Raw genomic sequence first — 112982 nt, 5'->3', positions numbered from 1 at the left:
TAGAACGTGCGGTCGGTGTCCTGGCCCAGGGTGACGCCCGAGTCGGCGGCGTTCGGGTCGAGCGAGCCGATGTTGCCCTCGCCGCCGTCGCCGTAGCTGAACCACAGCCTGCCGCCCGCCAGGGCCACGTACGCCGGGCCGCCGCCCTGGCCCGTGGACCAGCGGCGGGTCTCGGTGGCCTTCGCCGTGTCGATCGCGACGACGGCGTCCCCGTCGTGCAGGGCCGCGTACAGCGTGCCCGAGTCGGGCGACAGCTCCAGGCCCTGGACGCCGGGCAGCGAGCCGATGGTGGCGACGACCTTGCCCGCGTAGTCGGTGACGACGACCTGGCCGGCCGTCGGATCGCTGATGAAGACGCGCTGGTGGGCCCCGTCGACGACGATGTCGCCTGTCGACTTCACGGGCAGGAGCGCGCTGGAGTCGGCCGCCGCCGACCCGGCGCCTGCCGCGACGAGTGTGACCGAGCCGAAGAGGACCGCGAGCGCCGTCGCGGTCGAGAGAGTGCGTCTGTGCACGGTTTTTCGAACCCCCCGGAACGAAAGTGATCATCAGGAAGAAGTGATCAGCCCGTGCAGGCTAGAACACCCCACTGACACACAGGAACCGAGTTTCAAGCCGCGTGCTTGAAGGGGCAGTTGGGGCGTGACGGCACCGGCGCGTCAGCGGCTGTCCGCCACCGTCCGCGGGCCCTGCTGGGGCTCCTCGGCTCTCGCCGGCCCCGCGTTCGCCGCCAGCAGTAGGGTCGCGACAGCGACGACGGCCGCGGCGAAACCTCTGGCGTACCGCTCGGCGGTGCGTGTGCGTTCGAGCACGGCGACCTCGCAACTGGGGCGGTGGCTACGACAGCAGCGTGTTAAGCACGCTTAACTCTCGGTTTAACCTAGGGGTTGGCCGAGCCGGACGGCAAGAGGGGCAGGGGGAGTCGGCGTGGGGGAGCGTGACGATCCGGGGACCATCGGGCGCCGGGTGCAGCGATTGCGTGTCGAACAGGGGCTGACCCAACGGCAGTTGGCGGAGCCTGTGTACACCCCCGCCTACATCTCCACCCTGGAGTCGGGCCGGGTACGGCCCTCCGACGACGCCCTGCGGCATCTGGCCGGACGGCTCGGCGTCGCCTTCGACGAACTCGCTACCGGTCGTTCGGCGCGGCTCGTGACCGAGCTGCGGCTGCGGCTGACCGAGGCCCAGCGCACCTTCGCCGTCGGTGAGGCCGAGGCGGCGGCGGAGCAGTACGCCGAGCTGCTCGTCGAGGCCGAGACCCAGGAACTGGCCGGGGAACAGGCCGCCGCGCTGCTCGGGCTCGGCGAGTGCGCCCTGGAGACGGGCGAGCTCGTGGCGGGGCGGCAGTACTTCGAGCGGGCCGAGGCCTGTCTCGCCGGCGCGCCGCTGCCCGCCCGGGTCCCGGCGCTGCGCGGGCGGGCCGTCGCGCACTATCTCGCCGGTGAACTCCGGTACGCGGTCTACCTGCTGGAGACCACCCTCGATGAGCTGAATCGCGGCGGTCTGCACGATCCCGACGCGCTCCTGCTGCTGTACGCCAGCGCCATCGGGCCCTACATGGACATGGGCGCGCACGCCCGCGCCGCCCAGGCCGCCGAGTTCGCCCTGGCGCTCGCCCCGCAGTCCGGCGACCCGGCCCTGGTCGCGCGCATGCACCGGTCGGTCGCCCGCACCCTGGTCGCCGAGGGCCGCCTCGCCGAGGCCGACGCCTCGCTGGCCAAGGCGGCCGAGCTGTACCGCGGCCTGCAGATCCGCACCGAACTCGCCAACTGCCACTGGATGCGCGGCTACGTCTACGCTCAGGACGGCCAACTGGAGCGTGCGGAGAGCGAGTTGCGGGAGGCCCTCGGCATGCTGTCGGCCAAGCGCGCCGCCCTCTACAGCAGCCAGGTCGCCGTCGAGCTGGCCGACGTGCTGCACCGGCGCGGCAAGTCCGGCGAGGCCGCCGCCCTGCTGCACGGCGTCCTCGACGACCTGTCCCCCGAGCGCGGCGCCGTCCATTCCGCCGCCGCGCACCGCCTCCTCGGCATCATCGCCGAGGACGCCCGCCGCACCGAGGACGCCGAGGAGCACTACGTCCGCGCCCTGAGCCTGCTGGAGCGGGCCGGCGCCGCGGGTGACCTGGCCGACCTGTGCCGGCTGCTGGGCGACCTGCTGCGCCGCACGGGCCGGGTGGAGGCGGCCCTGGACGCCTACCGGACGGGCCTCGGGCACCGTACGGCTCCCGGCACGACGACCCTCGGGCCCGCGCCCGCGCAGCCCCCTCTGTGAGAGGACAGGGGCTTCACACAGCCGGGCGGGATAGCCTCCTTCCGGGGATGTGAACGACCGGGGCGGGCGCGTGGAGAACCAACGGACAGCGGCAGTGGCCGACGGGCTGCGGACGGCCCTGCGCATCCTCGTGTACACCGTCCTCGGCGGCGCCGCGCTGATCGCCGTCGTGACGGTGGTGTCGGTGCTGGGGCCGATGCTGGCGATCGATCTCTACACCCCGCCGGTCGCGGCCTGGTGGACCGTGTTCACCGCGATCACCGTCCAGGGCGTGCCCTTCCTGCTGCTGGGCACCGTCGTGTCGGCTGCGATCGGCGCGTTCGTGCCCCAGCGGGTGTTCCAGCGGCTGCTGCCCCGCCGTACGGCGCTCGCGGTGCCCGTCGCGGGCGCGGCCGGGGTCGTCCTGCCCGGCTGCGAGTGCGCGTCCGTGCCGGTCGCGGGCAGCCTGATACGGCGGGGTGTCGCCCCGGCGGCCGCCCTCGCCTTCCTGCTGTCCGCGCCCGCGATCAACCCGGTCGTCCTGGTGGCGACCTCCATCGCCTTCCCGGGGCAGCCCGAGATGGTCCTCGGCAGGCTGGTCGCCTCGCTCGCCACGGCCGTGGTGATGGGCTGGCTGTGGGCGCGGTTCGGGCGGGAGGAGTGGCTGCGGCTGCCGAAGCGGGACACCGGGCACGAGCAGGGCGGCGGGCCGCGTGCCTTCGTCTCCGGCCTCCAGCACGACTTCCTGCACGCCGGCGGTTTCCTCGTGCTCGGCGCGGCGGCCGCGGCGACCTTCGACATCGTCGTACCGAGGTCGCTGCTGGAGGTGTTCACCGGGTCGGCCTGGCTGTCGGTGCTGCTCCTGGCCGTGCTGGCGGTCGTGCTGTGCGTGTGCAGTGAGGCGGACGCGTTCGTGGCGGCGTCGCTGAGCGGCTTCTCGCCGACCGCGCGGCTGGCGTTCATGGTGGTCGGGCCGATGGTCGACCTGAAGCTGATCGCGCTCCAGACGGGCACGTTCGGCAGATCCTTCGCGGTGCGGTTCTCCTCCGCGACCTGGCTGGTGGCCGTCGCGAGCAGCGTCCTGGTGGGGTGGTGGCTGCTGTGAGGCGCTACGGACCGGCCGTACTGCTCGCCCTCGTCGGTGCGGCGATCTGGCGGGTGTCGCTCTTCAGCGACCTGTACCTGCGGTACGTGCAGCCCGGGTTGCGGCCGTACCTGGTGGTGTCGGGCGGGGTGCTCGTGCTGCTGGGGGTGGCGGTGGGGGTGCTGGCGCGGACCGCGGACGCCGGGGAGGCGCGGGAGGACCCCGGGGCCCCCGCCGGGCACACCCACGGCCCCGCCGGCCCCCGCGTCGCCTGGTTCCTCACCCTCCCCGCCCTGGCCCTGCTGCTGTTCCCGCCGCCCGCCCTCGGCTCCTACAGCGCGGAGCGCGAGGCCGACGGGCGTGCGGCCCGGGGCGTCGGCACCTTCCCGGCGCTGCCGGCCGGGAACCCGCTCGACCTCACCCTCGGGGAGTTCGGCTCCCGGGCGGTCTACGACAGCGGCCGTTCCCTGACGGGACGCACGGTCCGGCTCACCGGCTTCGTCACCCGCGACGCCGACGGCACCTGGTACGTCACCCGCCTCCTCGTCTCCTGCTGCGCCGCCGACGCCGGCGCCGCCGAGGCCGAGGTGCGCGGCGCCGGCGCCCCGCCCGTCGACACCTGGGTCACGGTCACCGGCACCTGGCACCCGGAGGGCGAGCCGGGCTCGGACGCCGCCTGGCCGCCGGTCCTCGACGCCACCTCCGTACGGCGGACACCGCAGCCGGACAACCCGTACGAGAAGCGCTGAGGGTCACGCGGGGGCGGCGGCCCGGCGCACGGGTTTCGCCCTACCCGCGACGGGTAGTCGGGCGACGATTCCGGGAGGGCTCGGAGCATGATCCGGGCGGGCGCCGGGCCCGGGTCCCGGGAGGCAGCGGGCACGGTACCGGGTCGGCCGCCGAATGCCGACCGGGCCGGTTGCCGTACGGCGGTCGGCCGCGCGGCCGTCGCGCAGGCCGTCCCGGTCGGGTGGTGTGCGCCGGCCCACCTCGCACCTGCGGCAGCGTGCCCGGAAGAGCGTCGATGGCGAAGGCCGGTGTTGAAGGAGGCGGTGGTCGTGCGGCCCAGGGACGATCCCCCAGGTGCCCCCGGCGGCGATCCCGGTCCACGCCGCACCGGGGGCGGTGACCTGGACCTGGACGGGATCAGGGCCGCCGATGTGATCGCCAGGGGCGTGCGCGGCGTCGAGCCCGGAGATGTCCCGGGCCGGCTGTGCGAGGTGGCTGTCGAACTGCTGCCGGTGATCGGCGCGAGTGTGTCGCTGCGCAGCGAAGGCATGCCCGTACAGCTGAGCGCCAGCAGCGCGCACGCCGCGCACCTGGCGCAGCTCCAGGCGACGCTGGGCGACGGCCCCTGCCAGAGCGTGCTGCAGGAGGGGGCGCCCGTACTGGCCTGCGATCTGACGACCGGCCGGGACGCCGGCCGCTGGCCGGTCTTCGCCCAGCAGGCGACGGAGGCCGGGGTCCGGGCGGTGTACGCGGTGCCGCTGGGCAGTGACGCGGTGTGCGTGGGCACCCTCGACCTGTACCGCGACAGCCCCGGCGGGCTCACCGACCGCCAGCTGCACGTGGCCCGGCTCGTGGCCGGCGTCATGACGGTGGCCCTGATGGCGCTGCCCCGCGAGACCGAGGCCGAGCCGCGGGACGAGGAGCCCTGGCTGAGCGGGCTGGCCGCGGACCACGACAAGGTCTACCAGGCCGTCGGCATGATCATGGCGCAGCTCGGTGTCGGCGCCGACGACGCGCTCGCGCGGCTGCGGGCGGACGCCTTCGCGCGCGGCTGCACGGCCCTCGACGTGGCCCGCGACGTGATCGCCCACCGCAGGCGTTTCGACCAGTACTGACATCCGGTACCCCCTACGGGGAGCCGGTACCGGGACCGCGCGGGCACCCGTCAGATCTGTGCCCGCCCCTGCTTCGTGATCTCGGTGAGGCGCTGTGCCCCGAGTTCCGCGGTCTGCCGCGTGACCTCCTCGTGCACCTCGTCCAGGCCCGCGTGGGTGAGAGTGATCGCCTCCTCCCCGACCCGCACGGCCGCGAGGTCCATCGTGAGGTACGTCAGTTCCCCCTCCTCCGTCTCGCCGGCCAGGGTGACCCGCAGGGCCTGCCGGGCGTCCCCCACCGGCCGCAGCGGCATGTCGCTGACCTGGACGGTCTGGACACCGCCGCGCGTGGTCGTCGCCGTGAACTCGCCGCACTTCCCCGGCAGCGACTTCAGCCAGGCCAGGGTGCGGTCGACGTCCGCCGGCGGATGGGCGGCGACCTGGTAGCGCAACTGGGCGTCGGTGTCGGCGGCGTCGAACGCGGCCGTCGCCCGTGGGCCGGCCGGGACCCCGAAGAACTCCTCCGTGTAGAGGGCGTCGAGCAGCCGCTGGCAGTCACGGTCCCGCGCGGTCGCCTTGAGCAGCCCGTCCCGCCAGGTACTGGCTCCACGCGTCGGCCTCCACGGCTCCCCCAGATCGGCGCCGGTGATCAGCGCCGCCTGGGCCTGGGCGGCGGTGAGGCCTGCCCCGGAGCCCGTGGACCGCTCGCCGGCGGGTGACGCGCCGGTGGCGGTCGGGGAGGCGGAGAACCATCGTGGCCGCGGCCCGTCCTGGACGGAACAGGCGGCCGTGGCCAGCAGGGCGGTCACGGACAGCGCGGAGGCGAGGAGGGCGCGGGCACCTGGGCCACGTCGGCCGGCCGGAGGGTGGGGCATCGGTGGGCCTCCTGCGGGGAGTTCATGGAGGTGTCTGCCGGCGGGGCGGGCTCTCCAAGATCGGGTACGTGCTCTTACGGCACCACCGCCACGGGCGGCACACCAGTGCGACGGGCTGTTCGGGTGAGGGAGGAGTACGCACGGCGGACCCCGTGAAAAAGCCGTGGCCCCGCGCGGCCCGCCCCTGTTACGGTCACGCCCATGAAGCGCGCCCAGCCGTTCCCGTCTCTCACGACGACGCCGGAGAGTGTCCCGGCGCGCTGACAGCTGACGCAGATGTCTTCAAGCCCCGGGGCGAGTGCCCCGGGGCTTCGTCGTGGTGGGGGTACCACCCGGCTGGAGCGGAGCCGAGAGCTGGGGGAGCTCGCCTCAAGACCCGAGGAGCCCGCCATGCACGACCACATGCACGACCACCGACGGCTCGGCCGTGAACTGAACCTCTTCGACACCGACCCGCTGATGGGCGCGGGGCTGCCGTACTGGCTGCCCGACGGCGCGATCGTGCGGCACACCCTGGAGGAGTACATCCGCCAGGCGGAACAGCGGGCCGGCTACCGGCACGTGTACTCGCCCGTCCTCGGCAAACGCGAGCTGTACGAGATCTCCGGGCACTGGGACCACTACAGCGAGGACATGTTCCCGCCGATGGACCTCGGCTCGGAACAGGTCCTGCTGCGCCCGAGCCTGTGCCCGCACCACGCCCTGATCTACCGCTCCCGCTCCCACAGTTACCGCGAACTTCCCCTCCGCATGGCCGAGTTGGGCGGCATGTACCGCTCGGAGCTGTCCGGCGTCCTCGGCGGTCTGACCCGCGTGCGGGCCATCACCCTCAACGACGCGCACATCTTCTGCACCCTGGAGCAGGCCGTCGAGGAGGCGCGTGCCGCGCTGGAGCTGATCGGCCGTGCCTACGCGGACCTGGGCATCCGCGCGGTCCGCCACCGTCTCTCCCTGCCCGGCGAGGGCGGCAAGTACGTGGCGGACCCGGATCTGTGGCGGCGGGCCACCGCCCTGCTGCGCGAGGTCCTGGACGGCTCCGGCATCCCCTACGAGGCCGCCGAGGGCGAGGCGGCCTTCTACGGCCCGAAGATCGATGTGCAGATCGCCGACCCGGCCGGGCGGGAGGCCACCCTCTCCACCGTCCAGATCGACTTCCACCAGCCCGAACGCTTCGACCTGCACTACATCGGCGCCGACGGGGCGAAGCACCGCCCGGTCATGGTGCACCGCAGCATCATCGGCAGCGTGGAGCGTGCGGTCGCCCACCTCGTCGAGGCCCACGGCGGGGCCTTCCCGCCCTGGCTGGCCCCGGTGCAGCTCGTGGTGCTGCCGGTGGGGGACGAACAGGCGGGCCACGCCCACGAGCTCGTGGACCGCGCCCGTGCACTCGGCCTGCGCGCCGAGGTGTCCGGCCCCGACCAGGGCACCCTCGCCGCCCGCGTTCGCGCGGCCCGACTGGTCCCGTACCAGGCGGTGACCGGCGGGCGAGAGGCCGAAGCGGACCAGGTGGCACCGCGCCTGCGGGACGGGCGGCGGCTGGGGGTCCTGCCTGCCGCCGAGTTCCTGCGGGGGGTCGCGGACCGGGTGGCGGCTCGCGGCACCGAGCTGTGGGCGGCGGCGTAGGAGTGGGTTCGCGGCCCGCCCCGCCCGGACGGGCCCCCGCCCCGTCCGGGCGGGGGCCCGTCCCGTATGAGGGGTTGCCGCAGGCCGTAGGGTCGCTCGTGCGGAGTCCGGTTCGAAGCGTGGTTCGAAGCCCGGTTCGAAAGCCCAGTGCGGGAACAGTGGAAGGAGCCACCGTGACGGACGGTCAGCGTATTCCGGTGATCATCGACTGCGACACCGGCGTCGACGACGCCCTCGCCCTGCTGTTCGCCGTACGGCATCCGGCCCTCGACGTGCGGGCGATCACCTGCGTGGCCGGGAACACGGACGTGGACGGCGTGGTCCGCAACACCCTGACGGTGCTGGAGGTGGCCGGAGCCGGTGACATTCCCGTCGCCCGGGGCGCCGAGCGTCCGCTCATCGAACCCGTGCGGACGGCGCGGCATGTGCACGGGCAGGACGGGATGGGTGACCTGGGGCTGCCCGCGCCGACCCGCGTGCCGGTCGACGTGGACGCGGTGACGCTGCTGCGGCGCGAGATCCTCGCCTCGCCGAGGCCGGTCACGCTGATTCCCATGGCGCCCCTGACGAACATCGCGCTGCTGCTGCGGACACATCCCGAGGTGACCCGCAACATCGAGCGGATCGTGTTCATGGGCGGCGCGGTGGCCACCGGGAACGCCACGCCGGTCGCGGAGTTCAACGTGTGGCACGACCCGGAGGCGGCGGCGGTGCTGCTCACGGCGGGGGTGCCGATCACGATGTACGGGCTGGACGTGTTCAAGCAGGTCCTGGTGCCCGCGGCCGACGTCCAGCGCCTGCGGGCGGGCACGGACCCCAGCCTCCGCCTGGCCGGCGAACTCCTCGCCCACCGCGACCCGGCCACCTCGGGAGACCCCACGCCGACGGGCGGTCTCGGCGACGCGGGCGCGGTGTGCGCGGTGGTCGATCCGGGCGGCCTGACCACCGAGCGGCTGCCGGTCGAGGTCGCCCTGGCCCCCGGACCCACCCGCGGCCAGACGATCGTCGACCGCCGCCCGCGCCCCGGCGAGTCGGAGATCCACGAGGGGACCCGCGCCCAGCAGTTGGTGGACGTGGCGCTGGGCGTCGACGTGGAGCGGTACGTGAAGCTGTGGCTGAATACGCTGGAGTAGGCCTGGGAGAAGCCGCCTCCCATCGCCGCGTTGCCAGGCCGCGCATAGTGAACGGACCCCTAAAGACGCCTGTGAAGCCCTCGGCCACGAACTGCTGACGAATGCATCGACGGCGCCCGCGCCAAGCTGAAATGCCTGGTCAAACTAGGGATCCTCACCGAGGTCGACACCGACAACTTCGCCAGGAAGCAGTAGCCGGCGAACCGCCCACTCGGATTTCGCTTCAGCTCTCTATTGCCCGGCGGTAAGGGACCATCGAACGGAGGAGGGTGCCGTCACAGACAGGGTGCCCTCCGGCCTGGGCCTCTTGAGCTGGAGCTCGTTGTAGGTGCTGCTGGTCTCGTCTGCTACGCACTCGAGGGGGAACCTCAACCCCGTCGGCTCGACCGCGACCGTGAGGGTCCCTTGACCTTCACAATTGACGGCCACTGACAAGGGGCGTGCAGCCAGGCCTTCCTTCAACTCGACCTGGCGGTTCCCTCTGGCTGAAGCGACTTGCGCCAGCACTTCGCCGGAGGGAAGCTTCGGTGCTTGATCGACCGTCTCCCCCTCGATGTGCTCAGCCCTGTCGGTTGCCGCAGGTGATGAGTTGGTTGATCTGGCAGCGGACGGCGTGCCTTTCGCAGGGCCCGTCAAGTCTCCGGAGCAGCCACCGATCAGGAGACCGCTGATCAGCACACATGCGCTGATGCCGGTCCAGTGGAACCTCGACAGCCTGGGCCCTGCCGTCATCAGCCCTCCCACAAGTACCAGCCCACCCTGTAGGGCGAGTAGCTGGTGATCTTCTTCTTGGCCGATGTAGTGCAATTGCTGTATATCGTGTAGCTCTTCCCGACATGCTTGAGCCGATAGACACCATACTTGGCGTTGGTGGTCTTCTTTGACGGCGTGTCTACAGCAATCGTGTTTCCGAGCTTGGCCGTAAGTTTGGCCGAGAGATTGACGTCAAACTTTCCCTCCAGTTTGACGATCAGCGTGTCCCTGCTCACCGTCAACCCAGCGGTGTAACTGATTCCGACCTCGCCGGTCACCTCGGAAGTGAACGTCGATTTTGCGGTTCTGGACGTGCCGTTGTAGTTCGACAGCGTTGGCCCTACGCCCTTGTGGTACTTCTTGCCGCCAGACTCCGGAATGTACACGCCATGTGTCGGACCACAGTACTCACCATTCGGCCAGTTCTCTGGAGGCTTCGGAGTGGTGGTGGGCTCGTCAGGAAGACCATTCCCCTCGGCAGGGTCATCAATCAAGTCTTCCTCAGGCTGAGCAGCTACGGCTGGTCCGGCCGCTATAACGCAAAGAGCCACTGCTGTTGACGCCAGTACTCCTCGGATCGCATGGATACCCACGAAGGAGACCTCTCGATATGAACCGCTCCCCCGAACGGTCGAATACCTGGACAGTACGTGAGGGTCATGTGCGCGACAAATAGAACCAGTGATTCACTGAGGAAAACTTGAGCATGTCGGGCTCGTCCGGCGCCCACTGGCCTGCCGCGACGAGTCGTTCGACGACGTCATGGAGTTGGGCTGCGGTCACCGCGGTGGAGTCGTCGGCCGGGCTGAGACGTCGTTTCAGTTGGTGAGCCGGCGGTACCTGATGAGGGCTGCGGCGATGCCGACGGAGGCCAGGAAGTGCTCGGCCTTTCGCTCGTAACGGCGGTGCAGCCTTCGGCATCCGGCCAGCCAGGAGACCGTTCTCTCGACGACCCAGCGGTGTCGGCCGACCCGCGTGGACGATTCGATGCCCTTGCGGGTGATGTGGTGGCGGATGAGGCGCTCGCGGATCACGCCATCAGAAACGACGTCTAAGCGCCCTTGCGCGGCCTGCCTCGTCTCGGGGCGGGCGGACGCCAAGAGGCCACGTCGCTGACTGAAAGGCCGAGGTGGGTGAGGTGTTCGTCATAGGCGCGCTTGAGGGTTTCCCGGTCCGGCGTCGGACCAGTGCTGAATCCGTCGTCGGGGGCCGTGACCCAGGGGAGAAGCTCTGAGAATGCCTTGAGCAGAGGCAGGGCCGACTCCGGACGCTGTGCATGGGCGTGGGCATCGGCTTCGAGGAGGTCGACCACCACCGAGGCTCGCTCACCGGCGGACCAGCCCGCCCAGCCGACCGGCGTGGTGGGAGCCAGGGGGGAAGCGGAAGACGCGAAGGAGACGAACCGCTCGTTCGGGATGTCGAACTTGCCGCGGCGTCGCCAGTAGGACGGCCTGAGGAAGTCCCCCGAGGTGAACCGTGGCAGGACCGTCTCCGAAGGGTGTACGTCAGCGACAAATTCTTGTTCGTCTTCTCGGCGCTGGAATTCCCACACTTCTTCCCAGACGCGCCGCTTGGCGAGACCCGACGTCTTGTACCGAAGAGGCGCAGCCTGTGGCACGTGTTCGTCGGCGAGCAGGTCCAGCAGCACGTCAGACGTTCCGGCACCAGGAGCATAGAGCGCCGCCAGTGTGGTGAAGTCCTCGTTACCACCCAACAGTTCGGCCAGTTCGCGGACTGTCCGGGTGACAGGCCGGCGTCCTGCCGGGGAAGACTCGTACCACAGGTGGGACGCTTCGCAGTGGTCGAGCAGACGATTCCGGAGCACGGGGACGATCCTGGTTTCCCAGGGTTCGGCCCCCCAGCGGCGCTTGTACTCGGGCTGCTCCAGCAGTCCCAGCGACGCGTTCTGCTCGATGGCGTTCACCCGGCGTCGTACCAGTTCCCGGTACGCCTGCGGCCAGTGCTGAGGGATGTCGGTCACTGGTGTCGCCGAGTGGCGGGTGAACCACTGAGTCTCCACCTCTCCCGTCGCGGCCCGCCGGGCGAGCACGATCTCGAAGGCTCGCTCCCCCAGTGCGAGGTCGGGTACGTCCTCGATGGGACCGCTCAGCTCCCCGTCGTCGGGGATCAGGCCGTAGTGGGCGTACACCTTCCAGTCCAGTTCCTCCTGGAGGGCGATCATCCGTGATCTGAGGGACGTCCACCGGTGTCGGGCGGAGGCGAGGAATCGGCCGGTGATCCGGGTTTCCGGGGCGGCGATCTCCCGCAGGACTCGCTCCGACTCGGCCGCCAGGGAATCCAGTTCGTGGGCCTCTGCGACGGGGAACGCGGAGGGAAGTGGCAGGTCGAGAAGCCGAGTCGAGGTGAACTCGTAGATTTTGGCCCACGCTTCACCTCCTGATTCGGCGCCCCGCAGCTGGTCGACGCGCGACTGTCCCTTGCTCTGGCTCACCTGCTTGAGCCAGAAACTCACGGCCGAGCTGTTGAGGGTGCCGAGCAGTCCGAGATGGGAATCTGCCGAGTCGCTCGTCGACAGCTTGATCACCGGTGCCGAGTTGAGGGGGATGGCAGAACCCTTGAGCAGGACGAAATGAGGGTGAGTTGCCACCCACGGAAAGACGAGAGACCACGGATGCACGTCCCCGGTGGACGCGATGTGGTGCCAGTCGTACCAAGGTGACGTCTTCTTCGCGCCCTTCCGCTCCCGCAGAACGGTCCGGTACGGCCACAGCCGTCGGTGGTGTCCGGGAAGGCTTCCCAGGCCGATGACAGGTTCGAAGCGGTGATCCGTGCGAGGGAAGAACGCCATGAGCGTCGGGGACGCGGACCAGTCCCGTACCTCGGAGCCGGTGAGTACCGGGACGGTGGCGAACTCCTCGGCCCCTTGACGCTGGAATGAACGGGCGGTGGTGCAGAAGAGGTCGTCGGATCCGGTGTTGGCGGCGTATCCGATGCGCACGACACGGTCGCCGAGCCGCTGCCCGGTATCCATGCGGCGCAGCACCTCGCGGGCCGCCGAGGGTGTGAGGCTCCAAGGGAACACACTCAACTGTCCGCGGTCCTGGAGATAGGACTCCGCCCACTCGCTCGCAGCACCGGCCGTGAACGCCAGGGTTCGCAGCGACCGCCAGACATACCCCTGTTCGGGGACCTCCGGTTGTGAGGGCTCACCCCGACGGCCCACGACGGTGTGAACAGCGGTATCGGGATCGGCCACGCGGTTGCGGCCCGCGAGGATGGCGGTCGGGGTCCCGTGGCCCGGGATGTAGGCCCCGGACGTGTCGATGATGTGTGTGATCTCCACTCGGGGCAGGACGCGCTCGACAAGGTCGCGCCCGAACTCACGCTTCATGAAGGAATTGGAGGTGAGAAGGCCGACCCGGCCCGCTGCCTCGCCCGGTTGTGCGAGCTCGAAAGCGAGTTCAGTGAAGGGAACCGGCAGTGAGTAGGCCCCTCGGCAGCTCTCGTAGAGGTCGCGGTAGATAGCGGACAGTGCTTTGTCCGCGACAGTGACGTACGGCGGATTGGTCGTCACCACGTGGTACGACGCCGACAGGAGCAGCCCGTGGCGAGCGGTGTACTCGTCGATCTCCGACGGGATGCCCGAACTCGCGGCCGTCGGTTCCGAGTGGGCGGTGCGGCCATGAAGAAGGGAATCACCGGTCGCCACGACGAGCGGCAGGTCCGGGACCTCGTCGAGACGCCGTTCCCCCGTGCTGTTCATGGCGGCCAGCAGCAGGCGGAACCGCGTGATGCTCACGGCGCACGGGTCGATGTCACAGCCGTGCACCGACCGCAGAGCACGGGCCGCCCGCTGCCAGGGGCTCATGTCCGGCCTGGTCTCGGACCAGCGCCGGAAAAGTCGTTCGTACGCGTCGAGCAGGAACGCGCCCGAGCCGCATGAGGGGTCGATGATCCGGAGGCCGGACAGCCCCCCCGTCTGGGACACGTGCTCTGTAAGGACTGGTTCGAGCACGAGATCGTGGATGAGGTCGACGACGAACAGCGGGGTGGGGACCTGGGCGTACGACTTCCGCGCCCGCTCGTTGAGCGCCGAGTGGAGACCGGCCAGGAACTCCGTGGAGCGCGAGGTATCGGTGAAGTCGTGCAGGAGAGCGCCGTCCGGTGTCCGGCGGCGCCAGAAGCTGAGCAACTCCTGGCAGGCCTCGTGGCTGGGCCGCAGCTGCCAGAGCGGATGGCTCCTGCTGAACACCGTGGCCATGACCGGGTGTGCGCGGAGCCGGTCGATGGCGTGCAGGACGAGGTCACCGGCCGAGAGGTGGGGTCGGGGTATGCGGAGGGCTTCGTCCGCGAGGTCCGTCGGGCCGGCGGCGAAGGCGATGTCGAGGAGCTCGTTGTCCTCGCAGAACCTGATCAACACGGTCGCCAGTACCCACGCCGTCGCCACCTGGGAGACCCGGGCGTCCAACCAGGCCGACCATGTCGTCGACGTCAGGCCTTGGCCCCTCGCGGACTTGTATTCGTTGCGCAGAACCTCGATGACCGGGTCGGCGGGGAGGTGCTGACTCAGCTCCGCTTCGATGCGGGCGGTGAGCCGCACCAGATCTCCGGCCAGGCCGTTGTCGACGGGCATGGGCCCCTTCCGGTCAGCTTCGCATGGTTCCGCGTCTGACTTTATCACCGAGAGAGTGTCATAAAGTTTGGAGAGTGTTGTGATTGCCGTCTACGCTTCCCGGGTGGCGGCCGATCGCGAAGACCGGCCGCCCTCGACTGAAGGGGTGGGCGGCTCATGGGTGGCGATGACGGGTGGCTCAAGTGGGTGTGGGTGGCGTTGGTCCTGATCGGCGCGTCGCTCCTCGGCTGTGCTGCGGCTGGAATTTCTTGGCTGACGACGGGCGGAAGTCCCGCCAGAGGGAGGGTGAAGGGGGCGCTCGCGGCGGGCGGTGTGACCTTCCTCGGAGTGGCCACTCTGGGTATCGCGATCGGGGGCTTCCTGGCTGGGTGAGGTCTGTATAGGAGTAAACTCCTTAGGGGTGTATCCCTCGTACCGTAGGTCCAAGGAGCCATATGAACCGTCGGGCAAGGCCGAGCAAGCCGTCGCGTGTCTACGACCGCGGGAGCGAATGGGACGCGCTCACTTCCTTCGTGAACCGGCCTCGGCCGCACGCCATGCTCGGGATCGTCAGCGGCCGACGACGCATGGGGAAGACGTACCTCCTGCGGGCGCTCGTCGAGCGGTGCGGAGGCTTCTACTTCGGGGCCACGGCAGGGACGGAGGCGGAGTCCCTCCGCCAGTTCAGTGCAGCGTTGGCAGACCACGCGGGTTCGCCAGTGCCCTTTTCCTTCGCAGCATGGGATGACGCGATCTCGTATCTCTTCGACCTCGCCGGACCCGGGCGGAGGGACAGCCCGTTCCTCGTGGTCATCGACGAGTTCCCGTACCTGGTCAAGGTGGCCCCGGAACTGCCTTCGCTCATCCAGCGCGCGATCGACCGCTGCCAGGTGGAGGAAAGCCGTATGCGGTTGCTCCTGTGCGGTTCGGCGATGTCCGTGATGGGCGGGCTGCTGGCCAGCACAGCACCTCTGCGTGGCCGGGCGCAGCTGGAAATGGTCGTGCGGCCCTTCGGGTACCGGGCCGCGGCCGACTTCTGGAGTGTCGCCGACGATCCCGCGCTGGCCGCGCGACTGCACGCCATCGTGGGAGGTACCCCTGCGTACCGCCGCCAGTTCCTGGCGGATGACGTTCCCGCGAGTATGAGCGACTTCGACGACTGGGTGTGCCGCACTGTCCTGGCGCCGTTCAGTCCGCTCTTCCGGGAGGCTCGGTATTTGCTTGCCGAGGAGGCGGATATCCGTGACACCGCGCTGTACCACTCGGTCCTCGCGGCCGTGGCGCAGGGCAACACGACGCGAGGCGGCATCGCCGGCTACATCGGTCGCAAGTCCGTCGACATCTCGCATCCACTGAACGTCCTGGAGGACAGTCACCTCCTGGTGCGGGAGGCCGACGTCTTCCGGGCCGGCAAGTCCCAGTACCGCATCACCGAGCCGCTGATCAACTTTTATGAGGCCGTCATGCGCCCGGCCTGGGCGCGCCTGGAGAGCGGTCAGGCCGCAGAGGTCTGGGCGCAGTCCTCGGAGCGCTTCGCGGCGCAGGTGGCCGGTCCGCATTTCGAGGCGATGTGCCGGGAGTACGTGCTCGGACCGGGCCGCTCCTTGCTCGACACGTCACTGGGAGAGATCGGCAGCGGCGTGGTGACCGACTCGAGGGAGCGTCGGCAGATCCAGATCGACGTAGCCGTGGTGGAGCGGGGGTCCGGCGGGAACAGGTCCGCGGTCACGCTGCTCGGTGAGGCGAAGTGGGGGACTCTCATGGGAGTGGGCCACCTGGAACGTCTGGAGCGGGCCCGGGAACTCCTTGCCGGACGGGGGATGGACACCACGCGGTGCGGTCTGGCGTGCTTCAGCGCTGCCGGTTTCAGCGATGCCCTGCGGGACGAGGCAGAGCGGGGTGGTGTCCTGTTGATCGGCCTCGACGAGCTCTACGGGCGGGCGATGCCGGCGGCCGTTCTGTCCTAGCGTGCGGACGGCCCGGTCCGCTCGCTGGTGGAGCTGTCGCTACGAGCATCGCCGTCGCCTGGAGAGATGGGGCCCAGGGCTCGACAGCCCGGGCCCCATCGGACGTCAACGCGTCGCGCGCTTCCTGCGGGTCATGACCACCATGGCCGCGCCGCCCGCGAGGAGCACTCCCGCGCCGATGGCGATCGGGCCCGTGCTGCTGTTGGCGCCGGTTTCAGCGAGGTCGCCGCCGCCGCCGTTCGGCTTGGGGGCCGGGGGCGTCGTCGACTCGGAGGCGGACGGGGTGGGGGTGTCCGTGTCCGTGGCCGGGGGCGACGAGGGCTCGGAGGGCTCCGACGGTGCCGGGGGCGTCGTCTCCTCGGCCGGTTCGGAGGGGCTCGCGGGCGGGGTGGACGGGGGCTGCGACTCCGCCGGCGGGGGCGTGGCCGTGCAGTCCTTCGTGCCGCCGTTCCAGGCCGCGATCAGCTTGTCCTTGATGACCGGACGGTCCGGGCCCTTGGGCAGCTCGCCGTGCTCGAAGCCGTCCTTCGCGTCGAGTTCGCCGTCGAACTTCGTCGCGCCCCGGTAGAGGTCGATCTGCCCGAAGCAGCCCTGGTCGGGGATGGCGATGTCGAGCGAGTCGGTGGCGCCCGGCTTGACCGTCACCGTGTCGAAGTCGACGAACACCTGCTCGCCGGAGGTCGCGAAGGTCGCGCCGTGCGCGAGGTAGGAGGCCAGGGAGGCCGTGCACGTCGTCGCGTCGCCGGCCGTGCGGACCTTGATGTGGACCTTGCCGTCCTCGGTCGGCTTCAGGTTCTGGTCGTCGACCTTCACCGAGTCGAAGAAGTTCGAGCCGTCGAGCGAGAACTGGCAGCGGTCGGTCCCGGTCTCCGTGCCCGCGCCGGTCCCGGGCTTGTAGGTGCCGCCGGACGACCAGCCGTCGCCGCCGGGCGTACCGGTGGCGAACGCGGTGGTGGCGGAGGCGGCGCAGAGGGCGAGGGCGGCGGCGCCCGTCCCCAGCAGGCGGCGCGCGGTGACACGTCTCGCTATGGACATGGGTATCCCGTTTCTTGGCTATGCAGGAACCCGGGTGACGGCATGCGGGCAGCGCGCGGCGCACGGCTGCCGGGGCCGCACCAGGGGGTGAGTGGTCGAAGAAACACTGGGCCCATTGGTCACATGCGCCTCAGTGCGCCCCCATCGTGGCCGCGCCGCAGCAGGCTGTCAACCTGCGGGTATGCGAGGGGAGTTACTCCGTCATCACACTTTCATCACAGCGGGAATGGATCACTCCGATCAACGCGATGGTTCCTTTTTCCGGCAATCTGGACAGATTTAATGCTGTTGCCCGTATGCCCTGTAAAAGGAGACCGCGTGACCGATCGCTCCACCCTCGACCTGTCGTCCCGGGATCCCGACTGGTGGCGCCAGGCCGTCGTCTACCAGGTCTACCCCCGCAGCTTCGCCGACGCCGACGGCGACGGCCTCGGCGACCTGCGCGGCATCACCCGCCGCCTCGGTCACCTCGCCGCCCTGGGCGTGGACGCCCTGTGGCTGAGCCCGTTCTACCCGTCCGAGCTGGCCGACGGCGGCTACGACGTCGCCGACCCCAGGGACGTCGACCCGCGCCTGGGCACCCTCGACGACTTCGACGCCCTGGTCGCCGAGGCCCACCGGCTCGGTCTGAAGGTCATCGTCGACATCGTGCCCAACCACTCCTCGCACCAGCACGTCTGGTTCCAGGAGGCCCTGCGCTGCGGGCCCGGCTCGGCGGCCCGCGACCGGTACGTCTTCCGCGACGGCCGCGGCGAGCACGGCGAACTCCCGCCCACCGACTGGCAGTCCGTCTTCGGCGGCAGCGCCTGGAAACGTGTGCCCGACGGCCAGTGGTACCTGCACCTGTTCGCTCCCGAGCAGCCCGACCTCAACTGGGAGAACCAGGAGGTCCGCGCCGACTACCGCACCACCCTGCGCTTCTGGTCCGACCGCGGGGTCGACGGCTTCCGGGTGGACGTCGCCCACGCCCTCGTCAAGGACCTGAGCGAACCCCTGCGCGACCTCGGCGCTCCCGAGCTGAGCCGCGAGGGGGCCGTCACCGGCATGCCGCCCGGCACGCACCCCTTCTACGACCGCGACGACGTGCACGAGATCTACCGCGACTGGCGCAAGATCCTGGACGCCTACCGCCCGCCCCGCATGGCCATCGCCGAGGCGTGGGTGCCCGGCGCCCGGCGCGCGCTGTACGCCCGCCCGGACGAGCTCGGACAGGCCTTCAACTTCGAGTACCTGGAGGCCGGCTGGGACGCGGACGAACTGCGGCAGATCATCACCGACTCGCTCGCCACCGCCCGGGCGGCCGGCGCCTCGGCCACCTGGGTGCTGTCCAACCACGACGTCGTCCGCCACGCCTCCCGCCTGATGCTCCCGCCCGGCACCGACGAGAACGCCTGGCTGCTCTCCGGCGGTCACGCCCCGGCCGTCGACGAGGCGGCCGGGCTGCGCCGGGCCCGGGCGGCCACCCTGCTGATGCTGGCGCTGCCCGGCTCGGCGTACGTCTACCAGGGCGAGGAACTCGGCCTGCCCGAGGTCGCCGACCTGCCCACCGAGGTGCTCCAGGACCCGATCTGGGAGCAGACGGGGCACGTCCGCAAGGGCCGCGACGGCTGCCGGGTGCCCCTGCCCTGGACGACGGCCGGACCGTCGTACGGCTTCGGGCCGGGCGGCGCCTGGCTGCCGCAGCCGCCCGGCTTCGCCGCCCACGCCGTCGAGGCGCAGGACGGCGTCGAGGGCTCGACCCTGGAGCTGTACCGCACGGCCCTCAGGCTGCGCCGCAAGCTGCTCGACGGCGAGGAGCTGACCTGGGCGGAGGACACCCCGGACGGTGTCCTCCTGTTCGACCGCTGCGAAGGCTGGCGGTGCGTGACGAACCTGTCCGGCACGGCGGTCCCGCTGCCGGCCGGCGAGGTGCTGCTGAGCAGCGCCCCACTGGAGGACGGCCGGCTCGGGCCGGACACGACGGTGTGGCTCGGGCGTTAGGGGGCGCACCCACCCCCCGGACGCCCCCCGGGGCGGGCGCCCGGGGGGCGTCCGCCACCCGCACGGCCCAGCAGTACGTGCCATCTGCAGGAACGCCCCGCGAGAATCGCTGGCGGAGTGCCGTCGACGTCCGCACAGGGAGCCCCGCCCGCCATGAACAGGTCCAGGAAGACAGCAGCCGTGGCGGGGGCCGTCGTCGCCGGCGTACTCGCGTTCCCCGGCCCGCCGGCGGCGGCCCGGGACGGTGCGCTGTGGGGTGCGGCGACCATCGCACCCGGCCGGGAGGGCATCCTCGAAATCGCCGGCTCAACGGGGGCGGCCCCGGGCGCCGCGCTGACGCTGACGGCACCCCGGGGCACCCGCGTGACGGCCACGCCGCTCGACGCGCCCGGCTACCTCGGCCGGGTCGCCGCCGACGGCCGCAGCGGGACGTACACGGTCACCGACGACGCGGCCGGCCGGTCGTGGCGGGACCGTCCGCTCCCCTTCGTGCTCGCGGTCCCCGCGAACGCCGTGCCCGGCACTCGGCTGCGCGGCTGCGTCCTGCGGATCACCGACGCGGACGGCGTGCGGCGGGCGGCCGGCCGGTGTGCCGTGACCGTGGGCCTGGCCGGGCCGACGCTGACCCGCCCGCTCTCCGGCGTGCCGCTGGACGTCCGGCCCCGGATCGCCGGTACGGCACACCCGGGAGCCCGGATCACCGTCCGCGACAAGGACGACCGTGAGGCCTGCTCGACCACCGCCGCCCCCGACGGCACCTGGGCCTGCACCCCGCGCACGGCCCTCCCGGCGGGCCTCAACCGGCTCCAGGCGGTCGCCACCCTGAACGGGGTGAGCGCCATGAGCGAGCAGATCGACATCTCGGTGGCGGACGACGGCGCCGGTCAGTAGCGCACGGCCCGGGCCACCTCGGCCCGCACCTCGCCGGGCAGATCGTGGGTGCTGCGCGCGGTGGCCGTGGCGGAGTCGCCGGCCTGCACGTGCTCCACCGTGACGATGACCGTGTCGGTCAGCCGGCCCCCGGCGTCGGTGAAATCGACCTGGACGGCGAAGGACCGTTCCGAGTCGTCGGTGTTGGTGACGGTGACCTGGGCCCGGGCCCGGCCGTCGGCGCCGACGGTGGGCGAGCCGGCCTTCACATCTCCCTTGACGTCGATGCCGCCCCGGATGTCGTCGAGACGGCGTCCGGCCTCCGCCGTGGCAGACTCCAGCGCCTCGGAGGCCTGTGAGGCGAACGACCCGACCGCCGACTCCGCCTCGCGGGCGGCGTCCCCGGGGCTGTCGCCGCCGCAGCCGGTGAGCACGGCGGCCAGCGCGAGCGGCAGCGCCGCCCCGCCCGTCGCCCAGCGTCCGCGTCCCATGGCCTCACGTGTGGCCGAGGCCACCGCCGCCGAAGGAGCCGCTGGACCCGGGCAGCCAACGGCGGGGTTTCTGGTCCTTGCCCGTCCTGGTGCTCGCGTGGTGGAGCTCATGGGGCAGGAGCCGCTCGCCGTCGCGCGTCACGACCGGCATCTCGTCGGGCTCCCGCATCTCCCGCATCTCATGGACCGGACCGCCCTCCGGAAGGTGCGGTTGCTCCTCGGGGCTGGGGTGGTGCGTGTCCTTGTCCATGACGCGCATCCCGACCAGCACCGCCCAGATCAGCGCCAGGGCGATGATCGCCCCGCCGACGAAGGCGATGGTCACGGCGACCGCGTGATCTGACGACGCCGCCAGCACTTCATACGTTGCCGTAGTCATGCTCCGATTATCGCCGACGTAATGCGATAAAGCGCCCGCAATGTCCGACCCTCGGCATCCACGCCCGAGCATCCGCCCCTGAGCGTCCGCCCCTGAGCGTCCGCCCCGGGCGCGCGGGCAACCTCCGCGCGGTCTGCGACGACCTGACGGTGATACCCCGTCCCCCCACACGAGGGAGATCACCATGCGCAGACACCTCGCACGGCTGCTCACCGTGCTCGCCGTTCTGGCGGCGGCGTTCGCCACCCCCGGCATGGCGAGCGGCAGGGCGCAGGCCGCCGACGAGTGGAACCCGCCCGCGAACCTCGTCCAGCCCCTGAACGAGGTGTGGAACCACGTCGAGTCGACCTACGGCAACCTGTACGGCTTCCGCAACTACGGCTGGGACCAGGTCATGGCCAACCGCGGCAGCGTCAACTACTGCGTCCGCTGGGAGTCCGACGCCCCCGTCAGCGCCGCCCTGCGCGACCGGATCCACGCCGCGCTGAAGAAGCAGTTCGGCAAGTGGATGACGGCCATGACCGAGAACGGCAAGGGGCACAACGCCTGGCCGTACACGACCGTCCCCGTCAACATCGTCGGCTGGGCGGTGAAGAACCGCTCCACCCTCCAGTGGACCGACAACTCCGTCGACATCTACACCGGCATCCTCGACAGCGGCGGCGCCCCGCAGTGCGCCCCGGACTGCGGCCGCTTCTTCCACCAGGACGGCAACTACTCGAAGTGCCCGGGCGGTGCCGCCCGCCACTACGACCAGTCGCTGTGGCTGACCAAGGGCTTCGGCGGCGGCGCGGGCGGTGACTGGGGCCAGCGCATGGGCCAGGAGTACTTCACGGGCGCCCTGAACCAGGAGAACATCCACATCTACCTGCACGAGGTCGGCCACACCTTCGGCCTCGACGACTTCTACGACTGGTCGCCGACCGGCCAGTGCTGCTTCCTGATGAAGGCGGGCAGCGCCACGCAGATCACCGAGTTCGACAAGTGGATGCTGCGTGACTTCTGGCGGCATCTGAAGAGCCGCTACGGCCTCTGACCGACACCGGGCGGCGCGCGCGGCCCCGGCTCCCGTGCCGCTCTCCGGCGTACGGTGGAAGAACCGGGGTAGGCCGCAACCGGTGGCCGACGGTCTCCTGGCCACGCCTCCCGTTTCGCAGCAGGAGCCCTCATGACGTCCGCCTCCTCGCCCCCACCGCCCCTCCCGGCACCCTCCGAGGTCCGGCTGAGGCTCGCGGTCCAGCCCCGCCTCGGCCGCACGGCCCGCCGTATCGACGGGGCGTGGTGGCCCCGGTCGTACGACCTGGCCGCGGAACTGCCCGGGCTGCTGGCCGTGCTGCCGCGCGCCTGGGGCCGGGTCAGCAGCGTCCTGGTCCACGGGGACACCTGGCTGCCCTGCCCGGAGCGGCTGGACGTCGCCGGCCAGGAGGTCCACGTGGGCCGCAGGGAGTCGCCGGCCACCCCGGACACGGTCTGCCTGCTCACGCCCGGCCGGGGCCGCTGGGACCTGCTGGTGGTGCCGCCCGCGACCACGGAGGCGGAGGCGGTCCGGCTCATGGAACAGGCCGTCACGCAGGACGCCTGACGCCGTGCGCGAGTACAGCTAGTGCGCGAGCAGCACCAGGACCAGGGCGATCAGCGCCGGGACGGTCTGCACGAAGAGGATCTTCCGGCTGGCGGTGGCCGCGCCGTACGCCCCCGCGACCGCCACGCACACCAGGAAGAACACCGAGACCTGGAAGCCCACGGGGTCGGACGCCACCGCGCCCCAGAGCAGTCCGGCGGCGAGGAAGCCGTTGTAGAGGCCCTGGTTGGCGGCCAGGGCCTTCGTGCCTTCCGCGAACTCGGCGCTGGTGCCGAAGGCGGCGCGGGCCCGGGGAGTGGTCCACAGGAACATCTCCAGCACCAGGATGTAGGCGTGGAGGGCGGCGAGAGCCAGCACCGCGAGGGTGGCGAGGGTCGACATGCGCCGCATCATCGCAGGCTTGCCCGGCCGCCCTCGCCCGGCCGTCCTCGTTCGGGCCCGCCCGGGAGGCGGAGCGGGGCGCCGGGTGGCAGATTGCGGGCAGTGGAAGGCCGGTCCGGGCCGTCGCGTCCCCGCGTGTGCCGCTCGGGAGCCCGGCCCGGCCTTCCCGCTCGCCAGTGGCGTCGGAGGGGTGCGGTCAGTGCCCGATCCGGAACGTCGCGCCCGCCCGGTCCGTGGCCGTGCCATCATCGCGTTCGAAACTGCGAACATAGTTCGATGAGTCGGCCGGGTACACGCCGGTTCCCGGTTGGCCGTTCGGCCGAGGTGGCGGGGCCTGTCCCGGCGGGAGATTGAGGGCCGGCCCTCGACTCCGTGACAGCGCAAGGGGCCCGTCCCTCCGCACGGTCAGCAGGAGTACGGCCAGGGCCCTTCAGTTCCGGTCCGCCCCGAGCGCTCTCACGGTCGTCGCCGCCGCTGACCGCGTGGCGCTCGGGCTGACCCTGGCCATGTGCCTGATGCCGGCCACGCGCTTCGGCTACCTCGTCCACCCGCTGGTGCAGGCCGGGTGGTTCCGCCGCGACCTCCGTGCGCCCCGAACGCTCTGACGGCCGACTCGCACGTGAAGTCCCCCGGAATCAAGGGCAGTTGTGGTCATTTCTGCCATCGACCGGCCGATAAACGATCATCCCGTGGGTGGATGTAAGGCGCATCCGCTTCCCGTGACGATGACCCCGACCTTTTCGAACACCGAGGAAGGGGAAGGCCGTTGCGTATCGCCCGGCTTCTCGGAACCGTACTGGGCACCACGTTGCTGACGACCACCGCCGTACTGACCGCACCCGCTCACGCCGGCCCGGCCGCGCCGCCCGCGGACCGCACGTCGCTCGACAGAGCCGCTCTGCGCGACTCGCTGGACGCCATCCACGAGGCGGGCATGTACGGCGTCTTCTCGTCCGTCAGAGACGGCGGCGAGCGGTGGAACGGGGCCTCCGGCGTCGCCGACGTGGAGACCGGACGCCCCGTCACCCCGGGCATGCGGCACCGCGTGGGCAGCATCAGCAAGACCTTCACCTCCGTCGCCCTGCTCCAGCAGGTGGAGCGCGGCCGGGTCCGGCTCGACGCGCCCGTCGGCGACTACCTCCCGGACCTCATACCCGGGGAGCGCGGCCGGCAGATCACCGTCCGCATGCTCCTGAACCACACCAGCCATATCGGCGACTACATCGCGGGCGCCTTCCCCTCACTCGTCGAGGGCTCGACCGCCAGCCTCGACGAGGAGCGCTTCCGCTCCATCCGCCCCGGGGAACTGGTCAGGCTGGGCCTCGCGGCCCCGGCCACCGGACGCCCGGGCGAACTGCCCGGCTCGTACTCCAACACCAACTACGTGATCGCCGGGCTGCTCCTGCAGAAGGTCACCGGCCAGGACCCCGAGAAGTACATCACGCGCAAGGTCATCGACCGGGCCGGGCTGCGCCACACGTCCTTCCCCCGCACCCCCTACATCAAGGGCCCGCACCCGCGGATGTACGAGTCGTTCTACGGCCTGATCGACCCGCCGCGCGACTACAGCGTCTACAACATGTCCTGGGCGTACACGGCGGGCGCGGTCGTCTCCACCACCGACGACCTGAACCGCTTCTACCGCGCCCTGCTCGGTGGGAAGCTGATCGGCAAGGCCGCCCTGGACGAGATGACGCGCACGGTCCCGGTCAGCGGCCTCGACTACGGCCTTGGCATCTACGCGCTGGAACTGCCGGGCTGCGGCCGCTTCTGGGGCCACGACGGCGCGGTGTTCGGCGCCGGCACGACCGCGCTGTCCAGTCGGGACGGCAAGCGACAGATGGCTCTCGCGCAGAACCTGATGAAGTACCAGCGCGTCGACGAGAACGGCGAGATGGAGCCGCACGCGATCGACGACGCCCTCTACACGTACGTCGTCCGCGCCCTCTGCCCGGCCGACTCCCCGGCCGCTTCCGAATCCGCTCCCGGGGCCGGTCTCGTGAGCCCGGAAGACGCCCGTGGCGGGCTCAGCAAGCGGTTGCCCGGAATCGACCATTCTCAGTTGACCGGCAGCCTCAAGTTTGGTCAGCTGTCCCACTGATCGTGTTCGATTCTGATCGAGCGTTTCATGGCTCCCTGGGGGGGAGCTTGTGACAAGTTGGGGAGTTTTCTTGATGCATCACGATTCCGCCGTGCTGCGCCGCGCCAGATTCCGGCGCGGCGCGGCGGCCCTGGGCTTCGTGGCGTTGACCGCCGGCACCGCTCTGACGGGCGCGCCGGGCGCCATGGCCGCCGGCAGCGCGGTCGTCGCCGGGAAGACCTGCACGCCGACGGAGGGCTTCTCCGGCTGCCGGCTGTTCGATCCGACCGGCGCCCGTGAGGAGTTCCAGGTCCCGGCCGGCGTCACGGCGCTGGACGTGCGGGCCTGGGGCCAGGGCGGGGAGGGCACCCCCTTCGCCAACGGCGGCGCGGGCGGCTACACCGCCGGCACGCTCAGCGTCACCCCCGGGGAGCGGTTGACCCTCGCGGTCGGCGTCCAGCGCTTCGGTGACGCGCTCGGCGGCGCGGGCGGCGACAAGTACGGCGCTGCCGGCGGCAACAGCAGCGGCGTCCGCACCAGCGACGGCAAGCCGCTGCTCATCGCCGCCGGCGGTGGCGGCGGTGGCTACGGCAGCATGGATGCCGGCCAGGGCGGCCCCGGCGGTGGCGAGCGCGGTCAGGACGACACCGAGTCCGAGCGCGGCGGCAAGGGCGCGGCCGGTGCCACCGGCGGCGCGGGCGGCGGCAACGCCTCCTCCGGCGCCGACGCGTCCGGGGGTGGCAAGGGCGGTGCCGGCGGCTCCGGTTCGGGCGGCGCGGGCGGAGGCGGCGGTGCCGGCTACGCGGGCGGCGGCGGTGGCGGCGGCACGGACGACGACCGGGGTGCGGTCGGCAGCGGCGCGGGCGGCAGCAGCTATGTCGACGCGGACCGGGTGACCGGCGCGCGGCTGCTCAGCGGCAACCGCACGGTGGCCCCCGCCAAGACGGACCCCTTCTGGCAGGCCTCCGACGAGCCGGTGCGCGGCGGCATCGCCGAGGGCGGCGTCAACACCGACCGCTCCGGCAACGGGCGCATCGTGTTCCAGTGGAAGACCCCCGCGATCGCGGAGCTGACCCAGGTCTCCGGAGCCGGCCAGACCACCCAGCCGGGCGGCGGCGCGGACCCGGTGGCCGTGGTGGTCCGGGACAAGGCCGGCAACCCGGTCGAGAACGCCTCCGTCACCTTCACGGTCGAGGACCCGGACAAGCTCGGCGCCTACTTCTTCATCAAGGACGGTGCCGACACCACCGAACTGGCCGTGCCGACCGACGCGCGGGGCCGCGCCCAGTCCGCGCCGCTCGAGACGGGCATCGGCAAGGAGGGCGAGTTCGCGGTCCGCGCCGAGGCCGGGGGCGCCTCCACGGTCTTCACCGTGAAGGTGAAGAAGTCGGCCTACACCGTGAGCGTCGCGGGCGGTGACGACCAGCGCGCCGAGCAGGGCAAGGCCTTCGAGGAGGCCCTCCAGGCCCGTGTGGTCAAGTCGGGCGCCACGGCACCGGCCGGTACGGAGGTCGAGTTCCGGGTCGAGGACGACAGCGACGACGCCCCCCGCTTCGAGGACGGCGAGCAGGTCGTCCGCGTCAAGACCGACGACTCGGGCAAGGCCACGGCCCCGACCCTGACCGCCGGTGAGGGCACGGGCACGTACACGGTCGCCGCGTCGGTCGGCGACGCCATGACCCAGTTCGCGGTCGAGGTCGTCGCCGGCGACGCGTCCGCCTCGCCGTCCCCGAGCCCCTCGGCGGATCCGACCGCCTCGGCCGACCCGAGCCCGTCGCCCAGCGCGAGCTCGTCCGGCACGTCGGGTACGACCGGCGGCACCGGGTCCTCGACCACGGGCGGCACGTCGACCGACCTCGACAGCGGCAGCCTCGCCTCGACCGGCGCCGGCGGCATCGGCATCCTCCTCGCGGCAGCGGCGGCCCTGGCCACGGCGGGCTTCGTGGCGTTCCGCTTCGGCCCGCGCCTGAAGCTCCGCTCGCGCGACGGCGCCTGACGTCAGGCCACTCCGACTGCCCGCACCCGATCACCGGGTGCGGGCAGTCGCCGTTTCGGCGGCCGGAGAAGCGGATGGTGAGAGAGGGGCGCGTTTTGCGGAACCTTTGCCCGGGGGCCGGGCGTTGATCCCGTGAGCGCGCGGGAGCGGGTTCGCGAGATGACTCCGACTAATACCGAGGTGACTCAATGGCAGTGTGGGACAAGCTCAAGGACCAGGCCAAGGCTCTGCAGCAGGCGCAGAGCGGGCGCGGCACGACCGGTGGGCACAGCGCGACCGGTGGGCACAGCGGGGGGTCGAGGTCCGGCGGTGGCGGCAAGGCCCAGCTGATCGGCTTGTTCAAGACGCAGCTCGGGTCGCTGAAGAACGAGCTGAAGAGCGGTGCGTACCGGGACGCGAGCATGGCGATGTGTGCCCTGGTCGCGGCGGCCGACGGGCAGGTGGACCCGTCCGAGCGGCAGCAGGTCGAGTCGATGATCCTGAGCAACGACGTGCTGCAGAACTTCCCGCCGGAGCAGCTGCGCCAGCGTTTCAACAAGCATGTGGACCAGCTGACGATGAACTTCCAGCACGGCAAGGCCGAGGCCATGCAGGAGATCGCCAAGGCCGCCAAGAAGCCCACCGAGGCCAGGGCCGTGATCCAGACCGGCATGGTCATCGCCGGGGCCGACGGCCACTTCTCCCAGGCCGAGGCGCAGGTCCTGCGCGAGGCCTGCGCGGCGTTGGGGGTGTCTCCCGCCGAGTTCCAGCTCTGACCGGCGGCACGGCGACACCGGCGCGGCGGCCCCGGGGGCCCGCCTACTGCGGAGCGCGCAGCGCGTCCACGGCCAGGCGGGCCGCCGTGCCGATGACGGCGTCGGCGGCGGGCAGGAGCGCCGAGGTGCGGGCCGTGCGCGTGAAGACGGCGACGGCGTAGCGGCCCCCGTCGGGGTACTCGACGACGCCGACCTCGTTGCGCACGGTCGGCAGGCTGCCCGTCTTGCCCGCCACATGGACGTCGTCGAAGGGGAAGCCGGAGGCCATCCGGTGCGGCCACACCTGGAGTCCGAGGATCCGGCGGATGGCCGCGCCGTGCTCGGGTATGCACGCCTCGTCCCGCCAGACGGCGGCGAGCAGCCGCGTCATGTCGCGCGGGGTGCTGTGGTTGGTGCGGGCCGGGTCGAGTGCCCGCAGCCGGGCGACGACGTGCGGGTCGGCCAGCGACCGCGCGCCGCCCGGACCGGCGTCCTCCTTGATGGTGGCGAGGAGTTCGCCGAAGGTGTGGACGGCGTACGTGCGGGTGAGGCCGAGGCGGGCCGTGGTGCGATTGACGGCGTCGAGACCGACGCGTGCCAGCAGCAGGTCGGCGGCGGCGTTGTCGCTGACGGACATCATCAGATAGGCGAGGTCGCGCAGCGACAGGCGGGCGCCGTCGAGCATGGCGGCGAGCCCCGTCGGGCCGGCGGTGCGGCTCTCCGGCGGGCACTCGACCTGCTCGGTGAGGTCCAGCAGCCCCGCCGCGGCCTGCTCGTGGAGCGTGACGAGCAGACACAGCTTGTGGACGCTGGCGGTGCAGACCGGCTGGTCCGCCCCGGCGTCGAGCTGCGCGCCGCTGTCGATGTCGAGGGCGTGCAGCCGGCCGGTGACCCCGGCGTCGGCGAAGGCCGCGTGGATGCGGGCGAGGGCGTCGGTCACAGCCAGTACTCCGATGCCGGGCGCAGGTGCAGCGGGCGGGAGGGCAGGTCGGGGGTCGCACCGGCGGTGCTGCGCAGCGCGTGCGTGGCGGCCTCGGCGAACGCGGACACGGCGGCGTCCCCGCGCCCCGCGGGCCAGGCCACGGAGTGCCGCAGGGCCAGTGGCGCGCCGGTGAGGGGCCGCCATACGACGCCCCCTTCCGGGTCCGCGTCCTCTTTGGCGTGCCCGTGGGTGTCCCGCGGGCTGAACGCCACCGCCTCGGTCGACAGCACCAGTCCGCGCACGAAGCTGGCGCCCTGGGCGTGGCGTACGGCGGGCGGGGTGTAGCCGTTGCGGGCGCAGGTGGTCAGGAGGTCGTCGTAGACGGCGGGGGCGCCGGCGCGGGGGAAGAGGATCAGGTCGTGGCCGGTGAGGGAGGCGAGGGGGACCTCGTCGAGCTCGGCCGCCGCGGCGCCCCGCGGCAGCAGTACGCCCAGTTCACGTCGCAGCACCGGGCTCAGCTCCAGCCCGGAGACGTCACAGGGGTGGTGGATGAGCCCGACGTCCAGTTCGTGCGCGGCGAACCGCTCCAGTTGCTGGGCGGTGGGCAGCTCGTGCAGTTCCAGTTCCACGCCGGCGCGACCGGCGTCGGCGAAGCCCGCGAGCAGCGCGGCGACCGTGTCGCCGGATATGTCGGGCGGCAGCGCGGCGCGCAGCAGGCCGGTCTCGCCGTCCCGGATGCGGCGTGCGGTGGCCATGAGCGCCTCGGAGCGGGCGAGCACCTCCCGCGCCTCGGGCAGCAGCAGCGCCCCGGCCTCGGTGATGGTCACCTGACGGCTCGTGCGTTCGAAGAGCCGGACGCCCAGGTGCCGCTCCAGGCGCTGGATGCGCTGCGAGAGCGGCGGCTGGGCCATGCCCAGACGAGCCGCGGCACGGCCGAAGTGTGACTCTTCTGCAACAGCCACGAAGCACTCCAGGTGCCGCACCAGGTCCACGAACAGTAACCATATCCGGTATTGATCGATGCGAGATCGATAAAGGTCTTGGACAGAGTGCCCACGCCGCTGCTGTTCTCGGCGCATGGACTCCCTTGCCGAATTCTCCAGCGTCACTCGGGACCGCAGACCGCGCCGAAACGCCGTGCAGGCCGTCACCGCGGGCGCGGTGGTGCTGGCCGTCGCCGCGGGCGGGGCGTACGCGGCCGGTCTCGGTCCCTTCGAGCGGGACACCGGTCCCGACCCCGCGGCCGCGGAACAGGCCCGCGCGTTCCTCGCCGACTGGGCCGCCGGCCGGCTGCCCAGCGCGGCCGGCCGTACGACCAGTCCCGGTACGGCACAGCGGGTGCTGGACAGCTTCACCGCCGGACTGGACATCACGGAGCCCGAACTCAAGGCCAAGCCCGCGACCGAGGCGGAGGACGGCACGGTCACCGTCCCGTTCACCGCCCGGATGCCCGTCGAGGGCCTGGGCACCTGGACCTACGAGTCGAAGCTGCCGCTGCGCGAGCAGAGCGACGGCAACTGGAAGGTGGACTGGACGCTGTCCGTCGTCCACCCGCGCCTGAGCGGCACCGAGAAGTTCCGCCTCGAACGCGAGGAGACCGAGCCCCCCGAAGTCACCGACCGGGAGGGCACGGCCCTGTCGGGTGCGCAGTTCCCCTCCCTCGGACCGGTCATGGCGCAGCTCGGCGGGGGCGGCGGGGGCACCGGCCCGCGCGGGGCGATCCACCTGGTCGACCGGGCCACCGGGAAGGTCGAGCGCACGGAGGCCCGGTTCGGCGCGCGGACGGTCCGGGAGGAGGGCCCGGTCCGCACGACCCTCGACGCCGGCTGGCAGACCGCCGCCGAGAAGGCCCTGGCCGCCCACGCCGACGGCAAGAACGCCGCGCTCGTCGCCCTGCGCATCGACGACGGCGAGATCCTGGCCGTGGCGAACTCCCCGTCCTCCGGCTTCAACCGCGCGCTGTCCGGCACCTATGCGCCCGGCTCCACCTGGAAGATCGTCACCACCAGCGCCCTGCTGCTCAAGGACGCCGTCGCACCGGACGACGTGGTGGACTGCCCCAAGTACCTCACGGTGGGGAAGCGGTTCCAGAACGTGGAGCTGTCCGCGCACCCGGGCGCCACCTTCCGCAAGGACTTCACCGAGTCGTGCAACACCGCGTTCATCAGCCTGCGCGACCGGCTCGACGACGGGGAGCTCGGCGAGGTGGCCCGCAGGTACTTCGGCGTCGGGCAGGAGTGGCACGTCGGGGCGCCCTCGTACGACGGCTCGGTGCCGGTGCCGAAGGACGAGACGGAGAAGGCCGCCTCGATGATCGGGCAGGGCCGGGTGCAGGCCAACCCGCTGATCATGGCGTCCGTCACCGCGACGGCCGTCTCCGGCACTTTCCACCAGCCCTCGCTCACCGAGGGGGACACCGAGGGGCACACCGAGGGGCACACCGAGGGTGACGAGGACACGACCCGCACGACCCCGCTGCCGCGGGGCGTCGTCGCGCAGTTGCGCGAGATGCTGCGCGCCACCGTCACCGACGGCACCGCGCGCGTCCTGTCCGACCTGCCCGGCGAGATCGGCGCCAAGACCGGCACCGCCGAGGTCTCCGACGACCAGGACAACAACGGCTGGCTCGTCGCGCACCGCGGCAACGTCGCCGTCGCCTGCGTCGTCGAGGAGGGCGTCACCGGCGGCGGCTCCGCCGGGCCGGTCGTCCGCGCTCTGCTGGGCGCCGCCCCCGCCGACTCCGAGTGACCTGAGCAACCCAGTGATCCGAGTGAAAGGAGCACCACGCATGCCCGTCGACGGGCCCGACTCGTCCCGCCGCGCCTTCCTGGCCGCCGCGGCGTTACTTCCCCTGGCCGGCTGCGGCACGGCCGGCACCGGCCGGGCGGACCGAGCCGCCACGACAGCCCGGCCCACCCCGAGGCCGAGCCGCCGTGCCCCCGCCCCGCCCGTCCACCGTCCGCGCCTCGCGGACCTGGAGCGCGAGTACGGCGCCCGCGTCGGCGTCCACGCCCTCGCGACCGGCACCGGCGCCACGGCGGTCCACCGCGCCGACGAGCGTTTCGCGTTCTGCTCGGTCTTCAAGGCCCTGGCCGCGGCGGCGGTCCTGCACCACCGCTCCCTCGACGGCCTGGACCGGCGCGTCACGTACACGCGGGCCGACCTCAAGTCCACCGCGCCGGTCACCGGACGGCACGTCGCGACCGGCATGACCCTGCGCGAACTCTGCGACGCCGCCGTCCGTCACAGCGACGGCACGGCCGGCAACCTGCTCATGCGCGACCTCGGCGGCCCCGCGAAGCTCACCGCCTATCTGCGCGGACTCGGCGACACCGTCAGCCGCATGGACCACTACGAACCCGAACTGCACGACGTACGGCCGGGGGACCCCAGCGACACCACCACACCCCGCGCCGTCGCAGCCGACTTCCGCGAGCTGCTCCTGGGCACCGCCCTGCCCGCCGGGGAACGCGCCCTGCTGACGGACTGGCTCTCGCACAACGCCACCGCGGTCGGCGCCCGCCGCATCCGGGCCGGACTCCCCAAGGGCTGGCAGGTGGCCGACAAGACCGGCACGGGCAACTACGGCAGGGCCAACGACATCGCGATCGTCCGCCCGCCCCGCACCGCACCGCTCGTCTTGGCCGTCATGACAGACCGGCCCGGCTACGACGCCGAACCCTCCGACGCCCTGATCGCCGAAGCCACCGCACGCACCATCACCGCCCTGGGGTTCTAGAGGCCCCCGGGCCCCGGGTGGCTTATAACGGGGCCATGATCTACCACTCCATACCGCTCACCGACTGGCACGCCGCCCCCGACGGGCCGTACGCACCCGCCTCCCTCGCCGAGGAGGGCTTCGTGCACTGCTCACCGGACGAGCCGACCACGCTCGCCGTCGTGAACGCCTTCTACCGGGACGCGCCCCGGCCCCTGCTGGTGCTCGCCCTCGACGAGGCCCGCCTCACCGCGCGGGTGGAGTGGGAGGCGGCGGACCCCGCCCCGCCGCCCGGCGTCGACGAGGCCACCCTCTTCCCGCACGTGTACGGCCCCCTCGACCGGGACGCCGTCGACCACGTCCTGGAGGTGCGGTGGGACGAACAGGGCCGGGCCGTCGGCCTCGGGAACACGAACGGGTGAGCGGTAGGACAGGATGACCCGGTGAGCGAAACACACGTCACCGACAAGGCCCCCGAACCCACGCCGGGCCCCGCCCTGCGCCCGGTCCGCGGCGCGGCCCGCTGCGCCGTCGTCGCGCTCGGCCTCGCCGCGCTGGCCTGGGCGGCCCGGGCGGTCTGGCACGTCCGGCTGGCCATGACCGGGCAGCCGTCCTCCGGCCCGCCGGACCAGGGCGGCGGCACCCACCGCCCGCTGACCGCCCTGGAGGACTCCTACCACCTGGTCAGTTCCGTGGGCGCCGCCGTCACCGTGGTCTGCGCGCTCGCGTTCCTGTCCTGGCTGGACCGAGTCCGCGACAACGCCCGTGCCCTGTCGGGCGCGGAGCCGCGGTACGCGTATTTCTGGCTCTTGCTGGGCTGGGTCGTCCCCGTCGTGAACCTGTGGATACCCCGGGGCATCGTCGCGGACGCCCACCGGTCCGTCTTCCCCGACCGGCGGCTGCCGGCCGTCGTGAACTGGTGGTGGGGCCTGTGGCTGGCCGGTCTGGCCGGCGGGGTGGGCCTCGTCTACGCCGACTCCACGGACGAGGTCATCGCCCGCGCCTACACCGACGTCCTGCCCCTGCTCGCCGCCGACGCGGTGATCGTGGCGGCGGCCGGGACCGCCGCCCTCATGATCCGCACGCTCACCACGGCACTGCAGCAGCGCATGGACGAGGCGGCACGCCCCGCCGCCTGAGCGGTCCGCTACCGCTCCCGGGGCCGGTACACCGACGCCACGAACGAGGCGGTCACCCGCACCGGCAACGCCAACTCCGCCACCCGGCGCCGCAGTTCCGCGTCATCGACGTGACGCGCGGCCGGGCTCATGGTCACCAGACCGGTGACGTCCTCGGCGGTGAGGCTCATGGCGTACTCCAGCGACTCTGCGCGCTCGTGCCGGAAGCGGTCCGCCAACGTCCGGCGCAGGCGCTCCTCCTTCCTGGGGTCGACCGTCAGCAGCCCCACAAAGCCGCGCAGTTCGTGCAGATGCCGGTCGCTGGGCGTGACGACGAGCAGGGCGCCGTCGGGCCGCAGGACGCGGTGGAACTCCGGCCCGTTGCGGGGCGCGAAGACGTTGAGCAGGAGATGGGCGGAGCCGGACCGGACCGGCCACGGCTGCCAGACGTCCCACCCGGCGGCCTCACCGCGGGCGTGGGCCCGGGCCGCGGCGCGCAGGGCGTGCGTGGAACTGTCCAGCCCGAGCCCCAGGGCCCCGGGGAGCGCGTCCAGGACCGACGCGAGGTAGTGGCCGGTGCCCGCCCCGGCGTCCAGTACGACGGCGTCGGGCGGGGCGAGTTCCGTGGCGAGCCTCGCGAGGGTACGGGCGAGCGGGTCGTAGTGCCCGGCCCGGAGGAACGCGCCGCGGCACCTGACCATGTCGGCGGAGTCGGCGCTCGCGGCCCGCCGGTGGCCGGTCAGCAGACTGACGTAGCCGTGGCGGGCGATGTCGAAGGTGTGCCGGCCCGCGCACCGCAGCGCACCGTCGGCGCGCTCCAGGCCCGACGGGCACAGGGGGCAGGTCAGGACGGTCAGCAGCCGGTCGGACGGGCGGTGTCGGCCGGTTGCCGCAGGGGTGGTCGGCATGGATGCTCCTCGACGGCTCAGCGGGACGAAGCACAGCGCTGAGCCGGATGCAGGCGGTGAACGGCGGGTCGTAGGCGCCCGCGGACGGCGGGCACGCCGAGGACGGCGACGTGATCGGCTCACGTCGCCGTCCTCACCGCGGTGTCAGAGGAAGCAGTGCGGAATGCCGGTGCATGCCATACGGCAAGCCTACTGGCCGCCGCCGAACGTCACGACGAGCCGCCCGTCCGAGCCGAACGACCAGCGCAGGGCGCCGGCGTAGGAGGCGCAGCGGGAGCCGTTCGAGCCGGACCAGAACTGGTTCGAGCTGTCGGAGTTTCCGATGATCCGGTCGTTGGACCCGCTGTCGCACGAGGTGTTGTTCCGGAACACCGACGTGCTGCCCGAGTCGAAGTTGAAGTTGCGCTGCTCGTTGCCGATGCTCACGTTGTCCGAGACCTGCATCGCGCCGGTGTTGCTGTTGTAGGTGAAGCCGTGCTTGCCGTTCTGGTAGGCGATGCTGCGCCGGACGACGTGATTGACGCCGATGTCGTCGCCGCCGAGCTTGTAGCCGTTGCGGTCGCCGTTGCCGGCCTGGGAGCCGTCGCTGAGGGTGCCGTTGTCGTAGGCGAGGGAGTCCTCGATGGTCACCGCGCCGATGGGGCCGGTGTCCGTCTTGGTGTAGAGGTCGTAGCCGTCGTCGATGTTGTTGTGCGCCACGGTGTAGCGGAAGACGTTCCCGGGGCCGACGGTGAGCTTCGGGGCGAAGCCGTCGGCGTCCTCGCCGTCGGAGTCGACGTTGTCGTGCGATTCCGCGCTCAGGATCAGATTGTTGGACGGCCACTGGTCCTTGGGCGTGCTGGAGAGCGCCCGCGAGAGCTGGAGCCCCGAGTCGCGGTTGAAGCGGGTCACCGTGCGCTCGATGACGTTGTTGCTGCCGCCGACGAAGATGCCGTTGTCCCCGGCCCGTTCGACGACGATGCCCTTGACGTGCCAGTACGACGCGTTGACGGCGAGGCCGCGGTTGGCCGGGTCCTCGCTCTGGGCGGAGAAGTTCAGCACGGGGGTCTCGCCCGGGTAGGCGAACAGTTCCGTGCGGTCGCCGGACGTGCCGTTCCTGCCCGCCGGGATGGTGACGGTCTGGGAGTGGCGGTACGTCCCGCCGCGCAGGTAGATCGTGCCGCCCGCGGAGATGCGGCTGATCGCCGAGGTGAGGGTCGTCGGGTCCGACTCCGTGCCGGCCGCGCCGTCCGTGCCGCCCGGGGACACGTACAGGACCGGGCCCGTGGGCTGCGGGTCGCTGCCGCTCGTCTCGACGTCGACGTGGTCGATGTTGGGCAGACCGGCGGAGGTGGTCGGGGCGAGCCGGACGGTGTTGCCGCCCGAGCGCAGCGGCACGGTGAGCGTCTTGGTCGCCCAGGTGTTCCAGGCGCCGGTGCCCTCGAAGGACGCCGTGGCGGCCGTCGTGCCGTTGACCACGATGTTCGCGGCGCGCGCGGAGGTCGTGCCGTTGGCGAAGCGGACCTTCAGGGTCGCCGTGCCGGCGGCGGACGCGGTCACGGTGAACTGGGCGTAGCCGCCGGTTCCGTTGTCGCCGTTGCAGAACCCGCTGCCGGAGTATCCGGTCCAGTTCGATTCGATGGCGCCGGTGCAGACCGCCGGCGCTGTCTCGGCCTCGTAGCGGGTGGTCGCCGCCTGTGCCGTGTTCCCGGACAGCGCGACGAGGCTGCCGGCCAGGAGGCCGACGGACGCGATCACTGGTCTCAGGTGCATCGTTCGTCTCCAAGGTGAGATCGGACGCAGGGGACTGGCTGGAGTAAGCGCTTTCTGGGAACGTAGGAGCTTGCCGTGAACGCGTCAATAGACGTGTACATGATTCTCATTCACACTCATGAACACCTCGTCGTCCGGCTCCTTAACTTCGACGGCTACCGTCCGCCCGGTGAACGAACTGTCGGCTGTGTACCTGCCGGAGCTGACCGCCGGGCGGCTGCTGGGCTCCTGGCGGCTGGACGTTCCCGCGGTGCTCCTCGTCGTCGTCCTCGGCGCGCTCTACGGCTGGGGTGTCGCGCGCGTACGCGGCCGGGGCGGCTCCTGGCCGCCGGCGCGCCTCGCCGCGTTCGTCGTGCTCGGGCTGGGCACGATCGTCGTGGCCACCATGTCCGGGCTGGCCGTCTACGACCATGAACTGTTCTGGCCCGCCGCCGTGCAGAACGTCGCCCTCGATCTGCTCGCGCCGCTGGGTCTCGCCCTCGGCGACCCGCTGCGGCTCGCGGTCGAGGCGCTGCCGGAGGGCGGTGCGGGCCGGGTACGGCGCATCATGACCGGCCGGCTGGTCAGGACACTGACGTTCCCCCTCGTCAGCACGGTCCTGGTGCTGGCCACGGAACTGACCGTCTACTTCACGCCGTACTTCGCCACGGCGCTGCGCGTGGGCTGGCTGCACGAGCTGATGTACCTGCAGCTGCTGCTGGCCGGCTGCCTGTTCGTCCTGCCGGTGCTCACCCGCGAAGAGGCCCTGCCCGCCTGGTGCACCCACCCCGTCCGGGCGGCCCTGGTCTTCCTGGACGGCATCGTCGACGCCGTCCCCGGGCTGGTCGTCATGACGCACGGCACCCTGATCGCAGGCGCCTGGTACCTGCACCACGCACCGCCCTGGTCCCCCGACGTCCACCACGACCAGCAGATCGGCGGCGGCGCCATGCTCGGCATCGCCGAACTGGCCGCGCTGCCCTTCCTGCTGACGATCCTCGCCCAGTGGGCCCGCGCGGAACGCGCCCAGTCGGCGGCGCTGGACCGCCGGCTGGACGGCGAACTCACCCCGGCCGCCCCGGAGCCCGAGGGCGGCCAGGCCGCTCCCGAACTGGTGCGGCCCTGGTGGGAGACCGAGAAGAGCGAGGTGGCGCAAAGGGTGCGACGCCAGGGGCACGGCGCCGGGCAGGCTGAACCGTATGGCGACCTATGACACTCTCGGCACGGCCTACGCCCGGACACGGCGCCCCGACCCACGGATCGCCGCCCGGATCCGTGCCGCGCTCGGCGACGACGTCACGGACGTCCTCAACGTCGGAGCGGGCAGCGGCTCGTACTAACCACCGGAGACGGTCCTCGCCGTGGAGCCCATCCGGGTCATGCTGGCCAAGCGACCGCCGGGAGCTGCCCCCGGCGTGCAGGGCGTCGCGGAACGCCTGCCGCTGCGGGACGACGCCGCCATGGCGCTGCTGACCGTCCACCACGAGCGTCCGAAGGCGCCGGCAGCGCCCGGACCGCTCCATTTCGGCTGCGGCCGGAAGTGGGCCGACACCGACTAGAAGGGCAACCCGATCAGCGGCACCACGACCGTCCTCGGCTACCCCCAGCCCGCCGACGCTCGGTTTCCCCGGCGACTCCCGTCTCGGCGCGCCCAGCACAGCGGGCCAGGCGTACCCAAGCTCGACGGCGCAGCGGGCCGCGACACCTCTGAGTGGACCGTCCCGAAGGCATAGCGGTCCGCTCTGCGTCGGGGCTGGTGGCTGGCTCGGTCTGTCGTCGCCGAGCTGCTCCCGCCGACGACCAGTGGATCAGTTCAGGGCCTCGATCGCGCGGAGGATCAGCGCACGGGCCTCAGCGCCGTACACGGCGAGTTCAGTAAGCCGCGCGAACGCCCGAAGGTAGATGTCCAGCTCTCCGGGTGCGGTGACGGTCACTTTCGCGGCCAGGAGCTCCACGTGAATGCGCACGTCGTCGAAGACCGTGAACTGCTCCAGCGGCCACATGATCCGTTCCCGGGAGGCCGTGGCGGGGATGATCCCCACTGACATGGAGGGGAGCGCCATGGCGGCGAGCAAACTGCCCAGTTGGGCCGCCATGACGTCTGTGCCGCCGACGCGGTGATGCAGGACGTTCTCCTCAATCAGCGTCGCGAACCGGTGGTCCCCTTCATGGACGACGCGCGATCGGCGCATACGGGCTTCGACGGCCTCGCTCACGTCGTCCGGGGTACCGCGGAAGCCTGCGATGGTGCCCATGAGGGCAGTTGCGTAGCCGGGCGTCTGAAGGTAACCGGGGATCACGTGGGAGGCGTACACGCGGAAGAGGCGCGTGCTCTCGTATCGCGGAGTGGAGGCCTCCTGCAACTGCTTCATGCCTGTCCGCTGGAGTCGCTTCCACTGGACGTACATGGAGTCGGCCTGGCGGTTGGCTGCGAGCAGGTCCACCGCCTGGCCCTCGGCGCCGCACGCGGTACACCAGGCGCGGATATCCGCGTCCGACGGAGCGGTTACGGCGTTCTCGATGCGAGACGACTTGGCGACGGACCAGCCGCAGCGGCGGGCGAGTTCCTTACCGGTGATACCCGCGTCCAGGCGCAGCTCCCGCAGACGGCCGGCGAGAGCCGAGCGCGCATCCTGCACGCTGGACGTGGGGAACGTGGACATGACTGGCTACTCGATCTCGTACTCGTCGTGTGGAACGGCGCGCTCCCACACCCTCTCAAACGCAGCGGCGTGCTGTTCCACCACGACGGGATCTTCGCACAGCTCCTTGCCGCTCCAGTGCCCGTCACCGGTGAAGTGATGGACGCGCATCAGCCGGCCATCGAAGATCCAAAGGTCGCTGCCCGGCAGCAGCAGATCCCACGCGTTGCGTCGTGGCAGCCAGCGCACCAGCTCACCCGCCTCAATGTTCGCGGTGGTCTGGTAGTGCTCCCAGCGGATGTAGTCGGTAAGCGGCTCGGACACCAGGCGGGCCCGGCGCACGGTTACGCCCCGAGCGACGGCGTCCGCGATGTCCTGGTGGAACGGCCGCCACCAGGAGGCGCGGTTCTCCCAGTCGACGCGTTCACCCCGCTGCCAGGCCTCAAAGCGCGGGTTGCTGTAGTAGGCATCCCTCATCTCCAGGTGGACGGCCGACTTCTCGGCACCAGCGAGGAGTTCACCGAATTCCGGAATCGAGCTCATCACACGCCCTCCTGATGATCGGGACCATTCGAGCCGGAATCCTGATGACCGTCTCGCCGGGCGGGATCGGCGCCCTGGCCGGAGAGAGCCTGTCGCACGTCGCGGTCGTCTCCTGGTCTGCCTCGTAGCTCTGGATCAGCAGGTCTGAGGTTTCCGTGTCCACCCAGACTGTCGGGCATCCGTCCTCGTCCGTCTCAGGGTCGATGCCGACGAAGTGAATGTTCATGGCGGCTTGCCTTCCGCGCTAGTCGGTTGCAGCGATTTACACAACGGTCATAGCCACGGGTCACACAGTCAAGGGCGCCCGTCATTCATCCCCCGAAGTGCTCAACTGCCGTGTAATTCGGTGCAACTTCGTGGCGACTCGGAGACGCAGCTTCCTAACGTCGGCAGTTACGAAGAACCCCGGCGAGGTGGTGGCCTCCCGGGGCAGGGCAAACGCTGCGAGGAGCGTCGACACCGTGAACGCTACAGGCTCAACAACCGTCGTCGAGTACCCGCCGGACCTCGCGACAATCCGCGAGACCGCGCACCAGGTGCTCGGCCCTGACAGCGCGCCGGAGGCCGTACCCCCGGCCGGGGAAGAGCTGGAGACCCTCACCGCCGCGCTGCGCGGTCACATCGAGCTGCTCGCCCCCGAGGTCGAGCGTGCGGCCGCCCTCCTGTCGGAGAACAGCCCCACCCGCTACGCCGCGTTGGCCTGCGTCGAGGAGGCACGAGGCAAGCTCCGCGCCCCCGAGCCCGGGTCCGCTGTGCTGGTCGGCAAAGTTCTGTACGCCCGGAGGCTCGCCCGCGTCCTGGCCGCCCTGTGCGATCACTACGAGATCGTCAGCGCGGGGATCGAAGTGACGTCCGAGCAGAGGGCGTTCGTGCGCCTGGCGGACCACTGCCTGAAGTGCCCGACGTGCCGGGCCGTGGACGACAAGGGCTGGAACGCCGGACTCCCCTGCGAGGAGGAGAGCAGGTTGTACGAGGCGTACCGGGCAGTACGCGCCCGCGCCTCCGCGGCTCGACTCGCTCGCCGCCACCCAGCGGAGGTCTCGGCATGACCTCGGCCGACACCGAATCCGCAACGCCCGCACCGGACGCTGACGACGAGTTCCGGGAGCTCGGCGAGCAGCTGCTCCGCACTGCGACATCGACCGCCTACCGCGCAGCCGTCCAGGCCCTGATCGAGGAACAGACGATCCTGTCGGTGCGGGCCGTGCGTCACGCCCTGATCGTCGACAGCGGGCGCGCCAGGAAGGCCAACTTCGAGGGGCTGTCGGGACGCCAGTACAACCTCGGTCTCGACCCGGAGCAGCACGCGTTCCTCGACCTGGTCCTGTCCATGGTCAGCATCGGCCGCACCAACATCTGCGTCGTACAGGACCTGGACGACCGCCGACTCCCGATCATCCTGCGGGCCATCCTTCGCCTGGCAGGCAACGAGGACCTCGCCGTCGGCCGGCGCCTGTAGCCGCCGCGGTCCCAGCCACCGGCCAGGGAGTGACATGACCGCTTCGCTCGTATCGCCCAACACCGTGCTTGCCAACGCCCTCACGGCTGCCGAGGACGTCCTCGCACCCCGCATACGGACCGCCAGCCCCGCGAGTATCGCCTTCGTCGTCGGCACACAGATCAACGGCGTCCCCCACCTCGGAACCTCCCTCGTCCAGTCCCTCACCTTCGCCGCCGCAGCCCGCGTGCGGGACCGCTTCAGCGTCCCCGTAGAGGTACGGTTCGGCGCCCTCGACAACGCCCCGCACGAGGTCGCCATCGACCAGACCTCCGGTCACCGGTACCAGCGTGCTTGCGCGCAGGCTCTCGGCGAGGAGGCGCTCGCGGCCCAGGTCGACGAGCTGTACCGGCCCCTGTTCGACGCTCTGTCCGAGCGGTTGTCGATCCCGTACGCGATCGAGATGTACTCACGACAGCAGGCTGACGAGCACTACCGGAGCACGTGGTTACGGGCGCACCGCCGTATTGACGCCGCCCGTTGGTGGCTCGACCCTGCGCACGGCACCCCACACGTCCGCGTACCGTGCCCCGCGCCGGCCTGCGGGTGGGCCGAGAAGCACGCCGAACAGACCCGCGTCCTGCTCGGCGACGAGCATGCCGTCGTGCACGCCGTCTGCCTCCACCACGGCCCCTACGAAGTCGTCATCACCCCGACCGGCGGCGGCCACCTCGACCTCGCCACGCTCTACCGCAACCTCGTCAAGGAGCTCGCGGCGACCACCGATCGCGACCACTTGTCCGTCATGGTCAAGGGCGGCGACTGGGTATTCGGCTCCGCCCTCGTCGACAACGCATTGACCGCCATCGGGCTCGTCGGGGCGCAGTTGCCCGCGCGACTGTTCTGCTCGCAGGTCGTGACGGATACGGGCGCCAAGCTGTCGAAGAGCCTCATCCGCGAGGGCAAGGCCTCGTTGCCTGACGGCTCCGCGCCGTGGATGCTCGACACCCGGATGTGGCCAGGCTCGTTGGCCGAGTACGCCGATCGGCTGCTCGACACGGCCGAGGTGGTCCTCTCCGACCCGCGGCACTTCTTCCGCTCGTACTCGGCCGGAGAACTCGGCCGTCTGATGTCCGCACCGACAAGGAGCGTCACCACCCCATGAGCAACACCAGGACTGGCCGCAGGCACGAGCTGAACCTGTACCGCCCGTACTTCGAGCTCGTCGCCTCCGGCCGCAAGACGATCGAGGTCCGGGTGAAGTATCCGCATCTGGCCGACATGGCTGAGGGTGACACGATCCGTTTTCGAATCAAGGGCACCGACGAGACGTGTGACGTCCGGGTGCTGCGGGTCTCCGAGTATCGCGACTTCGAGGCGCTCCTCGACGGCGAGGGACCGGCGAACGTGAACCCGACAGCGAGCCGCGGGCAGCAGCTCGCGAACATCCGGAGCATCTACCCGTCCGAGAAAGAGGCCCTCGGCGCTCTCGCGATCGAGATGGAACTGCTCGACGCGTAGTGCTCCGCGGCCCCGCGGGCGAGTCAAGCCAGTGAGGGGTGGACCTCCCTGCCCGATGACCGCCTGCACGCCCGCGATGGCCCCGTCCAGCGCGGTCAGCACTCCCTCTGTGGTCAGCCGGAACCCGGCGACCAGCAGCGGCAGCGTGTTGGAGCGGCCGCCGGCACGCCCGGCACGCCCGGCACGCCCGGTACGCCGGGCTGCTCGCGATCGACGCCGTCGGCATGGGCTACCGGCTGCTGGTGGCCGACCTCTGGTCCGTGTCCGGGCGCGTCGCCGACGGGACCGGACGTGCCGGGGTCGGGGCGGCCGACGCTGTGCGGGGCGCGGCCGTCGGGCGGGTGGCGTCGCCCGGGGCGTCCGTGCGGGGGTGGGTCGTTGCCGGGGCCGGGGCCTCGGACGGAACCGCCGATGAAGGTGAAGGCGAAGGCGTTGACGAAGGCGAAGGCGCCGAGGGAGAAGGCGTCGGTGCCGGGGTGGGAGGTGCCGTGGTCGCGGGGGGCGGGGCCATCGGGACCGTCGGGGAACGGGGATGCTCCGGGGCCGTGAGGCGCAGGGGGAGGGCGATGAGGGCCGCCGCCGCGCAGCACAGGCCGGCCCCGGCCGCGGCGCGCAGCACGCGTCGGCGGGTCGCCCTGCGGCGGATCACCTCGTACTGCCCGGGGGGCGCGCCCAGGTAGTCGGGGGAGGAGGGCCGCAGGATCACGGCGAGCGGGTCGTCGGGGTCGGACTCCCGGTCGTCCCAGTCGTCGTCAAGGCGTGTGGTCAAGGCTTCTCCTCAGGTGGACGCGGAGCAGTTCCCGGGCCGCGTGCAGGTCGGCCTTGACGGTTCCTTCCTTGCGCCCGGTCAGTACGGACACCTCCCGGATCGGCATGTCAGCGTAGTAGTGGAGGAGGATCGGGACGCGGAGTCGTTCCGGGAGCGACTGCACGAGCAGGCGCACCGACGGGTCGGCCTGCTCGGGGTGGGCCCGTACGGCGGCTTCCGAGGTGACGCGGTGCATGGCCCTGCGCTCGCGCTCCAGTTTGCGCCAGTGGTCCCGGACGAGGTTGGCCGCGGTGACGTAGAGGAAGCCGCGGGGTTCCGCCACGGACGTCCAGCGGGCCCAGAGCCGGGTGAACGCCTCCGAGGCGATCTCGTGCGCCGTCTCGTCGTCGTCGACGAGCCGGCGGCACCAGCCGGCCAGGCGCGGGTAGAGGGCGGCGAACAGTTCGGACGCGGCCTTCTCACGGGACCGTTTCAACGCTCTCCAGAGGTGGGGGACTCGGTGCCGCTCAGCACGGCGAACACGATCACGTTGTCCGCGTATACGTCGCCGGTACGCGCTCCGCCGCACGTGATCAGCCGCAGCTCCGGGCGGTCCACGTTCCCATAGACGTCGTCCACCGGGAAGCGGGTTCTGGGGACGGTCCGTACCGCCGTGACGGCGAACTCCGCCGCCGTGCCGTTCTCCAGGCGCGCCACGATCCGGTCGCCGCGGTGCAGCCCGGCGAGGTGGCGGAAGACGCCGTCGCCGTACCTGCCGACCGTGACGTGCCCGAGGATCACCGACGGTCCGGTCCGGCCCGGTGTCGGCGAGTGCCGGTACCAGCCCGCCCGGTCGTCCGCCGTCACCGGCGGCACCCGCACGGTGCCGTCCGGGGCCAGACCCAGACTGATGACGGGGGTGTCGACATCGATCGCGGGGATCAGCAGCCGGACCGGGACGGAACGGGCCAGGGGGCGCGCCGCGTTGGCCGGGACCGACCGGGACGGAGCCTGCGGCCGTGGTGCGGTGGTCCCGGAGTCCGGCGTCGTCGGCTGCGCCCCGTGGTCCGCGCATGCCGTGAGCAGGGACGCGAGCGCCGCCGTGGTGAACGCGCGCCTGGAGAACGGGGTCATGCCCGGGTCGCCCGGCGGCGCCGTACGACGAGGAGCGTCCCGCCGCCCACGGCGAGCACCGCGGCGGCGCCCGCGCCGGCCGCCGTACCGCCGGCGCCGGAGGCCGGGGACGCCTCCGTCACACCGGTGTCGGGCGCCCCGCTGGGCACGACGGAGACCTGGTCGCCGGCCGGTGCCCGGGTCGGTTCGGCACTCGGGACCGGGGTGGCGTCGGCCGGCGCGCGGGTCGGCTCGGCAGGGGCGGCCGTCGGTTCGGCGCTCTCCGCCGGCCGGGGCGCGGGCGCGGCGGTCGTCGGGACCGGGCTCGGGGTCGTGGCCGCGTCCGCGAACGCGGGGCCGGTGCCCAGGAGTACGGCGGTGCCCGCGAGGGCCAGGGCGGTGAGGACGGTTCGGCGCATGGGAACGCTCTCCTTCGTCGGTCCCGCCCGGTGAAGGGCGGGGTGCGTGACGGGTCGAGCGGAGAGACGAGGCGGCCGCGGGGCAGGTTGTAAAGAGATGGCAAAGTCCGTGCCGGGGCCGAGCCGCGAAATAATCGGCTGCGCAAGGGAGTCGGCGGCGATAGCATCCCGGCGATGACGACTCACTCTGTTGACAGATTGGGGGTCCCGTCCGCGCCAGGTGAGTGCTGATGCTCACCCACACCGCGAACGGGGACTCCCCGCTTTCCGTCGAGCCGCTTTCCGTCGAACCGCTTTCCTTCTGGCCGCGCGTGCGCGAGTTCGCCGTGCCGCCCTCCGTGATCGAGACCGCGACGGCCCGGCGCCGCGCCGGGGACTGGGCGGGCGCGTGTGCCGCCGCGGGCGTCGACGTCGACCTCCAGCCGCGTGCCGTGGCCCGGGCCCACGGCCGGGAACTCGCCGCCCGGCTCCGGGACGACCTTCGTCACCTGGCCCCCGACCTGCTGCGCTGGCACCTGCCGAGGATCGCCCCCGACGGGCTGCTGCGGCCGGGGCTGACCATCCCCCTGGCCCGGTACGACGAGGCCGGGCAGGACGGCGTCAGTCCGCTGCACCTCGTGGTGCGGACGCCGCCGGCCTGGGCGGACGCCGGTCAGCGGATCAGCCTCGCCCTGTGGGACGCGTCCCACGCGCAGGCCGCCGACCGCCGCCATCCGCATCCCCGTCCGAGCCGGCGGTTCCGCCTCGACCTGCACCGCCACCTGTGGGATGCGCGCCGGGCCGGTGAGCTGGGGGTGCGGTGCGGGGCCGAACGGCCGCCCGGTGACGACCGTTCGGACGTATCCAGGGATACGGCCATGGATACGTCCATGGATGCGGAGCCGGCCGGGCTGCTGCCGCCGGGGCACCACTGTGCCGTCGACCGCTGGGCCGCCGAGGCGGCGATCCTGCTGCGTGCCGAAGGGCGTTCGAGCGGCAGGGTCTGCGTGCGGCTCGGTGCGCGCAAGCGGCTCGTGCTGGACGTGTCCGACGGGGCCGTGGTGGCGTACGGGCACCGGGGTGACTCCTCGCTGCCCGTCCTGCCCGATGCCGCGACCTGGGTGCTGCCCGACCTGGAACTGCTCCGGGCCGGGGCGCTCGACGCCGGACGGCTGCATCCGCTGGTCGCCTCCGCGTTGGGGGTGGAACGGGTACCGGCCGACACCTCCGGGGTGCGGCAACGGGCCGGTGATCCACGCCTGGTGGAGTGCCGGGGCGCCCGGCACCGGATCGGCCTGGTCGACGGTGTGCTCGCCGCGCTGGACCACGACCCGGCCGAGATCAGGCGCGAGGAGCTGCTGGTCGCCCTCGGCGGGCCCCCGCTGCCCTGCCTGCGGGCCATCGACGACGCACACCGCCGCCCCGACTGCCTCACCGGCGTCCGTGAACGCCTCGACCACGGCGACGTCACCGGCGCGCTGGCCGTCGTGGAGGGCCTGCTCGGCCCCGAGGCGGTGCTGCGCAACGGCCCGCTGCGGGACGCGCTGGAGACGGCGGCGCGGCGGCGCATCGCCTACGGACTGTTCCGGGCGGGCCTGGACGGGCCCTCGCCCGGCAGCCTGCGCCCCTGGGACCGCCGCCGTTCCCGTGACCACGGACCGCGCCCGCGCCACATGTGACCTCGCCCTGCGTCCCTCCCTCACCCCCGAAAACCTTCAGCCCCTCCCAGACCCACAGGTGATCACACATGCCCTCACGCATCACGTCCACGGCCCGCACCGCCACCCAACTCGACACCGCCGGCGACCTGTTGTCCCTGCTGCGCGACACCACCACCGAACCCCGCCCCGACACCCAGCTGGAGGCCCTGACCCTGGCTGTGGCCGCGGACCTGCCCGTGCTGCTGTGGGGCGAGCCGGGCATCGGCAAGACGGCGGCCCTCACCCAGCTCGCCACCGCCCTGGACCTGCCGCTGACCACGGTGATCGCCAGCGTGCACGAGCCGTCCGACTTCTCGGGGCTGCCGATCGTCGGCGACGACCCCGCCGAACAGGGCGTCCCGATGGCCCCGCCGGACTGGGCCGTACGACTGGTGCGGGCCGGCCGGGGGCTGCTCTTCCTCGACGAACTCTCCACCGCGCCGCCCGCCGTCCAGGCCGCCCTGCTCCGGCTCGTGCTGGAGCGGCGGATCGGCGCGCTGCGGCTGCCGCCCGGCGTGCGGATCGTGGCCGCCGCCAACCCGCGTTCCTCGGCCGCCGACGGCTGGGAACTGAGCCCGCCGCTCGCCAACCGCTTCGTCCATCTGCAGTGGGCGCACGACACCGAGGTCGTCGTACGCGGCCTCGGCGGGACCTGGCCCCGGGCGACCCTGCCCCGGCTCGACCCCGGGAAGCTGCCGGAGGCCGTGGCCTTCGCCCGGCGTGCCGTGTGCGGGCTGCTCTCCGCACGCCCCGGGCTCGTGCACCGGCTGCCCAGCGGCGAGACCCGCCGGGGCGGGCCCTGGCCGTCGCCCCGGAGCTGGGAGATGACCCTGCACCTGATCGCCTTCGCGACCGCCGCCGGCTCCTCCCGGGACGTCCTGTCGCTGCTGGTGCGCGGCACCGTCGGGGACGGGCCGGGCCTGGAACTGCTGGCGAGCATCGACCGGATGGACCTCCCGGACCCCGAGACGCTCCTGGCCGACCCGGCCGGTGCGGTCCTGCCAGAGCGGGGGGATCTGCGCCAGGCCGCCCTGGACGGCGTCGTCGCCGCGGTCCGGAGCCGTCCGGAGAGGTCCCGCTGGGATGCGGCGTGGGCGCTCCTGGTCAGGGCGGTGGAGAGCGGACCCCCGGACGTGGTGGTGGTCCCCGCGACCACGCTCGCCGCACTGCGCCGGGAGGACTGGGACGTACCGGCGACGATCGAGAGTCTCGCCGGAGTGGTGTCCCTGTCCCGCCGAGCGGACGATGCGGCGGCCCGGACGAAGCCGTCGGCCACGGCGAAGGCGGTCCGATGACCGCGCGGGAGCCGGGCACGCCCCCGGCGCCGAACACCCCCGCAGCGGCCGGCCACCCCGCCACCCCCGGCAGCCTCGACCGCGCCAAACTCTTCGCCGCCCGCCTGCACGCCGCCCGGGTCCGCCCCTACCTCGCCACCGCCCTCTTCGCCCTGCACGTCGTGGAGTCGCGCCGGGTGCCGACGATGAGCGTCGACCGGCACTGGCGCTGCTACGTCTCGCCGGTGTTCGTGGACCGTACGCCCCTCGAGGAACTGGCCGGCGTGTGGGTGCACGAGGTCTCCCACCTCCTGCGCGACCACCACGGACGCAGCGACCGGGTCGCCCGGGAGCGCGAGTTGCACGGACCGGCGGAGCGGCTGCGGATGAACATCGCCGCGGACTTCGAGATCAACGACGACGTCTACGGCGACGGCCTGGTCCGCCCGGAGGGAGTCGTCGAACCGCGGCTGCTGGGCCTGGCCGAGGACCAGTTGATGGAGGACTACCTGCGGCAGTTCGGCGTCGGCCCGCGCACGCGGGACCTGGCCTGGCTGGACTGCGGCAGCGGCGCCGACGGCATGGACCGTGAGTGGGAACTCGGCCCGGACGGCGCGCACGGCCTGAGCGAGCAGGATCGCGACGCGGTGCGCTTCCGGGTCGCGCAGGGCATCACCGGCCGCCCCGGCAACGCCCCGCAGGGCTGGCGACGCTGGGCCGAGGAGGCCTTCCACCCACCTCAGCCCTGGCGGGAGTTGCTGGGCGCGGCGGTCCGCTCGGCCGCGTCCGGCCCGGGCGGGGGCGAGGACTACACCTACGGCCGCCCGGCCCGGCGTTCGGTCGCGGTGCCCGGCACGGTGCTGCCGAGCCTGAGACGGCGCCCGCCCCGGGTGGCCGTCATCATCGACACCTCCGGGTCGGTCAGCGACGCCGAACTGGGCAGCGCGCTCCTGGAGGTGGCCGCGATCTCCCGGGCGGTGGGCGGACGTCGCGACCTGGTCACCGTCGTGCCCTGCGACGCCTCGGCCGGTCTCGCCCGCCGCCTGTGCCGTGCCGAGGGCATCCCGCTCACGGGCGGCGGGGGCACGGACCTCCGGGCCGGTTTCGCCCGCGCCCTCAGCTCCCGCCCGGCCCCCGACGTCATCGTCGCCCTCACCGACGGCCAGACTCCCTGGCCGGGCAGCCGCCCACCCTGCCGCACGGTGGTGGGGCTGTTCCCCCGCCAGTACCGGAGTCACGCCTACGACGAGTCCGACCCCGAGTACGTCCCGGACACACCTCCGGCGTGGGCCCGCGTGGTGGACATCGGCTCCTGAACGCCCTACGGCCTGTGCAGCAGCCCCCGTTCCATCGCCACCACCACCGCCCTCGTGCGGTCGTTGACGTCCAGCTTGGCGAACAGGCGGAGCAGGTGGGTCTTCACCGTGGCCTCGGCGATGACGAGGCGGCGGCCGATCTCGGCGTTGGTCAGGCCGTCCGCGACCGCGTTCAGGACGTCCGCCTCCCGGGCGGTGAGCGGGATCTGGGCGGGCTGGCGCATGCGGGCGACCAGGCGTTCGGCGACCCGGGGCGCCAGCACCGTCTCCCCGCGCGCCGCCGCGTGGATCGCGTCGGCGAGTTGCTCACGGGTGGTGTCCTTGAGGAGATAGCCGATCGCCCCGGCCTCCACCGCGCGCTCGATCTCCGCGTCGGTGTCGTACGTCGTCAGGATCAGCACCCGGGTGCGGGGGAAGCGCGTCACGATCTCGGTCGTGGTCGCCACTCCGTCCAGCACCGGCATCCGCAGGTCGACCAGGGCGACATCGGGCTCGTGGCGTTCGACCAGGCCGAGGGCCGCGCGGCCGTCGCCGGCCTCGCCGACGATCTCGATGCCGGTCTCGGAGGCGAGGAGGGCCACCACTCCGGCCCGCATGACGGTGTGGTCGTCCACGACGATGATGCGCAGGGGGCTGCCGGTCATGCCGTCGCCTCGCTCTCCGCGGCGGTCGGCGGTATCAGCGCCAGCACCCGCGTCCCGTCGCCCACCGAACTCGTCACTGTCAGTCTCCCGCCCAGCTCCGCCAGCCGTTTGCGCATTCCGTCCAGGCCGAAGCCCGACGACGACTCCACCACGAACCCGGTCCCGTCGTCGGTGATCTCGAGCTCCACTCCGTACGGCTGCCGGGCCAGGACCACGCCGACCGTGGAGGCGCGGGCGTGCTTGCGCACGTTGGCCAGGGACTCCTGGGTGCAGCGCAGCAGCGCGATCCGGGTCTGCTGGTCGCACTCCAGGTCCGCCAGGTCGGCGTCGACCGTCAGGCCGGTGTCCTCCGCGAAACGGTCCAGGGTCCGGCGGAGGGTCTGCGCCACCGACCCGGCGGCCGCCTGGCCGGGGCGCTGGGGCGAGCCGACCAGTTCCCGGGCCTCGGCGAGGTTCTCCCGGGCCGTCGACTCGATCGACCGCAACTGCTGGGCGCTGCGCGCCGGTTCCGTGCCGAGCCCCGCCCGGGCCGCCTCGGCCAGCACGATGATCGAGGCGAAGCCCTGCGCGAGGGTGTCGTGGATCTCGCGTGCCATCCGCTCCCGCTCGTCCGCCGCGCCCTGCCGCTGGTGCGCCTCGGACAACTCGGCCTGAGCCTGCTCCAGTTCGTTGATCAGCTGGGCCCGCTCGGCGCTCTGCCCGACCACCGAATGGGCCCACAGCCCGATCAGCGCCCCCACGGCGACGACGAGCACCGTGGACACGAGCGTCTCGGTGAGGAACTCCACGGTCAGGCCGTCCTGCCGCAGCACGCTCGCGGCCAGCGTCGCGGCCGCGGCGAGCCCCAGGAACACCATCGAGGCCCTCGGCGTCCGCCCGAACATCCAGTAGTGCGGCAGCGTCACCATGAACAGCGCCGCGTAGTTGCCCCGCAGATACGCCAGCCCGCCGAGCGCGACCACCAGCACCGACAGATAGACGTGCGGCCGTACGACCGGATTGGCCGGGAAGCGGTCCAGGACCGCGTACGACAGCACCACGCCGCCCAGCAGGGCCAGCGCCGCGTACTTGCTCCCGCCGGGCCGGTCGATGGCGACGAGCCCGGCGGCCATCACGGCGAACAGCAGCCAGCACACCGTGTTCCAGCGGCGCAGTGACGTGGCCCAGAGGGCGTCGGGGGTGGCCTCGGCGAGAGCGGTCATGCTGGTCAACGTACGTCGACCGCCGGGCGGGAGGGAGAGTTTTTCCCAGGGGCGGCCGCCTCCCGGCGCCCCGGGCGCGAGGGCCACCAGCTCGCCTCGCCCAGCAGCAGCATCGCCGCCGGCAGCACCATCACCCGGACCACGAACGCGTCGATCAGCACGGCCGCCGCCAGGACGAAGCCCATCTGCTTCATCTCGATGATGTGCAGGAAGACGAAGCTGGCGAACACCGTCGTCATCACGACCGCCGCGCTGGTCACCACGCTCGCCGAGGAACGGATCCCGTCCAGCACGGCCTGCCGGGTGGGCACGCCCGCGAGCGCCGCCTCCCGGATGCGGCTCACCACGAACACCTGGTAGTCCATCGAGAGACCGAAGAGGATCACGAAGAGGAACAGCGGCACGCGCGACCCGATCGACCCGGTGGACTCGAAGTCCAGCAGCCCCTCGGCCCACGTCCCCTGGAAGACCAGCACGAGCAGCCCGAGCGCCGCCGCGGCCGACAGCAGGTTCAGGGCGACGCCGAGCAGCCCGAGCACCACCGAACGGAAGGCGTACACGGTCATCGCGAACGTCACCAGCAGCAACGCGCCCAGCACCAGGGGCAGTTTGCCGTTCTGGTGGGCGGGATAGTCGGCGTAGCGGGCGACGTCCCCGGACACGCCGTACTCGGCGCCGGTGATCCGGCCGACGGTCGCGGGCAGGAAGTCGTCCCGGAGCCGGTCCAGGGAGTCGTACGCCTCCTCGGAGTTGCCGAGGTGGGGCACCTTCAGGTCGAGGGTGCTGGTGCGGTCGTCGGCGGACGACCGTATCCGCGAGCCCTCGGTGAACAGCGGGTCGGCTCCGGCGCGCCGGGCCACCTCGCGCAGGGCGGCGGAGACCTCCTCCGACCGCGAGGCATCGGCACGCACGACGACCTGGTGGGTCACCCGCCGCTCCGGGAACGCCTCGTTGAGCCGGTCGTAGACCTGCATCGCGGGGATGTCGCGGGAGTGCGTGTCCCGGCTCATCTCGGTGATCTTCAGTCCGGCCAGCGGGACGACGAGGGCGAGGAGCGCGACGACCGAGACGCACAGGGTCGCGAGCGGATGCCGGGCGGCGGGCCGCAGCAGAGCACTCCACACCCGGCCGCCACTGGTCCCGCCGCGCATCCGGCGTACGGGCTTTCCGCGCTCGGCCCGCCGCAGCGCCCGGCGTTCCGCGCGCCGCCCCAGCCTGACCAGCAGCGCGGGCAGGGCCGTCAGCGAACTGGCCACCGAGACCAGGACGACCACGATGGTGCCGGTCGCGAGGGAGGAGAAGATCACGTCGGAGGCCAGGTACAGCGTCGCCGTGGAGGCGACCACCGCGAGACCGGAGACCACGACCGCCCGGCCCGAGGTCGCGGCGGCCAGCTCCACCAGCGCCTCGGAGGAGAGCCGCCCGCCGGAGCGGGCCCGTTCCTCCCGCTCGCGCTTGAGGTAGAAGAGCGTGTAGTCGACGCCGACCGCGAGGCCGATCATCAGGATGACGTTCGTGCCGACCCCGGCGTCGGGCGAGATGTGCGAGACGACCATGGAGAGTCCGACCGCCGCCGCGATCGACGACAGCGCCAGCAGCAACGGCACCCCGGCCATGGTGACCGACCCGAACACCACCAGCAGCGTGAGCAGGGTGACCGGCAGGGTGATCGCCTCGGACAGGGCCAGGTCGTCACTTCGCTGCTGGTCGACGCCCTTGCTGACGGAGGGACTTCCGGTCTCCTCCAGCAGCAGTCCGGGGTGGCTCTTCTGCACCGCCGCGGTCTGCGCCACGAGGGCGTCGACCTTGTCCTTCGCGTCCCGCTCCTCGCCCTTCAGCGCCACCTCGACCATCAGGATCCGTCTGTCCTCGGACAGCAACGGGTCGGCGACGCCCGCCACATCGGGCAGCCGCCGCATCCGGTCGGCCAGGTCTCCTGCGGCGGCCCGGGCGGCGCCCTCGTCGAGGGCACCGCCGGAGCGGGAGGAGATCAGCACCTGCTCGGCGGACCTGCGCTCCAGATGCGCCTCGGCCGCCAGGGCCTCGGCGCGGCCGGCCTCGCCGACCCGGAAGTCCGCCGTCCTCGCACTGTTCGTGCCGACGGCACTGCCGACGCCCAGACACAGGGCCACGAACACCAGCCAGCCGACGATCGCCCGCCAGGGGTGCCGCGCACTCCAGCGCGCCACCCGCACAGTCAATGAGTTCATGCCCAAGAGCCTGGCTGAGCTGGGCAGTTGCGGGACAGAGGTACTCGGTTGAACCTGCCGTCCACCGGCCGGTGGACCCGGGCCCTGGGGAAAACCCCACCCGGCCCGGGGTCAGCTCGGGGCCAGGACGACCGCCTGGCCGCCGGCCGGGGCCATGGCCACGTCGAGCGTGTCGGCGGCGGTGACGGTCCGGGTGCCGACCACGACCGGGGTCCGGAACGGGCTGGAACCCGGGGTGCCGTCGGCGTAGACCGTCGCCGTGTAGGTGCCGCTGCCGAGGAAGGACAGGGGCAGGGACAGCGTCCTGGACGACTCGTTCGTCATGGCGCCCAGGTACCAGGTGGAGCCGCTGCGGCGGACCACCGCGATGTACTCGCCGATCGCGCCGGCCAGGGTGCGGCTCTCGTCCCAGGTCACCGGCACGGCGTTGAACCACGGCAGGCCGGGCCAGCTTGCCGGGTTGCCGTACTTGGACGGCTTGTCGTACCAGAAGAGGAAGTTGAGGGGCTGGTAGTAGACGGCGGCCATCGCCATCTGGTGGGCGTTGGTCGTCTTGTCGCGGGACTGGCCGTAGCAGATCGTGTAGTCCATCGGGCCGCCGATGTTGCGCGCGAACGGCAGCGTCACGTTGTGGGTGGCGGTCGGGAACTGCTCGTTGCCGCGCACGCCTTCCAGGCTGATCCAGTTCGGGTACGTCCGCTCGTAGCCGAACGGCCGGACGTCGTCGTGCATGTCGATCAGCAGCCGGTACTTGGCGGCCGTCCTCGCCCAGTCGATGATCTGGTTGGTCATCGTCTGCGTGCCGTCGTTGATGAAGCCGAGCTTGATGCCCCGCACGCCCCAGCTCTTGTAGAGGCCGAAGAGGGAGTCCGCGTCGGTCAGCGCGAGCCGGTTGACGTAGAGGAAGACGCCGATGCCCTGGCCCGTGGCGTACGAGATGACCGACGGCAGGTCGATCGCGGCGATCGGCTTCGTCGCGTCCGGGGTGGTGAACTCCGGGCCGTACCAGCCGGCGTCGTACTCGATGTACTCCAGGCCCCGGGCCACGGCGAAGTCGACGCCCGCCAGGCCGGCGGCGGTGGAGAGCTCGCAGCGGAAGACCTTGCCCGGCTTGATCCAGGAGGTGTCGGGGAGGGCGTTCGGCGGCACCAGGTTGAGCACCAGCTCGGCGTTGTCGACGAGTTCGGCGTGGGTGGCCCCGATCACCACCGCGCGCCACGGCGTGGTGAAGGGCGTGGTGACGGTGGAGGCCGTCTCCACCGGGCCGGTGCCGCGGGCGGTGTGCTCCATCAGGAAGGCGGAGAGGGTGTTCGGCTCACCGGCCACCGAACTGAGCATCAGCCGCGGGTAGTCCACCCGTGAGGACTCGCAGACGCAGGCGATGAGCCCGCCGGCGAGGGTGGCGGTGAGGGGCAGGTCGGTGAGCGGGCCGTTGTCCGTGCCGGCCGTGCCGGTGACCGGTATGGAACCGGGCGCGACCGGCTCGTAGGCGTTCTCGTCGCGGGCGCTGTAGACGGTGGTGCCGTCGGGGAAGACGAACGTGGTCAGCTCGTCGGCGACGGTGGCGGTGCCCTCGTCGAGGAGGAGATAGCGCAGGGCGACGCCGGTCTTGTAGGCGCGGACCTGGACGCCGAAGCGGATGCCCGAGGCCCGGTCCACCAGGTCCCAGCGCTGTTCCTGGTAATGGTCGGTGACGGTCGCGTTGCGGCCGTAGACCGGGGTCCAGGTGGTGCGGTGGGTGCCGTACCGCTCCCTGGTCACCCGGACGTCGGCGCCGAGGACGGTGCCGTCACCGAGCCTGAGGCCCAGGGCCGAGGTGTCGATGACCGTGCGGCCGTTGCGGCGGGCGGACCAGCGCAGGGCGCCGTCCAGCAGGGACAGGGTGACGGAGGTGCCGCCCATGCGGGCGGTGACGCTCTGCGGGCGGCCGGGCTGGTCGTCCTCGGCGTGGGCGGGCCGGGTCGTGGCGATCCCGGCCGCGGCCAGCCCGGCGGTGACGGCCGCGCCCTTGAGCACGACCCGGCGGGACGCGGGCGCCGGGTGACCGGCGGTTCTGTCCGCGGCGGGCTCTTCTCGGTCTCCAGAGGCTCTCATCGTGGCGACCTTCCCTTGCGGTAAGTGGTAGTAACCGGTTTCTGCGAGTGCAGTTCTACGGGTCCGCGCGAAAGGAGGTCAAGAGGCGGGAAGCACCGGAAACGCGCACACCCCGGGTCCGGGCCCCGTGAGGCCCGGCACCCGGGGTGCCGTCGTGCGGTCGGTCAGCGCACCGGTCCGCCCGTTGGTCCGCGATCGGTCGGCGCCTCGGTCGGCGCCTCGGTCAGCGCAGGGTGCCGAGGCGGTCCAGGCGGTCGTTCACGCCGTTGCGGAGCTCGCCGAGGGTCGTGCCGGGCGGGGCCACCTTCGGTGTGGCGGCCGGCGGCTGGGTCTCGTCCGCGCAGGTCGTGCCGCGCGCCGGGACCTTCACGTCCACCAGGTAGCCGGTGACGGCGTCCGTCGCGCAGGCGCTGCGCCCGAAGGCGGTGTGGCCCTCGGCCTTGAAGGTGAGCAGCCGGCCGTTGTCCAGCTGCCGGGACAGGGCCACCGCGTCCTGGTACGGGGTGTCCGGGTCACCGGTCGTGCCGAGCACCAGGATCGGCGCGGAGCCCTTCGCCCGGAAGGAACCGGCGTAGCGGCTGGGCTTCTCGCCCGTCCACTGGGCGCATGTGGTGGCGTGCTGGTGGTCGTAGAGCGGCGGGCCGTACGCCATGGCCGGGCCGAGCAGCGGGGCCAGCCTGGCGTTGGTGGTGACCTGCCGCTTCAGCAGGGCCGGGCTGCGCGGGTAGTCCTTGTCGACGCACTCCACCACGATGTTCGGGTTGAGGAAGTCGAAGCTGGCCGGGGACGGCGGCCGGAGCAGGAACGAGGAGGTGTCGCGCTGCTGGGCCTTGCGCAGGGCCTGGCCGAGGGAGGGCCAGATGACCTTGCCCTCGTTGATGTTGAACATGAGGCGGTAGACGACGGTGTAGCCGTTCGCCTGACCGCCGTTCGCGGTCGGTACGGGGTTGGCGTCGAGGTCGGCCTTGAGCTTCTCGAAGGCGGCCCGGGGGTCGCCGTCCCCGAACCCGCAGGTGTCCTGGTTCGCCTTGCACCAGTCGAGGAAGCGGCTCATTGCGCCGTCCAGGGCCAGGTACTGGGGCCGGTCGTAGGCGTACGGCTGGTTCGCGTAGTGCTCGGGGTCGTACGCGCCGTCGAGGACCAGCGCGCGCACCCGCTCCGGGAACATGGCGGCGTAGACCGTCCCGATGTAACTCCCGAACGACCGCCCGTAGTACGTCAGTTGGTCCTCTCCCAGGGCCTGACGCAGCAGATCGATGTCACGGGCGACGTATCCGGTGCCCACGTACGGCGCCAGCTCGCCCGCGTTGTCCTTGCAGGCTTGGTCGAACGCGGCGCCCTGGCGGACGGCGGGCTCGTAGGCGTCCGGGCCGGGGGCGCCCTTGGCGGCGGTGATGGCCTGCGTGTACGTCGGGTCGTCCCAGCACGTGACCGCTGAACTGCGCCCGACGCCGCGTACGTCGTAGCCGAAGACGTCGAAGGAGTCGCGCAGGGCGGCGGGGAGGCCGGCGTAGTTGTTGCGCACGAAGTCCACGCCGGAGTTGCCGGGCCCGCCGGGCTGGAGGAAGAGCGTGCCCTTCTTCTTGGCCTGGTCCGGGGCCTTCTTGCGGACGACCGCCAGGGTGATGGTCCTGCCCTGCGGGTCGCGGTAGTCCAACGGCACGTCGGCGTTCGCGCACTCGAAGCCGCCCTGGCAGTCGGACCAGGACAGGGACGGCACGGGCGGCTGCCCGTCGCTGCCTTCGGGCTGGGTGGCCAGCGCCTGGGCGGCGGTGCCGGCGACGGCGAAGGAGACGGCGGCGGCGAGGGCGATCCTCAGACGCGGGAAGCGTCTGCGGGCGCGGGTGCCGGACCGTCTCGGTCCATGAGCTTGCTCGGTCACTGTGGTGATTCCCCCTCGGGCGCGGCGCGTGTGCCGTCGAGCACCTTGTGGTGCGGCTGGGTCGTTGGAGTTTCTAGCTCACCCGGAGGGGGAAGGGAATGCGGATCACTCTCGTGGGCTGTCTTCCACGTGATCTCCCCACTACCCGGCGGTAGTTGCGGTGGCGTTCACTTCCGGAACGGTGGAAGGTACCCGGCGCCGGCACCGTTCGCCTCGGCCGTTCGGCTGATCCGCGGGGCCCGGGGCGCTGCCCAGGATCCGCTGCGTAGGCTGAGGACGTACCCGGCCAAGTCCGATGTGCGGCCGGCCGGTTCACCCGAGCGAATTCCTCCCCCACGCGAAGGACCGTCCAACGTGTCGTTGTCGAAAAACAGTCGTCTCAAAGTCGCCTTCCTCGCCGCCGTCGTCGCGGTCGCCGGCCTGGCCACGGCGGGACCCGCCCTCGCTGCGCCGCCGGCGGCCACCGCAGCGGCCTCCCAGGCGCAGGAGCCCGCCATACCCACCGACTTCGTCACCCTGCCCACGAGCCCCCTCCGGCCCGGGGGAAATCAGGAAGTCACGCTCACCTACCGCAACACCACGCCGACGCCCACGACCGTCGCCCCCCAACTCCTGGTGACCTCCCCGGACTCCGGGCCGTTCCTGTCACCCTCGGACGTCAGGGTGGAGCGGCGCACGGGGCACGGCTGCTGGGTGACCGTGCCGCTGGGCAGCCAGACGGGGACGCTGTTCACCGATCTCGTTGGGGCGCAGCGGACGTTGGGGCCGGGGGAGACGCTCAAGGAGCGGTACCGGGTGACTGTCCTGAATCCGAAGGCCGGGGGGACGGTGGAGCCGAGGGTGGCGTTGTACGGCGCGTGAGCGTCAGGAAGCCATGGCGGCCCCTGTCGGGAGTGCCGACCCTGCGTCCCCTCACGACGGGGGGCTGCCCCCTCGGCCCCGATCCGCCGCCGCGACCCGTTCCCGGAACGGCCGGCGGTCCACCGCCTCCGCCACCCCCCTCAGCAGCTCCCCGAGCGGCATCGAAAGCTCCGCGTCCAGCTCCGCCGGCGCCGCCACCGTGGCCCCCCACTCCGCCTCGATCCGCGGCAGCAGGGCGCGGGCCTTCGGTGTGAGGCCGGCCAGGCGACGGCGGGCGTCCAGCGGGTCGGGGGTGTGGGTGACCAGGCCCGCGCAGGCCATCTGCGCCGCCGTCTGGCTCGCGGCCGAGTGCGTGACGCCGACCGTCGTGGCCAAGTCGCGGACGGACAGCGGGACTTCGGCCAGGAGCGCCCGTACAGTGCTGTTATATCTGCGGAGAGTCGAGGGTCGAGGAGAGTGCGTCGCGCATGCCCGAGCTCCATCCCCCCGTCGAGCCGTACGAGCACGGCATGCTCGATGTCGGCGACGGCAACCGCGTGTACTGGGAGAGCTGCGGGAATCCGGCGGGCAAGCCTGCCCTCGTACTCCATGGCGGGCCCGGCTCCGGGGCGGGGCCGTTCTGGCGTCGGCTGTTCGACCCGGCGGCGTACCGCGTCGTGCTCTTCGACCAGCGCGGGTGCGGGCGCAGCACACCCGACGCCGCCGATCCGAGCACCTCGCTCGACGCCAACACGACCCCCCACCTGATCGCCGACATCGAGCTGCTCCGGCGGCACCTCGGCATCGGGGAATGGCTCGTCATGGGCGGCTCCTGGGGCGTGACCCTCGCGCTGGCCTACGCCGAGCAGCACCCCGGACACGTATCCGAGCTGGTCCTCTTCAGCGTCACCAACACCACCCGCCGCGAGGTGGAGTGGGTCACGCGGGACATGGGCCGGATCTTCCCCGAGGAGTGGGCCCGGTTCCGCGACGCCGTCCCGGAGGGGGAGCGCGACGGCAGTCTGGTGGACGCGTACGCCCGGATGCTCGCCGACCCGGATCCGGCCGTACGGGAGCGGGCGGCGCGGGAGTGGTGCCGGTGGGAGGACGTGCACGTGTCCACACACCCCGGGCACCGGCCCGATCCCCGTTTCGAGGACCCGCACTTCCGGCTGCGCTTCGCCCGCCTCGTCACGCACTACTGGCGGCACGCCGGCTTCCTGGCGGACGGGGCGCTGATCCGCGACGCCGGGAAGCTCGCCGGCATCCCCGGCGTGCTGATCCACGGGCGGATGGACATCAGCGGGCCTGCGGACGTGGCGTGGCGGCTGGCCCAGGTGTGGCCGGACGCGGACCTCGTGCTGATCGGCGAAGAGGGGCACGGGCTGTCGGGTGATGCCACGACGGAGGCCGTGCTGGCGGCCACGGACCGGTTCCGGCCGGTCGGCACGGCCTAGGGCAGGTCCCGGAGCGTTCCGCGTCCGGTCCCTGATCCCTTTCCGGGACGTTCCCGATGGTGTGCGGATACGGCCCTTGATGAGCTGTTCCCATGACCCGAAACCGAAACCGACAGCGAGACCACCACCGCCACTCCAGGCAGCAGCAGTCAGCCCGTCGACCCCTCGTCCTCCTCGCCGCCCTCGTCGGCATGGTCACGCTCGCCGTCGCCGCCTCCGCCGGTGCCGGTCCGGCCCACCGTCCGCCGGACCGATTACCGCCGGAGGGCCAGGCCGCCCATGCCACCACCCAGGCCGTGCTGAACGAGATCGTTGCGCAGGGCACCCCCGGCGTCATCGCCCAGGTCCGCGACCGGCACGGAGTGTGGGACGGCCGGGCCGGTGTCCGGAAGCTCGGCTGCGAGCGGCCGCGGAGCACCCACGACAGGTTCCGTATCGCCAGCGTGACCAAGACCTTCACCGCCACCGTGCTGCTCAAGCTCGAAGCCGAGGGAAAGCTGTCGCTGGACGACAGCGTGGCCAAGTGGCTGCCGGGCGTGGTGCGCGGCAACGGGTACCGCCCCCGGCACATCACCGTGCGGCACCTGCTCAACCACACGAGCGGGATCTTCGACTACAACATGGACGCCGGCTTCCGGGCCAAGTACGCGGGCGACGAGTTCGACCGGAACCGGTACGCCAGGTGGTCCCCACGGGCACTGGTGGACGTCGCGCTCACCCACCCGCCGAACTTCCAGCCCGAGCAGGGCAGCAGGCCCGGCCGCCCCGGCAGGTGGGACTACTCGGACACCAACTACGTCCTGGCCGGCATGGTCGTAGAGAAGGCCACGGACGGCAGCTACGCCCGTGCCGTCGAGCGGCTCGTCATACGGCCACTCGGTCTGCGCGGTACGAGCGTGCCGGGCACCGCGCCCGAACTGCCCTCACCCCACGCGCGGCACTACTCGACGCTCTTCGAGGACGGGCCCCAGGCGAGGGTGCGCGATGTCACCGAGTTCAGTCCCACGGTCGCCTTCTCCGCGGGGCAGATGATCTCGACCGTGGGTGATGTGAACACCTTCCTGTCCCGGCTGCTGGCCGGTGACCTGCTGCCGCCCGCACAGCAGCGGCAACTGCTCGACGCCGTGCCCGTCGACGGGGACAAGGGCCATGGCGGCCCGCAGGACCTCTACGGGCTGGGCCTACGGCACTTCCGGCTCGCGGAGGGCTGCTGGGCCTGGGGGCACGGCGGCATGATCCCCGGCTCCGCGACCCGCACCCTCGCCTCGGCGGACGGTCGGCAGGTCATGACCATGAACCGCAACGGCGACTGGGGCGAGCAGCGACTCGAGGACGCCGCCGTCGCGACCGAGTTCTGCCGGAGTGGCCCCTGAGACCCGCCGGCCGGCCGACCGCACCGGTCCGCCAACCGGCCGGCCGACCGCACCGACCCGCCGATCGACCGGCCGCACCGCTCACCTCACTGGACGGTCAACGGTCTGGAGCGAAGCACTGTCACCGGCCCCGGCCGACCGCTTGGCACCACACGTCGCCAGACTGCACCACCGGCGCCGCCCGCTCTCGTCGAGGAACAGCCAGCCGCAGTCCCGGCTGGGGCAGCCGCGGACGGTGAAGCGCCGCGGGTCGGCGAGCAGTTCGCCCGCGCTGCGGGCCACCGCGCAGACGGGCAGGCGCAGTCCGGCGGCGGGCGAGGTCTGCCAGCGTCCGAGACCGTCCTCGCCACGCGTGAAGACCGACAGCCGCGCGGCGTCCTCCACCGCCCCGGCCACCGCCTTGAACGCCCGGCCGTCCCGCGGATCGGTCAGACAGGCGTACAGGTCCGTACGCAGCCGCCGGGCCTCGTCGAGGACGGCGGCGGCCTCGGCCGGCTGCCGCAGGGCCTGTTCCCGCAGCCGGGTGACCTGCCGGTCCTCGATCAGGTCGAGGTGGCCGGCCCATACGGCGAGCGTGACGTAGCCGCGCAGCCACTCCGACCCGGGCAGCGGCTCCCCGCCCCACCCGGCGTAGGTGTTGCAGAACTCCAGCGCGGGGTGTCCGCTCGTACTCCACGGCAGCCACTGGTCGCCGACCCGCACCGCGTAGACGGGGCCCGGGGGCCGGTCGAGCCGGGGGTCGGCGCGCAGCACGCGCTCGTGCAGGGTGCGGAGTTCGCCGTTCGGTTCGACACCGAGTTCGGTCGCCAGAGTCGTACGCGTGCTGCGATAGAGCCGGAGGGCGTCGGCCTGGCGGCCCGCGCGGTAGAGGGCGGTCATCTGGGCGCCGACCAGCCGTTCACGAGTCGGATGCTCTTCCAGCAGCGGCGTCAGGTCCGCCACGACACGGTCGTGCAGACCCATGGCGAGCTGGGTCTCGGCTCGCCGCTCCACGGCGGACAGGCGCAGTTCGCCCAGTGTGCCGCCGAGGCGGGTGCGCAGCCGTTCGTCGGCCACGTCCGCGAGCAGCGGGCCGCGCCAGAGCCCGAGGGCCCGGTCGTACAGGCGGATCCGCTCCGCGGGATCAGCGGAGTCCGCCGCCTGCCCGACGAGCCCGGCGAACTGCTGGGCGTCGATCGTATGAGGGCCCTGCTCCACGGCGTAACCGTCGTGCCGGGTCTCGACGGACACCCCGTGCGGCCTGAGCGCGGCACGCAGGCGGCCGACGTAGGTGTGGACGGTCGCGCGGGCGGCGGCGGGCGGCTCGTCGTCCCACAGCAGGTCGATGAGGCGGTCCGTCGTGACCGCGCGGCCCGCGTGCAGCAGCAGGACCGCCAGCAGGCACCGCTCCTGGCGGCGGCTGCCCACCAGGACCTGCCGTCCCTCGTGGCGGGCGGCGAACGGACCGAGCAGTTGGAACTCCATGGCTGTCCGGCAGCCTAACGGCAGGCCGATGGTCAGGCTTTGGTCAGAGGCCGGGGAGAGACTGGCGCACGCCCTTCCTTCCACCCGTCTCTGCCCAGGGAGAACCATGCGCCGAACAGCTCTCACCACGCTGGCACTTGCCGCCGTGCTCGTCGGGACGCGGCCCGCGTCCGCGGAGCCGGCGCAGGGCTGGGAACCGGCACCCTCCGCGCCGTGGGACGTCGGCGCCGGTGCGCGGTGCGACTTCCCCGTCCACGGCGAGCCGGTCGTCGACGAGGTGGTGCGGCGCGTGCTGAGCACCTACCCCGACGGCTCCGTGCGGCGGGTCGCGTACCAGGGCGATCTGGTCGTCCGTGTCACGAACACCGAGACCGGCGCCTCCTACGACGCCGACGCGAGCGGCTCGGCCGTCGTCGAGCACCGGCCCGACGGCTCCCAGCTGTGGGCCGTGCACGGACCGGTGCTCGTCGGGGTCGGCCAGGACCAGGGGAGTCTGCCGCGCGGCCTGTACCTCGTCGACGGCGTCTACACGATGGACATCAGCCCCACCGGATACAAGTCCGTACGCCTCCTGCACGGGACGACGGACGACCTGTGCGCGCACATCGACTGAACGGGCCTGCCCTCCCGACGATCGACAGGACAGGCTCAGAGAGCCTGAGGGCGAAGCCTTCAAGTCGCTGAGGAGTGCCGGTGGCCGCCGCAGGCCCTCGACCTCTGCGCCGTTGGAGTGACGACCCGCGAGGAGAGACGGACGCGGTCGTGACGCCCCGCCCGCGCACCAGGAGGCCCCCGTGACGGATCCCTCACCGCTCTCCCGTGCAAGGGAGTGGACCGGCCGCCTCGCCCGGGCCGATCGTGGGCTGCATGGATGATCACCGTGTGGCGCCGGTCGACCCCGCCGGTCCGGGTACGGAAGCGGACGAGGTCCGTCGTTTCTGGGGACGGCTCGGGCTTCCCGGGCTGATCGACGTGCACACGCACTTCATGCCCGAGCGGGTGCTGCACAAGGTGTGGGACTACTTCGACGCGCTCGGGGCGATGACCGGCGGGCTGGAGTGGCCGATCACCTACCGGCAGGAGGAGGCGGAACGGGCGGACATCCTGCGGGAGTTCGGGGTGCGGGCCTTCACCGCCATGCTGTATCCGCACAAGCCGGGCATGGCCCGCTGGCTGAACGGCTGGGCGGTCGACTTCGCCCGCCGCACACCCGACTGTCTGCACACCGCGACCCTCTACCCCGAGCCGGGCGTCGAGGCGTACGTCCGGGAGGCCGTCGAGGCGGGTGCGCGGGTCTTCAAGGCGCATGTGCAGGTGGGGGCGTACGACCCCGCCGACGAGCTGCTCCGGCCGGCGTGGGGGCTGCTGGCCGAGGCCGGGATCCCCGTCGTGATCCACTGCGGCTCCGGGCCCGCGCCCGGCAAGCACACCGGCCCCGAGCCGATCGCCCGTGTGCTGGCGCGGCACCCCCGGCTGCGGCTGGTCGTCGCGCACATGGGGATGCCCGAGTACGAGGAGTTCTTCGGCCTGGCCGAGCGGTACGGGGAGGTCCGGCTGGACACGACGATGGCGTTCACCGACTTCAGCGAAGGCTTCATGCCGTTCCCCCGCCGGGCCCTGCCCCGGCTGGCCGGACTCGGCGACCGCGTCCTGCTCGGCTCCGACTTCCCCAACATCCCCTATCCGTACGTGCACCAGCTCCACGCCCTGGAACGGCTGGACCTGGGAGCGGACTGGCTGCGGGCGGTGTGCCACGACAACGCGGCAGGGCTGTTCGGGCTGTGACTTCCTTGTTGAGCCTCTGACGGAGTTGAGCCTCTGACGGAAAATCGTGAGCTTCCGATGCTCCAGGGCCTGAGAATGGCGCGATGGACCATCACTTCGTCGGCATACCGGAGTTGACCGGCGTTCCCCGTGTCGCGGTCGTCATCGACGTCATGCGTGCCTTCACCGTGGCTGCCTGGGCCTTCTCGCGTGGCGTCGAGAGGATCGTCCTGGCTGAAACGGAGAGTGAGGCACTTGCCTTGAAGGAGCGCCACACGGGCTGGCTGGCTCTGAAGGACGGAGCTCCGGCGGCGGGCTTCGACGCGGTGAACTCACCCGGCCTGCTCAGGTCACGTGATTTCGCCGGCCGCACGCTGGTGCAGAAGACGACGGCAGGAACCGTGGGCGCGCTGGCCGTCGCGGATGCGCCGCTGGTCCTGTGCGCGAGCTTCGTGGTGGCCGGCCCGACCGCGCGGTTCCTGCGGGCCAGGGACTCCGGTCCGGTGACGTTCGTCGTCACCGGCGAGGGTGGCCGCGCCGACGAGGACCTGGCCTGCGCCGAATACATCGGTCGATGTATGGCCGGAGGCGATGTCGAGGCGGATCCGTATCTCCACCGTGCGAGGAATTCTCGTGCCGCGGCGGACCTCGCCGGTGGGCTGCGGAGTGGATTCCACCCGGACGATGTCGATCTCTGCCTGGAAATCGACCGGTTCTCCTTCGCGATGGTGGCTCGCCGGGAAGAGTCCCTGACGGTGCTCCGCCCCGTTGCGGTGCCGTGAACCACACACTCCGGCACGACGCCCCCGGCCCCGCCGTCACCACGGGGTGCGGCAGGCCGAGGGCGTCGTGAAAGGGGCGCGCGGGACGCGGGGCGTCAGCTGCCCGTCACGTCCGTGACCTTCCAGCGCTGGTTGGAGCCGGAGTTCGGCTGCCAGACGCCGACCGGGGCGCCTTCGTTCGTGGACTGGCCCCCGACGTCCGGGAGCTGGCCCGTGGCGGCGTTGACAAGGGTCCAGGTGCCGTCACCGGTCGAGGACATGATCCACTCGGCGGCCTTGTCACGGCGGCCCTCGTCCGGCTCGGCGACCAGGGCGCCGTCGCGGACGGCCAGGCGCTTGTCGGTGGCGGTCTCCGTGAACACGTACCGCTTGCGGTTGTCCTCGCCGCGGATCTGCTCGACCCGCCACTGCTGACCGCTCGGGTCGGCGGCGTCGGCGCTCTTGATGACCAGGCCCGTGCCGTTGCCGGCGATGGTGAGGTCCTTGCCGCTCTGGACGCCGGTCAGCCGGTAGGTGTGGCCCTTCTTCAGCTCGGCCGCGTCCTTGGCGACACCGGAGACACCCTTCACGAGGAAGGACGTCACCGACTGGGCGGGCACGGTGACCGTGGCCTGCTTGCCGGAGACCCGGACCGCCTTCTGCTTCTCCAGCTTGCCGTCGGCGCTGGTCACGACCGGGGTGACGGTGGCGTGCGAGGAGACCCGGCCGAACTTCGACAGGTCGAGGGTGACCTCACGGGACTCGGTCGCGCTGTTGACGTGGACGACCGTCGCCGCGTCGCCCTTGCGGGAGACCGCCGCGGTGCTGGACGTGTCGTCGGTCTTGATCAGCCGGTCGCCGGGCTTGATGAAGTGCGTGAAGTTGCGGGCCGTGTCGAACTTGGTGTTGGTGTAGATCGGGCAGGACTCCAGGGTGTCCTTCGAGGTGCAGCTGAACGGGAGCTGGATCTCGCCCCAGTTGCCGCCCTTGGCGGACTCACCGCCCGGCTTCATGTTGTCGTAGTCCTCGACGGGCTGCCAGAACACCCACGCCTTGGGCTCCAGTTCCCGCAGGTCGTCCACGATGCGCTGGGCGAGGCCGAGGCCGGGCCGCATGTCCGTGAAGCTCTGGCCGTCGCCCCAGTCGCCCTCGACCTCGCTCATCCACAGCGGCTTGTCGGCGGCCTTGGCGAGGTCGCGGACGGTGGTGCGCTGGCCGGTGCCGTAGGTGTGGACGTTCATCTGGGCGACCAGGTCACGGACCTCCTGGGGGTAGGAGTTCCAGTTGGTGGCGAAGGTGCCCGGGTTGGTCTCGTCCATCGCGGATATCTCCGCGCCGCTCCTCGACTTCTCCAGGACCGGGGCGAGCGCGCGCAGCACCTTCTGCTGGAGCTCGGGGCCCATGTGGGCGCCCTCCTGGCGACCGCCGGTCGGCTCGCCGTCCGGGCCGAGCTTGGTGCCCCAGTAGTTGGTGTTCGGCTCGTTGAACGGGTCGAGCGTGTCGACCTTGATGCCGTGCGCCTTCTCCAGCCGCTCGGTGGCGCCCACCAGGTACTTGGCGAAGTCCTCGACGGACTCCGGCTTCAGCTGGTCCTTGCCCGCGTCGAAGTTGCCGGAGACGTAGCCGCTCTCGGTCATGAACCAGGGCGGGGAGTTGCTGAAGGTCTCCCAGTGGGTGATGTCCTTCTTGATGCGGTCGACCCACCAGCGCTGCGTCTTGTCGGCGTTCTTGTTCCAGTCGGCGGGGTCGTCCGCGTCCCACCAGTCGACGTCCTCGCGGGTGGTGCCCGCCGGGGCCTTCCACCAGCCCTCGACCGCGCCGCCCGCGCGCAGGTAGTCCTTGACGTCCGGGGCGTTGCCGCCGCCGATGTTGTAGCGGGCGATGTTCAGGGCGAGGCCCTCGTCGCCGAAGAGGAGCTTGTAGAGCTTCTCGCGGATCGCGGGCGGGTAGTCGCCGGTGGCGTTGGCGAACCAGACCAGGCTCGTGCCCCAGCCCTCGAACTTCTCCCCCGAGTACGAGGGGTCGGGCCGGACGGTGACCCCGGCCGCGGCGGCCTCGGCAGCCGCCGTCTCGGCGTGCGCGGCGGGCAGGGCGGCGGTGGCCAGGACGGCCCCGGTCGCCAAGGTGACGCCGATGGCCCCGAGGAGCCTTCTCTTACGGGTGCGGTGTGCCATCTCGAGTACTCCAGCTCTTCTGCGTGCCGCACGTCCCGGCGGACGCAGAGATCGGGGCCTACGTGGTGCGACTGGTACGGATTCGGCGGCTTCTCGTACGATTTCGACTAGGCAATGTTTACGTAAACATCCACTGGCGGGATGTCTACACTGTCCGAATCTCAGGGGTCAAGGAGTCGTTCCGGACCGAAATTCGCGCCGGCTGCGCGACGAGGGGAGCGAGGGGCAGGTGGGCACAGTGGACGGTGCGGGAGAACCGCAGGGCACGAGCCGTACGAGAAGGCGTCCGGCCCGTCCGCGCCAGGGCGCCTCCATGGCCGACGTCGCGCAGCTCGCCGGCGTCTCCTCCCAGACGGTCTCCCGCGTCTCCAACGGCTTCCCGGGCGTCACCGAGGACACCCGCCGCCAGGTCCTGGCCGCGATGCGGGAGCTGGGCTACCGCCCCAACAGTGCCGCCCGGGCGCTCAAGCGCGGCGAGTTCCGTACCCTCGGCGTGATCACCTTCTCCCTCTCCACCATGGGCAACATCCGCACCCTGGAGGCCATCGCCACCTCCGCGGCCCAGCACGGCTACGCCGTCACGCTGCTGCCCGTCGCCGTCCCCACCCAGGACGAGGTGAACGGCGCCTTCTCCCGCCTCGGAGAACTCGCCGTGGACGCCGTCATCGTCATCATGGAGATCCACCTGCTGGACGCGGTGACGGTCTCGCTCCCGCCCGGCGTGCAGGTCGTGGTGGCCGACTCGGACGCCGGCGACCGCTACACGGTGGTCGACACCGACCAGGCGGGCGGCGCGCGGGACGCCGTACGGCACCTCCTGGACCTCGGCCACGAGACGGTGTGGCACCTGGCCGGTCCCGAGGGCTCCTTCGCCGCCCAGCGCCGTGCCAACGCCTGGCGTGACACGCTGACGGCGGCCGGCCGCGTCCCGCCGCCCCTGGTCCGGGGCGACTGGTCGGCCGAGTCCGGCTACCGGGCCGGGCTGCGGCTGGCCGACGAGCCGGACTGCACGGCGGTGTTCGCGGCCAACGACCAGATGGCCCTGGGCCTGCTCCGGGCCCTGCACGAACGCGGCCTGCGCGTCCCCGGCGACATCAGCGTCATCGGCTTCGACGACATCCCCGAGTCCGCGTCCTTCCTCCCGCCCCTGACGACCATCCACCAGGACTTCGCCGAGGTGGGACGGCTGTGCGTGGAGGGCGTCCTGAGCAAGATGCGGCAGGACGGCGAGGAGCACGGGACGACGCTGGTGCCCACGCGGCTGGTGCGGCGGGAGAGCACGGGGGCGCCGGGCACTCGGGCGTGAGCCCGGCCGCGGCGGGGCGGCCCTGTGGTTCCGGTGAGAAGGCGGGTGGCCGTATTCCCGTACCGACCGTACCGAAGCCGGTCTGCCGGCAGAGACCGATTCCTGACAGACCCTGCCGAGGCGGACGTTCCGCCCGTACTGTCGTGCGGTATGAGCCGAAGTCGGGTGCTGGCGTATCTGCTCGCAGGCGCGGTGGCCTCGGTGCTCGTCGTTCTCGGAGTCACCCAGGGGCCGTTGGGCACACAGGGCACGGACACACAGGGCACGGGCGGGGCGAAGGGGACGGGGCCCTTCACGATCGCCGTCGTCACGCGCGGCGTCGGCCAGGACCGTGCCGGTGCGGCCCGTGTCGCGCTCGCCGAGCTGCGTGAGCTGCTGCGCAGGAACAAGGCGGAGGGCGAGCTGCCGCTGGAGTTCGTCGGCGTGGCCCCGGGGGACGGCCTGACGCTCGACACGCTGCGGCGGGACCATCCGCGGCTCGTGGCGGCCATCGCGGACGACCCCGGCCTGGACGGCACGGACGCACTCGGCGCGCAGGTGCCGGTGGTCGGGACCTGCCGTTGGGAGAACCCGCCCGGGCTCAGCCGCAACTTCCAGTGGACCGTCGCTCCGGACATCACCGAAGTGGGCTGGCAGGTACGGGCCTACGTGGGCAAGAAGCACCGCACGCAGCAGCTCGTCGTCTTCGGCGCCTACGGATCCGACGCCGCTGAGGCGGAGCAACTGGGGAAGGGCGAGCCCGGCCCGGAGTGGGACGGCCCGCGCCTGCCCCCGACGGCGGTGCACATCGACAGGCCGGGCCGGATGTCCGCCCCGGAACTGCGCTCGGCCCTTTCCGGCGGGCGCGGCGACGCGGTGTATCTCGCCGGCTCGCGCTCCTCTCTCACCGACGACCTGCGGGCCCTGGCCCGCGTCGGCTTCCGCGGCCCCGTGCTGTACGCCCCCGGGGTGCTCAACACCTGCGTGAGGGCGGAGCGCGAGGATCCGGGCCGGGTCCCGGACGGCATCACTCTGTACCGCGTCAGCACGGCCGGGCCAGGCGCCGTACGAGCCGAGGACTGCTTCACCGGCGACACGGAGCACTGCCCGCATTTCCAGCGGCTGCCCGACGGGCCCGGCGCCTTGGAGGAGTACGAGGCGGCGCAGACGCTGATCCGGGTGTACCGGACCGTGTGGGTCGACGGCCGCGGAACCGTGCCGTCCGACCCGGAGCAGGTGGCCTCGGCGCTTCAGACGAGCCTCGACGGGCAGATCGTGCGCGGCCTTTCGGGCTGGTTCGAGGTGGGCGGCCCGCCCGGGGACAGCTACACGCTCAGTTTTGGACACGACATCTGGCTGGAGCGGTGGCCGGCCGGGAACGGGGGCTGGACCGTCCTCGGCCCCATCTCCGCCGAGTACACATAGCGTCGCGCGTCTGGCTGAATGATCCGTTGCCCACGCCGGTGCCGTACAGGACGATGCGCGGATGCGCTTCTCGATCAACATCCCGAACTTCGGTGACTTCGCCGACCCCAGAACCGTGGCGAAGGTGGCCGTGGCGGCGGAAGAGGCAGGCTGGGACGGGCTGTTCGTCTGGGACCACGTGCTGCACCGCAAGCACGAGAGCAGGCCTTTCGGGGATCCCTGGATGCTGTTGACCGCCGCCGCGCTGGCGACGTCCCGGATCAGGCTGGGCACGCTGGTCACGCCGGTCGCCCGGCGGCGTCCGCAGCAGCTTGCCCGTCAGGTGGCGACCCTGGATGCCGTGAGCGGCGGTCGGGTCACGTTCGGCGCGGGGCTGGGCGGGCCCATCGAGGACGAGTACGCGAGTTTCGGCGACACCACGGACCCCAAGGTGCTGGCCGAGCGGCTGGACGACGGCCTGGAGCTGCTCGTGCGTTACTGGTCGGGCGAGCCGGTGCACCACGACGGACGGCACTACCGGGTACGGGACGTGACGTTGCTGCCGGCCACGGTGCAACGTCCTCGGCCGCCGGTCTGGGTCGCCGGATTCTGGCCGAACCGCCCTCCCATGCGCCGGGCCGCCCGCTGGGACGGTGTGGTCCCCCTGTTCACCGATGCCCGGCACGGTCACGTGCCGCCCGTCGATCAGGTCCGTGACCTCGTCGCCTATGTCCGTAAGCAGCGCGGGGACAGCCTGCCCGACGCTCCCTTCGAGATCGTCCTCGGCGGTGCCACGCCGGGCGGTGACGCGGCCAGGACCCGCGATGTGATCGGGCCGTTGGCCGAGGCGGGAGCCACCTGGTGGGACGAGCGGCAGATCCAGACCAGCGAGGCGATCGACCGGCTCGAACCGGTGCTGCGCCGGATCGAGCAGGGCCCGCCGCACTTGTAGCGCGCGACCTCAGCGGCTCTCCCCCGGCGTCACCAGCCCCGCCTCGTACGCCACGATCACCGCCTGGGCCCGGTCGCGGAGTCCCAGCTTGGTGAACAGGCGGTTGATGTGGGTCTTGACCGTGTGGTCGGTGATGGTCAGGCGTTCGCCGATGTCCGCGTTGGAGAGGCCCTGGGCGATGAGGAGGAGGACCTCCACCTCGCGGGCGGTGAGGCGGTCGAGGAGGGACTTGGGGGCCGTGACGGGGCGGCGGGGGGCGAACTCGGCGATGAGGCGGCGGGTGATGCCGGGGGCCAGCATGGCGTCACCGGCGGCCACCACCCGTACGGCGTGGAGGAGTTCGGGGAAGGTCGCGTCCTTCAGGAGGAAGCCGCTGGCACCGGCCGCCAGCGCGTCGAAGACGTACTGGTCGAGGTCGAACGTGGTGAGCATCAGGGCCTTGGTGGCGCCGTCGGTCTCCCTCAGGATCGTGCGCGCGGCCTGGATGCCGTCCAGCTTGGGCATCCTGATGTCCAGCAGGGCCACGTCCGGCCGGTGGTCCAGGGCGAGGGCGACGGCCTGTTCGCCGTCCTCCGCCTCGCCCACGACGTCGATGTCGTCCTGGGTGGAGAGCAGGTTCACGAACCCCGTGCGCACCACCGCCTGGTCGTCGGCCACGATCGCCCGTATCGGGTCCCCCGCCGTCACTCGTACACACCCTCCGCGAAGCTCTTCGCGCCGGCCCGCACCGGGAGTTCGGCCTCGATCAGGAAACCGCCCCCGGGACCGGCGGGCCCGCAGGTCAGACGTCCGCCGAGTAGGTTCGCACGCTCCCGCATGCCGCTCAACCCGTGCCCGCCCGTGTCGAGTCGGGGTGTGCGGGGGCCTGGACCGTCGTCGGTGATACGCAGGCGGACTTCGTCCTCTTCGTACGTGAGGCGGATGTCGACGGCGGCGCCCCGTGCGTGGCGGCGGGCGTTGGTCAAGGCCTCCTGGACGATGCGGTAGACCGTGAGTTCGAGGGAGGGCGGGAGTACCGCGGGTCGGGTGCCCGCCGTGTGCAGGGTGACCTCTCCGCCGCCCGACCGGTGGGCTTCCAGCAGCGCCCCCAGGGAGTCGAGTGTCGGCTGCGGTACGACGGGTGCCGCCTCCTCGGCTCCTGCCTCGTCCGCGCGCAGCACGCTCAGCAGCCGGCGCAGCTCGGTCAGTGCGGAGCGGGCCGACGAGGCGATCTGCTGGAAGCCGTCGCGCGCGGGCGGGGACAGGTCGGGTGTGGTGTACGTGGCGCTCTCCGCCTGGACGGCGATCACGGACACCGAGTGCGCCACTATGTCGTGCAACTCCCGTGCTATGGCTGCTCGTTCCTGGGCCGCGGCATGCCTGCGCTCCATGGCGATCAGTTCCCGCTGGGCCGCCTCGCGCGCCTGCCGGGACTCCTCCCGGCTGCGGGTGGCGTCCGCGACACCGACCGTCGCCACCACGCCCACGGCGAGGACGAACGACTCCGTGAAGTACGACAGCGAGCCGTCGGCGCCGACGGCGGGCGCCCGGCCGCCGAGGTCGTACACGCCCATCACCACATGGCCCACGTTGACCAGCAGCGAGCCGGTGATCGCGGCCGCGCTGAGCAGCGCGGGGTGCAGGACGCGGTGGCGGGCGAGCGTGTAGAGGCCCATGACCCCGGCCACCGCCACCGTCATCAGCAGCTCCGGGCGGAAGAGGAAGTTCAGCAGTGCCGCCGGTACCACCAGGAGCCCGATGCGGGGCTCGCGCCGCCGCCAGAGCAGGGGGAGCACCACGAGGGGCAGGGTGGCCAGGACCGTCATCGAGGTGATGCGGGAGTGCAGGACCTCGGCCGCGGCCAGGACGACCAGCAGGGCGCCACTGACGTACGGGTAGCGGGGGGAGCGCGGCCAGGCGGTGGGGCGCAGGGACGACTGACGCATCCCCACATTGTCGGCCGGAGGGGTCCGGCCCGCGTCACCGTACGGGTTGATCCGGAGGCCGGACGAGTACCACGGGTTGACTCCCAGGATCGGTGCCCGGTGTGACGCTTCTCGTCCGCCCCTTGCGAAGACTTGCCGGACGGAAGGAAGGCCGGTCGGCGGTGGACAGGGGGAGCGGGATGCAGGGGCGTTCGCGAGGGTTGCTGCCACTGTTCGGCTCGCTGGTGCCGGCCTCGACCTCGGCCTCGGCCGCGCGGACCGCCGCGCCGGGGCGCGCGGCGCCTTCGGGCCGTGCGGCGGGTGCGGCGCCTTCGGGCCGTGCGGCGGGCGTGGTGTCTTCGGGTCGTGCGGCGGGTGTGGTGTCTTCGGGTCGTGCGGCGGGTGCGGTGTCCTCCGGCCGTCCGGTGGGCGTGGTGTCCTCTGCCCGTCCGGCGGGCGTTGTGTCTCCGGCCCGTCCGATACGCGCGGCGGCTCCGGTCCGTCCGGTGGGTGTGGCGTCACCGGGCCGCCCGGCGGTGGACCTCCCCGGCCGCGACCGGGGACCCGGTTCGGGTTCCGGTCCCGGTCCCGGTTCGGGTTCCGGCCCCGGCCCCGGTTCGGTTTCAGATCCCGGTCCCGGCCCCGGTTCGGGTCCCGGCCCGGGTAACGGCCCGGGCCCCGGCCCTGGTTCGGGTCCCGGCCCCGGCCCGGGTAACGGCCCCGGCCCGTCCCCCGCCACCGTCCCCCTCCCCCCGTCCCGGCGCGGCACCGGTCGCCGTTGGGAGACCCTGTGCTGGGCGGCCTGCGCCGTCTTCGCGCTGTTGCTGTGTCTGCGTACGACCATCGCCCCGCACCAGGTGTGGGGCGCCTGCGCCGCCGCCGGATACGGACTCGCCGCGCTCGTCGCCCGTCTCTCCGCGCGGCCCTGGGGCCCGGCGAGCGCGGCGGTGGCCGCCGTCGGGTCCGTGCTGGTGCCGCTGGTGTTCCTGATCGCGGACAGCGCACGGCAGTTGGAGGTCACGGTCGTCGAGCGGTCCGGCGGGCTGCTGCTGGACTCCGGCACGCCGTACGTCCCGGACCCGGCCGGACTGCGGGACTACAACCCGTACCTGCCCGGCATGGCGCTCTTCGGGCTGCCCCGGGCCGTCCTCGGCGACGTCCCGCTCGCGGACGCCCGGCTGTGGTTCGCGCTGGTGTCACTCGGCGCCATGGGTCTGGCCGCCGTGGTGTGCGGGGGCGCCGGGCCGTCCCCGCGCGGCACCGGCCCGGACCGCTCCCCGGCCCGGGCACTCCTCTGGCTCGCGGCCGCCCCCGCCGTCGCCCTCCCGCTCGCCGTCGGCGGTGTCGACCTGCCGGTCATCGCCCTGATGTGCCTCGCGCTCGCCCTGGCCGGCCGCGGCGGCCCCGTCGCCGCCGGGCTCGCGCTCGGTGCCGCCGCGTCGCTGAAGTGGACGGCCTGGCCGGTGCTGCCCGTCGGGCTCGCCCTGCTCGCGGTGACCGCCGGGCGGCGGGCCGCCGTACGGGCCGGTGTCACGGCCGTCACCCTCGCCGTGCTCGCCGTGCTGCCGGTCGCGCTCGCCGACCCGCGGGCGTTCGCCGAGCACGTGCTGCTCTTCCCGCTCGGCGAGGGAGACACCGGGTCGCCGGCGACCAGCCCGCTGCCCGGGTACCTGCTGGCGACGTACGTGCCGGGGGGCTTCGCCCTCGCCGTGGCGGCGCTGGTGCTGGGCGCGGTCGCGGTTGGCGGGTCCCTCGTGACGCGCCCGCCGCGCACCACCGTCGCCGCCGCCGACCGGCTCGCGCTGGGCCTCGGGATCGCCATGTGCCTGATCCCCGCCACCCGCTTCGGATACGTCGTCTACCCGCTGGTGCTGCTCGGCTGGTTCCGGCTCGTGCCGGCCGGCCGCCGCGCGGCCCGGCCAGGAGGTGCCATGCCCACGCGACTGGCCCCGTCCCGGGACGCCGGGCGTCCGCTGCGCTGGACGTACTCCCTGCTGTGTGCGCTCAGCCGCCGCTTCTCGTTCGTGGAGGACGAGATCGACGGGCTGCGGCACGTGGTCGAGGAGGGGGACGTCTGCCTCGATGTCGGGGCCGAGTACGGGGTGTACACGTACGCGCTGTCCTACGTGGCCGGGCCCAAGGGCTGCGTGCACGGCTTCGAGCCGTTGCCCGGGCCGTACCGCGTCCTCGGCGCCGGTGTGCGGCTGCTGTGCGGCGGGCGGGCGCACGCGCACCGGATGGCGCTGGGCGAGAGGCCCAGGGACGCGGCGGTGATGAGCCTGCCCTACCGCCGTGGACTGCCCGTGCACGGAAGGGCGTTCCTCACCGAAGGGGCGCGAGGGCCCGGCCCCAACAGCGAGTTCGCCGGGGAGCGGCGGCCCGTGGTGCGGGTGGGCACCGTGGACGAGGTCGTGGCGTCGGCCGGGCTGCCGCGCGTCGACTTCGTCAAGGCGGACGTCGAGGGGGCGGAGCCGCTCGTGCTCGCCGGTGCGGCCGGGACGCTGCTGCGGGACCGGCCCACGCTGCTGCTGGAGATCGAGGAACGGCACCTGGCCAAGTACGGGGCGCGCGCCGAGCGGCTCGTCGAGGAGCTGCGGTCCGCGGGCTACTCGATGTTCCTGTGGCGGGACGGCCGGTGGCGTCCCGTGGACCGGGTCACCGAGGCGCACCGCAACTACCTGTTCACCGTGAAGCCGCTGGAGGACTGACCGACCATGCCGCGCACGCTCGTCGTCACCAACGACTTCCCGCCCCGGCAGGGCGGTATCGAGACCTTCGTCCACGCCATGACGGTCCGCTTCCCGTCCGACCGGGTCGCCGTCTACACCTCCAGTACGCCGGGCGACCGGGCCTACGACGCCCGGCTGCCGTTCCCGGTGGTGCGGGACCGCGCCCACATGCTGCTGCCGACCCGGCGGGTCACCGCCCGGGCGGTGGAGCTGGCCCGCCGGTTCGACTGCGACAGCGTCTGGTTCGGGGCCGCGGCCCCGCTCGGGCTGATGGCGGGCGAGCTGCGGCGCCGTACGGAGGTGCGGCGGCTGGTCGCCACGACGCACGGGCACGAGGTGTGGTGGGCGCGCACGCCCGGGGCCCGCACGCTGCTGCGCCGCATCGGCGCCGGGGTGGACAGCGTCACGTATCTCGGCTCGTACACCCGGGCGCGGATCGCCGCCGCCGTCGGACCGGAGGCGGCGGCGCGGATGCGGCGGCTGGCGCCCGGCGTCGACGCCGACGTCTTCCAGGGCTCCGAGGAGGCGGCGGCCCGGGTGCGGGAGCGGTACGGCCTGGGCGACCGGCCGGTCGTGCTGTGTGCGGCGCGGCTCGTACCGCGCAAGGGACAGGACGCGCTGATACGGGCCCTGCGCCTGGTGCGCCGCGGTGTGCCCGGCGCGGTGCTGCTGCTGGTCGGGGACGGGCCGCACGCCCGGGCCCTGCGCCGGCTCGCGGCCGAGCAGGGTCTGGCCGGTGCGGTGATCTTCGCGGGCGGGCACCCGCACGAGGAGATGCCCGGCTTCTACGCCGCCGCGCAGGTGTTCGCGATGCCGTGCCGGACCCGCAGGGCGGGCATGGAGGTGGAGGGCCTCGGGATCGTGTTCCTGGAGGCGGCCGCCGCCGGACTGCCGGTCGTCGTCGGCGACTCGGGCGGCGCGCCGGACACCGTACGGGACGGGGAGACCGGGTTCGTGGTCGACGGACGTGACGTGGGGGCGCTCGCCGACCGGCTCACACTGCTGCTGGACGATGCGGAACTGGCCCGGGACATGGGCCGCAAGGGCCGTGCGTGGGTGCGCGGGGAATGGGGGTGGGACCGGGCCCACGGGCACCTGACGTCCCTGCTCGGGGTGGGCTGAGCCGGCGGGGCCGACGGGCCGGGCACAGGGCCCGCCCCGCCGAAGCCGGTCGTCCTTACGCGCAGTTCGTCAGCCACTTCGCCACGATGGCGGCGCGGGAGCGCACGCCGTAACGGTCGAAGAGCCGCTGCATGTGGGATTCCACGGTCTTGGGCGACATCCGGAGGATGCGGGCGATCTCCTTTCCGGAATAACCCTCGGCGATGAGGGCGACGATCTCGGCCTGACGTCTGCTGAGCCGCATGGCGTCGTTGTGCCGAACGGCTCCACCGTGCTGCGTTGCTGGCGTGCTCAACGTGTTCTGCCTCTCCGATGTGGGGGTGACAGGCAAGGCCCGGACTGCGAACTTGCGGCCGCACAAGATCCTGACGTGTGTTCGGCCGTTGCGCGCCGGAGACAGCCCCGGGGAACCCCGGCGACAGGGGACCGATTTGTGGCGATCCCAGTGGTCTCTTTGTCGCTCGTACGTACCTGTCAGGCGTGATGGCGCGGAGAGGAGCGGGTGGAGACGGATGAGCGAATGACGCGGTGTGCTGTGCGCTCGCACACCGGATGATCAAGGATTGTTCTGTCGGAACGGGGGAGCGTGTGCAAAGTGGTTGGACCGACCTTGTGGAGAGAGAACGAGAAGCGGAGCGGGTCCGCGACGCTCTGTCGGACGTGGCGGCAGGGCGCGGACGGGCCCTGCTCGTCGAGGGGGACCCCGGATCGGGCCGGTCCGCCGTGCTCGGCGGGATACGGGAGAGCGCGCGCGGCGCCGGGCTGCTCGTCCTGACCGCGCGCGGCAGCACCGAGGAGAGCGCGGTCCCCTACGGGATCTGCCTCCAGCTCTTCGAGGCGCTGCTGGAGGAGGACCCGCCCGGGGACCGAACCGTCGAGCGGGTGCGGGGCCTGCTGGAACCGGCCGGGAGACCGGCGGAGGCCGAGGCGGACGCCCTGGTCCGCGAGCTGCACCGGCTCACGCTGCGGCTCGCCGCCCGGTCGCCGCTCGCCCTGGTCGTCGACGACATGCAGTGGGCGGACGAGCCGTCCCTGCGGTTTCTGACGTATCTGGCCAACCGGCTGGACGACCGCTCCGTGCTGCTGGCCGTCGCCATGACCGCACCGCACACCGACGGCCCGGCCGCACGGGCGGCGGACCTGCTCGCGGGGCTCGGGCCCACCGCCTCGCTGTGGCTGGCGCCGCTCACCCCGGCGGGGACCGAGACGGTGGTGCGGGGGCACTGGCGGGAGCCGCCGCGGGAGCGGTTCGCCGCCGTGTGCCACGAACTGACCGGCGGCAATCCGCTGCTGCTGCGCGAGTTGTGCGCGGAGGCCGTCGACGACGGCATCGAGCCGGACCCCGCCCACCTGGGCCGGCTCCGGGCGGCCCTGCCCCGCGGCGTCGTACGGCGCACCCGGCTGCGGCTGGCCGGACTGAGCACGGACGCGGCGCTGCTGACGGAGGCCGTGGCGGTGTTCGGCGACACCGGGGCCACCGTCGACGAGGCCGCCCGGGCCGCGGACCTGCCGCCGGACGCGGCCCACGAGGCCGCCGCGGAGGCCGTCGCCACGGGGCTGCTGCGGGACGGGGAACATCTGCGGCTCGCCCAGCCGCTGCTGCGGACCGCCGTGCTGGCCCTGACCCCACAGGCGGTGCGGGAGCGCGCCCACGGTGCCGCCGCCCGGGCCCTCGCGGCCCGCAACGCGCCGCTGCCGCTGGTCGGTGAGCACCTGCTGCACACCCCGCCCGCCGGCGACCCGTGGGCCGAGTCCGTGCTGCGCGGCGCCGCGCGGCAGGCCCTGACGGACGGCCGTGCGGACCGGTCGGTGCTGCTGCTGCGGCGCGCCCTGCGCGAACAGGCCCCGCACACCCGGGAGTACGACCTGCTCGCCGAACTCGGAGCGGCGGCCCTGTCCGCCGGCAGCCCCGAGGCGCTCGTGCACCTGCGCCAGGCCCTGGAGAAGGCACCCACCCCCGCGACCCGGGTCGCCACCGGTCTGCACTACGCGCACGCCCTGGCGAGGGAGCACCGGCATCCGGCCGCGCTGTCCCTGCTCGGCGAGCTGGCGGCGTCCCTGCCCGCCGGGGACGAGCGGCTGCGCACCCGGCTCGACGCTGTCACGGCGCTGCTGTCCCTGGGCCAGGTGGAGACCCGGGCCGGTGCCCGTGCCCTCGTCCACTCCCGCTATCCCGCCCGCAACGCCTCCGGGCCGGACGCGACCCTGCTGCGGGCGCTGCGCCTGGTGGTCGACCGGGACAACGGGGCGACCGCGAGCACCCTCGTGCGGCAGGTCGGCAGCATGCTGCGGATCACCCGGTTCCCCGTCGACGGGCTGACCGGGCTGCCCTCCGTCCACCTCGTCGTCTGTGTGCTGGCCGCCACCGGCCGGCTCTCCGAGGCGCGCGGGCTGCTCCTGGAGACCCTGCCGCACAGCACCGACATCCGCGCCGCCGAACACCAGCCGGACTCCGTGGCACTGCACGCCATGCTGTCGTACGGCCTGGGCCGGCTGGACGACGCGGAGCGCCAGGCCCGTGCGGTGCTGGCGTTACGGTCCCGGGGCTGGCCGCCGGGGCTGGGCGTGGCGGTGGCGGCGTCCGTGCTGGGCCATGTGCTGCTGGACCGGGGCGAGACGGAGGCCGCGGAGCGCGTCCTGTGCGACGGCCTGCCGCCGGGGAAGCCACCCGGCCATCTGCTCTTCGCCCCGACCCTGGAGGCCCGGGCGCGGCTCTGTGCCGAACTGGGGCGGCTGGACGAGGCGCTGGAGGCGTGGCGGCACGCCCGCCGGCTGACGTCCGACGGGCGGCTCGGCCTGCGGGTGACCGGGGCGTGGCAGTACGTGGCCCTGGCGCTGATCGTGGCGGGCCGCGAGGAGGAGGCCCGGCACGTGCTCCAGCGGGAGACGGAGACGGCGCAGGAGTTCGGCGCGGCCGTGCCGCTGGCGCTGGTCCACCGCGTGAGCGGGGCGCTGCGCGGCGGCGGCCGGGGCCTGGAGGAGCTCCAGAGGGCCGTCGAACTGCTGCAGTCGGCGGAGCAGCCCCTGGAACTGGCCGTCGCCCTGGTGCAGTTGGGGTCGGCCCAGCGCCGGGCCGGACAGCGTGCCGCGGCCCGGCGGTCCCTGTGCCGGGGGCGGGAGATCGCCCGGGAGCGCGGCGCGAGTGTCCTGGCGGACTGGGCCGACACGGAGCTGCGCGTCCTCGGCGCGCGGGCCGTGCGGGGTGGGGGCGACCGGCTGACACCCAGCGAGCGGCGGGTGGCGGAACAGGCCGCCGCCGGGCTGTCCAACCGCGAGATCGCGCGGGGCCTGTACGTCTCCGTCAAGACCGTCGAGTGGCACCTCAGCCACGTGTACCGCAAGCTCGGGGTCCGCTCCCGCCGCGAACTGGTCCCGGCGCTGGCCCGGGCGGCCGGCCGGCCCTCAGCCCACCAGCGGCCGGCGGAACCCGCGCACGGCCAGCAGGATCCCGACCGCCGCGACGCCGGCGCTCGCGGCCAGCGCGCCCAGCAGCCCGGCCGCGCCCGGCGTCCCCAGGCACAGCCCCCGCGCGGCGTCGACGGCGTAACTGAGCGGATTGGCCCGGGCGATGAGTTGAAGCCAGAACGGCATGCCGTCCACCGGGGCGAATGCGCTTGACCCGAACATCAGCGGAAAGGTGGCCACACCGGCGATGCTCTGCATGGCGTCCAGGCTGCGCAGCCAGCAACTCAAGGCGAGGAAGACCCACGTCAGCGCCCAGATGACGAAGGCGGCCAGCGCCAGGGCGGCGGCCGTGCCCGCGACCCCGCCGGGCGGGCTGTAGCCGAACAGCGCCCAGGCGCAGACCACCATGATCACCATCTGGACGCAGCAGCGCGCCACATCGGCGCAGCAGCGGGCGAACAGCACCGAGGACAGCGCGATCGGCAGCGAACGCAGGCGTGCCGTCATGCCGTTCTCCATGTCCCGGCTGAGGATCGCGCCGGACGCCGCGGCCGAGCCGATCCCGCTGGTCACCAGCAGCGCCGGCAGCAGGAACTCCATGTACGGCACTCCGCTGGGCAGCAGCCCGGGGTCGACCATGCTGCCGAAGAGCTGCCCGAGCACCACCAGCAGGAGCAGCGGCTGGACGAGTTTGATCACCAGCACCCGCCGGTCCGCGAACTGGGACCACAGCGCGCGCCGGGTCAGGACGAGGACCTGGGTGACCGGGCCGCTGCCCCGCCAGTTCTCCCCGTCACCGTCCCGCGCCGGCACGTCCCGGGCGGTGACCGGTGCGGCCGTACCGTGCGCCGGGGCCGTCATCGTTGCTCCTTCCCCGCCGTGGCCGGGGCGCGGTGACCGCTCCGGGTGAGGGCGAGATAGACGTCGTCGAGCGTCGGTGAACTCAGCTCCAGCGCGGTCACGACGACCCCGGCCCGGTCCAGGGCCCGGACCACCGCCGGGACCTCGGCGGACGACTCCACGGGCACGCCGACACCGGTGTCGTCCGTGCTCGGGCCCGGTCGCAGGCCCGAGCGGCGCAGCGCTTCCAGCGCGGTCGCCCGTTCCCCGGGCCCGGCGAAGGACAGCTGCACGGTGAGCGTGCCGACCCGCGCCTTGAGTTCACGGGCCGTACCGGTCGCGGTGACCGTGCCGGAGTCGAGGACCACGATGGTGTCCGCGAGCCGGTCGGCCTCCTCCAGGTACTGCGTCGTCAGCAGCACCGCCACTCCGTCCGCCGCCAGGCCCTCGACGATCTCCCACAGCCCGATGCGGCTCTCCGGGTCCAGGCCGGTGGTCGGCTCGTCCAGGAACAGCACGTCGGGCCGCCCGACCAGACCGATCGCCAGGTCCAGACGGCGTCGCATGCCGCCCGAGTACGTCCGGGCCGGGCGCCGGGCCGCGTGCTCCAGGCCGAACAGGGCGAGGAGTTCCTCGCTGCGCCGCCGCGCCTGCCGTGGGCTCGCCCCCAGCAGCCGGGCCACCAGCAGCAGGTTCGCGTACCCGGTCAGCCGGTCGTCGACGGCGGCGAACTGCCCGGTCAGCCCGATCCGGCGGCGCACCTCACGCGCCTGCGCGACGACGTCGTGCCCGGCCACCGTGGCGGAGCCCGAGGTGGGCGGCAGCACGGTGGTGAGGATGTTGACCAGGGTGGTCTTGCCGGCCCCGTTGTGGCCGAGCAGCCCCAGCACGGAGCCGGCGCCGACGGTGAGGCTGACGTCGTGCAGGGCCCGCACGTGGCCGAACGTACGGCCGACCCGGCGGGCCTCGATCACCGGGGGCGTCATGCGGCGGAGTACGGCGTGACGTCCATGCCCGGGTACAGCTCGGTCAGCCCGGCCACGGTCTCCCGGTTCCAGTAGGGCGAGCCGGCCGGCGGGAAGCCGAGCAGTTCCCGCTGGCGCGGGGAGGCCTCGACGACGAACCGGGTCGCGGCCGGGCCGTTGGCCGAGGCGGGCGAGCCCACCCAGGTCTGCTTGTCCAGCCAGACCGAGTCGGCGGCGTGGAAGGTGAGATGGAGGGCGAAGCGGTGGCCGGTCTCGTCGCGCAGCGCGGAGCAGCGGTGCACGGTCGTCCCGGCCAGCAGCAGCACCGAGCCGGCCCGGGCCGTCACCGGCTCCTGCAGCTCGTACAGCCACGGGTACTCCTCCTGGCTGTACGCGGAGTACCCGGAGGACAGCAGGGGCAGACCGGCCGTGTGCTTCTTCGGCACCACGCACGTGGGCCCGAGGTCCTCGGTGACGTCCGAGAGGTAGACCAGCGCGACGACCCGCTGGAACACCCCGTCACCGCGGGGCGGGACGAGGGTGTTGCGCCCCCAGGCCTCGTTGTGCAGCCGCTGGGCGTTGGCCGGCGCGATCCGGCTGCCGTACTTGGCCTGGAGGATCGAGTCGCCCAGCCGGACGTCCCGGGTGCCGGTCACCCGCTCCGCGAACGAGATCAGCTCCGGGTGCAGCGACAGGTGGTTGAGCTCCACCGGCTCGTACGGGAATCCCGCCGACCTCCGCAGGGACGCGTACCGCTCCGGCGTCCGCAGCCGTTCGCCGCTCTCCGGGAAATACCGCAGGGTCGCCGCGCGCGCCTTTTCCAGTTCCTCGCCGCCGAGGAATCCGTCCACCAGGACATAACCGTCGCGCTGGAATTTATCCAGGTGCTCGTCCGTGATACGCATATCCGCCTCCTGGCCTCTCCGTATGGCTCACGGTAACGGCCTCGGCGGGTATTCAGGTGTAGGTGATTTCCCCTACGGGAAATGCAGCAGGGGAAAACAACGCGGTGATTCGTCGGAATGTCGCGGCGGCTCGTCGTGGGTCAGAGTTGTGGCCATGGGACGAGCTCCCCAGGGGGTTCGGACCGGATGTGTTCACCCACATATCAAGGAGGTGCACGATGGAGAAGATCGAGATCACGGTCGACGACTTCGAGTTCGTCGGCGAGCTGGACGAGGTCACCATGGGCTGGAGCGGTCCCACCGACGACACGTTCGACGGCGACTGGACCCCGTGAGTCTCCTTGTCCTCCGAGGAGCGGAAGTGATTCCCTCCCGGTGACACACCCGGGCGTGGCCTTTCCTTCGGGGAGGCCACGCCCGGCGCTTCTCAGGGGAATCCGTCACACAGGGGATTTCCCCGCACAGGAAAATGCCCGCAATGGAAAACCGCGGCCCGCCGAGCAGGAAAGAGGAGATCGTGTTTTCCGCCCCACCAGCTTTCCGGTCGGCCGGGCGCGGACCGGCCGCCCGGTCTCCCCGTGAGACCCCGCGTGAGCTGCGGCGCCGCCTGGTCCGCTCCGCGCTGGCCGGCGTGACGGTGCCCGCCGAGGTCCCGGTGCGCGGCCGTGAGCTGCCCCGGGCGGTCGCGGACTACCTGCGCATCGGCCGCGCCTTCCGCGCCGGCGGCCTGGCCGCCGCCCTCCCGCTGCTGCCCCCGGTCGACCCGCGCAGGCCGCGGCGCGCCCTGCGGGACGAGGCGACCGCCTTCTGTGCCCGCGCGGCAGCCTGGCAGATCCAGGGCCTCGCCCGTACCGTCGCCGGCGCCCATCTGTGTCTGCACGAGTCGCTCGGTGTCTGCGCCGCCCTGCGCGGGCTCGGCTTCGACGCCGAGGTCGTCATCGGCTACCCCGTCATCGAGCACTCGGACGGCAGCGAGGAACTGCACGCCTGGCCCGCCCTCGGCGACCTGCCGCTGGTCGGGCGCGGCGGGGAACGGCCCCTCGGATACGTCGAGTTGCTCCGCTACCCGCAGGAGGGCTGAGATGCTGCTCACCGCTTTCGGCATGGCGGGCCGGGCCCACGCCCCCGGCGGCGCGCTCCTGGACGCGACCACGGCCCACGACGCCACCGGCACGGCCTCCCCCCGGGCCGCCGGCGGCCGTCCCTGTCTGCTCCAGGGCCCGGTCTACGAGAACGGCGCCGCACTGGACGCGGCCCGGGCCGAGCGGGCCGGCCGGCTCCAGTTCACCGGCTGGCTCGACCTGTCCGCGCTGCCCGAGTTCCTGCTCCTCGACACCGGCCGCGAGCCGGGTGCCGCGCTCACCGCGCTGCAACGCCTGCTCGACCTGCGCGGGGCCGAGGCGGTCCGCCGGCTGCGCGGCGACTTCGTCCTCGCCCATGTCGCCCCCGACGGAGGGCGGCTGACGCTGTACCGGGCGGTGAACGCCCTCACCCCGTTGTTCTGGACCCAGGACGGCGACAGCCTGCTGTGGGCCGCCGACCCGGCCCGGCTGCTGGGCGACCGGCCGCCCCGGCTCTCCGACGTCGACACCGACGTGCTGCCGATGCTCATCGCCGAGCGCGGCATGCCCGACGACCGCTCCTGGTTCGCCGGGGTGCGCAGACTCCCGCCGGGCAGCGCGCTGGTGCTGGAGAAGGGGCGGCGGCCCCGGACCGAGACGTTCGACGAGTTCCGCCCGCACGAGAACCCGCCCCGCACCATCGACGAGGCCGCCGACGGCCTGCGCGAACGCCTGGCCCGCGCCTGCGGCCGGATGCTCGCGCACGAGCCGGACGCCGTCCTGATGCTCAGCGGAGGCATCGACTCGGCCGCCGTCGCCCACGAGATCGGCACCGGACCGGGCCGGGGCATGGGGCTGCACTTCACCCTGGAGGGCTTCCCCGGCTTCGACTCCGACCGGGAGGCCGCGGAGTCCGTGGCCCGGGCCTGCGGGCTGTCCTGGATGCCGTACGACATGTCCAAGCACACCCGGGCCGGCGGCGACTACATCGACATCCCCGCCACCGGCGCGCTGCCGCAGACCCATGTGCCGCTGCGGGGCATCGCGGCGGCAGTCGACCTCGCGGAGGCGGCCGGCGCCCGGTTCGTGCTCTCCGGGCTGCTCGCGGACCAGATCCTCGCCCACGACCTGCAACGCGGACTGTTCTCGGTGGCCGGCCCGGCGATCCTCGACCCCCGGGTGGCCGGTGAGCCCGTCTGGCAGACGCTCGCCGCCGCGGCACGGACGTCGTTCGCGGGCGGCGCCCCGGCCGGGGACGGGCCGGGCGCCGGAAGCACGGGACGGCCGGGCGGCCGGGCACTGGGCACGGCCCGCTACCTCTACCGGCTGCTCAGCGGCGACCCCACCACCGCGCTGCCGGACCGCGACGCCATCGTGCACCCCGTCGGCTTCACGGAGGACGCCGGTGCCCGTGTCACCCTCGCCCTGCGCGAGGCCGCCGACCGGGCCCGGGACAGCCTCCACTCGGCGCTGCGCCGCGGCGGCTGGTCCCGCCGCGGCCTGCCGCAGGGCATCACCTCGCTGTTCATGCTCGGCCAGTCCCTCAGCACGGCCAACCTCCAGGCGGCCTGGATCAACTACGCGCTGCCCAAGCACCGGCTGATCAGCACGCCCTTCGCCGACCGGGACGTCGTCGAGTACGCCCTCGCCCTGCCCGCCCGGCACCGCATCGGCTTCGGACACGGCCTCACCGTCGACAAGTTCGCGCTGCGGCTCGCCTACGCCGACCGGGCCGTGCCCGCCGGGATCGGCCACCGTATGCAGCAGGCCCGGATCGACTCGATCTCCGCGATGTTCGTCAACCAGAACTTCGAGGCCTGCCGTGCCCTGCTCACCCCCGACTCGCTGCTGTGCCGGCTGGGCGTGCTGAGCCGGACCTTCGTCGACGGTCTGACGCCCGCCCGGGTGCACCGCAACGGGGAGGAGATCGCCCGACTCTGCGTGATCGAGCGCTGGCTGGAAGGACTGGACGATGCGTGACGCGACCCGTGCCGAGGCAGAGGTCGAACTCGCCGACCACATCGTGTTCCGGGAACTCCCGTTCTGCGGCGTCCTGCTGGACACCCGCCGGTTCACCGTGCACCGGCTGTCGCGCCGCGCCAGCCACGTCCTGCGGACCGCGCTGGACCCCGGCTCACCCAACCCGTACGCCCCGCTGCTCCCCGACGGTGACGAGGAGACGGCACAGCGGCTCCGGCGGCAGCTGCTCGACCGGCTCGTGGCGAGCGGCATGGTGCGCCGGGCCGGTTCCGGCGAGGCCCCCGGGGAGCGGAGGTGAGCTCCGCTCCGGCGAGCGGCGCGGGGACGTTGCCCGAGCCGCTGGCCCGCGCACTGGCCTGGGTCGGCGACCGGTTGCCGGCGTTCCTGCCGCCGCCGGACCCCGCCGCCCGGCGCGACCGCCTCAAGCCGCTGAGCGAACTCGCCCTCGCCCACCACTGGCTGGCCGGGCGGCTCGGCCCGAGGGCCCCGGAGCTCGGCGGCTGGCGGGACTTCCTCGCCGAGGCGTGCGCCGGCGGGCTCGCGGCCCGGGCGGCGGCCGCCGAACCGGGCGACGCCCTCTACTTGATGCAGCCCTACCTGTGGCTCCGGGCCGCCGGGCACGTCGTCGACGACTGCGAGCAGGTCCTGCGCGAGCGGGCCCGCGCCGGAGTGCGCCCCGGCTCACCGGGTGTCCTGCACGCCCTGGAGGCCGCCGGACTGCTGCGCACGGGCCCGGACTGGGCCGGACTGTGCCGCAGGGCGGTCCTGGGCCGGGACTGGACGGACCAGGACCTGACCCGGGACGCCTACCGCGTCACCCACGCGGTGTTCTACGCCACCGACCTGGGCGGCACGCCGCCCGCCCTGTCCGCATCCGAGCGGGACCGGCTCGCCGCGCTGCTGCACCGGCTGCACGGGCACGCCCTGCGCGCCGGGCGGTGGGACCTGCTCGTCGAGACGCTCATCGCGCTGCGCGGCGTCGGTGCCGGGGACCCGGCCGCCGAGGAGGCCTGGGCGGCCCGGCGCGAGTCGCTGGCCGTCCACTGCGACGGCGGCACGCCGCTGGACGAGACGGCCGCACGCCTGCTGGCCGGATCCCGGCCGGACGACGCCACGCTCTTCCGTTCCTGCTACCACGCGACCCTGGCCGACCTGCTGCTCCAGTCCCTGTCGGTGCCGGTGCCGGGGACACCGGGCCCGGGCCGGACGCCGGAACCGCACGAGACGCAAGGAGACCCCTCACCATGCCCGAAGCCCGCACACCGGCAACGACCGCCCCTGACGCGGACGTCATCGTCGTAGGAGCCGGTCCGGTGGGCCTGATGCTGGCCTGCGAACTGGCGGTGGCGGGCGTCGGCGTCCTGGTCCTGGAGCGGGCGGCGGACTTCGACCGGAGGCTGCGCGCCCCGGGCATCACCGCGCGCAGCATCCAGGCCCTGGACCGGCGCGGTGTCCTGGACCAGCTGATGAAGGCGACGGCCGAGGCCGAACCGGCGTACCGCACCGAGCGGGACGGGGACGGGCGGGCGCCCGAGATGCTCCCGGTGCGCGCCGGGATCCTCGAAGAGGTGCTGTACGACCGTCTGGTGGAGCTCGGGGGTCGGGTGCGGCGGGGTCTGACCGTGACCGCCCTGAGCGACGGGACGGCCGGCCCCGTCGTCGTCACCGCCAGCGACGAGCACGGCGCCGAACACTCTCTCCGCGCCTCCTACGCCGTCGGCTGCGACGGCGGGCGCAGTGCCGTCCGCAAGGCGCTCGGCATCGGATTCCCCGGAGGCGGACCTGAGGTGACGGGGTATCAGGCAGTGGTGACCGTCGAGCCGGAGGGCGCCCTGGAGCGGACCTGGCGCCGGACGCCCCGGGGCATCGCGGCCTATGCGCACGGGCCCAGCCGGATCGTCAGCGTCGAGTTCGACACCGAACCCGTCGACCGGCACAGCGAGGTGACCCTGGGCGAGGTCGAGGCCAGTCTGCGCCGCACCAGCGGGGTCGAGGTCACCCTGCGCGACCCGGTCTCCCTCGCCCGGTTCACCGGCACCTGCCGGCTCGCGGAACGCTACCGCCGGGGCCGTGTCCTGCTCGCGGGCGACGCCGCCCACGTCCATCCGCCGTTCGGCGGGCAGGGCCTCAACCTCGGTCTCCAGGACGCCGTCAACCTCGGCTGGAAGCTCGCCGCCGCCGTCCGCGGCGACGCCCCGGAGGGGCTGCTCGACAGCTACGAGAGCGAACGCCGGCCGGTCGCCGCCCGGGTGCTGCGCAACTCCGAGGCGGCCACCCGGATCCTGCACCCCGGCCCGGAGAACACGGCCACGTACGAGCTGTTCTTCAAGGAGCTGATGACCGATCCGGCGGTCAAACAGCGGCTCCACGACGTGTACGCCATGAAGGACGTGGTCCACCCGATGGACACCGGGTCGGAGCCGGCGGCCGGTCTCCTCGGCCGCGCCTGCCCCGACCTCCTCCTGGAACGCCCCCGGCGGGACGGCGGCGGCACCGTGCGCCTGGCCACGCTCCAGCAGGAGGGCCGGGCGGTGCTGATCCACACCGCCGGCCAGGCCGAGTTCGTGTCCCTGGCCGCGGGCTGGCGTGACCGCGTCGACCCGCTCGCCGCCGAGCGGGTCTCGCCGGACGTGCCCACTCCGCTGCTGGTGCGCCCCGACGGCTACGTGGCCTGGACTCCGGAGGCGGGCCCGGGAACCACCTCCTTCGTCACCGCGCTGCGCCGCTGGCTGGGCGCGCCTCTGGCCGACGGCTGAGGAGCCCGGCCCGGATCCTCAGCGCCGCTCGACGACGTCGATCATCCGCAGCGCGCGCGTGACGGTCTCCGCGAAGGACGGCCCCGAGGGCCGGTCGGGCCGCAGGGCCCAGTCCTCCACCGCGATGCGCATCGCGGTGTTCAGCACGCCCGCCTCCACCCGGACCGCGAGATCGCCGGCCGGCCGGCCCGTACGCTCGGCGATCACCGCGGCGAAGGCGGCTTCCGCGTCGTGATGCGCCTCCAGCCACACCGCCCGCAGCCCGGGCTCGTCACGGCCGAGCCGCAGCAGATCGCGCAGGGCCCGCACGCGCGGTGAGGTCTCGTCGTCGAACCGGATGCTCAGGATCGCCTCGGTGAGCGACTCGTGATCGGCCCGGCAGTCCCGCAGATGCTCCGTCAGCAACTCCAGACCCGTGGTGAGCAGGGGGCGTACGCACTCCTCCTTGGAGCGGAAGTACCGCCACAGCGTGCGGGTCGACACGCCTGCCGCGGAGGCGATGTCCTCCGCCGTGACCGCCGCCACGCCCTTGGCGGCGAAGAGCCGGACCGCTTCCTCGGCGATCTCCATCCGGGTCTCGGCGCGCCGCCGCTCCGTCAGCGGGGGCCGCCCCGTGGCCCCACCCGATCGTCCGGCCATGCGCCCTCCTCGACTTGCCGCGCCCACTCTATTTTACGTCGCGCCATGCCTTCCTGGCGTGAAATGGCTTGTTGGCACGACGCGTCTTTATGTCGCACTGAGACAAAAACCAGTACTGTGCCCGCACGCCGGGTCAACGCGACGAGCAGAGGAGCGCCATGGGTGCCACGGGTCTGTCGGGCAAGAGCGTCATCGTCACCGGAGCCGCCTCCGGCATCGGCCGCGCCGCCGCCCTGCGGCTCGCGCGGGAGGGAGCGCGGGTCGTGGTCGCCGACCTGAACGCAGAGGGGGCCAAGAGTGTCGTCGGGGCCATCGAGTCCGCCGGGGGAACGGCCGTCGCCGTCACGGGCGACCTGAGTGACGGCGCCGTCGTCGACGCGGTCGTGGCCGCCGCGGTCGGCACCTTCGGCGGCATCGACGTGCTGGTCAACAACGCCGGCGTCATGGACAGCATGTCGGCCGCGGCGGACGTCACCGACGCCGAGTGGGAGCGGGTCCTGCGGATCAACCTCACCGCGCCGTTCCTGCTGACCCGGGCCGCGCTGCCGCACATGATCGCGGCGGGCGGCGGCGCCATCGTCAACACCGCGTCCGAGGCGGCGCTGCGCGGCAGTGCGGCCGGCACGGCGTACACCGCCTCCAAGCACGGCGTCCTCGGGCTCACCCGCTCCCTCGCGGTGATGTACCGCGACCAGGGCATCCGCACCAACGCCATAGCCCCGGGCGGCACGGCCACCGGCATCACCGCCGGCGTCCACATCGACCGGGAGGCCCACGGGCCGGCCATCGTGGGCCGGCACTTCGTCAACATGGGCCGCATCTGCGAGCCGGAGGAGCAGGCCGCCGCGATCGTCTATCTCGCCTCCGACGCGGCGAGCGGTGTCAACGGCGCCGTCCTGCCGGTGGACAACGCCTGGGCCGCGGTCTGACCCCACCCGGCCTCCCCGTACCGCGACCCGTACCGCGAGAGGAAGAGGACACGCATGGCCACCCCCCACACCCCCGTCCCGGCCCTGGACTTCGACCCGGACGCCCTGCGCGAGCGGTACCGGGCCGAGCGCGACCGGCGGATCCGCCCGGACGGCAACCGCCAGTACCGGCGCCCCACCGGCGAGTTCGGCCACTTCGACGAGGACCCGTACGCCGAGCCCGGGTTCACCCGGGAACCGCTGCACGACCACGTCGACGTGGTGGTCGTCGGCGGCGGCTTCGGCGGCCTGCTGACCGGTGCCCGGCTGCGCCAGGCCGGCCTGGAGAACGTCCGGATCATCGAGAAGGGCGCCGACTTCGGCGGCACCTGGTACTGGAACCGGTACCCGGGCATCCACTGCGACATCGAGTCGTACGTCTACCTGCCGCTGCTGGAGGAGCTCGGCTACGTCCCGAAGTGGAAGTACGCGCCGGGCGAGGAGATCCGGCAGCACGCGCAGGCGATCGCCCGGCACTTCGGCCTCTACCGCGACGCCTGCTTCCGGACGCAGGTGAGCGAACTGCGCTGGGACGAGGGCGAGTCCGTCTGGGTCGTCACCACCGACCGCGGCGACCGCATGACCGCACGCCACGTCGTCGTGGCCACCGGCCTGCTCAGCCAGCCCAAACTGCCCGGGATCGAAGGCATCGAGACCTTCAAGGGCCACATGTTCCACACCAGCCGCTGGGACTACGCCTACACCGGCGGCGACGCGAACGGCGGACTGACGAAGCTCGCCGACAAGCGCGTCGCCCTCATCGGCACCGGCGCCACCGCCATCCAGGTCGTCCCGCATCTGGGCCGGGACGCCCGGCACCTGTACGTCTTCCAGCGCACCCCGTCCTCCGTGGACGTGCGCGGCCAGCGCCCCACCGACCCCGAGTGGGCCGGCTCCCTGGAGCCCGGCTGGGCGCGGCGGCGCCGGGACAACTTCCTCGCGGTCGTCACGGGTGCCGGGGCCGACGAGGACCTGGTGGCCGACGGCTGGACCAGCACCGCCCGCCTCCAGCAGAAGCTCATCCCCACCGACGGCTTCACCGGTCTCACACCCGAGGAGCGCGAACGCCTGGAGGAGATCGCCGACTTCCAGAAGATGAACGAACTGCGGGCCCGGGTCGACGCGATCGTCGAGGACCCGGAGACCGCCGGGAAGCTCAAGCCCTGGTACCGCTACATGTGCAAGCGGCCCACGTTCAGCGACAGTTACCTGGAGACCTTCAACCGGCCCGACGTCACCCTCGTGGACACGGCCGACCACGGGGGCGTGGAGCGCTTCACCGAGCGCGCCGTCGTGGCCGGCGGGGTGGAGTACGAGGTCGACTGCGTCGTCTTCGGCACGGGATTCGAGGTCGGCGTCTCCGGTCTGCTGTCCGGGCAGCTCCCCGCGTACGGCAGGGACGGCGTCGCCCTGCTGGAGGCCTGGCGGAAGACCGGCCCGAGGACCCTGCACGGCTTCTACAGCCGTGGTTTCCCCAACCTGTTCATGCTCGGCTCGGTGCAGTCCGCCAGCTCCGTGAACTACGTGCACGTCCTGGACGAGCAGGCCACGCACGTCGCCGAGGTGATCGCCGAGGCGCGCCGGCGCGGGGTCCGGTGCGTGGAGCCGACGGCCGGGGCGGAGACCGCCTGGGGGGTCGTGATCCGCGCCAAGTCGGTGGACCTGTACAGGTTCCAGTCCGAGTGCACCCCCGGCTACTACAACGCCGAGGGCATGCCGAGACCCCGCAGCGAGTCGTACGGCGACGGCCCGATCGCGTTCTACGAGCTGCTGCGGCGCTGGCGTGCGGAGGGCGGCATGGACGAGGTGCTGGGCTCGTGACGGGGCGTTCGAGCAGCTACGGAGCGAGTGGCGTGCGCAGCACCCGCCGGCAGGCCCGTCGCCTCAACTCACCCAATCCCCTGCGGGGTTCCAACGGCGTCGCGTTCGGCCCCGACGGGCGGCTGTACGTCGCGCAGTTCCTCGCCGGGCAGATCAGCGCCGTCGACCCGGCCACCGGGGACGTCGAGGTCGTGGTCCCGCCGGACGGCCCGGTGCAGTCGCCCGACGACCTGGCCTTCGGGGCGGACGGTTCGATGTACATCGCCGACCTCGTCCCGGGCCGGGTGTGGCGCCGCGGTCCCGACGGCGAGTACGGCCTCGTCTCCGACGAGGTGAAGGTGCCCAACGGCATCACGTGCGTGGGCGACCGGCTGTTCGTCAACGAGATGCGGATGAACGGCCGGCTGCTGGAGCTGTTCCCCGAGGGCGGCGACCCGGTCGTCCTGACCGACGGACTGGCCCTCGGCAACGCCATGCAGCTCGGCCTGGACGGCTGCCTCTACTACCCGCACATGGTCAGCAACCAGGTCTGGCGCATCCCCACCGACGGCGGTGTGCCCGAGGTCGTCGCCGAGGGCGTGCACGACCCGGTCGCGGTCCGCTTCGACCGGGGCGGCGTCCTGCATGTGCTCTCGCGCGGCCCCGAGGGCATCGTCACCCGCGTCGACCTGCACGGCACGGGCTCCCGCTCGCTGGTCACCAGCGGTGTCACGGGCCTGGACAACGCCGCGTTCGACGGGGAGAACCGCATGTTCGTCTCCAGCTTCGCGAGCGGCGGCATCACGGAGCTCCACCCCGACGGCCGCACCCGGCCCGTCGTCCCGCGCGGCCTGGACGGTCCGTACGGCGTGACGATCGACCTCGGCGGCACGGTGTACGCGGCCGACCACTACCGGGTGGCCCGCCCGGAGGAGCCCGACCCCGGCGCGTCGGGCGACGTCACCACGGAGATCCTCCAGCCCTTCGTCCACGGCATCACGGCCGACGGCGACGTCCTGCACACCACCTCGCAGTTCGGCACGGTCCAGACCTACGACCCCGCCACCGGCACCACCCGCACCAGGGCGACCGGCCTGGACCAGCCCCTCGGTATCACGGCCCGGCCCGACGGCACCCTGGTCGTCGCGGAGACGGGCGCCGGCCGCGTCCTCGCCATCGACGGAACGGACACGGTCACGGTCCTGGCCGAAGGCCTCGACCACCCCGTGGACGTCACGCTCGACGCGGAGGGGCGCTGCTACGTCAGCGACGACCGGCGCGGTGCCGTACTCCGCATCGACGACGACGGCGGCGAGCCGGTGCCGGTCGCGGATGACCTCGGCGCCCCACAGGGCCTGGCGGTGCACGGCGACGAGCTCTTCACCGTGGACACCGCTCACCGCCGGCTCTGGTCGGTCTCCCTGACGACGGGTGACACCCGCGTCGAGGCGGAGGACCTGGCGGTCGGCACGCCCGCGGGAGCCGCACCGCGCCAGGCCCCCGCCCTCTTCGCCCACGGCCTCCCCGGCGTGGCCCCCCGTTTCGCGGGACTCACCGCCGCCCCGGACGGCTCCCTGCTCCTGTCGTCGAACGGGGACGGGACGGTGGTACGGCTGACTCCCGCGCGGACCGGCCCATGACACGGACCGCACGGCCGCGGGAGCGATCCGGGGACCGGTTCAGCGGCGACGGCCCCGGGAGGGCCTGCCGCGCCGGGCGGAACCCGTACGCGCGGGGCCGCGCCGCGGCAGGCCTCCGCCCTTTTCGCCCACGGCCTCCCCGGCGTGGCCCCCATGACGCGGGCCGCACGTCCTGCGCCCCCGGGTGCAGCCCGGGGACCGGTTCAGCGGCGGCGGCCCCGGGAGGGCCTGCCGCGCCGGGCGCGTGGGGTGGAACCCGGGCGCGCGGGGCCGCTCTCGGAGGGCGGCGGGGTGAGGACCACGGGGACGCCCGACGGCGCCTGGGCGCCGGTGATGCGGCCCAGTTCGGCCGCGCCCGAGCGGACCCGGGTGACGCGCGGGGTGATGCCGGCGTCGGCCATCAGGCGGGCCGTCTCGCGGCGCTGGTGGGGCAGGACCAGCGTGACGACGGTGCCCGACTCGCCGGCCCGGGCGGTCCGGCCGCCGCGGTGCAGATAGTCCTTGTGGTCGGCGGGCGGGTCCACGTTGACGACCAGGTCGAGGTTGTCGACGTGGATGCCGCGGGCGGCGACGTTGGTGGCCACCAGGACCGTGACCTCGCCGTCCTTGAACCGGGCCAGGGTCCGGGTGCGCTGGGACTGGGACTTCCCGCCGTGCAGGGCCGAGGCGCGCACCCCGACGGCCAGCAGCTTCTTGGCCAGCCGGTCGGCGGCGTGCTTGGTGTCCAGGAACATGATCACGCGGCCGTCGCGGGCGGCGATCTCCGTCGTGGTGGCGTGCTTGTCGTCGTCCTCCACGTGCAGCAGGTGGTGCTCCATCGTGGTGACCGCGCCGGCGGACGGGTCGACCGAGTGGACCACGGGATCGTGGAGGTAGGTGCGGACCAGACGGTCGACGTTGCGGTCCAGCGTGGCCGAGAACAGCAGCCGCTGGCCCCCGGGGCGCACCTGGTCGAGCAGGGCGGTCACCTGCGGCATGAAGCCCATGTCGGTCATCTGGTCGGCCTCGTCCAGCACCGTGACGGTGACCCGGTCCAGCCGGCAGTCGCCGCGGTCTATGAGGTCCTTGAGCCGGCCGGGCGTCGCGACGACGACCTCGGCGCCGCCGCGCAGCGCGCTCGCCTGGCGGCCGATCGACATACCGCCGACCACCGTCGTGAGCCGCAGGCGCAGCGCCTGGGCGTAGGGGGTGAGGGCGTCGGTGACCTGCTGGGCCAGTTCCCTGGTGGGGACGAGGACGAGCGCCACCGGCTGCTTGGGCTCGGCCCGCTGCCCGTCGATGCGGGCCAGCACGGCGAGACCGAAGGCGAGCGTCTTGCCCGACCCCGTGCGCCCGCGCCCCAGCACGTCCCGGCCTGCCAGCGAGTTCGGCAGCGTCGCCGCCTGGATCGGGAACGGCACCGTCATGCCCTCGGCGCGCAGCGCGGCCAGCAGCCGGTCGGGCAGGCCGAGTCCGGCGAAGTCGTGGACGGCGGGCAGCGCCGGGGTGAGGGTGGCCGGGGGCGCGAACTCCCCGCCGGGCGCGGTACGGCGCCGGGGGCCGCCGCGGCCCGCGCCGGCCGTACGGGGGGAGGCGCCTCGGCCCGCCGCCTTACGGGAGTGGGGCGAGCCGTTGTTCTTGCGAGCGGTGCGATCCAAGGGGATCCTTCCTCGATGCGGCACACGTATCGGGGAATTCCCGGCGGCCGGCAAGGGCCGCACCAGGATTCGCAACACTGAGCCGGGTGTTGGATGAAAACGAGGCTGGGGCCCGCACCTCACGGTGCGGGCCCCGGTCACGACGGACGCGTCAGCGTCAGGCGGGCACGATGTTCTCGGCCTGCGGGCCCTTCTGGCCCTGCGTGACGTCGAAGGTAACCTTCTGGCCTTCCTGAAGCTCGCGGAAGCCGGAGGTGGCGATGTTCGAGTAGTGGGCGAACACGTCAGGACCGCCACCCTCCTGCTCGATGAAGCCGAAGCCCTTTTCCGCGTTGAACCACTTCACAGTGCCAGATGCCATGCTGAATCTCCCTTAGGGGGACAAACCCGAGACCCGCACTTTACGGACTCGGAGTCGCTGAAATGATCACCCTCGGAGAGATCCGAAAATCCTCGGAAACTAAAAAGAGTGCTCGTCGACGAAGGTCGATAGAGCACTCGAAGTCTCTGGGAACCAAAACTGCAACAACAACGACCGTAGCACAGGCCGCGCCGGATGGCCCGGAAATCTCGTACCCGAGGTGGACGGGCGGCCCGCTCGTACTGCGTTCCGAGTAGCCCGGATTGTCGGCAGCCGCACGACGACGGGACGGCCCGCCGCCGGAGAGCCTTGGCAGACGATCGACACCCGGATGTGGAGACCTGCTGCCGTGGCGACTTTTCTGTATCGAGTGGGCCGACTGGCCTTCCGGCGACGTTGGTACGTCGCCCTGGTCTGGGCGGCCGTGCTGGCCGCCGTCGGGCTCGGCGCCCTCAGGGCCCCGGGCGCCGCCGACGAGGGGTTCTCGATGCCCGGCATCGAGTCCCAGAAGGCGTTCGACCTGATGGAACAACGCTTCCCCGGGGCCACGGCCGACGGGGCGACCGCCCGGGTCGTGTTCATCGCGCCCGGCGGCGAGAAGGTGACCGCCGCCGAGAACAAGCGGGCCGTGGAGAAGGCCGTGACCGGCCTCGGCGACGGCACGCAGGTCGCGAGCGCCGTCGACCCGTTCCGGGCGAAGACGATCAGCAAGGACGGCTCGACCGCCTTCGCGACCGTCACCTACAAGGTCGGGGCCGACGACCTCACCGACGCCAGCCGTACCCAACTGGAACGCGCCATCGACCAGGCCCGGGACTCCGGGCTGACCGTCGAGGCGGGCGGCACCGCGCTGGCCGACAACGCCGGGCCGGGCGGCACGGCCGAGGTGATCGGCGTCGCGATCGCCGCCGTCGTGCTGCTCGTCACCTTCGGCTCCCTGGCCGCCGCCGGACTGCCCCTGCTGACCGCCCTCATCGGCGTCGGCGTCAGCATGGCCACGATCCTCACCCTGTCCCAGGCCCTCGGCCTGTCCACCACCACCGGCACCCTGGCGATGATGCTGGGCCTCGCCGTCGGCATCGACTACGCCTTGTTCGTCGTCTCCCGCTACCGGGAGGAACGCGCCAAGGGCCGTGCCCCGCAGGAGGCCGCCGGACTCGCCGCCGGCACGGCCGGGTCCGCGGTCGTGTTCGCCGGGCTCACCGTCGTCATCGCGCTGGCCGGGCTCGCCGTGGTCGGCATCCCGATGCTCACCAAGATGGGCCTGGCCGCCGCCGGCGCGGTCGTCGTCGCCGTACTGATCGCGCTGACGCTCGTCCCGGCCTTCCTCGGCTTCTGGCCGAACGCCGTGCTCACCCGGCGGGCCCGCAAGAGCGGCCGGATCGAGGAGAGCGCCGAAACCAACGGCGGCAGCCGCTGGGCCCGGTTCGTGCTGCGCCGCCCCATACCCGTGCTGCTTCTCGGCGTCGTCGGCCTCGGCGCCCTCGCCCTGCCCGCGGCCGGCCTCCAGCTGGGCATGCCCGGGGACGAGGCCAAGCCGGTGTCCACGACCGAGCGCCGGGCCTACGACGCGCTCGCCGAGGGCTTCGGGCCGGGCTTCAACGGGCCGCTGACCGTCGTCGTGGACGGCAAGGGCACCGCCGACCCCAAGAGGGCCGCGGACGAGATCGCCCAGGAGATCGGCGCCACCAAGGGCGTCGTGTCCGTCTCCCCGGCCCGCTTCAACGACGCCGGTGACACCGCCGTCTTCTCCGTCGTGCCGTCCACCGCGCCGACCGACGAGAAGACCAAGAACCTGGTGACGACGATCCGGGGCGAGCGGCCCGGCATCGAGTCCGCCACCGGCGCGAGCTACGAGGTCACCGGCACCACCGCGATGAACATCGACATCGCGGAGAAGGTGCAGGCCGCGCTGGTCCCGTACCTGACCGTGGTGGTCGGCCTGGCGATCGTGCTGCTGCTGGTGGTCTTCCGGTCCCTGCTCGTCCCGCTCAAGGCGGCCCTCGGCTTCCTGCTGTCGGTGCTGGCCTCCCTCGGCGCGGTCGTCGTGGTGTTCCAGGAGGGCCACGGCGCGCAGCTCTTCGGCGTGGAGCAGACCGGCCCGATCATGAGCCTGATGCCGATCTTCCTGGTGGGCATCGTCTTCGGCCTCGCGATGGACTACGAGGTGTTCCTGGTCTCGCGGATGCGTGAGGCGTACGTCCACGGCGAGTCGCCCGCGCAGGCGGTCACGTCGGGCTTCCGGCACAGTGCCCGGGTGGTCGTGGCGGCGGCCCTGATCATGATCGCGGTGTTCGCCGGGTTCATCGGCGAGAGCGACTCCATGATCAAGATGATCGGCTTCGGGCTCGCCTCCGCCGTCCTGTTCGACGCCTTCGTCGTCCGGATGGCCATCGTGCCGGCCGTCCTCGCCCTGCTCGGCGACAAGGCGTGGTGGCTGCCGAAGTGGCTGGACCGGCTGCTGCCCCGCGTCGACGTGGAGGGCGAGGCGCTCAGCCGCCGGCCGGAGCCGGAACCGGCCCCCGAGGCCGCACCCGACCTGGAGCCGGCCCGCACCTGAGGAGCCCCACCTCCAGGGCCGCCCGTGGCGAAGGACACGGGCGGCCCCTCGGGCGTTCGCACCCGCAGTCGACCACGATGGTCACAAGCCCACCCCCCCGGAGAGCACCATGATCAGCAGCAGCCTGGAGCGGCGCTACGCGGACCGCTTGGAGGAGTTCGCCGACCGGCATCCCTCCCTGGTCGATCTGGCGATGGTGCTGGCGCTGATGGCCTGCGCGACCTTCGGCGCCTCGCTCACCCTGCCCAACGCCGATCCGCCCGACCAGGACAAGACCGCCGTCGCCCTCATGGGCGTGGCCTGCCTCGTCCTGCTCAAGCACCGGGCGTATCCCCGCACCGCCGTCATCGTTACCGCGGCCTGCACCGTCGCGGCGGTCTCGATGGGCTACCTGCTCACACCGCTGCTGCTGGCACCGATCATGGCGGCGCTGTACTGGCTCGCCACCCTCACCGAGCGGAAGACCACCCGCGTCTACGGCATCACCACCCTGGTGGCCGTGATCGGCGCGGCCGTGTTCGCCGACTCCATGGACCACCTCTCGCTGCTGCTGCGGACGATCGGCCCGTTCTTCTGGCTGATGCTGCCCCTCGCCGCAGGCAACATGACCCGGCTGCGGCGCGCCTACCTCCAGGCCGTGCAGGCCCGGGCCGAGCACGCCGAGCGGACCCGGGAGGAGGAGGCCCGGCTGCGCGTCACCGAGGAGCGGATGCGCATCGCCCGGGAGCTCCACGACGTGGTGGCCCACCACATGGCCCTGGCCAACGCCCAGGCCGGCACGGCCGCCCACCTGGCCCTCTCCAACCCCGAGCAGACCAAGCAGATCCTCACCGACCTGTCCGGGACGACGTCCGCCGCGCTGCGGGAGCTGAAGGCCGCGCTGGGCCTGCTGCGCCAGGACGGCGACACCCCGGGCGCGCCGCCGCTGGAGCCGTCCCCCGGTCTCGCCCGGCTGCCCGAGCTGGTGTCGGCGTGCGAGTCGGCGGGCCTGGCGGTCACCGTCACCACGGAGGGCGAGCGGCAGCCGCTGTCGCCCGGCGTCGACCTGACCGCGTACCGGATCGTGCAGGAGGCCCTGACCAACGTCAGCAAGCACGCCGCCGCCGAGTCCGCCCACGTGCGCCTGGAGTACACCGGCTCCCGGCTGCTGCTCACGGTCACCAACGAGGGCCCCAGCAAGCCGGAGGCCGCCCCGGGCCGCGGCTTCGGCGTCATGGGCATGCGCGAACGGGCCCAGTCCATCGGGGGCGAGCTGTGCGCGGGCCCCCGCCCCCAGGGCGGCTTCGAGGTCACCACCGCGCTGCCGCTGCAACCCGCCACCCACCTCGCGGAAGGAACGACACCATGAGCATCAGGGTGCTGCTCGCCGACGACCAGGCCCTGCTGCGGGCCACGTTCCGGATCCTCATCGACTCCTGCGCGGACATGGAGGTCGTCGCCGAGGCCTCCGACGGCGCCGAGGCGGTGGAGCTGACCCGAGCCCACCACCCCGACATCGTCCTCATGGACATCCGCATGCCCGGCACCGACGGCCTCACCGCCACCGCCACGCTCTGCGCCGACCCGGACCTGTCCGCCACCCGCGTCCTCATCCTCACCACCTTCGAGACCGAGGACTACGTCGCCCAGGCGCTGCGGGCCGGTGCCAGCGGCTTCCTCGGCAAGGACGTCACCGCCGACACCCTGCTGGCCGGCCTGCGCACGGTCGCCTCGGGCGAGGCGCTCCTCTCACCCGGCGCCACCCGCTCCCTCATCACCCGCTTCCTCATGGCCCCGGCCCCCGACACCCACCTGGCGCCACCGGAGCGCCTCGCCGACCTCACGGTCCGCGAACGCGAGGTGATGGCCCTGGCCGCGGAGGGCAGGTCCAACACCGAGATCGCCGAGGACCTCACGCTCAGCCCGCTGACCGTACGCACCCACATCCACCGGGCCATGACCAAGCTGAACGCCCGCGACCGTGCCCAACTGGTCGTCATCGCCTACCAGTCGGGCCTCGTACGGGCGGCTCCGCCGACGGCTTCCCCATGAGCGTGGCGGCTGCCGATGCCGCCGCCCCGGTCCGGGGTGTCTGTGTCAGGCCAAGTCCCTGCGGCGGCCCACCGGGACCGCGAGCAGGTACAGCGGCGGCAGGAGCGCGGCCGCGCAGACCGTCCACAGGGCCGCGTGCGTCCCCGCGTACGTGGCGAGCAGGCCGGCGGTGAGGGCGCCGAGCGGCTGGGCGCCCCAGGAGACGAAGCGGACGGTGGCCATGACACGGGAGAGGAGATCCGGCGGGGACTCGGTCTGGCGGTGGGTGCGAGTGGCGATCGACCCGATGACGACGCCGAAGGCGAAGCCGGCGTTGCCCAGGGCGAACCAGTACGCGTCGGCCGCGGACGTGGTCAGCGGGATCAGCAGGGCCGCGGCGCCGCCGGCCAGCGCGGTCCCGACGAGCCCCCGGGCGGTGCCGAACCGCCGGGTCAGCCGGACCGCCACGGCGGATCCGGCGAGCGCGCCGACTCCGTCCATGGCGAGCACCAGGCCGAGTTGTACGGGCGTCAGTCCGGCCTCACGAACCAGGTAGAGGGGGGTGAGGGCGACCAGGGCGGCGCAGACGAAGTTGGTGGCGGTGGCCCAGAGCATGCAGGGCAGCATCACCGGGTGCCGTGTCACGTACGTCCAGCCCTCGCGGATCAGCCGGAGGGCGCCGTCGCCGGTGCGGGCGGCGGGACGGCGCTCGGGGAGGGTGCGCAGCAGCACGGCGGAGAGCAGGTAGCTGGCCGCGTCCACGAGGAGAGCGCCGACCGGGCCCGCGGCGTGCACGAGGAGGCCGCCCCCGGAGGGCCCTCCGGTCTCGGTGACGGCGTGCGTGCCGGACATCACGCTGTTGCGGGCGGCGAGTTGCCGGGGCGGGACGATGGCGGGCAGAAAGGTCGAGTTGCCGATGTCGAAGAGTACGGTCGCGGCGCCGGTGACCAGCGCGGCGAGCAACAGGTGCGGGTAGCTGAGCCGGTCGAGCCACCAGGCGAGCGGGAGAGATCCGACGGCGCCGAACCGTACGAGATCGAGGGTGACCTGGAGGCGGCGGAGCGGGACGCGCTGGGCGATCACGCCGGCCGGGAGGCTGAGCAGCAGCCAGGAGATCTGTCCGGCGGCCGCGAGCAGGGCGGCCTGGAGTGCGGTGGCGTCGAGGACCGTGAGGGCGACCAGGGGTAAGGCGAGGGCGGTGACGGCGGTGCCCGCGTTGCTCACGGTGGCGGCGGCCCAGTAGCGCCAGAAGACGGACCGGGGCGAGGTCGTGTCGTGGGTGTGGCGGCGATCGTGCTCCGGGACCGTCGGTGTCTCGCTCATGCGACGCGCACCCTCCAGTGAGTCTCTTATGGGAACTTACGTGTATCGCGAGTGAGTTCCTATCGGGAACTGACTGCATGGCGCAAGATGGTTTCCAGGACTGACGCGGCATCCGGAAGGCAGGGGACCCATGGTCAGGTCGGTGCCCGAGCGGGACGCCGCCTGTGCGATCGCGCAGGCGGCGGCGGTGGTCGGCGACTGGTGGAGCCTGCTCCTGGTACGGGAGACCGCGCGCGGGCACCACCGGTTCGACTCACTCCAGGAGGAGCTGGGGATCTCCCGCAAGGTCCTGACCGAGCGCCTCGCGCACTTGGTGGAGGTGCGGGTCCTGGAGAAGGTCGCGTATCAGAGCGGCCCGGTGCGGTACGAGTACCGGCTGACGGAAAGCGGGCGGGGGCTGCTGCCCGTGCTGCTCTCGATGCAGGACTGGGCGGACCGCTGGGTCCTCGGCGACGGCTCGCTGAGCGGCACGGCCGACGAGGACAGCGCCGAGGCGCGGCGGGTGGCGGGCCTGGTGGGCCGGCGGCTGCCGCCCCTCGGACTACCGGGGCATCCGGACGGTGAACCGCTGGACCCGGTGGCCGGCGCCGCGGCCACCGTCCTGTTCTGCTACCCGGCGACCGGCCGCCCCGGCCCGTTGCCGGACGGCTGGGCCGACATCCCGGGCGCCCTCGGCTGCACGCTGGAGAACCGGCTGTTCCGGGACGCGTACGACGACTTCCGCGCGGCGGGCGCGGAGGTGCGCGGCGTCAGCACTCAACGCCCTGACGAGCAGCGGGTGTTCGCGGTGGAGGAGGGCATCCCCTTCACCCTGCTCTCGGACGTCGACCTGCGCCTCGCCGCCGCTCTGCGGCTACCGGTGTTCCGCGCCGGGCAAGCCCTGCGGCTGAAGCGGGTGGTACTGGTGGTGGACCGCGAACGCGTGGTGCGCCAGGCGCGCTTCCCGGTGACGGACATCCCCGGTGCGGTGCGCGAGGCGCTGGCGGTGGTGCGGCGAGTGGCGGCGGGGAGCTGAAGGGTGCGGGCCCGGGGATGGCCCGGGCCCGCGGAGCGGTGAACCGGGGCGAGCCGTGCTTCACCCCGGCCGGGAACGGGACCGGCAGCCCCGGCGCATCACCAGGGCCCTTCTGACATACCCGAAGGGTTCAGTGCCGGTCGGGGCTACGCGGTGCCTGCGCCCCCTCCGTCCCGAACAGCTTGGCCGACGCGTCGACATGGGCCAGGCGGCGCAGTGCGCTGAACACCGCCTCGCCCAGGACGGTGCCGATGACCACGCCCTCCACCATGTCCTCGACGGCTACTCGCCGGTCCACGTACGCGAGGTCGGCCCGGGCGACCTGCTCGGCGGCTTCGGCGTACGTGTCGAGGAGTTCGGAGAAGTTTCCGTGGCCCAGCCGGGTCAGGGCGGCCAGGGCTCTGGCGAGGTCGGTGGCGGCCGGGTTCGACTCGTGGGTGTGCCAGCCGCGTCGGGAGATGAGGCCGGTCACGGTGGTGCGGGCGGCCGCCGCTTCGGCGTCGTCGTGGCCGTCGGCCGTGCCGCCCATGCGGTCCGCTGCCGCGCCGAGCACCTTGTGCAGGGGACGTTCCGGGTCGTCGACGGCCGCCAGGACGTCCGCGATCTCCGCCACCTTCATGCCGCCGACGTCGAGCAGGGCGCGGATCAGCCGGAGCCGGCGTTCGTGTGTCTCGTCGTAGCTCGCCTGGTTGCGGCTGGTCAACTCGCCTGCGGGGAGCAGCCCTTCGCGGACGTAGTACTTGATCGTCGGCACCGGCACCCCGGTCTTCCGGCTCAACTCTCCGATGCGCAATGTCGGTTCACTCCTCGCCCTTCGCCCTGCCCGTCGTGCCGGCACTTGCCGACTCGGCTCCCATGATAGATAGTGGGGCTATCTGATAGCGGATAGTGCCGCTATCCATTCGTATTCGTCCAGCTCAGGGGTGGGGCATGGTCTTCTTACGTACGTCCTGGCATCGGCCGCTGGTCGTGTTCGCGGCCGCGATGGCCCTCACGGCGGTCGGGTCCGCGGTGGGGCTCCTCGTCGACGACCGCGTCCTCGCGGGGGCGCCGATCTGGGCCAAGCCGTTCAAGTTCGCGGTGTCGTTCGTGGCGTACTGCCTGTCGCTCGCCTGGATGCTGTCGCTGCTCCCCGACCGGCGGCGCGTGGGCTGGTGGGCCGGGACCGTCGTCGCGCTGGCCAGCCTCGTCGAGATGGTGATCATCACCGGGCAGGCCGTCCGCGGCAAGCGCAGCCACTTCAACCACGAGACACCGTTCGACGAGGCGCTCTTCAACGCGATGGCCGTCACGGTCGTCGTCCTGTGGGCCGGCACGCTCGTCGTCGCCGTGCTGCTGCTGCGCGCCCGGATCGCCGACCGGGCGTCCGCCTGGGCGATGCGCTGCGGGATTCTGCTGGCGCTGGCCGGGGCCGCCGTCGGCTTCCTGATGACCCAGCCCGCGCCGGGGCAGCGGCGGGGTGTCTCCAAGGTGGTCGGCGCGCACAGCGTGGGCGTGCCGGACGGGGGTCCCTCGATGCCGCTGACCGGCTGGTCCACGACCGGCGGTGATCTGCGCATCCCGCACTTCTTCGGCATGCACGCGCTGCAACTCCTGCCGCTGCTCGTCATGGTGCTGACCGTCCTCGCGCCGCGCTTCGCCCGTCTCGCCGACGAGCGGGTCCGGCTGCGTCTCGTACTGGTCGCCTCGGTCGCCTACGCCGCCGTGTTCGCGCTGGTCCTCTGGCAGGCGTTGCGCGGCCAGCCGCTGATCCGTCCGGACGGGGCGACACTGGGGGCGGCCGGGCTGATCCTGGCCGCCGTGGCTCTCGGGGTGTACGGGGCTCTGTGGACGGGCCGGACGTCCCGTGCGCACGGGGCGACGGACGCGACGAGTGCTCCCGTCTCGAAGGACCTCGTGTCATGACCGGATTCCTCTTCGAGCTCTCCTTCCTCCTGGCCGCGCCCGTCTGGCTGCTCATGATCTTCGCGCCGGCGTGGGGGACGACCGCACGTATCGCCGGGTCACCGTTGACCGTGCTGCCCGTGCTCCTCGTGTATCTCGCGCTCGCGGTACCGGTGTTCCCCGAGCTGTGGACCGCGGTCAGCAGTCCGGACCTCGCCGGCTTCCGCGAGCTGACGGCCCTGCCGGACGGTGCCGCCGCCGTCTGGGCGCAGGTCATCGCCTGGGACCTGCTGATCGGGCAGTGGATGTACCGGGAGGCCCGGCGGCTGGAGATCTCCGCCCTGCTGATGGGACCGCTGCTGGTTCTGACGATCCTGCTCTCGCCGTTCGGGCTGCTGGTGTTCCTGGGGCTGCGTGCGGTGCGGGTGCGGCGGGCGGGGCCGAGGCCCCCGACCGGCGGGCCGGTGCCGAGTCAGGCGCGCAGGTAGGCCAGTACGGCCAGTACGCGGCGGTGGTCGTCGGGGGCCGACGGGGGCAGGTCCAGTTTCTGGAGGATGCTCGCGATGTGCTTGGCGACGGCCGCGTCGGTGACGACCAGCCGGCGGGCGATCGCCGCGTTGGAGCGGCCCTCCGCCATGAGGGCGAGGACCTCGCGTTCGCGGGGCGTGAGCCGGTCCACGGGATCGCGGCGGCGGGCGAGGAGCTGGCGCACGACGTCCGGGTCGACGACCGTCGCACCGGCGGCGACGCGGGCGACGGCGTCGGCGAACTCCTCGACGTCGCCGATGCGTTCCTTGAGCAGGTAGCCCGTTCCGACGCTGCTGCTGCGGTCGTCCAGGAGCTCGTCGGCGAAGGTCTGCTCGACGTACTGGCTGAGCACGAGGACCGCCAGCCCGGGTTGCTCGGCCTGGAGCCGGCGGGCCGTGCGCAGGCCTTCGTCCGTCTGGCCCGGTGGCATACGCACGTCGGTGATCACCAGGTCGGGGCGGTGCTTCCGGGCGGCGGCGAGCAGGGCCGGGCCGTCGCCCACGGCGGCGAGCACCCGGTGGCCGAAGCGCTCCAGCAGATGGACGAGACCTTCGCGCAGGAGGACCGCGTCCTCCGCGAGCACTATGCGGAGGGACTGCCGCATCAGGTCTCCGCTCTCAGGAAGGTGCGCCGCCGCACGGGATCTCCGCTCTCAGCAGTGTGGGTCCGCCGGGCGGGCTGGACAGGAGCATTCTGCCGTCGGCGGCGGCGATCCGGTCGGCGAGGCCGACGAGGCCCGTGCCGCGAGCCGGGTCGGCGCCGCCGGAGCCGTTGTCCTCGATGTCGAGGCGCAGCACCCCGTCGTGGCAGCGGGCGGTGACGCGGCAGTGGCCGGCACCGCTGTGCCGGGCGATGTTCGTGAGGGCCTCGGCCGTCACGTAGTACGCCGTCTGCTCGACGGCGGCCGGCAGCCGGCCCGGGAGGTCCAGGTCGAGGTCGGCGGGGATCGGGCAGCGCCCCGCGATGTCCCGTGCGGCGGCGGGCAGTCCGCGTTCCGTCAGGACCTGCGGGTGGATGCCCCGGATCAGTTCGCGCAGCTCGGTGAGCGCCTCCTTGGCGAGGGCGTGGGCCTCGCCGACCTGCCGCGCCGCCGCGCTGCCGGGCGGCAGGTCGAGGGTGGCCAGGCCCAGCTTCATGGTGAGGGCGACGAGCCGCTGCTGGGCACCGTCGTGCAGGTCGCGTTCGATGCGGCGGCGTTCCGTCTCGAAGGCGTCGACGAGGCGGGCTCGGGACCGTACGACCTCGCGCAGTTCGCGGTCCTTCGGGAACAGCACGGCACGGCCCACCGCAGCACGGACGGCGGCCCACGCCCCGATGGGATACGCGGCCACGGGCAGCAGCAGCGCACCCGCGACCGGGCCCGCCACGGTCTGCCAGGGCACGGCCGTGGGCTGGAAGGGCGTCAGGAGCAGGAAGCCCGGGATGCCGAGCGAGACCAGGGCCACGGCGAGGTCCAGCCAGCCGACCGCCAGGACCGATACGACGCCGTAGCCGACGGCCCGTGCACCGCCCGGCGACTCCTGCCGTTCGCCGGCGTCGACGAGGGAGAGGCGACGCCGCTCCAGGGGCCCCGCCAGGGCAGCGGCGAAGACCACCACGGCACCCGCGCAGAACACCCTGGCGATCGTGCCGATGGGCGCGCTGAACAGGCCGCCGACACCCAGGTAGACGCCCGTCGCGAACACCCCGCCGGACAGGAGATACCCCAGGGCACGCCACGGCCAGACGGTGCGCAGGAACCCCAGCGGGCTGCGCGTGAGGGCCTCCAGGATCGTTCGCGGGGTGGTCACGCGGTCGACCGTAGCCGCGCCGGATGGCGATGGCAGTAGTGCCAGGTGGAGTATCGGCTCTCGCCCTGGCGGCAATGTGCCGGGCGGTGCTCCCGTCGTTGCCTTGAAGGCATGACCACGACGAACTCACCCACAGGGAACAGCACTTCGGCCCTGCTGCCCGTCCGGCTCAGGTCCCTCACCAAGCACCACGGCACCGGCGACCGCGCCGTCACCGCACTCGACGACGTCACCCTGGACTTCGCGGCCGGGACGATGACGGCCGTCATGGGCCCCTCGGGCTCCGGCAAGTCCACCCTGCTGCACTGCGCGGCGGGCATCGACCGGCCGAGCGCCGGCGAGGTGCTGATCGACGGTACGGACCTGGGTGGGCTGGACGAGAACGCTTTGACGGTGCTGCGCCGGGACCGGGTCGGATTCGTCTTCCAGGCGTTCAACCTGGTCTCGGCTCTGACCGCCGCGCAGAACGTAGAACTGCCCCTGAGACTGGCCGGGTCACGCCCCTCGGCGGACGAGGTGCACGCGGCACTCGCCGCGGTCGGGCTCGCGGACCGGCACGGACACCGGCCGAGCGAACTGTCCGGCGGCCAGCAGCAGCGCGTCGCGATCGCCCGGGCGATGATCGCCCGGCCCGCGGTCCTCTTCGCCGACGAGCCGACCGGCGCTCTGGACAGCACGGCCTCGCGGCTCGTGCTGCGGCTGCTGCGGGACCTGGTGGACAGCCGCGGACAGACGGTCGTGATGGTGACGCACGACCCGGCCGCCGCGGCGTACGCGGACCGGGTGCTGCTGCTGGCCGACGGCCGGCTCGTGGACGAACTGCCGGGCGCCGAGGGCGCCGAGGCGATCGCGGCGCGGACGGCCGCCCTGGAGGTGCGGCCGTGATCAGCCTGGCGACAGCGAGGGAGCGGTGGACCTCCTTCCTGGGGTCCTTCGCGGCCGTGGCGGTGGGCGTCGCGGTCGTCACCATGAGCGCGCTGGTGCTGCTGTCGGACGGCACGGGAGTGCCGCAGCGGCTCGCGGGGGCGCCGGTGCTGGTGCGGAGCCCGGCGGGGGCGCCGGCCGCCGGGGTGTTCACGGAGAACCCGCCGTGGGCGCCGGAGCGCGCCGGGGAACTGCGGCGGGAGCTCGACCGGCTGCCGGGAGTGGCCGCCGCGGTGGCCGACCGGTCCTTCTACGCGCAGGCGCCCGGCAGCGATCAGCGCGCGGGGGACCGGCAGGGCCACCCCTGGTCGGCAGCGGCGCTCGCCGCGTACGGCCTGAGCGGGGGCAGACCGCCGGCGACGGACGGCGAGATCGTCGTGGCCGACTCACTCGGGCACCGGCCCGGCGAGGCCCTCACGGTGCTGACGGCGCGCGGACCGCAGCGCTTCTCGGTGTCCGGCACGATCGACGGCCCCGGCTACTACGTGACCGACCGGCGGGCCGCCGAACTGGCGGGCGGGGTGAGGACCATCGGGCTGGTCGTCGAACCCGGCACCGACCCCGCCCGTGTCGCGGCCGCAGCCCGAAGCGTCGTCGGCGACGACGGCACCGTCCTGACCGGCGCCTCGCGTGACGCGCTCGCGCCGAAGCAGGACGAGATGACCCGCTGGATCGGCGGGCAGGTGCTCACCGCCATGGCACTGCTCTCCGCCTTCGTCACCGTCTTCAACGTGTCCTCGACGTTCGCGTTCGCCGTCGCCCAGCGGCGCCGTGAGTTCGGCCTGCTGCGCACGATCGGCGCGACTCCGCGGCAGGTCCGGCGGCTGGTCCGCGGGGAGGCCTTGGCGGTGGGCGCCGTCGGCGCCGGGGCCGGGGCGGTCGCGGGAGTCGTCATGGCGCCCGCGATGACCGGGGTGCTGATCGACGCGGGCTTCCAGCCAGCCGGCTTCGAGGTGGGCATCCGGTGGTGGGTACCGGCCGCCGCATGGGCCCTGGGCGTGGCCGTCGCACTCGCAGGAGCGGGGGCCGCGGCACGTCGGGCCTCCCGGGTGAGGCCGCTGGAGGCGATGCGGGAGGCCGCGGTGGACAGCCGGCCGATGACCCGCCGCCGGTGGGTGACGGGGCTGGCGGCGACGGGCCTGGGCGCGGCCTGCTCGGCCGGTACGGCCTTCGCGGGGGCGGACGCCATGGTGCTGCTGGTCCTGGCCGCGGCCATGGGCCTGACCGCCGGACTCACCCTCCTGCTGCCGGCGTTGACCCGGCCCGTGATCGGGGCGCTGACCCGGCCGCTCGCCCGGCGCCCCGGTGCCACGGCCGTGCTCGTGCGCGAGAACATGCTCACCTCGGTGCGCCGCACCTCCGCCACGATCGCCCCGGTGCTGGCGACGGTCGCCTTCGCCGTACTGATCACGAGCGCCGTGCAGACCACCCAGAGCGCCGACACCACCCGGCAGACCGCGGCCGTGCGGGCCGATGCGGCCGTCGTGCCCCGGGGCACACCGGGCCTGTCGGACGCCGCGGTGGACCGGGCAGGGGGCACGGCGCTGCTGGCGACGACGGTCTACGGCGGTGCGGGCCGGGCGGCCCTGTCGGCGGCCGGGGTGACGCCCGGGTTCGAGCAGACGTACCGGGCGCGCGTACCGCGCGGCGACACCGTCGTCGTCACGGCCGCCGTGGCCGCCGCGCACGGCTGGCGCGAGGGCCGCACCGCCACCCTCACCTTCGAGGACGGCCGCACCCGGCGTCTGCCCGTGAGCGCCGTGCTGGACGACTCCATGCCGTACCAGGTGTTCCTGCCCCGTGAGCTGGTACGCGCCCACGACCCGTCGGCCCTCGCGGACGTCGTCTACCGCACCACCGTCACGCCGACGCCGTCCCTCTCGGGACTCGGCGCCGAACAGGTCCCGGTGGCGGCGTACGCGGCCTCGGACGACGCCGAGGAGGACCGGCTGGTGTGGCTGTTCACCCTGATCCTCGTCACCGTCACGGCGGGCTACACCATGATCGCCGTCGCCTCCACCGCGCTGACGGCGACCGCCGGCCGGGGGCGGGACCTCCGCGTCCTGCGCCTGTCCGGTGCGACACCGCGCCAGGTGCTGCTGACGCTCGCGGCCGAGACGTGCTGCGTCGTCACCCTGGGCGCCGCCCTGGGCCTGGCGGTGGCCGGTCCCGCCCTGTTCGGCATGGCTCAAGGGCTGCGCCGGGAACTGGGGCTGCCGGTCGAGCTGTCGATTGCCTGGCCCTGGGTCGCGGGCGTGGTGGCCGGCTGTCTGCTGCTCGCCACGGCGGCCACCGTTCTCCCGGCCCGGGCCGCGCTGCGGCGGATGCGGCGGGCGTGACGGGCCGGCCCGGGCCGGGAGGACGGGTGTCACCGTCGGACGACCGGCCGGAACGCGTCCCGTACGCCGGACTTGGACGTCGAGACGAACTGGTCGCCCGGTCCGAAGTCGTGCATGTAGTACTCGTAGCGCAGGACGCTCGGGCAGCTTCCGCCGTCGATCTGGACCGAGCGGGGGTCGAGGCGCTTGCCGGTGCGCAGTTCGTAGACCTTCAGGGGGATCTTGACTTTGTAGAAGGTCACTTGGTGGGGCAGGTACGCGGACTTGTCGTTCTCGTAGGGGCAGGTCTGCACGGCGGCCCCGTTCTCCGCCGCGCCAGCGCAGACCACGAGCGCGGCCTTGGCCGGGTCGTCGGTGCGCCAGGAGCCCGGGAGCTTGTCGGTGTACTCGGAGTCGCCGAGGAACAGGGCGCGGTGGGGGCCCTTGCGGTAGGGCGGGGCCCCGCTGTACTTCGCGGGCTTGGAGCAGTAGCCGGAGTCGGCGCCGTACGTGTTGTCCACCAGGCCGCGCACATGGTCCAGTTCGATGGCGAGGGTGGCCTTGCGGACGCCGTCGCGGGCCTCGGCCGTGCGGGCGTCGTCCGGGTAGGCGTCGAGGAGCCGCTGGTAGTGGGTCCGCGCCTGCTGCCAGGCGTCCTCGGTCATCAGGTGGTCGCCGCACCCCACCAGGGCGGCGGGTTCCGTGCGTGCCGCCGCGGCGGCGGAGCGGTCCAGGACGTCGTGGCCGGTGCCGCGGTCGCGGAGCCAGGCGGTGAGGGCGGCGGTGTCGCAGGAGTCGTCGGTGGGCAGGCCGTCGAGGAAGGCGTCCAGGACCGTCCCCACGGTCCGCTCGTTGCCGGGCTCGTTCAGGACACCGGCGAGTGTGCCGAAGCCACGCCCCAGGTCCTCGGTGCTGCCCCTGCGCGCGGCGCGGGCCAGGGTGGCCGCCGCCCCGTCCAGCCGGTGGCACGCCCGCACCACCGCGTCGCCGGGTTCCACCACCGGCGCGCCCGCCAGGCGGTGGCCCCACCACACCTCGCCCTGCGCGGCGACGGCCGCCTCGCAGTCGCCGGCCTCGCGGGCCTCGGTCACACGGTTCTCGATGCCGTACGCGTCGATCCGCAGCAGTGCGGCGGTCAGCACCACGGCGAGCGCGAGGCCGAGCGTGCCCGCGCGCTGCCCGCGCCGCACGGCCCGCTGCGGGCGGCGACGGGCCAGGAACCAGCCGTGGGCGATGCCCGCCGCCCACCACAGGAGCAGCAGGATCTCGTACCGGGTCTCGGCGCTGGAGGCGATGAGGCCGAGGAGCACGGCCGTGCCGAGCGCGGCGATCGCGGCCAGGCGCCACTGCCGCAGCAGCAGATAGCCGATGCCGAGCAGCGTGGCGTTGCCGAGGGCGACCGCCAGGGGGTCGGCGGAGGCGACCGCCGGAGGGGCGGCGGGGGCAGGGGGCCGGGGCGGGTCGTACGTGGGGTAGGTCATGGGGTGGTCACCCCCGGAGCCGGAGCGCGTACGGAGAAGTACCGGCGGCCCGTCTCGCCGCTCACCATCCACAGGGCCGCCAGGTCCGCGAACGCGATCAGGAACGCCGGGAGGCTGGGTGTCCCGGCGACCAGCGAGCCGAGGGAGGCGAGGACCATCCCCAAGGCCGCGAAGGACAGGCACACGATGAGCACCACACGGACCCAGAGGCGGCGGCCCCGCGCCAGGACGACGCAGGCGGCCTGGAGTGCCGCCAGGCCCCAGCAGAACAGCGCCACGAACCAGGCCATGGCCATCGGCATCAGGAGGTCCTGGCCGTGGTCCAGCTTGCTCTGGTTCTCCTCGAGGACCGCCCAGCCGCCGAAGACGTTGCCGAGCGCGTGTCCGCCGGCCAGGACGAGGACGAAGATCAGGGATTTCGGCATACGTGTCGTCGTGGAGTCCGGCATCGCTGTCACCTCGCGCCCTCCTCGTCCGGCAGGTCGTAGACCCGCGCCCAGTCCACTTCGTAGACGGCGCTCTGCAGGCCGTCCCCGTGGAAGTTGTCCAACTGGATGGTCTGGTGCATCGACGGGGCGCACTGAATGCAGTCGCGGTCCTCATTCGCGCCGCCAGAGAAGCGGAACCACTCCTCTCCGTCGATGAAGCCGCGCAGGTGGTCCGGGGTCCACTCGACGGCCACGTTGTGCCACTGCGACAGGTCCACACCGCATTTCCGGGCGTGCTCCTGCTGTACGGGCACGTCCTCCGGGTGCGGGTAGTGCAGGAACGCCTCGGCGCACGGCTCGCCGGGGGCGCCGTTCTCCAGGAAGTCGTACTCGCCGTCCTCGGGGTGCTGGTTCGAGTCCGGCCAGAGGATGAGCAGCGGGTGGTACTGCCGGCCGTTGTCAGGGGCGGTGGCCCGGGAGCGTACGCGGGCCTCCCATCTGCCGTACTTCTGGCCGTACTGCGAGGCGAGCCAGCCGGTGTCGCCGTCCGCCTCGCCGGTCATGCGCAGGATCCCGCCGATCACGCGGGTGTTGGCGTCGCAGCGGCGGCCGTTGTCGCTGTGGCCCGGCCAGCACTTGCCGGGGCCGCCGCCGGCCAGGCGCCACTTGGCGCGGTCCGGTACGGCGGGATCGGCCTCGGAGCCGTAGCCGAACTCGTCCGACCACGCGGGGAGCGGGTCGCCCCAGCCGTACCGCTCCGCCGCCGTCGTCGTCGCCGAGTGGGGTGCCGCCGTCGCTGTGAGCGTCATCGTGAGTGCCGCCGCGCCCAGCCCCACGGCGAGGTGCCGGGTGCGATGTCGTCCGTCCATGGCTCTCCTCCAGCCTGTCGCGGGTGTGTGCGGACGCGGGGCGGCCCGAACCCTCCCCTCGCGGGGTTCGGGCCACCGCGCCCTGGCCCGGCCGGGCCGCGTCCTGGAGCCATTCGACCGCCGTGCGGCGTTGTTCGGCTGGCCCCTCACCAGCACCGAACAACCCCGGAGCCGTCTGGATCGGGCTCAGACCCCCACGACCAGTACGGCATCCGCTCCGCCGATACCCGGCCCGCACGCTTGGAGGAGCTGTCCGGTGCGTGACTGTTCAGTCGGTGATGGTCCTGTGCCGCAGCCGGCGGTCTCGCAGCCGGTGTGCTGAGCGTGAGGCGGCCAGCGCCGCCTGCAAGCTGTCACGGCTGAGCACGGTGTCAGGGTGGTCCGGGCCGATGAGGCCGGTGCGGACGACGAGGTTCTGCCGGTGGTGGTCGGCTGCCTGCTCGTACTGGCCCATCCCCTCCAGGGCGATGGCCAGGCTGTGGCGGCTGCCCAAGGTGTTCGGGTGGTCGGGGCCGAGAACGCGCAGGTAGGCGGTGAGGGCCTGCCGGTACAGGTCGGCCGCCTCCGCGTACCGGCCCATGCCTTCGAGGGCGTCTGCCAGGTTGTGGCGGCTGCCGAGGGTGTGGGGGTGGTCGGGTCCCAGGACCCGGGCGCGGTCGTCGAGCGTCTGCCGGTGCAGGTCGGCCGCCTGCGCGTACTGCCCCGTCCTGTCCAGTGCGAAGGCGAGGTTGTTGCGGCTGGCCAAGGTGTGGGGGTGGTCGGGGCCCAGGACGCGGGCGCGGTCGTCGAGGGTCCGCCGGTGCAGGTCGACGGCCTGCTCGCAGTGGCCCATCTCGTTCAGCGCGTTGGCGAGGTTGTTGCGGCTGGTGAGGGTGTCGGGGTGGTCGGGGCCCAGGACGCGGGTGCGGTTGTCGAGGGTCTGCTGGTGGTGGTCG

The 112982-nt window shown here is 72.7% G+C and carries 101 protein-coding genes and 2 pseudogenes (1 of these 103 cut by a window edge); 57 read left to right on the top strand and 46 right to left on the bottom strand.

The window, feature by feature from the left end; all coding sequences use genetic code 11:
• A protein-coding gene (locus tag ACH4G3_RS12805) for an Ig-like domain repeat protein (RefSeq protein ID WP_397624476.1) crosses the window boundary here: on the bottom strand, positions 1-515 show its 5' portion. 1486 nt of this gene lie to the left of the window's left edge; the window shows 515 of its 2001 coding nt (coding positions 1-515); it begins with the start codon at positions 513-515; its stop codon lies off the left edge, out of view.
• A gap of 144 nt (positions 516-659) precedes the next feature.
• The gene (locus tag ACH4G3_RS12800; RefSeq protein WP_020277587.1) at positions 660-812 is read right to left on the bottom strand and encodes a hypothetical protein; all 153 of its coding nucleotides are present in this window, start codon (positions 810-812) and stop codon (positions 660-662) included.
• Positions 813-927: 115 nt separating this feature from the next.
• Between ACH4G3_RS12800 and ACH4G3_RS12795 the strand changes: the two genes are divergently transcribed.
• From ACH4G3_RS12795 to ACH4G3_RS12780, 4 genes are all read left to right on the top strand, one after another.
• Positions 928-2271, top strand: coding sequence for a helix-turn-helix domain-containing protein (locus ACH4G3_RS12795; RefSeq protein ID WP_397624475.1), 1344 nt, complete (start codon positions 928-930; stop codon positions 2269-2271).
• A 70-nt stretch (positions 2272-2341) separates the two neighbouring features.
• Positions 2342-3355, top strand: a complete 1014-nt coding sequence (locus ACH4G3_RS12790; RefSeq protein ID WP_397624474.1) for a permease — start codon at positions 2342-2344, stop codon at positions 3353-3355.
• Positions 3352-4083, top strand: coding sequence for a TIGR03943 family putative permease subunit (locus ACH4G3_RS12785; RefSeq protein WP_397624760.1), 732 nt, complete (start codon positions 3352-3354; stop codon positions 4081-4083). The genes ACH4G3_RS12790 and ACH4G3_RS12785 overlap by 4 nt, the downstream gene beginning before the upstream one ends.
• Positions 4084-4386: 303 nt before the next feature.
• On the top strand, positions 4387-5178 hold the full coding sequence (locus ACH4G3_RS12780; protein WP_397624473.1) for a GAF and ANTAR domain-containing protein: 792 nt from the start codon (positions 4387-4389) through the stop codon (positions 5176-5178).
• 50 nt (positions 5179-5228) lie between these two features.
• Here ACH4G3_RS12780 and ACH4G3_RS12775 read toward each other — a convergent pair whose 3' ends face one another.
• The gene (locus ACH4G3_RS12775) at positions 5229-6032 is read right to left on the bottom strand and encodes a hypothetical protein (RefSeq protein ID WP_397624472.1); all 804 of its coding nucleotides are present in this window, start codon (positions 6030-6032) and stop codon (positions 5229-5231) included.
• Positions 6033-6308: 276 nt separating this feature from the next.
• On the opposite strand from ACH4G3_RS12775, the gene thrS reads away from it, so the two are divergent.
• Both thrS and ACH4G3_RS12765 read left to right on the top strand, forming a co-directional pair.
• Positions 6309-7655: a threonine--tRNA ligase gene (gene thrS, locus ACH4G3_RS12770; protein WP_397624471.1), complete on the top strand. Its 1347-nt coding sequence runs from the start codon at positions 6309-6311 to the stop codon at positions 7653-7655.
• Positions 7656-7828: 173 nt separating this feature from the next.
• Positions 7829-8788 carry a nucleoside hydrolase gene (locus tag ACH4G3_RS12765; RefSeq protein WP_397624470.1) on the top strand — a complete coding sequence of 320 codons (960 nt, stop codon included), beginning with the start codon at positions 7829-7831 and terminating at the stop codon, positions 8786-8788.
• Positions 8789-9519: 731 nt separating this feature from the next.
• Here ACH4G3_RS12765 and ACH4G3_RS12760 read toward each other — a convergent pair.
• From ACH4G3_RS12760 to pglX, 3 genes and pseudogenes are all read right to left on the bottom strand, one after another.
• Positions 9520-10134 (bottom strand): hypothetical protein, encoded by a 615-nt coding sequence (locus tag ACH4G3_RS12760; protein ID WP_397624469.1) that lies wholly within the window; start codon positions 10132-10134, stop codon positions 9520-9522.
• Between the two features lie 225 nt (positions 10135-10359).
• Positions 10360-10572, bottom strand: a pseudogene (locus ACH4G3_RS12755) (transposase); the annotation flags it as partial.
• A 20-nt stretch (positions 10573-10592) separates the two neighbouring features.
• Positions 10593-14135 (bottom strand): BREX-2 system adenine-specific DNA-methyltransferase PglX, encoded by a 3543-nt coding sequence (gene pglX, locus ACH4G3_RS12750; RefSeq protein ID WP_397624468.1) that lies wholly within the window; start codon positions 14133-14135, stop codon positions 10593-10595.
• A gap of 434 nt (positions 14136-14569) precedes the next feature.
• On the opposite strand from pglX, the gene ACH4G3_RS12745 reads away from it, so the two are divergent.
• Entirely contained in the window at positions 14570-16081 is a 1512-nt protein-coding gene (locus tag ACH4G3_RS12745; protein ID WP_397624467.1) for an AAA family ATPase, read from the top strand.
• A 105-nt stretch (positions 16082-16186) separates the two neighbouring features.
• On the opposite strand, the gene ACH4G3_RS12740 is transcribed toward ACH4G3_RS12745, so the two are convergent.
• Positions 16187-17116 (bottom strand): LAETG motif-containing sortase-dependent surface protein, encoded by a 930-nt coding sequence (locus ACH4G3_RS12740; protein ID WP_397624466.1) that lies wholly within the window; start codon positions 17114-17116, stop codon positions 16187-16189.
• 318 nt (positions 17117-17434) lie between these two features.
• Here ACH4G3_RS12740 and ACH4G3_RS12735 point away from each other — a divergent pair, with 318 nt between their 5' ends.
• Positions 17435-19096: a glycoside hydrolase family 13 protein gene (locus ACH4G3_RS12735; protein WP_397624465.1), complete on the top strand. Its 1662-nt coding sequence runs from the start codon at positions 17435-17437 to the stop codon at positions 19094-19096.
• 153 nt (positions 19097-19249) lie between these two features.
• Positions 19250-19987 (top strand): Ig-like domain-containing protein, encoded by a 738-nt coding sequence (locus tag ACH4G3_RS12730; RefSeq protein WP_397624464.1) that lies wholly within the window; start codon positions 19250-19252, stop codon positions 19985-19987.
• Here ACH4G3_RS12730 and ACH4G3_RS12725 read toward each other — a convergent pair.
• Both ACH4G3_RS12725 and ACH4G3_RS12720 read right to left on the bottom strand, forming a co-directional pair.
• Complete coding sequence (locus ACH4G3_RS12725; protein ID WP_397624463.1) at positions 19981-20457, bottom strand: hypothetical protein; 477 nt, start codon at positions 20455-20457, stop codon at positions 19981-19983. The two genes, ACH4G3_RS12730 and ACH4G3_RS12725, sit on opposite strands and share 7 nt — an antisense overlap.
• Positions 20458-20461: 4 nt before the next feature.
• Entirely contained in the window at positions 20462-20836 is a 375-nt protein-coding gene (locus tag ACH4G3_RS12720) for a DUF6479 family protein (protein ID WP_397624462.1), read from the bottom strand.
• Between the two features lie 184 nt (positions 20837-21020).
• Here ACH4G3_RS12720 and ACH4G3_RS12715 point away from each other — a divergent pair, with 184 nt between their 5' ends.
• Together ACH4G3_RS12715 and ACH4G3_RS12710 are read left to right on the top strand one after the other, a co-directional pair.
• Entirely contained in the window at positions 21021-21872 is an 852-nt protein-coding gene (locus ACH4G3_RS12715; protein WP_397624461.1) for a hypothetical protein, read from the top strand.
• 132 nt (positions 21873-22004) lie between these two features.
• Positions 22005-22418, top strand: coding sequence for a DUF5994 family protein (locus ACH4G3_RS12710; protein ID WP_397624460.1), 414 nt, complete (start codon positions 22005-22007; stop codon positions 22416-22418).
• 18 nt (positions 22419-22436) lie between these two features.
• Here the strand turns inward: ACH4G3_RS12710 and ACH4G3_RS12705 are convergent, their stop codons facing one another.
• A complete protein-coding gene (locus tag ACH4G3_RS12705) occupies positions 22437-22799 on the bottom strand; it encodes a DUF1304 domain-containing protein (protein WP_354737496.1) in 363 nt (120 codons plus the stop codon).
• A 482-nt stretch (positions 22800-23281) separates the two neighbouring features.
• On the opposite strand from ACH4G3_RS12705, the gene ACH4G3_RS12700 reads away from it, so the two are divergent.
• The 4 genes from ACH4G3_RS12700 (at position 23282) to ACH4G3_RS12685 (ending at position 27630) form a co-directional block, all read left to right on the top strand.
• Complete coding sequence (locus tag ACH4G3_RS12700) at positions 23282-23404, top strand: hypothetical protein (protein ID WP_397624459.1); 123 nt, start codon at positions 23282-23284, stop codon at positions 23402-23404.
• A gap of 161 nt (positions 23405-23565) precedes the next feature.
• Entirely contained in the window at positions 23566-24900 is a 1335-nt protein-coding gene (locus ACH4G3_RS12695; RefSeq protein ID WP_397624458.1) for a serine hydrolase domain-containing protein, read from the top strand.
• Between the two features lie 73 nt (positions 24901-24973).
• A complete protein-coding gene (locus tag ACH4G3_RS12690) occupies positions 24974-26875 on the top strand; it encodes a glycine-rich protein (RefSeq protein WP_397624457.1) in 1902 nt (633 codons plus the stop codon).
• A 188-nt stretch (positions 26876-27063) separates the two neighbouring features.
• Entirely contained in the window at positions 27064-27630 is a 567-nt protein-coding gene (locus ACH4G3_RS12685) for a tellurite resistance TerB family protein (RefSeq protein WP_397624456.1), read from the top strand.
• Between the two features lie 43 nt (positions 27631-27673).
• Here the strand turns inward: ACH4G3_RS12685 and ACH4G3_RS12680 are convergent, their stop codons facing one another.
• Both ACH4G3_RS12680 and ACH4G3_RS12675 read right to left on the bottom strand, forming a co-directional pair.
• Positions 27674-28549 (bottom strand): serine hydrolase, encoded by an 876-nt coding sequence (locus ACH4G3_RS12680; protein WP_397624455.1) that lies wholly within the window; start codon positions 28547-28549, stop codon positions 27674-27676.
• Positions 28546-29523 carry a LysR family transcriptional regulator gene (locus ACH4G3_RS12675; protein WP_397624454.1) on the bottom strand — a complete coding sequence of 326 codons (978 nt, stop codon included), beginning with the start codon at positions 29521-29523 and terminating at the stop codon, positions 28546-28548. The genes ACH4G3_RS12680 and ACH4G3_RS12675 overlap by 4 nt, the downstream gene beginning before the upstream one ends.
• 85 nt (positions 29524-29608) lie before the next feature.
• On the opposite strand from ACH4G3_RS12675, the gene ACH4G3_RS12670 reads away from it, so the two are divergent.
• From ACH4G3_RS12670 to ACH4G3_RS12655, 4 genes are read left to right on the top strand one after another with little or no spacing between them, the layout of a single operon-like run.
• Entirely contained in the window at positions 29609-31279 is a 1671-nt protein-coding gene (locus ACH4G3_RS12670; protein ID WP_397624453.1) for a penicillin-binding transpeptidase domain-containing protein, read from the top strand.
• 40 nt (positions 31280-31319) lie between these two features.
• Positions 31320-32270 (top strand): class A beta-lactamase, encoded by a 951-nt coding sequence (bla, locus tag ACH4G3_RS12665; RefSeq protein WP_397624452.1) that lies wholly within the window; start codon positions 31320-31322, stop codon positions 32268-32270.
• A 35-nt stretch (positions 32271-32305) separates the two neighbouring features.
• Positions 32306-32671 (top strand): DUF952 domain-containing protein, encoded by a 366-nt coding sequence (locus ACH4G3_RS12660; RefSeq protein WP_397624451.1) that lies wholly within the window; start codon positions 32306-32308, stop codon positions 32669-32671.
• A 21-nt stretch (positions 32672-32692) separates the two neighbouring features.
• A complete protein-coding gene (locus ACH4G3_RS12655) occupies positions 32693-33388 on the top strand; it encodes a DUF4328 domain-containing protein (RefSeq protein ID WP_397624450.1) in 696 nt (231 codons plus the stop codon).
• Positions 33389-33396: 8 nt separating this feature from the next.
• Here the strand turns inward: ACH4G3_RS12655 and ACH4G3_RS12650 are convergent, their stop codons facing one another.
• Positions 33397-34275 carry a putative RNA methyltransferase gene (locus tag ACH4G3_RS12650; RefSeq protein ID WP_397624449.1) on the bottom strand — a complete coding sequence of 293 codons (879 nt, stop codon included), beginning with the start codon at positions 34273-34275 and terminating at the stop codon, positions 33397-33399.
• A 189-nt stretch (positions 34276-34464) separates the two neighbouring features.
• Positions 34465-36027, bottom strand: coding sequence for a carbohydrate-binding protein (locus tag ACH4G3_RS12645; RefSeq protein WP_397624448.1), 1563 nt, complete (start codon positions 36025-36027; stop codon positions 34465-34467).
• 169 nt (positions 36028-36196) lie between these two features.
• Here ACH4G3_RS12645 and ACH4G3_RS12640 point away from each other — a divergent pair, with 169 nt between their 5' ends.
• From ACH4G3_RS12640 to ACH4G3_RS12630, 3 genes are read left to right on the top strand one after another with little or no spacing between them, the layout of a single operon-like run.
• Entirely contained in the window at positions 36197-37219 is a 1023-nt protein-coding gene (locus ACH4G3_RS12640) for a cytochrome c oxidase assembly protein (protein WP_397624447.1), read from the top strand.
• Positions 37206-37346, top strand: a complete 141-nt coding sequence (locus tag ACH4G3_RS12635; protein ID WP_397624446.1) for a hypothetical protein — start codon at positions 37206-37208, stop codon at positions 37344-37346. The genes ACH4G3_RS12640 and ACH4G3_RS12635 overlap by 14 nt, the downstream gene beginning before the upstream one ends.
• Positions 37347-37367: 21 nt before the next feature.
• Positions 37368-37565: a hypothetical protein gene (locus ACH4G3_RS12630; RefSeq protein ID WP_397624445.1), complete on the top strand. Its 198-nt coding sequence runs from the start codon at positions 37368-37370 to the stop codon at positions 37563-37565.
• A gap of 249 nt (positions 37566-37814) precedes the next feature.
• Here ACH4G3_RS12630 and ACH4G3_RS12625 read toward each other — a convergent pair whose 3' ends face one another.
• Genes ACH4G3_RS12625 through ACH4G3_RS12615 form a run of 3 tightly spaced genes read right to left on the bottom strand, consistent with a single transcriptional unit; the run spans position 37815 to position 39417 of the window.
• Entirely contained in the window at positions 37815-38669 is an 855-nt protein-coding gene (locus ACH4G3_RS12625) for a helix-turn-helix domain-containing protein (RefSeq protein WP_397624444.1), read from the bottom strand.
• A gap of 6 nt (positions 38670-38675) precedes the next feature.
• Positions 38676-39191 (bottom strand): DUF6879 family protein, encoded by a 516-nt coding sequence (locus ACH4G3_RS12620; protein WP_397624443.1) that lies wholly within the window; start codon positions 39189-39191, stop codon positions 38676-38678.
• Positions 39166-39417 carry a hypothetical protein gene (locus ACH4G3_RS12615; RefSeq protein ID WP_397624442.1) on the bottom strand — a complete coding sequence of 84 codons (252 nt, stop codon included), beginning with the start codon at positions 39415-39417 and terminating at the stop codon, positions 39166-39168. The genes ACH4G3_RS12620 and ACH4G3_RS12615 overlap by 26 nt, the downstream gene beginning before the upstream one ends.
• 235 nt (positions 39418-39652) lie before the next feature.
• Between ACH4G3_RS12615 and ACH4G3_RS12610 the strand changes: the two genes are divergently transcribed.
• Genes ACH4G3_RS12610 through ACH4G3_RS12595 form a run of 4 tightly spaced genes read left to right on the top strand, consistent with a single transcriptional unit; the run spans position 39653 to position 42150 of the window.
• Entirely contained in the window at positions 39653-40240 is a 588-nt protein-coding gene (locus ACH4G3_RS12610; protein WP_397624441.1) for a DUF6415 family natural product biosynthesis protein, read from the top strand.
• Positions 40237-40650, top strand: coding sequence for a hypothetical protein (locus tag ACH4G3_RS12605; RefSeq protein ID WP_397624440.1), 414 nt, complete (start codon positions 40237-40239; stop codon positions 40648-40650). Before ACH4G3_RS12610 ends, ACH4G3_RS12605 begins: the two co-directional genes overlap by 4 nt.
• A gap of 34 nt (positions 40651-40684) precedes the next feature.
• Positions 40685-41794 carry a hypothetical protein gene (locus ACH4G3_RS12600; RefSeq protein WP_397624439.1) on the top strand — a complete coding sequence of 370 codons (1110 nt, stop codon included), beginning with the start codon at positions 40685-40687 and terminating at the stop codon, positions 41792-41794.
• On the top strand, positions 41791-42150 hold the full coding sequence (locus ACH4G3_RS12595) for an ASCH domain-containing protein (protein WP_397624438.1): 360 nt from the start codon (positions 41791-41793) through the stop codon (positions 42148-42150). The genes ACH4G3_RS12600 and ACH4G3_RS12595 overlap by 4 nt, the downstream gene beginning before the upstream one ends.
• A 229-nt stretch (positions 42151-42379) precedes the next feature.
• Here the strand turns inward: ACH4G3_RS12595 and ACH4G3_RS12590 are convergent, their stop codons facing one another.
• The 4 genes from ACH4G3_RS12590 to ACH4G3_RS12575 are packed head-to-tail and all read right to left on the bottom strand — an operon-like array spanning position 42380 to position 44430.
• Positions 42380-42919, bottom strand: coding sequence for a hypothetical protein (locus ACH4G3_RS12590; protein WP_397624437.1), 540 nt, complete (start codon positions 42917-42919; stop codon positions 42380-42382).
• A complete protein-coding gene (locus tag ACH4G3_RS12585) occupies positions 42903-43394 on the bottom strand; it encodes an RNA polymerase sigma factor (RefSeq protein ID WP_010032387.1) in 492 nt (163 codons plus the stop codon). The genes ACH4G3_RS12590 and ACH4G3_RS12585 overlap by 17 nt, the downstream gene beginning before the upstream one ends.
• Positions 43391-44032, bottom strand: coding sequence for a class F sortase (locus ACH4G3_RS12580; RefSeq protein WP_397624436.1), 642 nt, complete (start codon positions 44030-44032; stop codon positions 43391-43393). Before ACH4G3_RS12580 ends, ACH4G3_RS12585 begins: the two co-directional genes overlap by 4 nt.
• Positions 44029-44430, bottom strand: coding sequence for a sortase-dependent protein (locus ACH4G3_RS12575; protein ID WP_397624435.1), 402 nt, complete (start codon positions 44428-44430; stop codon positions 44029-44031). The genes ACH4G3_RS12580 and ACH4G3_RS12575 overlap by 4 nt, the downstream gene beginning before the upstream one ends.
• 230 nt (positions 44431-44660) lie before the next feature.
• On the opposite strand from ACH4G3_RS12575, the gene ACH4G3_RS12570 reads away from it, so the two are divergent.
• From ACH4G3_RS12570 to ACH4G3_RS12560, 3 genes are all read left to right on the top strand, one after another.
• Positions 44661-46088: a hypothetical protein gene (locus ACH4G3_RS12570; RefSeq protein WP_397624434.1), complete on the top strand. Its 1428-nt coding sequence runs from the start codon at positions 44661-44663 to the stop codon at positions 46086-46088.
• 68 nt (positions 46089-46156) lie between these two features.
• Positions 46157-47404: an AAA family ATPase gene (locus ACH4G3_RS12565; RefSeq protein WP_397624433.1), complete on the top strand. Its 1248-nt coding sequence runs from the start codon at positions 46157-46159 to the stop codon at positions 47402-47404.
• Positions 47401-48699, top strand: coding sequence for a vWA domain-containing protein (locus ACH4G3_RS12560; protein WP_397624432.1), 1299 nt, complete (start codon positions 47401-47403; stop codon positions 48697-48699). The genes ACH4G3_RS12565 and ACH4G3_RS12560 overlap by 4 nt, the downstream gene beginning before the upstream one ends.
• Positions 48700-48704: 5 nt before the next feature.
• On the opposite strand, the gene ACH4G3_RS12555 is transcribed toward ACH4G3_RS12560, so the two are convergent.
• From ACH4G3_RS12555 to ACH4G3_RS12535, 5 genes are all read right to left on the bottom strand, one after another.
• Positions 48705-49343: a response regulator gene (locus ACH4G3_RS12555; protein ID WP_397624431.1), complete on the bottom strand. Its 639-nt coding sequence runs from the start codon at positions 49341-49343 to the stop codon at positions 48705-48707.
• Complete coding sequence (locus ACH4G3_RS12550; RefSeq protein ID WP_397624430.1) at positions 49340-50545, bottom strand: sensor histidine kinase; 1206 nt, start codon at positions 50543-50545, stop codon at positions 49340-49342. The genes ACH4G3_RS12555 and ACH4G3_RS12550 overlap by 4 nt, the downstream gene beginning before the upstream one ends.
• Positions 50546-50550: 5 nt before the next feature.
• The gene (locus ACH4G3_RS12545; RefSeq protein WP_397624429.1) at positions 50551-52755 is read right to left on the bottom strand and encodes an MMPL family transporter; all 2205 of its coding nucleotides are present in this window, start codon (positions 52753-52755) and stop codon (positions 50551-50553) included.
• A gap of 111 nt (positions 52756-52866) precedes the next feature.
• The gene (locus ACH4G3_RS12540; RefSeq protein WP_397624428.1) at positions 52867-54849 is read right to left on the bottom strand and encodes a glycoside hydrolase family 97 protein; all 1983 of its coding nucleotides are present in this window, start codon (positions 54847-54849) and stop codon (positions 52867-52869) included.
• Between the two features lie 223 nt (positions 54850-55072).
• Positions 55073-56731: an alpha/beta hydrolase gene (locus ACH4G3_RS12535; protein ID WP_397624427.1), complete on the bottom strand. Its 1659-nt coding sequence runs from the start codon at positions 56729-56731 to the stop codon at positions 55073-55075.
• 360 nt (positions 56732-57091) lie between these two features.
• Here ACH4G3_RS12535 and ACH4G3_RS12530 point away from each other — a divergent pair, with 360 nt between their 5' ends.
• Positions 57092-57592, top strand: a complete 501-nt coding sequence (locus ACH4G3_RS12530) for a signal peptide protein (protein ID WP_397624759.1) — start codon at positions 57092-57094, stop codon at positions 57590-57592.
• Between the two features lie 51 nt (positions 57593-57643).
• Here ACH4G3_RS12530 and ACH4G3_RS12525 read toward each other — a convergent pair whose 3' ends face one another.
• Positions 57644-57997 carry a MarR family winged helix-turn-helix transcriptional regulator gene (locus ACH4G3_RS12525; protein ID WP_397624758.1) on the bottom strand — a complete coding sequence of 118 codons (354 nt, stop codon included), beginning with the start codon at positions 57995-57997 and terminating at the stop codon, positions 57644-57646.
• 62 nt (positions 57998-58059) lie between these two features.
• Here ACH4G3_RS12525 and pip point away from each other — a divergent pair, with 62 nt between their 5' ends.
• A complete protein-coding gene (gene pip, locus ACH4G3_RS12520) occupies positions 58060-59028 on the top strand; it encodes a prolyl aminopeptidase (protein WP_397624426.1) in 969 nt (322 codons plus the stop codon).
• Positions 59029-59120: 92 nt separating this feature from the next.
• Positions 59121-60401, top strand: a complete 1281-nt coding sequence (locus ACH4G3_RS12515; protein ID WP_397624425.1) for a serine hydrolase domain-containing protein — start codon at positions 59121-59123, stop codon at positions 60399-60401.
• 81 nt (positions 60402-60482) lie between these two features.
• Here the strand turns inward: ACH4G3_RS12515 and ACH4G3_RS12510 are convergent, their stop codons facing one another.
• A complete protein-coding gene (locus tag ACH4G3_RS12510) occupies positions 60483-61865 on the bottom strand; it encodes an AfsR/SARP family transcriptional regulator (RefSeq protein WP_397624424.1) in 1383 nt (460 codons plus the stop codon).
• Positions 61866-61971: 106 nt separating this feature from the next.
• Between ACH4G3_RS12510 and ACH4G3_RS12505 the strand changes: the two genes are divergently transcribed.
• From ACH4G3_RS12505 to ACH4G3_RS12495, 3 genes are all read left to right on the top strand, one after another.
• Positions 61972-62478 (top strand): hypothetical protein, encoded by a 507-nt coding sequence (locus ACH4G3_RS12505; RefSeq protein ID WP_397624423.1) that lies wholly within the window; start codon positions 61972-61974, stop codon positions 62476-62478.
• Positions 62479-62732: 254 nt separating this feature from the next.
• Positions 62733-63650 (top strand): amidohydrolase family protein, encoded by a 918-nt coding sequence (locus ACH4G3_RS12500; RefSeq protein ID WP_397624422.1) that lies wholly within the window; start codon positions 62733-62735, stop codon positions 63648-63650.
• Positions 63651-63733: 83 nt separating this feature from the next.
• Positions 63734-64411 carry a 2-phosphosulfolactate phosphatase gene (locus tag ACH4G3_RS12495; RefSeq protein WP_397624421.1) on the top strand — a complete coding sequence of 226 codons (678 nt, stop codon included), beginning with the start codon at positions 63734-63736 and terminating at the stop codon, positions 64409-64411.
• Between the two features lie 95 nt (positions 64412-64506).
• On the opposite strand, the gene ACH4G3_RS12490 is transcribed toward ACH4G3_RS12495, so the two are convergent.
• A complete protein-coding gene (locus ACH4G3_RS12490) occupies positions 64507-66564 on the bottom strand; it encodes an RICIN domain-containing protein (protein WP_397624420.1) in 2058 nt (685 codons plus the stop codon).
• A 313-nt stretch (positions 66565-66877) separates the two neighbouring features.
• Here ACH4G3_RS12490 and ACH4G3_RS12485 point away from each other — a divergent pair, with 313 nt between their 5' ends.
• From ACH4G3_RS12485 to ACH4G3_RS12475, 3 genes are all read left to right on the top strand, one after another.
• Complete coding sequence (locus ACH4G3_RS12485; RefSeq protein ID WP_397624419.1) at positions 66878-67870, top strand: LacI family DNA-binding transcriptional regulator; 993 nt, start codon at positions 66878-66880, stop codon at positions 67868-67870.
• Positions 67871-68020: 150 nt separating this feature from the next.
• Positions 68021-69274, top strand: coding sequence for a hypothetical protein (locus tag ACH4G3_RS12480; protein ID WP_397624418.1), 1254 nt, complete (start codon positions 68021-68023; stop codon positions 69272-69274).
• Positions 69275-69335: 61 nt separating this feature from the next.
• Positions 69336-70205 carry an LLM class flavin-dependent oxidoreductase gene (locus tag ACH4G3_RS12475; protein WP_397624417.1) on the top strand — a complete coding sequence of 290 codons (870 nt, stop codon included), beginning with the start codon at positions 69336-69338 and terminating at the stop codon, positions 70203-70205.
• A gap of 9 nt (positions 70206-70214) precedes the next feature.
• On the opposite strand, the gene ACH4G3_RS12470 is transcribed toward ACH4G3_RS12475, so the two are convergent.
• Together ACH4G3_RS12470 and ACH4G3_RS12465 are read right to left on the bottom strand one after the other, a co-directional pair.
• Positions 70215-70892 carry a response regulator gene (locus ACH4G3_RS12470; RefSeq protein ID WP_397624416.1) on the bottom strand — a complete coding sequence of 226 codons (678 nt, stop codon included), beginning with the start codon at positions 70890-70892 and terminating at the stop codon, positions 70215-70217.
• Positions 70889-72130, bottom strand: a complete 1242-nt coding sequence (locus tag ACH4G3_RS12465) for a sensor histidine kinase (protein ID WP_397624415.1) — start codon at positions 72128-72130, stop codon at positions 70889-70891. Before ACH4G3_RS12465 ends, ACH4G3_RS12470 begins: the two co-directional genes overlap by 4 nt.
• Positions 72131-72930: 800 nt before the next feature.
• On the opposite strand from ACH4G3_RS12465, the gene ACH4G3_RS12460 reads away from it, so the two are divergent.
• Complete coding sequence (locus ACH4G3_RS12460) at positions 72931-74817, top strand: FkbM family methyltransferase (RefSeq protein ID WP_397624414.1); 1887 nt, start codon at positions 72931-72933, stop codon at positions 74815-74817.
• A gap of 6 nt (positions 74818-74823) precedes the next feature.
• Positions 74824-75960 carry a glycosyltransferase family 4 protein gene (locus ACH4G3_RS12455; RefSeq protein WP_397624413.1) on the top strand — a complete coding sequence of 379 codons (1137 nt, stop codon included), beginning with the start codon at positions 74824-74826 and terminating at the stop codon, positions 75958-75960.
• 55 nt (positions 75961-76015) lie between these two features.
• Here the strand turns inward: ACH4G3_RS12455 and ACH4G3_RS12450 are convergent, their stop codons facing one another.
• The gene (locus tag ACH4G3_RS12450) at positions 76016-76204 is read right to left on the bottom strand and encodes a response regulator transcription factor (protein ID WP_020271300.1); all 189 of its coding nucleotides are present in this window, start codon (positions 76202-76204) and stop codon (positions 76016-76018) included.
• A gap of 308 nt (positions 76205-76512) precedes the next feature.
• Here ACH4G3_RS12450 and ACH4G3_RS12445 point away from each other — a divergent pair.
• Positions 76513-79320: pseudogene (locus tag ACH4G3_RS12445) on the top strand (AAA family ATPase); the annotation flags it as partial.
• A 42-nt stretch (positions 79321-79362) separates the two neighbouring features.
• On the opposite strand, the gene ACH4G3_RS12440 reads toward ACH4G3_RS12445, so the two are convergent.
• Genes ACH4G3_RS12440 through ACH4G3_RS12430 form a run of 3 tightly spaced genes read right to left on the bottom strand, consistent with a single transcriptional unit; the run spans position 79363 to position 82075 of the window.
• The gene (locus ACH4G3_RS12440; RefSeq protein ID WP_397624412.1) at positions 79363-80226 is read right to left on the bottom strand and encodes an ABC transporter permease; all 864 of its coding nucleotides are present in this window, start codon (positions 80224-80226) and stop codon (positions 79363-79365) included.
• A complete protein-coding gene (locus tag ACH4G3_RS12435; RefSeq protein ID WP_397624411.1) occupies positions 80223-81191 on the bottom strand; it encodes an ATP-binding cassette domain-containing protein in 969 nt (322 codons plus the stop codon). Before ACH4G3_RS12435 ends, ACH4G3_RS12440 begins: the two co-directional genes overlap by 4 nt.
• Entirely contained in the window at positions 81188-82075 is an 888-nt protein-coding gene (locus tag ACH4G3_RS12430; protein ID WP_397624410.1) for a phytanoyl-CoA dioxygenase family protein, read from the bottom strand. The genes ACH4G3_RS12435 and ACH4G3_RS12430 overlap by 4 nt, the downstream gene beginning before the upstream one ends.
• Positions 82076-82553: 478 nt before the next feature.
• Here ACH4G3_RS12430 and ACH4G3_RS12425 point away from each other — a divergent pair, with 478 nt between their 5' ends.
• From ACH4G3_RS12425 to ACH4G3_RS12405, 5 genes are read left to right on the top strand one after another with little or no spacing between them, the layout of a single operon-like run.
• Entirely contained in the window at positions 82554-83156 is a 603-nt protein-coding gene (locus tag ACH4G3_RS12425) for a lasso peptide biosynthesis protein (protein ID WP_397624409.1), read from the top strand.
• A 1-nt stretch (position 83157) separates the two neighbouring features.
• Complete coding sequence (locus tag ACH4G3_RS12420) at positions 83158-85116, top strand: asparagine synthase-related protein (protein ID WP_397624408.1); 1959 nt, start codon at positions 83158-83160, stop codon at positions 85114-85116.
• Positions 85109-85414 (top strand): actinodefensin-associated protein B, encoded by a 306-nt coding sequence (gene adfB, locus ACH4G3_RS12415; protein WP_397618472.1) that lies wholly within the window; start codon positions 85109-85111, stop codon positions 85412-85414. Before ACH4G3_RS12420 ends, adfB begins: the two co-directional genes overlap by 8 nt.
• Positions 85411-86418 (top strand): DUF6895 family protein, encoded by a 1008-nt coding sequence (locus tag ACH4G3_RS12410; RefSeq protein ID WP_397624407.1) that lies wholly within the window; start codon positions 85411-85413, stop codon positions 86416-86418. Before adfB ends, ACH4G3_RS12410 begins: the two co-directional genes overlap by 4 nt.
• On the top strand, positions 86361-87872 hold the full coding sequence (locus ACH4G3_RS12405) for an FAD-dependent monooxygenase (protein WP_397624406.1): 1512 nt from the start codon (positions 86361-86363) through the stop codon (positions 87870-87872). The genes ACH4G3_RS12410 and ACH4G3_RS12405 overlap by 58 nt, the downstream gene beginning before the upstream one ends.
• A gap of 18 nt (positions 87873-87890) precedes the next feature.
• On the opposite strand, the gene ACH4G3_RS12400 is transcribed toward ACH4G3_RS12405, so the two are convergent.
• Positions 87891-88511: a TetR/AcrR family transcriptional regulator gene (locus ACH4G3_RS12400; protein WP_397624405.1), complete on the bottom strand. Its 621-nt coding sequence runs from the start codon at positions 88509-88511 to the stop codon at positions 87891-87893.
• 158 nt (positions 88512-88669) lie between these two features.
• Between ACH4G3_RS12400 and ACH4G3_RS12395 the strand changes: the two genes are divergently transcribed.
• Genes ACH4G3_RS12395 through ACH4G3_RS12385 form a run of 3 tightly spaced genes read left to right on the top strand, consistent with a single transcriptional unit; the run spans position 88670 to position 92919 of the window.
• Positions 88670-89440: an SDR family NAD(P)-dependent oxidoreductase gene (locus ACH4G3_RS12395; RefSeq protein ID WP_397624404.1), complete on the top strand. Its 771-nt coding sequence runs from the start codon at positions 88670-88672 to the stop codon at positions 89438-89440.
• Between the two features lie 54 nt (positions 89441-89494).
• On the top strand, positions 89495-91300 hold the full coding sequence (locus tag ACH4G3_RS12390; RefSeq protein ID WP_397624403.1) for a flavin-containing monooxygenase: 1806 nt from the start codon (positions 89495-89497) through the stop codon (positions 91298-91300).
• Positions 91297-92919 (top strand): SMP-30/gluconolactonase/LRE family protein, encoded by a 1623-nt coding sequence (locus ACH4G3_RS12385; protein ID WP_397624402.1) that lies wholly within the window; start codon positions 91297-91299, stop codon positions 92917-92919. Before ACH4G3_RS12390 ends, ACH4G3_RS12385 begins: the two co-directional genes overlap by 4 nt.
• 203 nt (positions 92920-93122) lie before the next feature.
• Here the strand turns inward: ACH4G3_RS12385 and ACH4G3_RS12380 are convergent, their stop codons facing one another.
• Complete coding sequence (locus ACH4G3_RS12380) at positions 93123-94556, bottom strand: DEAD/DEAH box helicase (RefSeq protein WP_397624401.1); 1434 nt, start codon at positions 94554-94556, stop codon at positions 93123-93125.
• A 157-nt stretch (positions 94557-94713) separates the two neighbouring features.
• Positions 94714-94917: a cold-shock protein gene (locus ACH4G3_RS12375; RefSeq protein ID WP_010032345.1), complete on the bottom strand. Its 204-nt coding sequence runs from the start codon at positions 94915-94917 to the stop codon at positions 94714-94716.
• 349 nt (positions 94918-95266) lie between these two features.
• Between ACH4G3_RS12375 and ACH4G3_RS12370 the strand changes: the two genes are divergently transcribed.
• The 3 genes from ACH4G3_RS12370 to ACH4G3_RS12360 all read left to right on the top strand — a co-directional run bounded on the left by ACH4G3_RS12370 (position 95267) and on the right by ACH4G3_RS12360 (position 99508).
• Positions 95267-97477, top strand: coding sequence for an MMPL family transporter (locus ACH4G3_RS12370; protein WP_397624400.1), 2211 nt, complete (start codon positions 95267-95269; stop codon positions 97475-97477).
• A 112-nt stretch (positions 97478-97589) separates the two neighbouring features.
• Entirely contained in the window at positions 97590-98825 is a 1236-nt protein-coding gene (locus ACH4G3_RS12365) for a sensor histidine kinase (RefSeq protein ID WP_397624757.1), read from the top strand.
• Positions 98822-99508: a response regulator transcription factor gene (locus ACH4G3_RS12360; RefSeq protein ID WP_397624399.1), complete on the top strand. Its 687-nt coding sequence runs from the start codon at positions 98822-98824 to the stop codon at positions 99506-99508. The genes ACH4G3_RS12365 and ACH4G3_RS12360 overlap by 4 nt, the downstream gene beginning before the upstream one ends.
• A 45-nt stretch (positions 99509-99553) precedes the next feature.
• Here the strand turns inward: ACH4G3_RS12360 and ACH4G3_RS12355 are convergent, their stop codons facing one another.
• Positions 99554-100810 (bottom strand): MFS transporter, encoded by a 1257-nt coding sequence (locus ACH4G3_RS12355; RefSeq protein WP_397624398.1) that lies wholly within the window; start codon positions 100808-100810, stop codon positions 99554-99556.
• Between the two features lie 130 nt (positions 100811-100940).
• Between ACH4G3_RS12355 and ACH4G3_RS12350 the strand changes: the two genes are divergently transcribed.
• The gene (locus ACH4G3_RS12350; RefSeq protein ID WP_397624397.1) at positions 100941-101825 is read left to right on the top strand and encodes a winged helix-turn-helix transcriptional regulator; all 885 of its coding nucleotides are present in this window, start codon (positions 100941-100943) and stop codon (positions 101823-101825) included.
• Between the two features lie 130 nt (positions 101826-101955).
• On the opposite strand, the gene ACH4G3_RS12345 is transcribed toward ACH4G3_RS12350, so the two are convergent.
• The gene (locus ACH4G3_RS12345; protein ID WP_397624396.1) at positions 101956-102618 is read right to left on the bottom strand and encodes a MerR family transcriptional regulator; all 663 of its coding nucleotides are present in this window, start codon (positions 102616-102618) and stop codon (positions 101956-101958) included.
• Positions 102619-102809: 191 nt separating this feature from the next.
• Here ACH4G3_RS12345 and ACH4G3_RS12340 point away from each other — a divergent pair, with 191 nt between their 5' ends.
• Together ACH4G3_RS12340 and ACH4G3_RS12335 are read left to right on the top strand one after the other, a co-directional pair.
• Positions 102810-103730: a hypothetical protein gene (locus ACH4G3_RS12340; RefSeq protein WP_397624756.1), complete on the top strand. Its 921-nt coding sequence runs from the start codon at positions 102810-102812 to the stop codon at positions 103728-103730.
• Positions 103727-104197 carry an ABA4-like family protein gene (locus ACH4G3_RS12335; RefSeq protein WP_397624395.1) on the top strand — a complete coding sequence of 157 codons (471 nt, stop codon included), beginning with the start codon at positions 103727-103729 and terminating at the stop codon, positions 104195-104197. The genes ACH4G3_RS12340 and ACH4G3_RS12335 overlap by 4 nt, the downstream gene beginning before the upstream one ends.
• Here the strand turns inward: ACH4G3_RS12335 and ACH4G3_RS12330 are convergent.
• Positions 104182-104841: a response regulator gene (locus ACH4G3_RS12330; RefSeq protein WP_397624394.1), complete on the bottom strand. Its 660-nt coding sequence runs from the start codon at positions 104839-104841 to the stop codon at positions 104182-104184. The two genes, ACH4G3_RS12335 and ACH4G3_RS12330, sit on opposite strands and share 16 nt — an antisense overlap.
• A 13-nt stretch (positions 104842-104854) precedes the next feature.
• Entirely contained in the window at positions 104855-106027 is a 1173-nt protein-coding gene (locus tag ACH4G3_RS12325; protein WP_397624393.1) for a sensor histidine kinase, read from the bottom strand.
• A 111-nt stretch (positions 106028-106138) separates the two neighbouring features.
• On the opposite strand from ACH4G3_RS12325, the gene ACH4G3_RS12320 reads away from it, so the two are divergent.
• Both ACH4G3_RS12320 and ACH4G3_RS12315 read left to right on the top strand, forming a co-directional pair.
• Positions 106139-106912, top strand: coding sequence for an ABC transporter ATP-binding protein (locus tag ACH4G3_RS12320; RefSeq protein ID WP_397624392.1), 774 nt, complete (start codon positions 106139-106141; stop codon positions 106910-106912).
• A complete protein-coding gene (locus ACH4G3_RS12315) occupies positions 106909-109290 on the top strand; it encodes an FtsX-like permease family protein (RefSeq protein ID WP_397624391.1) in 2382 nt (793 codons plus the stop codon). Before ACH4G3_RS12320 ends, ACH4G3_RS12315 begins: the two co-directional genes overlap by 4 nt.
• 29 nt (positions 109291-109319) lie before the next feature.
• Here the strand turns inward: ACH4G3_RS12315 and ACH4G3_RS12310 are convergent, their stop codons facing one another.
• The 4 genes from ACH4G3_RS12310 to ACH4G3_RS12295 form a co-directional block, all read right to left on the bottom strand.
• Entirely contained in the window at positions 109320-110750 is a 1431-nt protein-coding gene (locus ACH4G3_RS12310) for a hypothetical protein (protein WP_397624390.1), read from the bottom strand.
• The gene (locus ACH4G3_RS12305) at positions 110747-111208 is read right to left on the bottom strand and encodes a hypothetical protein (protein WP_397624389.1); all 462 of its coding nucleotides are present in this window, start codon (positions 111206-111208) and stop codon (positions 110747-110749) included. The genes ACH4G3_RS12310 and ACH4G3_RS12305 overlap by 4 nt, the downstream gene beginning before the upstream one ends.
• Positions 111205-112047, bottom strand: coding sequence for a glycoside hydrolase family 16 protein (locus ACH4G3_RS12300; RefSeq protein WP_397624388.1), 843 nt, complete (start codon positions 112045-112047; stop codon positions 111205-111207). Before ACH4G3_RS12300 ends, ACH4G3_RS12305 begins: the two co-directional genes overlap by 4 nt.
• Positions 112048-112315: 268 nt before the next feature.
• On the bottom strand, positions 112316-112982 hold a 667-nt coding region (locus ACH4G3_RS12295), incomplete at its 5' end, for a tetratricopeptide repeat protein (protein ID WP_397624387.1).

Source organism: Streptomyces afghaniensis, assembly GCF_044327915.1.
Taxonomy (GTDB): domain Bacteria; phylum Actinomycetota; class Actinomycetes; order Streptomycetales; family Streptomycetaceae; genus Streptomyces; species Streptomyces afghaniensis.
The sequence above is the reverse complement of the archived record's forward strand: the minus strand, read 5'-3'. Positions and strand labels throughout refer to the sequence as shown.

Bases quoted from the DNA above. Each gene is read 5' to 3' on its own strand.
- ACH4G3_RS12775 (WP_397624472.1), bottom strand. From the start codon at position 6,032: ATGCCCCACCCTCCGGCCGGCCGACGTGGCCCAGGTGCCCGCGCCCTC.
- thrS (WP_397624471.1), top strand. From the start codon at position 6,309: ATGTCTTCAAGCCCCGGGGCGAGTGCCCCGGGGCTTCGTCGTGGTGGG.
- pglX (WP_397624468.1), bottom strand. From the start codon at position 14,135: ATGCCCGTCGACAACGGCCTGGCCGGAGATCTGGTGCGGCTCACCGCC.
- ACH4G3_RS12745 (WP_397624467.1), top strand. From the start codon at position 14,570: ATGAACCGTCGGGCAAGGCCGAGCAAGCCGTCGCGTGTCTACGACCGC.
- ACH4G3_RS12740 (WP_397624466.1), bottom strand. From the start codon at position 17,116: ATGTCCATAGCGAGACGTGTCACCGCGCGCCGCCTGCTGGGGACGGGC.
- ACH4G3_RS12730 (WP_397624464.1), top strand. From the start codon at position 19,250: ATGAACAGGTCCAGGAAGACAGCAGCCGTGGCGGGGGCCGTCGTCGCC.
- ACH4G3_RS12725 (WP_397624463.1), bottom strand. From the start codon at position 20,457: ATGGGACGCGGACGCTGGGCGACGGGCGGGGCGGCGCTGCCGCTCGCG.
- ACH4G3_RS12720 (WP_397624462.1), bottom strand. From the start codon at position 20,836: ATGACTACGGCAACGTATGAAGTGCTGGCGGCGTCGTCAGATCACGCG.
- ACH4G3_RS12715 (WP_397624461.1), top strand. From the start codon at position 21,021: ATGCGCAGACACCTCGCACGGCTGCTCACCGTGCTCGCCGTTCTGGCG.
- ACH4G3_RS12710 (WP_397624460.1), top strand. From the start codon at position 22,005: ATGACGTCCGCCTCCTCGCCCCCACCGCCCCTCCCGGCACCCTCCGAG.
- ACH4G3_RS12705 (WP_354737496.1), bottom strand. From the start codon at position 22,799: ATGTCGACCCTCGCCACCCTCGCGGTGCTGGCTCTCGCCGCCCTCCAC.
- ACH4G3_RS12690 (WP_397624457.1), top strand. From the start codon at position 24,974: ATGCATCACGATTCCGCCGTGCTGCGCCGCGCCAGATTCCGGCGCGGC.
- ACH4G3_RS12685 (WP_397624456.1), top strand. From the start codon at position 27,064: ATGGCAGTGTGGGACAAGCTCAAGGACCAGGCCAAGGCTCTGCAGCAG.
- ACH4G3_RS12670 (WP_397624453.1), top strand. From the start codon at position 29,609: ATGGACTCCCTTGCCGAATTCTCCAGCGTCACTCGGGACCGCAGACCG.
- bla (WP_397624452.1), top strand. From the start codon at position 31,320: ATGCCCGTCGACGGGCCCGACTCGTCCCGCCGCGCCTTCCTGGCCGCC.
- ACH4G3_RS12660 (WP_397624451.1), top strand. From the start codon at position 32,306: ATGATCTACCACTCCATACCGCTCACCGACTGGCACGCCGCCCCCGAC.
- ACH4G3_RS12650 (WP_397624449.1), bottom strand. From the start codon at position 34,275: ATGCCGACCACCCCTGCGGCAACCGGCCGACACCGCCCGTCCGACCGG.
- ACH4G3_RS12645 (WP_397624448.1), bottom strand. From the start codon at position 36,027: ATGCACCTGAGACCAGTGATCGCGTCCGTCGGCCTCCTGGCCGGCAGC.
- ACH4G3_RS12635 (WP_397624446.1), top strand. From the start codon at position 37,206: ATGGCGACCTATGACACTCTCGGCACGGCCTACGCCCGGACACGGCGC.
- ACH4G3_RS12625 (WP_397624444.1), bottom strand. From the start codon at position 38,669: ATGTCCACGTTCCCCACGTCCAGCGTGCAGGATGCGCGCTCGGCTCTC.
- ACH4G3_RS12620 (WP_397624443.1), bottom strand. From the start codon at position 39,191: ATGAGCTCGATTCCGGAATTCGGTGAACTCCTCGCTGGTGCCGAGAAG.
- ACH4G3_RS12615 (WP_397624442.1), bottom strand. From the start codon at position 39,417: ATGAACATTCACTTCGTCGGCATCGACCCTGAGACGGACGAGGACGGA.
- ACH4G3_RS12605 (WP_397624440.1), top strand. From the start codon at position 40,237: ATGACCTCGGCCGACACCGAATCCGCAACGCCCGCACCGGACGCTGAC.
- ACH4G3_RS12600 (WP_397624439.1), top strand. From the start codon at position 40,685: ATGACCGCTTCGCTCGTATCGCCCAACACCGTGCTTGCCAACGCCCTC.
- ACH4G3_RS12595 (WP_397624438.1), top strand. From the start codon at position 41,791: ATGAGCAACACCAGGACTGGCCGCAGGCACGAGCTGAACCTGTACCGC.
- ACH4G3_RS12580 (WP_397624436.1), bottom strand. From the start codon at position 44,032: ATGACCCCGTTCTCCAGGCGCGCGTTCACCACGGCGGCGCTCGCGTCC.
- ACH4G3_RS12575 (WP_397624435.1), bottom strand. From the start codon at position 44,430: ATGCGCCGAACCGTCCTCACCGCCCTGGCCCTCGCGGGCACCGCCGTA.
- ACH4G3_RS12570 (WP_397624434.1), top strand. From the start codon at position 44,661: ATGCTCACCCACACCGCGAACGGGGACTCCCCGCTTTCCGTCGAGCCG.
- ACH4G3_RS12565 (WP_397624433.1), top strand. From the start codon at position 46,157: ATGCCCTCACGCATCACGTCCACGGCCCGCACCGCCACCCAACTCGAC.
- ACH4G3_RS12560 (WP_397624432.1), top strand. From the start codon at position 47,401: ATGACCGCGCGGGAGCCGGGCACGCCCCCGGCGCCGAACACCCCCGCA.
- ACH4G3_RS12555 (WP_397624431.1), bottom strand. From the start codon at position 49,343: ATGACCGGCAGCCCCCTGCGCATCATCGTCGTGGACGACCACACCGTC.
- ACH4G3_RS12550 (WP_397624430.1), bottom strand. From the start codon at position 50,545: ATGACCGCTCTCGCCGAGGCCACCCCCGACGCCCTCTGGGCCACGTCA.
- ACH4G3_RS12545 (WP_397624429.1), bottom strand. From the start codon at position 52,755: ATGAACTCATTGACTGTGCGGGTGGCGCGCTGGAGTGCGCGGCACCCC.
- ACH4G3_RS12540 (WP_397624428.1), bottom strand. From the start codon at position 54,849: ATGAGAGCCTCTGGAGACCGAGAAGAGCCCGCCGCGGACAGAACCGCC.
- pip (WP_397624426.1), top strand. From the start codon at position 58,060: ATGCCCGAGCTCCATCCCCCCGTCGAGCCGTACGAGCACGGCATGCTC.
- ACH4G3_RS12515 (WP_397624425.1), top strand. From the start codon at position 59,121: ATGACCCGAAACCGAAACCGACAGCGAGACCACCACCGCCACTCCAGG.
- ACH4G3_RS12510 (WP_397624424.1), bottom strand. From the start codon at position 61,865: ATGGAGTTCCAACTGCTCGGTCCGTTCGCCGCCCGCCACGAGGGACGG.
- ACH4G3_RS12505 (WP_397624423.1), top strand. From the start codon at position 61,972: ATGCGCCGAACAGCTCTCACCACGCTGGCACTTGCCGCCGTGCTCGTC.
- ACH4G3_RS12500 (WP_397624422.1), top strand. From the start codon at position 62,733: ATGGATGATCACCGTGTGGCGCCGGTCGACCCCGCCGGTCCGGGTACG.
- ACH4G3_RS12495 (WP_397624421.1), top strand. From the start codon at position 63,734: ATGGACCATCACTTCGTCGGCATACCGGAGTTGACCGGCGTTCCCCGT.
- ACH4G3_RS12490 (WP_397624420.1), bottom strand. From the start codon at position 66,564: ATGGCACACCGCACCCGTAAGAGAAGGCTCCTCGGGGCCATCGGCGTC.
- ACH4G3_RS12485 (WP_397624419.1), top strand. From the start codon at position 66,878: ATGGCCGACGTCGCGCAGCTCGCCGGCGTCTCCTCCCAGACGGTCTCC.
- ACH4G3_RS12480 (WP_397624418.1), top strand. From the start codon at position 68,021: ATGAGCCGAAGTCGGGTGCTGGCGTATCTGCTCGCAGGCGCGGTGGCC.
- ACH4G3_RS12475 (WP_397624417.1), top strand. From the start codon at position 69,336: ATGCGCTTCTCGATCAACATCCCGAACTTCGGTGACTTCGCCGACCCC.
- ACH4G3_RS12465 (WP_397624415.1), bottom strand. From the start codon at position 72,130: ATGCGTCAGTCGTCCCTGCGCCCCACCGCCTGGCCGCGCTCCCCCCGC.
- ACH4G3_RS12455 (WP_397624413.1), top strand. From the start codon at position 74,824: ATGCCGCGCACGCTCGTCGTCACCAACGACTTCCCGCCCCGGCAGGGC.
- ACH4G3_RS12450 (WP_020271300.1), bottom strand. From the start codon at position 76,204: ATGCGGCTCAGCAGACGTCAGGCCGAGATCGTCGCCCTCATCGCCGAG.
- ACH4G3_RS12440 (WP_397624412.1), bottom strand. From the start codon at position 80,226: ATGACGGCCCCGGCGCACGGTACGGCCGCACCGGTCACCGCCCGGGAC.
- ACH4G3_RS12435 (WP_397624411.1), bottom strand. From the start codon at position 81,191: ATGACGCCCCCGGTGATCGAGGCCCGCCGGGTCGGCCGTACGTTCGGC.
- ACH4G3_RS12430 (WP_397624410.1), bottom strand. From the start codon at position 82,075: ATGCGTATCACGGACGAGCACCTGGATAAATTCCAGCGCGACGGTTAT.
- ACH4G3_RS12425 (WP_397624409.1), top strand. From the start codon at position 82,554: ATGGAAAACCGCGGCCCGCCGAGCAGGAAAGAGGAGATCGTGTTTTCC.
- ACH4G3_RS12420 (WP_397624408.1), top strand. From the start codon at position 83,158: ATGCTGCTCACCGCTTTCGGCATGGCGGGCCGGGCCCACGCCCCCGGC.
- adfB (WP_397618472.1), top strand. From the start codon at position 85,109: ATGCGTGACGCGACCCGTGCCGAGGCAGAGGTCGAACTCGCCGACCAC.
- ACH4G3_RS12405 (WP_397624406.1), top strand. From the start codon at position 86,361: ATGCCCGAAGCCCGCACACCGGCAACGACCGCCCCTGACGCGGACGTC.
- ACH4G3_RS12400 (WP_397624405.1), bottom strand. From the start codon at position 88,511: ATGGCCGGACGATCGGGTGGGGCCACGGGGCGGCCCCCGCTGACGGAG.
- ACH4G3_RS12395 (WP_397624404.1), top strand. From the start codon at position 88,670: ATGGGTGCCACGGGTCTGTCGGGCAAGAGCGTCATCGTCACCGGAGCC.
- ACH4G3_RS12390 (WP_397624403.1), top strand. From the start codon at position 89,495: ATGGCCACCCCCCACACCCCCGTCCCGGCCCTGGACTTCGACCCGGAC.
- ACH4G3_RS12375 (WP_010032345.1), bottom strand. From the start codon at position 94,917: ATGGCATCTGGCACTGTGAAGTGGTTCAACGCGGAAAAGGGCTTCGGC.
- ACH4G3_RS12360 (WP_397624399.1), top strand. From the start codon at position 98,822: ATGAGCATCAGGGTGCTGCTCGCCGACGACCAGGCCCTGCTGCGGGCC.
- ACH4G3_RS12355 (WP_397624398.1), bottom strand. From the start codon at position 100,810: ATGAGCGAGACACCGACGGTCCCGGAGCACGATCGCCGCCACACCCAC.
- ACH4G3_RS12350 (WP_397624397.1), top strand. From the start codon at position 100,941: ATGGTCAGGTCGGTGCCCGAGCGGGACGCCGCCTGTGCGATCGCGCAG.
- ACH4G3_RS12340 (WP_397624756.1), top strand. From the start codon at position 102,810: ATGGCCCTCACGGCGGTCGGGTCCGCGGTGGGGCTCCTCGTCGACGAC.
- ACH4G3_RS12335 (WP_397624395.1), top strand. From the start codon at position 103,727: ATGACCGGATTCCTCTTCGAGCTCTCCTTCCTCCTGGCCGCGCCCGTC.
- ACH4G3_RS12330 (WP_397624394.1), bottom strand. From the start codon at position 104,841: ATGCGGCAGTCCCTCCGCATAGTGCTCGCGGAGGACGCGGTCCTCCTG.
- ACH4G3_RS12320 (WP_397624392.1), top strand. From the start codon at position 106,139: ATGACCACGACGAACTCACCCACAGGGAACAGCACTTCGGCCCTGCTG.
- ACH4G3_RS12310 (WP_397624390.1), bottom strand. From the start codon at position 110,750: ATGACCTACCCCACGTACGACCCGCCCCGGCCCCCTGCCCCCGCCGCC.
- ACH4G3_RS12300 (WP_397624388.1), bottom strand. From the start codon at position 112,047: ATGGACGGACGACATCGCACCCGGCACCTCGCCGTGGGGCTGGGCGCG.